We start from the raw sequence: 102,717 nt of genomic DNA on the forward strand, positions 1-102,717 counted from the left end.
TGAACCGCCGTATACCGAACGGTACGTACGGTGGTGTGAGAGGACGGGGGCTAGCCACCCCCTCCTACTCGATTGAATCGGGTCGCGGCTACGCCAAAGACTCGGTGTGGCCAGGTTTTCTAACGTAAAAAGCAGGAAACCTATTTCAAACAGAGAATGGTAGCCCATAGCCAAAAAATGGTTCGGGGAGAGTCGAAAGCATGGGATGGTTCCACTCGCTTACGAAATGGTACTGGAAAATTCGCAGACCAATCACCTTGGGCACGAGAGTAATCGCTACCGATGAGCATAGAGGGGTCCTGTTGATTCGCCACACGTATACGATTGGCTGGTATTTGCCAGGTGGAGGGGTGGAGAAGGGCGAATCGTTTTTTGAAGCTGCTCGTCGGGAACTGCGGGAGGAATGCGGAATCACGGTTGATGCACTCTCGCTGTGCCACCTTTTTTATAGTGAAAGAGAAGGCAAAAGGGACCACATTGCCCTTTTCCATACTGCACTGACAGATTCGCAGGAGCCGAAGAGAGATCCTGTAGAGGTTGCGGAAATGCGATTTTTCGCTTGGGACGAATTGCCTGATGATTTGTCACCAGCGACGAAAAGGCGTTTACAAGAATTTCAAGCACAATCTTTTCAAGAAGATAGATGGTAAGGAGAGGGGAATTTATGCATTGCCCTTTTTCCTATGGTATAGTGAAAAAAACGAAAAGAGCTTACTTTAGCGCTTGGAAGGATAAAAGTGAGGGCAGACCAGCATGAAGATTGCGACTGTACTGCGAAATGATGATTATACGCGAGAAGTAGAAAATGAATTGAAAGAAAAGGTAAGGACTGCAGACAGTCCGCACAGATTCGTGTCTGGACCTGACGAACGTCCCGATATGGTGATTTCCATCGGTGGAGACGGGACATTGCTGGAAGCGGTCCATCAATATGGAGCCGAGCCAGCTTATGTGGGCATTCACACGGGGCATCTCGGTTTTTATGCAGACTGGAGACCCGAAGAGCTGGATGAATTCGTGACGCAATTAGTGGAGCAAGAAGAACCGGCGATTGCCGAATATCCCACTGTCGAATGCCGGATCGTGACAAGAGATGGTCAACAATACGATAAATGGGCTTTGAATGAGCTGGTGCTGCGCAATGCGTCCTTATCAACACTAGTGACATGTGTCTACATTAATGGTGATGAGCTCGAGACGTTTCGTGGTGACGGCCTGATTGTGTCCTCTCCGTCTGGCAGTACGGCTTATAACAAAGCAGTGGATGGTGCGATCGTACATCCGTCTATCGAGGCTATCCAGCTATCCGAGATCGCTTCGATCAACAATCAAGCGTATCGTACAGTCAACAGCTCCCTCGTCTTACCGAAGCATCATGAGGTTGAACTGATCGTGATGAACCCTGAGATCATGATTGGATTGGATCGTGAGCAAGCTGTATGGAAGGATGTACGCTCCATTACATGCCGAGTGGGTCAGGATAAGATAAAATTTGCCCGTTACAAGCGACTGACATTTTGGAGCAGAGTACGCAAGTCGTTTATCAAAGGGTAAGTGTATTTTTGGCCGGAAAAAGAGCAGGATGGTTCCGAAGCCAGTGGAGCCATGCCTGCTTTTTGCTATTTGATGATGAGGGAGAGTCAGGAGGAATAAAGAATGAGTAGCAGTCCATTGGAAAAAGTACGTCATTTTGTTCAACGATATCAGCCGGATTTGGAGCCGATCCTTTTTTCTGAGCCATTGCCCACATCGGAAGCTGCTGCTCAGGCGCTAGGTGTAGAGGTCGGCCAGATCGCCAAATCAATCTTGTTTCGTGCTGGCGACAAATACGTGATGTTTGTCGCAGCGGGAGATGTACGCATACATTCGAAGCGGGTCAAAGCGGCTCTGGGCTCGGGAAAAACAAAAATGGCTTCACCCGAAGAGGTACTAGAGGTGACAGGCTATCAGGTAGGAGCAGTTTGTCCGTTTGCTCTGGAAATAGACGTTCCGATTTTTGTGGATCGTTCCTTGCAGCGTTTTTCTCATGTGTATACGGCAGCGGGTATTGCTGAATCGCTTTTGCCCGTTACATACGAGGCATTGCTGCAAATGACTGGGGCAGAGGAGATCGACGCTGCTTCTGCGGAGTAGGGATGCTACAGTTAAAAAACTCCATTCGTGAAAATGGAGTTTTTTACTTTTTTTCTAACAGCAGTTGATAAAAATGCACATCCTGCCATTCCCCGAATTTGAATCCAACCTCGCGAAACTGCCCGATAAACCCAAATCCGAATTTTTTATGCAGGGCGATGCTCGCTTCATTACCACCTACGATTCCGCTAATGACTGTATGGAAACCGAGCTGAACGGCACGTTGGAGGATGACAGCCATCAGTGCCGTGCCAACCCCTTTTCCGTGTGCTTCATTAGACACATAAATAGATAGCTCGGTCGTTTTGGCATAGGCGGGCTTCTCCCGAAAAGAGGACAGGCAGCTGTAGCCAATAATGGCTCCTTCGGATTCAGCGACGAGCAGCGGGTAGTTTTTACCATGCTTGTAAAACCACACTTCGCGCTGCTCCAGGCTCTGCTCTTCCAAATCAAAAGTAGCAACCAGATTCCGAATCGCATGGTTGTATATGTCCAGCATGGCTGGCAAATCATCAATAACGGCATCACGAATACGTATCATGGGTGAGGATCTCCTTTTAATAAAGTGAACACTAACAATGAACATCCTTAACGAAGAGCTTCGTATATCTGTCTTAGATTTGTATATCCCACTGCTTGTGCTTTGGTCAAATACTTTCCCCATAAAGCTGCGGCAGCCACTGCATCGCAATAGGCATGATGGCGGCGTGAAATCGGTATGTCATGCAAGGCGCAAAGAGCATCTAGCGAGCCATTGCCGACAGGGCTGCTGAGCAACCGGATGAACAGCATCGTGTCGAGCATACGGTGCGTAAGCGGGCGTTTGCTGGTCTTCCACAGTCCGGCTCGAAAAAATTCCCTTTCGTGGCGAGAATGATGCGCCACCAACGGACGGTCTCCGACAAAGCGGAAAAATCGTGCCAAGACCTGCACCAGCTCAGGAGCGTCTCGAACCATTTCATCTGTGATTCCAGTCAAGGAACGAATATGGGGAGGGATCGAACGCCCAGGCTTCACCAGGGTGTAAAAGGAATCCCCGAGCACCAATCGATCTCCCTTCATCGCTACCGCACCAATCGAGATGATCTCGTCGCCATGATCGGGATAAAATCCCGTCGTCTCCAGATCGACCACGACGACCTCCATCTCTGCAAGCGGAATATCCGCACTGGAATCTGCCTGCCTGCGTTCCTTGCTCAATGAACGCAAATAAGCGAGATGGTGCTTATCACCCTCGATATGCCCCGTTTCCCATGTTTTTGCGACACTAGCCGACTCGCGGGTAAGGTGCCAAATACGCCGCAAAAGCTCCCATTGTGCCATGGATATGCCCTCCTAACCTTGAAAGACGGACGGGAGCTTAGCTGTCATTCGCTGCAAACGAACGGCTAGCTTCATCGCAGATTTTGCCATCACACTTGTATCAGCAGACAATTCCCCTAGCTTTACGTAGCTGTTGCTCGTGTATTGGCTGTCCTCCCAGTGGAGAGGTGGAACCAGACGCATGCCGAGCAGCTGGCGAAAATGGTCCTCCACCTCGTCACAAAAGCTTCTGCTCCAAATGCCTCGCTCTCGCAAGCAGGCGAGGCGTTCCAAGGTCGTACTGGCAAAAATCCCGTTTGCGAGGGCAAAGTGCCTGACGCAGTTGACGATCGGGAGGTAGATGCCGTATTTCACATTGACAGCACCACGGAAGCGTCCCTTTACCTCTGGCAATATTCGTCCAAACAAGCCAAGCGGTACCTGGTAGTGCAGTGTATTGCTGACCAAGCGACTCAGCAGGAAGGGATTGTTAAATAGTAATTGGCGCAGCCGCACAAATACCGGCGCAAAAACGGCTGATTCCCCCCAGAGGACACGGACGTCACAGGTGAGCAGCAAATAGCGTGCATGCTCCCACGTCGGATGCGAAGCCCAGCGATCGAGCTGATCCAGCCATTGCTCTACACTGCCACGCCATTTTGCCGAGACGCAGGTGACATTTCCCTGACAAGGTGGATAGCCGACTTCTTCCAAGCCGGTGACGATTGTTGCTCCTAGCAAATGGAAATAAGCATGCACTTTTTCAATTTCTGATGTGTCCAAATGTGGTGGAATTAAATAAATCAAACCGTTATCCTGATCGCTAATGATTGCTTGCTCGGACCTGCCCCCACTGCCGAACTGCAAAAAGGCAAAAGGGACGGGCGGAGTACCAACGCCCCTTTTTACGAGCTCACTGACAGAGAGCATGACGCCTTGTCTGATGATGCAGTCATGGATCAGGTTGATGACGATTGAAAACGGAGCCAGCTCTTTGGAGCGGGTAACCAGCTGCAGGGGAGACGGGTCCAGCAATTGCTCCCGTATGCTTGCCAGCTCGCGAAACGACTTTGATGCTTGAATCCTCTCAATCTGCTCAGGAGAGAGTGTGAGAGGCATTGCTTCTGACCGTTGTTTGGGGCTGTATGCGTTCAGGCTGGAGTAGTTCGGGATAGCCGTATCCCCCGTGCTCGCTAAGATCAAGACCAACCACCTCTTCTTCCTCTGTAACTCGTAAACCAATCGTTGCTTTCAAAATGCCTAAAATGAGAAAAGCGACAACGAAGACATACGCCATAGACCCGACCAATCCGAGTGCTTGTATACCCAATTGGTGAAAGCCGCCCCCGTAAAATAACCCTGCACCACCAACCCCTACTTTTTCAGCCAGCTCCGGTGTAGCAAAGAGGCCAGTCGATAGCGTTCCCCAGATGCCTGCAACGCCATGGACAGAGAAGGCAAACACTGGATCATCTATGCCCATACGATCAAACCAGATGGAAGTGAAAAATGTTAGAATACCTGACACCGCTCCAATCAAGACAGCAGCCCACGGATCGACGAAGGCGCAGGAAGCGGTGATAGCTACCAATGCTGCCAGTACGCCATTTAACATGCTTGGGATGTCTGCTTTGCCCATCACGATCCAGGAGATGGCGAGTGCAGCGACAGCGCCTGCGGCTGTTGCCAGATTTGTCGTGACAGCGACATAGCCGAAGAATCCAGAGGTGCTGCCGAGAGTGGAGCCAGCGTTAAATCCAAACCAGCCAATCCACAGAAACAATACCCCCAAGACCGAGTAGACCTGATTGTGCCCGGGTATGGAATTGGAGCTGCCGTCCCGATTGTATTTGCCGATCCGTGGCTTCAACAAAATCGTAGCGACCAGTGCGACGATTGCCCCTTGCAGGTGAACAACAGTCGAGCCGGCGAAATCCTGCATGCCGAGCTGAGCTAACCAGCCGCCACCCCATACCCAATGACCGACGACGGGATAAATAAGGACGGTAAACAAGACGCTGAAAAGAAAGTAAATCGACAGCTTGGCACGCTCGGCGAAGCCGCCCCAAGCGATGGCGAGAGATACAGCAGCAAATGCTAGCTGAAATAAAAAGAGGATCGAAATAGGAATGGAGGACCCAGAAAAAGCGGAGAAAGAGTCTGTTTGTGTCCCGTCGAAGAAGAAGCCGGAGAGTCCAATAAATGAGTTGCCGTCACCAAAGGTGAGACCAAAACCGATGGCCCAGAATGCGATCGAGCAAATCCCAAACGTCAGAACGGTTTTCCCTGCGACGTGACCGGCATTTTTCATGCGAGTCGACCCAGCCTCCAAGAGGGCAAAGCCAACTTGCATGAGGATCACCAGAATTGCAGATACCATGACCCATGTGGCATCAATGGCGGCAGAGAGTTGCACAACAGTCGGTTCCATTCCATCCACTCCTTTTTCGTGTTAGATAACCTAACATCATTTTTATTTATGTCAGATTATATGACGCGAAATTATGAATTGCAATTCTTTTTTCACAAAAGAAAAAACACCAATCTCTGCTGCTTAAGCAGAATGTGATTGGTGTTCTTGTTCTGACTGGCTGCGTGTGCGCCGCTCCAGCGTGAATCCAATAAAGCAAATCAAAGTGAGGAACAGCCCGCTTATGAGGAACAGCTGCTCTACAGGTAATTTGCCGAGCCAGATGGCTCCGAGGATGCTAGAGAGCATCCCGAAAAACGTGAACAACAGCATGTTGATAGCGAAAACCTTGCCTGTATTTTCATTCGTTGCTTTCAACTGAATAGCGGTAACGGTAGGGATGCCGGAGAAAGGCCCGCCAACACCGGCAATCGCCGCTGCAAGGAAGGCGATCCAGTGGCTCGTACTGCCGATGGTCAGGAGCAAAAATCCGACTGCTTGAAACGACCACCCGATCAAAATGAGGAATAAGTGCCTGGTATAGTAGGCGCGCGCCATGTAGAGACTGCCGAGCAAATTCCCGATGCCGTAAAATCCGATCAAGATCGCAAGTGTACTCCCGTTCCCTTGCTCGATTCGCTCAGCGAGGAAGGGGAAGCCCACGTTGTAGCAAATGACCCAGACGATGAAGCCCAGATTGCTGAATAACAAAACCAGAAAAAGGAGCCTGTTTCGTTTTATTTCGCCAAGTCCAAGGGCAATGTCGTTCACATATTGCTTCGGCGTCATTTTACTTGGAGCCGTTTCGGAACGATTATGAAGAGAGCTGCGAATGGCATAAAGAAAAAAGACCGATACAAGATAGCTTGCTGCATTGACAAAAAACAGGGTAGATAGCGGCACAGAAGTTGCGAGCAACCCGATCGTCATGGGTGCCAAAATTCGCACAGTTCGAAAGGTTGTGTCTGATATCGCGTTGGCTTTGCCGAGCTGCTCTAGCGGAACGATGGTTTTTAGTGCAACTGTCCTGGCTGGTTGAAACAGGCTTGAGAATAACCCGAGCAAAAACTGAGCGGCCAAAAAGAAGGAAAATTGTTCAATTCCGAGTAGCGCCATGATGCCAACTGTAATGACTACCATGATCCGCGCGAGGTCTGCCCCTACCATCAACAGTTTTGGGTTGTACCGGTCTGCCAGAACACCGCCGATCAAATAAAACAGCAGGCCGGCGACCATTTCTGGAATAGCGAGGAGGCTCAGGGCAGTTCCTGATTTGGTAGCTTGCAGCAAGTACCAGAGCAAGGCAAAGCTGTAGCATTGATCTCCGATGTTGGCAGTCAGCTGAGCTAGCCAAAGCTTTAGGTACGATGCGTTTTTCCATAAAGATGTGGATGCTTCCACAATAAATCTCTCCGTCCTGTAACGATTAAGGTTGAGGATATTCGATAGAGTTTTTTTTACTTAGCGTAGCAAGGCAAAGAAAGAAAGTAAAGAGGAAGTAAGTGATAGCAAAAAAGCCGATCTCTCGGCTTTTCTTGCAACTTCTATTGCTCGATCTGATTGTCATTGATATTTTGACTCGTGTGCTGCTTGGATGAGCCCTGGTTTTCTTCCGTATGGGTGTCATCGGCAACGGTGCTGCTCGTCAATCCGGCAACAGCCAATCCTTTTTGATTCAAGTTTTTTGCGCTTTTCCATTTTGCCATACAATAAGCACCCCTTTTTCTTTGAAGTGACTTCTGTCACAACCTTACGATGCCAAACGGGCAGACAATGTACTCAGGCACTTTTTCCCGATAGTTGTTTTGGGTGCACGGTTAGCAGGTATACTTACTATAAGAAGTAAGGCTATTGTGAAAAAGGGGGATGGCGACATGGATGAGTGTGTCATCATCGTCGAGGGGAAGACGGATAGGGAGCGGCTTTTGCGTGTGCTTGCAGAGCCAGTTACTATCGTTTGTACGTACGGCTCCTACAGTGTAGAAAAAGGGGAGCAGCTTGCCAGACAAACGCAAGCGGCGAGTGAAATTTACTTGTTTACAGATGAAGACTACAGCGGGAAAAAGCTGCGCTCCCACTTAGTGGAGGACTTTCCTGATGCGATGCATCTCCATACGCAAAAAATGTATAGGGAAGTAGCAAATACACCCCTCGAAGTGTTGGCAGAAATTTTGGAACGTGCTGGCTTTGCGGTGATTGTGCCTAACCACGACCTGGATTGACAGTCTGGGGATAAAACACCCTTTCATCGGCTATAACAGTAATGGAGGTGCAATTTACTTTGCGTAGTCTGATGACGTTTTTAAACCGCATGAACATCGTGGTCTGGCTGCTCGGCATTTTTATTGGTCACGCTGCTCTTTATCTCATTTTGGGAACTGCTACGTGGCTCGCAACATCGCTTTTAGCAACGGCATTTTATGGCATCATTTTGTTGGTTGGCAAATTAATTGCAAGCCGATACCCTGACAAGGAAGAGAGCAGATAAGAAGCCGGCTCAGATGCAGCCGGCTTTTTTGCCCTTTACAGTCCCGAAAATTGCAGGCCTAAAATGACCAGTCCCAGTATCCATACGTAGATCGCAAAGCCCTTCATGGAGCCTGAGCTAATAATTTTCATCATCCAGCGAATCGCCACATAGCCAGCAATTCCAGCGCAGATTGTTCCCACAAGCATAGGCGCCAATAGAGAGGTTTCAATCGGAGCTTTTACCAGCTTGACGGTTTGCAGCAAGCAAGCCCCGAGGATTGCCGGCAAGGACAGCAAAAACGAAAAGCGGGCAGCATCGGCACGTTCAATTCCTCGCATCAGCGCTCCGGCTATGGTCAAGCCTGAGCGGGAGATGGCGGGCAGAATAGCGGCACCCTGCAAAGTGCCGATGATCAGCGCATCCGTATAGCTGATCTCGTCAAACTTACGGTGTCCACGACGCATGGATTCGACTCCCCACAGAATGGCTCCGGTCACGAGGAATTCCCAGCCGATTGTTACGCCGGTTTGCGATATTTCTTCGAAGAAATCCTCAAAGGTAAGTCCGATAACAGCAGTGGGGATCGTACCGACGAGCAGCAGCTTTGTCAGCTTGCTAAAAGGGTTCGTCAAAACAAAGCGAATCTGCGGCCAAAAGACAATTACCACCGCGATCAATGTCCCGAAGTGGAGCATCGTGTCAAAGAGCAGACCGACCTCTTGCAGGCCAAACAGCTTGCGAAACAAAACCAGATGACCTGTACTGGAAATCGGTAAAAACTCAGTCAAGCCTTGGACAATCCCTAGAAAGATATGTTCAAGCAAAAGCAGCATCGCCAAAAGGTCACTCCTATCTGCATCAGGGTAGAAGAAAAAATGCGGGGGAAGCGTAAGCCAAGCCCTTATTGCTATATGTATGAATGGCGGGATAAGACTTGCCTACTTTGCAAAAAGACGTAAAAAAAGTTGTGGTATTTTCCTCTCGTTGATGGGTATAGTTAGGGTGCATAGAGGATGAGAGCGAGGAAAAGAACGAATGTACAATGGAAGAAGACCGGAGCGGCAAAAACCCGCATCAAAAGTCGCACCAAAAGTCGCATCCCCGAGCAATTTGATGGCGGGAATGACTTTGGAAATGACAGTAACCCGTCAAACCGACATCGGTTATTTTTTGCGTTCAGGCAAGGATGAAGTGTTTCTTCACGTAAATGAAGCTCGTGGACGTTTGGATATGGACGAAGAGGTAGAGGTGTTTTTATACCACGATCACGAAAATCGGCTGGCCGCGACGATGGCTATGCCGTATGTCGCTATGGACGAGTACGGGTGGCTAGAGGTCGTGGATATTTCTCCGCGAATGGGCGTATTTTTGGATAATGGAATCAACAAGGACTTGCTGTTGTTCATAGACGATCTGCCAAAGCTCACTGATGAATGGCCGCGTCCAAAAGATCGCTTGCTCGTAGCCTTGAAGCGCGACAAGCTGGGCAGACTGCTGGCAAAGCCTGTAACGGAAAATGAAATCACACAATTTGCGGTACCTGCCGATGCGCAGATGAAAAACAAGCAGGTTGAAGCAACGGTGTACAAGGTCATCCAGGCAGGAGCCTTTTTGCTGACAGAGGACGATCACATCTTGTTTATTCATCGGGACGAGATGGAAGATCGCATGAGAATGGGGCAAACGGTCAGCTGCCGTGTGAGCTACGTGCGTGAGGATGGACGCTTGAACGGCTCCATGAAGATGAGAAAAGAAGTAAAATATGGCGAAGATGCGGACAAGCTGCTGGACTACTTGAATAGCCGTAACGGCGCGATGCCGTATACAGACAGCACAGATGCTGACATCATTCGGGAGAAATTTCAAATGAGCAAGTCCAGCTTCAAGCGAGCGCTCGGCAAGCTGATGAAAGAACGGCGCGTAGAGCAAGTAGACGGCTGGACAAAAGTCATCGAAAATAACATGCAGTAATAAGTAAACCCTCCAAGGCGTTTTGTGTTCCTTTGAAACGGAACCTACGTCTGGGAGGGTTTCTTTGTGTGTCGTAGCCAGGGTGTCTGGGCAGAGGCTTTTCTCTTCTTTGTCCCTTTTATGCGGTTGTTTGAATTTGCCCTTTTTGCTTGCGACTTTTTAGGTAAGACAGACCGAAAATGACGGCAAGCAGGATGAACCCTGCAATATCACTCTCGATGCCTGGAATGACGGCAAGCACTCCGCCTGCGACAGCTGCGATTCGCTCCAGTATATTCAGCTTAGCCATCCAATAACCGATCAGTCCTGCGCCTACACCGATCATCCCGAGGGTGGAGGTAAACATGACCCAGAGCGATTCGGTAAAGGTCGTATCGATCAAAAGCAAAGCAGGGGAAACGACAAAGATGTATGGGGCCATAAAAGCTGCGATTGATAATCGGGTAGACTCAATCCCGGTCTTGATCGGTTTTGACTTGGCGATACCCGATGCGGCAAAGGCAGCCAGAGCAACTGGTGGAGTGATATCAGCGACGATGCCAAAATAAAACGTAAACATATGGGCGGCTATGACTGGGACTCCAAGCTGGACGAGCGCGGGCGCTGCGATGGTAGAGGTGATGATGTAATTGGCAGTTGTAGGGGTGCCCATGCCAAGAATCAGTGAGGCGATCATGGTAAAAAACAGCGTGAGGAAAAGCTCTCCGCCAGCCAGATCAATCAGCCCATTGGCCAGCTTCAAGCCAATTCCCGTCAGCGTAATCGTACCGACGATAATGCCGGCGCAGGCTGTTGCTGCAACGACACCTAGCGCCATGCGAGCACCGGAAGCAAGCGCCTGCAAAATATCTGCAACAGACATTCGCGTTTCCTTGCGAAAGGCCCCTACTACGATTGTGGAAACGATGCCGATAATCGCGGATCGCTCCGCCGAAATATTCATCATGAGTGCCGAAATAATGATGACGATGGGGAGTAGCAGGTAGACTTTTTTCAGCACCTCTTTTTTGTTAGGCAGCTCTTCCTTCGTCAATCCGCGCAGCCCGAGACGCTTGGCCTCGAAGTGTGTCATGATCCAGATGCCCACGAAAAACAGAATTGCTGGCAGTGCAGCCGATTTTGCAATTTCCAGATACGGTACCCCGATGAATTCCGCCATCAAAAAGGCGGCTGCGCCCATGACGGGAGGCATGATTTGCCCGCCTGTAGAAGAAGAGGCCTCAACAGCTGCCGCGAATTCGGAGCGATAGCCGAGCCGTTTCATCATCGGGATAGTAAAGGAACCTGATGTGACGACGTTTGCAACTGAGCTGCCGCTGATCGTGCCTTGGAGCGCGCTGGAGAAAACAGCCACCTTGGCAGGGCCTCCGATCCGTCTGCCTGCTACCACCAGGGACAAATCGTTGAAATATTCGCCGACCCCTGTCTTTTCCAGAAAGGCCCCGAATAAGACAAAGAGGAAAATAAACGTAGAGGAAACAGCGATGGGTGTTCCAAGTATCCCTTCCAGCGTATAGTAGCTATGACCGATAATTCGCGAGAGATCGCTGCCTCTGTGTTCCAAAAAGCCTGGCATGTAGGGACCGAGATACGTATACAGCAAAAAAATAGTGGCGATGAGAGTAATAGGCAGACCGACTACGCGTCTGGCAGCCTCCAGCACGAGAAGAATGGCAATGCCCCCAACGACCATGTCCAGCGAGGTGTAATTGCCTGTGCGGGTTACCAGTCCCTCGTAATCCACGACCCAATACAGGGTGACGGCAACACCTAAAAGTGCGAGCAGGATATTGATAACCCCGATCTTGTTGCTATCCCCTTTGGTTCTTCCGGCATACAGCAAATACACGAGGCAAAGGCCAAATGCCAAATGGATGGGTCGATGGATTTGGGGAGGAATCGTAAAAAAGAGAGTGTTGGATAGCTGATAGAGGGAAAAGAGGACCAAAAGGCAAAAAGTGATCCACTTCATTGGACCTGCGAGCTGGCGTACGGCAGATTCTTTGTCGTATTGGGCTATCAGCTTATCCATTTCTTGCTGATTCATGTTTGTTGTACTCATCTAGTAACCTCCTAACTCGCTCAGTATGGATCGCTTTTCGGTCTTAATAGTAATGGCTGCTCCTGGCAGCGCAACCAGGTGTAATGGGATTTCTTGACCAGCAAAAAGCAAAGTGTGGTTGGCGCGGATTTGTCCAATAAATAAGTGCAGAGCTGGAAAAACCCGATGCATGTTGCGTAGGAGAAATTGCCCATTTGCAATCACCAGCTCCTCACCGGGTGCCAATTCATTTTCCATTCCGATGCCATAATCATGGAAGGTCATCTCGGATAAAATGAGCTGACCTTCTGTAGTACGGTAGTACTCTTCAACCGCTGAGCGATGTATCGAGTGTGTCCAACGAATGGAAAATTCCCCCTCCTCGCCAAGCCTGCTGCTCCAGATGAGCTTTTGGGTTTGAGAATCACGGATGACGAGCGAAGTGTGCATTGGGACGGTCAGGATGCAGGCGACAGCAAGCATCAAGAGGAAGGAGAAAAGGCGGAACGTGGTCCGCCCTTTTGTAGCTGCAACATCTTTTGGAAGAAGCATACTTTGTTTACTTCACGCCTTTTTCATCAAAGTATTTCTTCGCTCCTGGATGGATCGGAATACTTACGCCAGCCAGTACACTTTCCATTTTGATTTCTTTGGCTTTGGCGTGACCGAGCTTGTCAGTGTTTTCAAAAATGGCCTTGGTCACCTTGTATACGAGGTCTTCGCTTAGATCAGCACGGACCAACAGCATGGATTTGACCGAAACGGTTGTTACCTCTTCCGGAACAGTCTGATACGTATTCGCTGGCACGACTGTTTTTACATAAAATGGATACTTGGCGATGATGGCATCGATTTTGTCTGCGTCTATCGGAATGATTTTTACCCCTATTGTGGCAGCAAGCTCCGTAATCGCAGCAGTCGGTGTACCTGCTGTCTGGAACGCTGCATCGAGCTGACCATCCTGGATGGCTTTGGCTGAATCAGCAAAGGATAAGCGCTGGAGCTTGGTATCATCAAAGGTCAAGCCGTATGCCTCCAATATTTGCTGGGCATTTACTTCAGTACCGCTGCCAGGTGCGCCAACGGAAACGCGTTTTCCTTTCAAATCAGCCACGTTCTTGATGTTACTGTCAGCGGAAACAACGATCTGGATTGTTTCGTCATACAGGGCACCCAAGGCTTGGAAGGCCTCGATTTTTCCATCCTGCTGAAACATGTTGGTCCCTTTGGAGGCGTATTCTGCGATGTCATTTTGTGTAAAGGCGATATCTGCCTTCTTGTCGCGCAAAAGGCGAATGTTCTCCGCGGAAGCACCAGTGGCTTGGGCAGTTGCGGTAATTCCGGCATTTTTGGTAATATGGTCTGCCATACCGCCGCCTAATGGATAATAGGTGCCTCCGGTTCCGCCTGTTGCTATGACAAGCTGTGAAGGGTCATTATTGCCACTGGACGCACTATTGCCACCACATGCTGCCACCAGTGACATGGTTACAAGAAGAACGAGTGAAAGAAGAAAACCGCGCTTTTTCAAAAAGAATCCCCCTCGTCAAAAAGTTCTGTATTTTCTGTTTCTAATTGAATTTTATAGGTCTGCCTATAAAAAACTACAAATATCTATAGAAAAATATAGTAAAATAGGAATATTACAGATAGAGAGAGCGGGCACATATTTTGATGAGAGAAAGTACATTCATTCTTTTGCTAATGCTGCTAGCTGTCCCGATTGCTGGGGAGCTGAAATTTCACCCGTTCCAAGATGAATTTCGAGTCAGCTTTGGTACCACCGCGTTTTTCTTTTTATTGCTCTGGCTGCGCCCTTCTTTGCTAGCAGGAATTTTAACAGGAATAATTGTTGTTCTATTTAGAATTGTCTTGGATTATTTCGATCCCGATTCCTTTTCCTTCCTGCACTCATTTCACATGCATCTGCCGGCCTTCTTCTTTTACGCCACCTTTGCCTGTCTTTTTTCCGTATTTCGTGTAAATACGCTTCATCATCGCCCCCTTTTGGTAGGCATTTTAGGGACGCTCGCTGAAATTACGGCTAATTTAGTCGAGCTTTCCTTTCGCTCACCATCCTGGGAAGGGGTCTTTCAATTATCTGTAGTGGGACAGATTGCGGTCATCGCTGTCATCCGCAGTTTCTTTGTTCTCAGCTTTTTTAGCATGATTCAGCTGCGCCATGCCAAATGGATGGAGAAGGAGCAGCGGATTCGCAACGAACGCGTTTTAATGCTTGTCTCTAATTTGTACGAGGAATCGATTCATCTGAAAAAAACATTGCATCAGGTGGAGGACATCACACGGGAGTGCTATGAGCTTTATCGTGAAATGAAGGAGCGGATAGAGGTTGCTGACGGCAATAAATATGCCAAAAAGCTGCTGCTCATTGCTGGACAGGTTCATGAAGTCAAAAAAGATAATCAGCGGATTTACGCTGGCCTCTCCAAGCTGATTTCTGATGAAAATGCACGCGATTATATGCCGCTTGGCGAGCTCGTGACAATCGTTGTCCATGCGCAAGAAAAGTACGCTCGTTTGCTCGATAAAAATATTCGCTTCACATCCAACGTGGAAATCCCTTATTTGTCCTGTCATATTTACACGACACTGTCACTTATCAACAATCTGGTTGCCAATAGCGTCGAAGCTATTGCGGATCGGGGAACGGTGTCCATCGGCGTTACCATGAATGAAACGGAAGAGTGGATTCGATTTTGTATCGCGGATGATGGGCCAGGCATTGCGGTGAAAGATGTGGAGCTGCTGTTTACTCCCGGATTTACGACCAAATATGATGGTCGGGGGAACCCTTCTACCGGAATTGGTTTGTCCTATGTAAAAGAAATCATTACAAATCTGCAAGGAAACATCGACATAACGGAACCAGCCGAAGGATACACCACTGTATTTGACATTCGCTTGCCGGTTGCAAGTTTGATACAGAAAGGGTGAGCATATGCGCTTTTTCATTGCGGATGATGACCCTGCTATTCGGTTCATGCTAACTCAAATCATTGAGGATGCTGATCTGGGGGAGGTTTGCGGAGAGGCAGAGGATGGCTCCCAAATCGATAGCCATTTTTTGGAATGGAAGCAGGCTGATATCTTGCTCATTGATTTGTTGATGCCGAATCGGGATGGGATTGAGACAGTACGTCAGTTGAACGGGTATCCCGGCAAAATCGTCATGATCTCCCAGATTGAAACGAAAGAACTGATTGCAGAAGCCTACTCGTATGGAATTGAGTATTATGTGACCAAGCCGGTAAATCGGCTGGAGGTAGTCAGTGTTTTGCAAAAGGTCAAGGAACGCATCCGCCTGCAGCAATTCATCGGAGAAATTCAGCGATCTCTGAGCGTCCTGACAACATCCAATACGGTGCAGGCAAGCAAGGAGCAGACCTTATCGCAACAAAGCATGTTGTCTTCGGCGAGGTACCTGCTCACGGAGCTGGGGCTTATTAGTGAAAATGGAAGCAAGGATCTTCTCGATATGATGGACTTTCTCTATCGCTGGGAAAAGGAGAATACGGGAGATGCCCGCTTCCCTTCCTTGCGCGAAATCTTTTTGCAGGTAGCCGCTCATAAGCTAGGGGCTGGACCTATGGCCCAAAAAGAAATGAAGGCAGCAGAGCAAAGAGTTCGCCGCGCCATTTACCAAGCATTGACCCACCTCGCCTCACTGGGACTGACAGACTTTAGTCATCCGAAATTCGAGAGCTACGCGTCTACCTTTTTTGATTTTACGGAGGTGCGAAAGCGCATGCGGGAGCTGGAGGGTCAGATGGAATCAGCTGTGCCTGCGACGCCGAGAATCAACACGAAAAAATTCATTTTTATGCTCTATATGGAGTCGAAAAGACGAATAGGGTAAGTGGCAGTTGACTTTTTGGAGCGAGCCTCTAAATGTGGTAAGATATTTCTATTGTTGTTGGGAGGGAAGCTCGTGAGCGAACTACGTAATCCGTGGCAGTTACTATACCGTGTTTATCGCCATGTACAACCTGTGCTGGAGCGAGAGTTTGCAGCCTGGTATAAAAAGGCACAGGCGATTCCCAACCCGGAGCTACGAAAGCAGGCACAAGACAGCATGGACTCCAAGAAGTTTCACTGTCAAGGCGGGTGTGTCTACGCCGCACAAGTAGTAGGGCATGTAGAAACGATCGTGCCTCTCATTGTTGCTTATCAGACTATCAGTGATTATTTGGACAACTTGTGTGATCGCAGTACATCGCTTGATCCGCAAGATTTCAGACAGCTGCATGTATCCATGCAGGATGCCTTGACTCCCGGTGCTCCACTGCGAGATTACTATTTGTATCGAGAGGACAAGGATGACGGTGGCTTTCTCGCTGATTTGGTCCAAACCTGTCAGAGGTTCGCAGCACAGCTGCCGGCTTACGAGAAGATTCAATCGCAGGTACTGGAGTTTTCCTGTCTGTATAGCGATTTGCAGGTATATAAGCATATCGATCCAAAACTACGCGAGCAAGAGCTGTTTGCCTGGTGGGATATTCACAAGGAGCGTTACGGCTATATACAATGGCAGGAATTCGCCGCTGTGACAGGGTCTACCATCGGTATTTTTGCCCTGTTTTGTATGGCGACAGATAGCACAGTGAAGGAAGAGCAGATCGAAGTAGTAAGCGAGGCATACTTTCCGTGGATGTGTGGTTTACATATTTTGCTGGACTACTTGATTGACTTGGAAGAAGACAGAATGGGCGGAGATTTGAACTTTGTCAGTTACTATGGGTCCGAGCTCGAAGCGACAGAGCGCTTGCAATTTTTCATCCAACAAGCAAAGGCAAGCGTTAGACGCTTGCCAAATCCTGCATTTCACCGTATGATCGTTGACGGGCTAGTTGCATTCTATCTGGCAGATCGCAAGGTAAATCGCAGCCAGCCACGCATTTATACCATTGCCAAACAACTGTTGAAACAGGCGAAGGGCTTGCCTTCCGTACTGTTTTATGTGAACAGCTTACTAGTAAGGCGATAACGGAGAAGAGGTTAGCGCATATGCTTGCGCTTGTACGAAAAGCCAAATCCCATCAATGAGAAGGCAACTACGATACAGCCAAGGATACCGAGGGGACTTTTCTCCCCGATGGCAATGCCAACTCCGATGAGACAGGCGGTTACGCAAAAAGCCAAAGCCAGTGTTACCATTTGATAACGATTCATCGGTCTGTAACCTCCTATCTGTCAATGCTCCCATTATACCTTATTTTCCGCGAAAAATATCAAGGGAAAGATTCCGGAAAACCCGGTAAAATATTGTGCGAAGTGGTGGATACCGCAGATGGAAAGCATTTTACAATTCAAAAAAAATAATCAGATGTTTGAAGGGAAAGTAACCTACGAAGAAGGCGACCTGATAGAAGTCGTGTTTTCTTCTCCGTTGGATGTGACAGTAGGTGACCAGCTCCCCTGTTTATTGAATGTTGATTATGAAACCATTAGTAACTTTGATGCGGTTGTAGTGGCAAAAGATCAAAATCGGCTATTTTTGTTTCATTCACCGACGGCTACTGAGTTTCGTGAACAACGCAGGCGCTATCCAAGATTTGATATGGAGGTAAAAGGCTGGATTCAATATCCGACCCAAGAGCCTGATTCGCTGTTTTCTGTTTACAGCCATATGGTTGATCTCGTGAATTTGAGCTTGGGGGGGCTAGCGTTTCGTATGGACAAACCGATTCCTTGCGAAAAAGGGCTAGTTTTTTCAGTAGAGTTGTATGGACGCAATCGCCCGGACGGAGTCGTCAAGGCAGAGCTGCAAATCATTCACGAGCGCATCGAAGGTCCTCATTATTTGTTTGGTGGCACGATCAAAGGCATTAACGCACGCCATTTTCACAATCTGCGCAAATATATACTGCATCGGCAAATTGAAGAACGCAGGCAAGTCCAAATAGAACAAACGATTTGATTATCAGCGAGTGTACACTTCTCGAACCTGCCTCCTGATCATTCCTTCCTCATGAGAAAGCATCCTTAGAGAAGGCCTCGATTGAGGTTTTCTTTTCGTTCCAAAAAAACTTACCTACATAATTATTTGTAGCGGTAAATGATAGGCAATTGGTATTGTCAAAAAGCCATCCTTGTAGTTACTATTGTAGTAGTGACTAACAGGAGGGCTTTTTATGCTGCAAGCGATGGTTGTTGTTTTCGGCTTTATGGCATTAGGTTTTTTTGCGCAACGGAGAGAGGAACAGAATCGTTCACTGGCGAAGCTTTGTCTGTATTACCTCATTCCGATTTTGATTTTTCAATCTTTTGTTCACACTGGGGTATCTGTTCAGTCTCTTGGCATGATCGTACTTCACTTTTTTGTAACCACCCTGCTGGTGTATGTGCTGCTGGTTCAAGTCGTTGGACGCTTGTTCGGCTGGAAGCATGAGGAACTGAAGTGGAATGCCCTTGCTGCCACCTTGGCGAATGTTGGTTATTTTGGACTCGCGGTGATCCGCTATGCAGTCGGCGAAGATGCCGTTCCGTATGCGGTGGCAGTTTCCCTCGCTTTTAACCTGTACATGGCTTTCTTCGGGTTTGCGCAGGTTGGTGGTGAACGGGAGTGGAGTGGCAAAGTTCGGAGGGTGCTGCAAAATCCGTATTTGTACGCTGTTATAGCTGGCTTGCTGTGGAAAGGCTTTGAACTGACCATGCCTGATGCACTGGACGCCTTTCTTAATTTGGCAGCCAGTGCCACGCTTCCGTTGACTTTGCTTTTGACAGGGGCAGAAATGCGCAAGAATCGTTATGGAAAAGAAGGACTATGGGATGCAGCAAAGGTAAGTATAGTGAAGCTGGTACTGCCGGTACTCGTAGCCTGGCCACTAGCTGTATGGATGACAGATGATAAAGTGGAGCAAAGTGTAATGATCCTCATGTTTGGGATGCCCACGTCATTAAATTTATTGCTGCTGGCCAAAGACCAGGAGAGAGATACCACCAGCTTGGCGATGATTATATTACTGACTACGATTGCGAGTCCGTTTACGCTGATGTTTGTGATGAACCATTTGCCATAGATGAAAAAGGAGAGAGATTGTGAGTACATTACTAGAGCAGCTCCAGCTTTTTGGATTCAATCAGTACGAAGCCAAGGCATACATGGCGCTCGTCAGCTTGGGCGCGTCCAATGCTTATCAGATCAGCAAGGAGTCGGGCATTCCTCGCGCCCGCGTATACGACACGCTCGATACGTTGGTTGGTCGCGGAATTGCTATGCTGGAGGAAGCGGAGGATGGGACAAAAAGCTATGCGCCGCTGCCTGTTGACGTATTTCTCGATCAGGCGAAGCAGTCTTTTGAAGAGAGCTGGAGCAAGGTCGCTGACGAATTGCGGACGATGGAAAAACGTGAACCGAAAAGCGACGTCTCGCTTACGACGGTCAGAGGCGAAGACAACGTGCTTTCTTTTTGCCGCATTATGATTAGGCGAGCCAAGGAGCGGATTCTGTTGTCTATGTGGGAGCCCATGTACGACAAGCTGAAAAACGAGCTGCTTGCAAAGGAAAAGGCAGGCTGCTCGATTAAAGGCATCCTGTTTGATGTGGACAATCCGATGGGAGGCTTGTATAAGCACCGAACCAATGAATATATAAACAAGCAGACAGAAGAACGATGGTTTGTTTTATCGATTGATGGAAAAGAATTGTTGTATGGACATTCAGCCGAGCGAAAAGGAAATGCGTATTACACCGATGATCCGGTCCATATATTTTTGATGGAAGATTATATATGGCATGACATTCTCGTCAATCGCCTCGTGGAGGCAGGAAGTCAGGAACAGCTCGACAAATGGATTTTGCCTGAGATGGAACAGTTCTTTGGCAGAAAAATGCTGCCGGAATCGTATTGGACAAATCAGGGTGAGAGGAATGGATGAGATGTGGAATAAATGGCTAAGCATTTTGCTGGTTATAATTCTGAGCGTGCCGGTAGTTGCTTGTGAAGCCAACAATGTGGTGCAGTCAGAGGCGAATCAGCAACTATTTCCGTACACAGTGGAGGTAGCTGCACAGCAGCTCGATGTTCCGTGGGAAATGGACTTCGCGGCGGACGGTCGCATCTTCTTTACAGAAAGACCAGGGAGAGTGCGAATCATTCAAGCAGGCAAGCTGTTGCCCGAGCCGCTTATTTCATTCCCAGCTCCTTTTGTCAGTGAGGGAGAGGGAGGGCTGCTCGGGCTAGTGCTTGACCCTCAATTTGCTCAAAATCATTATGTGTATGTGTACCAGACGTATCGGGAAGGACAAGACACGTACAATCGCGTACTGCGTCTGCTGGAAAATAACAGTAAGGCTGTCATCGACAAGGTGCTGATCGATAAAATTCCAGGCAGTTCGATCCACAATGGAGGCTGAATTAAAATTGGCCCTGATCAACGACTCTACATAACGACAGGAGATGCGAGGAGGCCCGAGCTAGCCCAGGATCGAGCCAGTCTCGCAGGAAAAATTTTGCGTATCAATCTGGATGGAACGATTCCTGTGGACAATCCTTTCCCTGGCTCCCCCATATATAGCTGGGGACATCGCAATCCGCAGGGCATCGCCTGGAACCCGCAAACAGGCTTTTTGTACAGCTCTGAGCATGGTCAGTCCGCGCATGATGAGATCAATCGGATTGAAGCTGGAGCCAATTATGGCTGGCCAGAAATACAAGGCACGGAGCAAAGAGCAGGGATGAAGTCCCCGATCCTGCAAAGCGGGGACATTACATGGGCACCATCAGGGATGACATTTGTATCGAAAGGGCCATGGGCAGGCGAGCTGCTCGTTGCCAATCTGCGCGGTGAGCAGCTGCAACGAATCTCGATAGACCCGAATCAGCCAGATACGGTTCGCGAATCCACCGCTTTGCTTCAACAGCAGTACGGACGGCTGCGTGATGTGGTTGAAGCTCCCGACGGCTCGCTCTATTTGTTGACGAACAATCGGGATGGTCGCGGCGAGCCAAAGGAAGGCGACGACAAAATCATCCGGCTTGCTTTGAAACAACAGTAGTGGCAGCTCTCGGCTTGCCCCAGATGAGTCGCTGAATCAATATTGCGCCAGCCCCGACACCTGTAATCAGAAGGCCGACCCACAAGAATGCGGTACTTGGCCCCAAAAGCGTCATCAAAAATCCTCCCATAAGCGGAGCGATAATGAAGGTGGCACTTGTGATCGAATCAATAATTCCTCTGACCCTTCCGAGCGCTTCTGGAGGGGTTTCTTTTTGGACGAGATAATTGGTTCCAACAGAGGTAAGCCCTGTTCCGATTCCTGCAATCAGAGACGCAACCAGTATCCAATACATCCCATTGCCAGGCTGATAATATCCGATTGCAGCAAAGCCGATGCCGATCAAGAAGACACCGCCACCCAGCACCCAGCCGTATGACCGGATTTCCTTCAGGCGCTGCAGCCAGGTTACCGTGAAAAGTGCTCCGAGTCCGATTACACTGACCGAATATCCGACCATTTCCGGATTATGAGGTACTTTTTCTCGAAATATTACGGGAAACTGAGCATCAGCCAACTGGATAGCCATCATGGCAGCTACGCTGAACAGGGTGCTATACAATAGCACGCGGTTTTGCAAAAAGACACTCCAGCCTTCCTGCCATGCCTGGCGTAGCGGCAGTGCCCGAGCCTGTGAGTCAGAACGTGGCAAATTATCCTCAATACGGCGAATGGTCAAAAGAAAGGCAGTGGAAAGCAGGTAGCTCCCTGCATTAATAATCAGGCAAATGGCAGGTGCAAAAAATGCGGCCACCAATCCTCCGAGAAGCGGACCGATCAACTTCCCCATTTGATAAACGGCACCATTCAACGAGGTTGCTTTTAACAGCTGATCGGGAGTAACGATTTGGCGTGTCAGTGTCTGCTGCGCGGGATCATTAAAGACGGAAGCGCATGACCGGAGTGCGATGACCACGAGAAACCAAGCCGGATTGGGCATCGCGAGCAATAACAGTGTTAGACACGCCTGAATGATATCCATGAGAATCATCATCTTGACTTTGTTGACGCGGTCAGCCATCACACCTGCGAACTGTCCGAGCACGATTCCTGGAGCAGCATAGGCAATCGGCAAAATCGCCATCGTTATCGGATCGGCCTGCCAGACAAACCCCAAAAGGATCGAAACGGCAATAAAATCAAACCAATCACCAAGGGTAGAGAGGCCATAGGCGATAAACAGCTTGCGAAATGTTTTGTTTTCCCTGAGCAAAAAAATCCCTCCATCGATCTGTTACTTCCGATCATAAGAGGGAATTGTCAGAGGCATATCATATGGATCATGGAATCATGGGAGCAAAGACAGGATCACTTTTTTCAAATAGTCAAATTGATACTCTTCTGAAAAGCCCGCCCATATTTTCTGGTATTTGTTCTCCCATTCTGGGTCACAATCAAAATGCTGAAAAAATAACAAAATGTTGTGTACCGCATAAATCAAGTGGGGGACAAATTGGGTCGCACGAATGACTTCGATGCCCTCATCCAAAAGACGCCGGGCTTTGGCGTATTCGTTGCGCCGATACAAGCATATTCCTTGCATGACGGTAAAGCTGCCTAGCTCGCGCTGCATCGGGATCGTTTGCAATATTTCAGTGGATCGACGAATCAACTCTTCGGCTTCTTCCACTTGATCCGACAGGATGGCGAGGACCGTTTGTTCAGCTTGCAGAAACAGGGTGAAACTCTCGGAATTAAGTCCGTCTACGATTTGCTTGGCTTTGCTGATTTGTTGCCGTGCCAGATCCCATTCACCAGCCTGCGCATACAAGGCGATCGCATTGATTTGCAGCTCATCCTGAAAAGAAGCAGGCATCTGGTCCTGATGTTTGACCACTCGCTTAAATACATCGATGGTTTTGTGAGAGTCCATTTCAGTCATGTGATACAGGTGAAAAAGATAAAACAGCTTATCCCCCATGGGAGCTGTTTTGTCCTCGACAAACCACGCAAAATCGCCCGTAATAAACCGCATGTACATCGCGTAAAAAGGGTCCATCTGAAACCCGAGCACCTCTTGATTGGCAGAGAGCGTCTGCATGGCAGCGCCCATCCCCATACCGTGATAGGTGGACAGCATTTTTTGAATACTTTCCGAGAAGCCGCGATTTAGCATATCGGGTTGAAGCGACTGTTGCTGCTGTTTCCAGGTCAGACGATAGCCGACCCCGCGAACCGTATCAATCGTAAACAAATGCGACCATTTTTGCAGCTTTTTACGCAGGCGGTAGATGTGGTCATCGACAGTGCGATCTGTGGGCTCCTCTAATGCCCATACACGATCGAGCAGATTTTCACGTGAGAACGTCCGATTTTTCCCCGTAAATAAAAAATGAAGCAACGCGTATTCCTTCGGTAACAGTACGATTGTCTCTCCCGCGTACTGAACTTCATATTTATCATCGGACCAAGTAATTAGCCCCATCCGAATGATCCCTCATTTATATTGTATTTTCTCATTTTATTGTAAAGCGTTCCTCGCGACATGCCGAGTAGCTCTGCTGCTGCCTTTTTGTTGCCATACGTGCGCTCCAAAGCTGCGACGATACGCTCACGCTCCGTCGAGGCAGGCTCCGGTGCGTATAAAGAGTGTGGCAGTGGACGAGAAGCAATGGCAGGTGAAAAGGAAATACTTTTCGAAACGGTCACAGATGGCAATGACTCATTAGAGTGAGAACGAATGACTGAAGGCAAATGCTCGGGCAAAATGACGCCGTTTTCCTGCAGAATGGACAGGCGCTCAATGACATTGCGTAGCTGCCGGATGTTGCCTGGCCAGCTGTAATCAAACAAGGCTTGCATTACCTCGGAGGTAATACGTGGAACAGATTGTTCATGGGTCACTGAATACTCGTGGATAAAAATTTGCACCAGCTCGGGCAAGTCCTCACTTCTTTCGCGCAGCGGAGGAACCTCCAGTGAAAATACATTGAGCCGGTAGTAGAGGTCTTCGCGGAACCGACCGTCGAATACCATCTGTTCGAGCTGACGATTGGTGGCTGCCACAATTCGCGTATTAACGGAAATCGGCTCAGTCCCGCCCACGCGGTAAAATTGTCTTTCCTGCAAAGCACGTAGCAGCTTCACCTGTAATTCCAGCGGCAATTCACCAATCTCGTCGAGAAACAGCGTGCCTCCGTGTGCCAGCTCCAGCTTGCCTGGCTTGCCTTTTTTCTCCGCACCCGTGAAGGCTCCGCCCTGATAACCGAACAGCTCGCTCTCAAACAGGGCAGCAGGGATCGCTCCGCAGTTTATGGCGATGAACGGCTTTTCTCTACGGCGGCTAGCCTGATGAATGGCTTTGGCGAACAGCTCCTTGCCGACACCGCTTTCGCCGTAAATGAGCACGGTAGCATCTGTTTGTGCCACTTTTTTGGCCGAGCTGATAGCAGACTGAATTGAGGCTGAATGTCCCTTGATCGCATAAAATGGATCGTCTGCTGCTTGAAAACGGCTCATTTCCTGTTGCAGGTTATGAAGATGGGCAGTGGTATGCGCCAGCTCCTCATTGAGCCTTACCAACTCGGTAATATCCTGTTCAATCGAAATGGCGCCAATGATGCGACCCTCCAACCGAATAGGCGCGGCATTAATTAACACGTGACTGTCTGGCCGTGGAATGTGATAAACGCGCTGAACAGAGGTTCCTTGCCGCAGGGCATCGAGCAGACGAATGGATTCACTGGCAAAATGCTCATCCAGAGAGGTACCGATTACCCTAGAGCGATCAATTTCATAAATGGTTTGAGCTGCTCGATTCCAATGCTGGACGACATTGCGGGAATCGACGATGGTAACGGCTTCGCTCATCGTATCCATCAAGGTGCCGAGCAAAACAGACTGATTTTGAACCAGGGTGAGAAAAGCAGTGAACAGTTGATGAGAGGAAATGATACCAGTCGGAGTCCCCTTGTCGTTGAGCGTGACCAAGGCGGGCATCGCCTCGTCATTCAGGAAAGAACGAATCTGCCTGGTGGATTCCTCCAAAGTCGCAGATTCTTGAACAGCGATTACCTTCACCGTACGCTCTCCGTCTATCCACACACCTTCTTTTTCTCCAGCGCGTATCCTGATCTGGGCAGGATTTACAGGGGTCGCAATCGAAGAGACAACGCTATCCAGTGAAAATAACGGTTTCAAAACATCACTTCCTATACAAACTAACAAGAAAGAGGACACGCCGGGCTTTCTTGTCGCTAATAAACAATCTTTAATCAAAAGTGTACAAGAATAGACACGAAATGTACACATGTGTTGAAAGAAATATACTGGCTTTTGAAACGACAAAATCCTGAAACTGAAGCTACAGCGAAGGAAAGTGTGTTGGCACGATTCGTGCTAGGTATAAAGGAGTAGAGTACGTTGAGGAGGAGACAGTCAACGATGGAACAAGCAATGAAGGACTTTTTTCTATTCTTATCCAAAAACCAAACCATGAACGCAGCAGCTAAAAAGTGGGGTCTGCGTTTTGGTGCCAGTCGTTTTGTATCCGGTGCAACCATCCAGGAAGCAATCAGTGCTGTTCGCAAGCTGAACGAGCAAGGTCTCGTGTGCACGCTCGACCATCTGGGAGAGTTCGTATTTAGTGTTGAGGAAGCAAATGAATCTGCTGATTACTGCATCAAAACATTGGAAGCGATTCATGCGTCCGGTGTAGATTGCAACCTGTCGTTGAAAATGACATCCATGGGTCTGGACATCAGCCGCGAGCTTTGCATGACTAACATGAGACGTACGTTGGATGTAGCGAAAAAATTGGGCAACATTTTTGTGCGAATCGACATGGAGGACTATGCGCACAACCATGTGACCATGGAGATTTTGAACGAGCTGCTCCAAGAGTACGATAACGTAGGAACGGTTATTCAGGCGTATCTGTACAAAGCCTCCGACGATATCGACAGTCTCAAAGACAAAAAAGTAAACTTCCGTCTGGTAAAGGGTGCGTACAAAGAGTCGCCTGAAGTAGCTTACCCGAACAAGCCAGACGTAGATGAGAACTACAAAAAAATCATCAAGCAGCACCTGTTGAATGGCGGTTATGCAGCAGTAGCTACGCATGATGACAACATCATCAACTTTGTCAAACAGCTGGAAAAGGAACACAACATTCCTCGCACTCAGTTTGAATTCCAAATGCTGTACGGAATTCGTACCCAGTCCCAAATCGATCTGGCACGTGAAGGCTACAAAATGCGCGTCTATGTTCCATATGGAAATGACTGGTACGGATACTTCATGCGTCGTCTGGCGGAAAGCCCGGCAAACGTGAAGTTTGTTCTGAAAGGTATGTTTACGAAATAAGAGACCAAGCACCTTCGGAGAAATAAAATCCGGGGGTGTTTTCTTATAGGTCGAACATGTTATAACAATTATAATCCACATTCATACAGGAGCTGATCGGCATGAGACCCGTGCTCGTACGAAGAGCTGATGATGGCTCTAGGCAAAGAGTTCCAGCTGTACTTTGCTTAGAGCCTTTATCACAACAATAAACTGGTACTCTTTGCTTCTCTATATAAGTCACGCTATATAGATAGGAGCAATCACGAATGAAATATCAAAATGCCCAAGCGTTGCTGCCCGAAAAGCTGGTGCGCGATATCCAAAACTATGTACAAGGAAACTATTTGTATATTCCGATTCAACAAGAGCATAAAAAGCAATGGGGAGACAATTCGGGCTCAAAAAAATTGCTGCAAGAGCGCAATGAGCAGATTGCCCAGGCTTACCGCAGCGGGACTTCAGTCAAAGAGCTGGCCAAGCACTACTTTTTAACCGAGCATAGCATCCGTAGAATTATCCGCGAAGAGCAGAATGTACAAACTTGATGCTGGATGATGTTTGTCCTGTAACCCTCTCGTTTGATCGATAAGCTGATCTTAGGACGAAAGAAAGTGCCCAGGATAGGATTCTGTATACCGGATGAAACAAAACAAATACGATGATACCGATTTCTTTTTTGCTTATAAACAAATGCCACGCTCTGTCAAAGGATTGGAAGCGGCAGGAGAATGGCATGTCTTACGTTCTTTATTGCCAGTTGTAAAAGATAAGGACGTACTCGATTTAGGCTGCGGTTTTGGCTGGCATTGCCGGTACGCCCGCCAGCAGCAAGCACGTTTAGTGACTGGTGTGGATATTTCGGAAAATATGCTGGAGCAAGCTCGCAAGCAAACGGACGATCCTGCGATCACCTATATACAGCTTCCGATCGAAGATATTTCGTTTGCAGCTGAGCAATTTGATGTTGTGCTCAGCTCGCTTGCCTTTCATTACATCGAATCTTTTGCAGACATTTGCCAAAAGGTGTATGAGTGCTTAAGGCCAGGCGGCTCCTTCATTTTCTCAGTAGAGCACCCTTTATTTACATCGCGAAACGAACAGGATTGGCATTATGATGATCAAGGTAAACGCCTGCACTGGCCCGTCGATCATTATCAGTTGGAGGGAGTTCGGAAAACGACTTTTTTGACTGACAATGTCATCAAGTATCATCGAACGATCTCCACGTATCTAAACGACGTGATGGGGGCTGGCTTTGTTTTAAAGGCCGTCCGGGAGCCGATCCCTTCGGATGAAATGCTGAAGCAGGATGCATGCATGCAGGATGAATTGCGCAGACCGATGTTTTTAATCATAGCTGCGGAAAAAGAATAAACGGAATACATGCAATTAATTTTTGAGCGCGGGAAGATTTTCCCGCGTTTTTCTGTTCTTTCCGTGTTTTAAAAAAGCTGTTAGGAAGACGCAAGGATGCGCGAGGAAAAAGGAGAAAAAAGCGAAGATCTTTGGGGACCAGCCGAGGCGGAAGGCAAAAAGAGAAACACGCCTTTAAGCGTCCACTCTGAGAAGCATCTCGAACCGGCCACTTTGGACGCGGTTTCTCTTTTTGCATGTAGCCGGACAGGAATGACCCCCAAGCAAGGTACCCAAGAATCTGGAGCTTTTTTCTCCTTTTTCCTCCCACCACCCCCTAAATAACAAGCGCCCCCGTATTTTCCAAATATTTATTCTGCTTGAAATAAAATAAGGTTGATGCAGGCTAAAAAATTAAGTTATACTTATGAAAATTTTATTAAAATAAATAATATTAAGGGGAGACACATGAGAGATTTAACAACTAGACAAACTATAACTGTGGGCCTCATGCTATTCGCCTTGTTCTTTGGTGCGGGCAATATGATTTTTCCACCTGCTTTGGGACAAGCAGCAGGTTCAAATGTATGGCTAGCTATGCTTGGATTTATTATTACTGGGGTGGGCTTACCTTTACTAGGGGTAATCGCCGTCAGCTTGAGCGGTGGTAATCTGCAAACATTGGCTGGTCGTGTACATCCTGTTTTTGCCGTTATTTTTACATTTGTCGTCTATTTAGCGATTGGACCGTTTTTGGCGATTCCACGAACAGGGACCGTTACGTTTGAGATGGGTATTTTGCCATTTTTACCGGAGGCGATGAAAGGGAGCTGGGTACCACTCTTTGTCACCACGGTTGTCTATTTTGCGTTAACATTCTGGCTTTGCCTGAATCCTTCCAAGCTGGTAGATCGGATCGGGAAAGTGCTGACACCTGCTTTGCTTATCATTATTGGACTCATGTTTGTACAGTCTTTGTTCCAGCCTATGGGCGAGATGGGACAACCAACTGGCGCTTACCTGGAGACTGCATTCTTCAAAGGCTTTTTGGAAGGGTATCTGACCTTGGATGCTTTGGCTGCCATGGTATTCGGGATTGTTGTTACCGCAGCTGTTCAGAACCAGGGGGTAACGGATCGTAAAAAAGTGACCTGGTCTACAATCAAAGCCGCTATTATTGCGGCTTGCGGCTTGGGCCTTGTTTATTTGGCTCTCGGCTACATGGGTGCGACCAGCTTTTCGCTCGGTCAGTCCGAAAACGGGGGACAAATTTTGACTACGGTTGTTCAGCATTTGTTTGGGCCGCTTGGCTCTATGCTTTTGGGCGCCGCCGTTACACTGGCTTGCCTGACGACATCCGTAGGACTCGTCACAGCGTGCAGTCGTTTCTTCTCAGACCGCATCCCTGCCATTTCCTATAAAGTGATGGCCGCGATTTTGTGCGTATTCAGTGCCGGTGTAGCAAATATCGGACTGACACAGCTGATTGCGATTTCCGTCCCTATTCTGATGGCGATTTATCCGTTGGCGATCGTTTTGATGCTGCTGGCGTTTTTCCACAAATTGTTCAAGGGATATAGAGCCGTTTACGTAGGTGCAATCGTGGCAACGGCATTGATCAGCTTGATGGACGGTCTTACTTCAGTGGGGCTCTCCGTTGATGCGATCACCTCGATTTACAAGCATTTGCCGCTGCACAAAGAGGGGATTGGCTGGCTGCTTCCTGCGATTGCAGGTGCTTTGCTAGGCTTCCTTTGGGGTAGTCTGTGGCCGAGTAACCAGACAAAGAACGAGATTTATCAAGAGAAGGCAAGCAACCTGTAATAGGTAGCCTTAAAGAAAAACAAGAGGGCGTGCGAACTCGGACAGGGTTCAGGCACGCCTTTTTCCATCTAGTCCCAGCAGGATAGGACTTCTATCCGTCCACAAGCTGGGCGATCTATGTTACCATAGGAAAAAGTTTAGCGTATGGGACGGCACATAGATTCGCAAGCTGTCGTTTCATCATGAAGGGAGGTTATTAGCTGTGGCCCAAACAAAGGTCCTGGTAGCTGATGACGATCCAAACGTGCGCGAAATCATTCGCCTCTATTTTGAAAAACAAATGATCGACCTTGTTGTCGCTACAGATGGACGAGAAGCTATCGGGCTGATGGAAAAGGAATTGCCGGATGTAGTGATTTTGGATGTAATGATGCCTCAGATGGATGGTTTTGACGCATGTCGCGAAATACGCAAAAAATGGGATACGCCGATTATTATGCTGACAGCAAAGGATGAAGAGTTTGACCGCGTGCTTGGTTTGGAGCTGGGCGCGGATGATTATGTAACCAAGCCATTCAGTCCGCGCGAGCTGGTAGCAAGAATTCGGGCGATTCTGCGTCGCTTGCAGCCAAAGGCAAAAGTGGAGGAGGAAGTGCTCCGTCCGCTTGTATTTGAGCAACTGACAATAGATATGGACAAGCGCGAGGTAATCGCTGCTGGGGAAAAAGTAAGCTTTCGCCCCAAAGAATTTGATTTGCTTGTTCAACTAGCGAAGTCTCCAGGCAGTGTCCTGTCGCGGGAGCAATTGCTGGAACAGGTATGGGGTTTTGATTATTTTGGCGACGTCCGCACGATCGACGTGCATATCAAAAAAATCAGACAGCGTTTGGACAAGCTTCCGTATGAATGTATTCATACGGTCTGGGGAATTGGCTACAAATTTGGGGTGGATACCTGATGCTGGGGATGTCTAAAAGCATCTTTCGTCGCCTGCTGTTTAGTTTTCTCGCCACAGTATTGGTAGGCCTGGGGATCTCGGGAATTTTGCTGTCCTTTTTTGCCAAAGAGTACATTTACAATACGAAGCAAGAAGAGCTGCTCCGTCTGGCCAAAAAGGTGAATACCGCCATCTACGACAGCAATGAGATCAACAAGCAGCTGCTGGACAAGCTCGCTATGCTCGATGAATCGTTTGACACGCGTATATGGTTGTTTAATGAGAACGGAAAAATTGTCGCAACCTCGATGAAAGATGAAGTATTTACAGGCAAGGCAGTAGCCGTCTCCATTGCAGACAGCGTATTAAAAGGAAAGAGTGCTGTGACCGAGCTGCAAATCGAAGGCTTGGAAGACCCGATGCTCTCTGTTTCTGTCCCATGGGGCAAGGGGGAGAAGGTGTATGGCGGGATCATTTTACACGCTCCGATAGAAGGCATCGAGCGAACCTTTGGACAGATGCGTGAATCGATTTTGTGGGCAACGTTATTCGGTGTGGTGCTATCGACCGCGATGGTTTCGTATTTATCCTGGTCGATCTCCAGGCCGCTTAGGACGATTGAACGGACTGCAGCGGAGATCGGCAGAGGGAACTACGTAGAACGGGTCAAGATCGATACCTCAGACGAGATCGGGGATTTGGCCCAAACGATTAATACGATGGCAGAAAAGCTGGAGAAGGTGGAGCAGGAGCGATATCATCTGGAGCAGGTGCGCAATGATTTTCTTGCCAATGTGTCCCATGAGCTGCGTACGCCTTTGACGGCGATCCAAGGATTCCTCGAAGCACTGCAGGATGGGCTCGTGGAGGAGGAAGAGGCTCGGCAAAAATACTACGCCGTGATGTACACAGAGACGATGCAGGTCAATCGCCTGGTCGATGACCTGATGGATCTGATGAAGCTGGAGAATAACGAAGTAAACCTCGCCAAGTTCCCTGTCGATGTTGGGGAAGTCATAAACAAGGTGGCTTTTTCGTTTCGAGCAGAGGCAGAGGAAAAGGGCTTGCATATTGCTGTTGAGGTAGCAGACGAGCTGCCGAGAATTTACGCAGATAAAGATCGGATCGCCCAAATTCTGAAAAACTTTGTGAAAAATGCGGTGAAGTTTACGGAAAGAGGGGAAATACGGCTGATCGCTGAGACGGAAGACGAATGGGTACGAATTCGGGTTGTCGATACCGGAATCGGCATTGCCGCAGATGATTTGAATCGGATTTGGGAGCGGTTTTTCAAGGTAGATCGCGGGCGTTCCAAAAATAATAAGGGAACAGGCCTGGGGCTTGCCATTGTCAAAGAGCTGGTGGAATTGCACGATGGAAAATGGAGTGTAGAAAGCATGCCAGGGCACGGAAGCACGTTTACCGTGTGGCTGCCGACAGAGGCAGTGATTCGGCAAACGACCTGATGTGTCCGAGTCAGCCTGACGATGTGATGGTCATACTTTTTTCATAGTTTGATCATGGTTTTTTCCCACTTTCCACACAGAATGGTTACTTTTCGCCGTTACGATATACATGTGACAGCGAGAAGGTCACGATGCCAAGGAACGAAAGGGGAATGAACATGAATAAAAAATGGGTATCCATTGCAGCTGTCGCATTGCTCCTATCAGGTAGCTTGGTTGCCTGCTCGAGCACAACGGGCACACCTGAGCCAGCGACACAACAAGAAGGAGGAAGCGCAACCACTCCGGGGACCTCCTCTACTGACAGTGGAACATCGACTGACAGCTCAGCCACCCAAGACCAATCTACGGATGACTCCAAAGCTGACGCTGAAGCACCAGCAGGTTCTTCTGACAGCACAGGCTCGTCATCGGATGCATCTACTGGAGCTGGTAGCGCAGACAGCAAGTCTGACGCAGGCTCTACGACAGGATCAGCTGGAACTACTGGGACCGAAAACAGCAGTTCGACTGAACAACCTGCAGCAACTGATGCAAGTAAGCAGTAAGAACCAACTGTAACGACAGGTAACGCGTTTGTTCGTAATGAACTCCTCTACTTCCCTCCCGGTTAATATATAGGGCGGCTTAATGTCGCCCGCTTTGTTTTGTCCCTGCTTTATGGAAACGCAGAAAGTCCGTCATCTCTATTGCTGATGTCCCTTGTGGATATCAGCTTTTTTTTGCTCTTGGGAAAGATATTCATTTCGCTAAAGGCTTGCGACGCCATGCTCGCTTAAAGAAAGACTGGTGTTTTCTCAGGCACAATTGATATGATGATTGGTAATTTACGCGTGTATCCTGACAGGACAATGGAACAAATGTGTGAAAAGCCGGGAGGGTCGAAGATGATTACATATCCGTTTTTTGAAAAGGGAGCAACGATCGGAGTAACCGCTCCATCTTCGGGAGTGAATGAGGGCTTGCATGATCTGCTAAAGCTGGCCAGCAGTCGGATGGAGGAACGAGGCTATACTGTTACGTGCGGAGAAACGGCATGGACGCAGGAAAAAGCAAAGTCGGCTCCAGCACGAATACGGGCAAAAGAGCTTCAGGATATGATGAGTGATGAGCGCATTTCGTTGGTATTCCCGCCGTGGGGTGGAGAGCTGTTAATCGAGCTGCTGGAGCATATCGATTTTGCAAAGCTCGGGAACAAGTGGGTTCTCGGCTACTCAGACACAAGTCTTTTGTTGCTCGTAGTTACGTTGCAGCGGGGGATAGCGACTGCTCATGGAACCAATCTCATAGACCTGCGCGGAGAATTTTCGGATGCTACGACAGCCATGTGGGAAAAGGTGTTGTCTACCGAGGTAGGCTCCTATATCGTTCAGCACTCATCCGAGTTGTATCAAAAGAAATGGCAGCATGATAATCCGACGCCCTGTGTCTTTCATTTGACGGAGCAGACAGAGTGGAAAACGATTACTGCGGCAGCAAACGCCCCAGTAAAAATAGAGGGACGCTTACTCGGTGGTTGTATCGATGTCATCCGGCATATCATCGGTACGCCGTATGGGGACGTGCGCCATTTTCAGGAGAATTTTATCCAGAGTGAACCGATCGTATGGTACTTGGAAAACTGCGAACTGAGTACAGCAGATTTACGCCGCTCCTTGGTACAAATGAAACTGGCGGGATGGTTTTTGAATTGCTCTGGCATCTTGTTTGGGCGAAGTCCTGCCAATATGCCAGTCGACGGATACACTGCCGAGGAAGTGTATCAAGAGCTTTTCAGCGAGCTGCAGGTCCCGATTGTTTACGATATCGATTGTGGACATGTACCACCGCAGTTGACCTTGGTTAACGGGGCCTACGCGCAGATAGAAGTAGAAGCAGGCAAGGGAGTAATCACTCAGCATTTTAAACCCTAGGAAAGACACTGTGAAAGTGCAGGAAAAAGGACAGCGCAAATGCTGTCCTTTTCTCGATACAGGCTTCGTGATTATGCCGAACGTTTGGTGCCTGCCTGTGGACTCGTTACATTTTTTGAGATTCTTGTACATCTACGTTGGAGGAATTTGATTTTTGCAGGTTAGACAAAGCGACACCCAGAAAGATAAAAACAGCACCTGCGAAGAAACCAACGCCGAGATGTTCATGGAGTAGAAGCCAGCCCAAAAAGGCGCCGACAATCGGTTGGACAAAGAAAAATCCTGCACCGCTTCCAGCCTGCATCAGCTCAAAGCCTTTGTTCCAAAGGTAAAAGGCTCCCGCAGTAGAAATGATCCCGATGTACAGAACCCCGGCCCAAATATCCATTCCAAATTGCCAGGAGACAGGCGTGACTGACAGCTCCCAAACCATGATGGGACTTGTAAAGAGGAGACCAAACAAGGCGACATAGGTGGTGACAGCCAAGGAGGAATAATGCTGCGTCGCTTTTTTGCTCAGTACCGTGTATAGACCCCAGCTAACAGCCGCTATCAACAGGATCAGATTGCCGGTAAATGAAGATTGCGCATCTGCCCCATCGGGTACTCCGATGACGATAACAACCCCGCCAGTTGCAAGCAAGATCCCGACGAGCTGCTTCCAGTTAAGACGCTCTTTAAGCAGCCAGACCGCAAATAGCGCGATGAAGGCGGGAGAGGCAGCGGTAATCAAGGCTCCCATGTGTGCAGTCGAAAGCTTGGTACCGACAAACTGAGCAGCAATGGAGATCGTTACCCCGACAAACGCAATCCCCATCAGCATGGGAAAATCCTTTTTCGCGATGTATTCCTTGCGTGCTACGACAAACGCTCCCAATACGAGCAGCGCAATACCAAACCGCAAGATTAATAGCGTAAAGGGAGGGATAACCTCCAAAACGACCTTGCTTACTACGTAGACCCCGCCCCAGATGGCGGCTGCCAGCGTCAGGCAGAGTGCACCAAACAGTTGTTTTTTCCAGTGTGAATGGTTCATGACCAAATGCCCCTCTCGGAATAGTTGAAAACAACCTTCGTTCCGCAGTCGAGGGACGGATGCAGCATCTTCCCTCGAATATTTAGGAGAGAAGACCAGGTACATCACATTCAAATAGCAGGCGTGCCATCCATTTCACCTCCTTATTGAGCGCTGTGCTCCAGCCATTTGGCTACCAAAAGCACAGGCTGTGTCAAACGACCGACGGGAGCCTGAACCTGTCGATACTGTTCGTAGCCGAGCCGTCCCCAAAAGAGCAGGGCCTGTTCGTTATGCGCGATAACTCCGTGGTGGATGTTGCGGCTGCCTGCTTCTATACAATGCTGTTCTACCAAGTATACAGCTTCTTTGCCAAAGCCTTTCTGCTGGTAGTCGGCATGGAGCAGCAGCATACTGATCCAGCTCTTTTGATCAGCAGGATTTGAGACAATCAGGTGCATGATTCCGATCAGCTTATCCTCAAAGCATAGAGCAAGCCAGTATCCAGTAGGAATAGAGAGCGCGAAGTCATATTCGGCTTTTATTTCTTCAAGTGTTACGCTGCTCACGTCATTTCTGAGCAGATTGTAGCCGGGATTGCTGTTGTATACATCCAAGGCAAAGGGGAGATCGCTCTGCTTCAGCTCACGTAAAATAAGCCGTTCTCCCGATAGCTGAAGACTCATTGCTTGCCCCCGTATTTACGGATCAGACCAATCTGTCCTCCGTGATAGCCAAGATGATAGATGAGACGACCCAATGCTTGTCTCGGCGTCAGCGTGGCGATTGGAGACTCGCAGGGAACGTCCCATGCCTCTTCGGGCAAGGAGCGGAGGGATTTGATTAGATGAGCGTAGGATGCTTCGCGTATCGCATGCAGAGCTGCCAAATCCGTATAGGTACCCTCGTCTTTTACAGGTCCAATAGTTGCCAGCGTGATTTCTGGCGGGAGAGGCTGCTGAAAAAACATGGAGCAAAAGCGATACTCTACTTCGGCAATATGATGAATCAAAAATCCAACTGAATTAGAGCCAGGTGCCAATTTCCACGAAAGCTGCTCCGCTTCAAGGTTTTCCAATACGTCCATGTAGCGGGAGCGGGCTGTTTGGAGTGAGGGGAGCAGGGTTTGTTCAAACATGGAATCATCCTTTCCGTGCCACTATACGATAACAGCGTATACCTTTATTATAGGAGAAATGCAGAGAATGAACAGGCGAATCATTCGGAATATTTTGAATGAATATTCACTCACTTACTTACATTCGTTATACTAAAGAAAAAGGGAGTGAGAAAAATGGCACATCGTTTTGATTTTACCGTCAGGTCTACAGATATTGACGTCATTGGGCATGTGAACAATGCAAAGTATTTGGAGTATATGGAGTGGGCGAGATTTGACTGGATCTGGCAGCAGGGCTTTACACTGGACGAATTAAAGCGCCGGCAGATCATGCCAGTGGTCGTCAATATTAACATCAACTATCGAAAGGAGCTGCAAATGTGCGAAGAGGTGCACGCCATTACGACTGTGGTCAAGGTGGGTGAAAAAAGCTTTGTCATCCGGCATGAGCTGTTTAACGAAAGGGAGCAGCTGGTGGCAGATGGGGATGTAACGATGGTGATGATCGATGCGAATACACGCCGCTCCACTACCTTGCCAGTAGAACTAGCAGAGGCTTTGCATGCTGAACTTGCACAAACGGGAACTGGCAGCCCCGATTAAACAGTCCTACGAGACTGGTCAAGACGATATGCATTCCATTCCAGTGCACGCAGTGCTAGTGTCTCCAAAACTCGTTCATGACGGTTCTGGCCATCTTTTAATTCAGCGACGTCTACTTTAAGCTGAGTGACATCTTGTTTTAATTCAGCAACATCTACTTTAAGCTGAGCAACGTCTTGTTTTAATTCGGCAACATCTACTTTAAGTTGAGCGACATCTTGTTGTAACAAAGCAACATCGCCTTTTAGTACATGTACCTCCATGGTCAATGCTTCTAGCTTTGCGTCATTTTCGTCCAGCCGATCCAGAATGGCACGGGTTACCTGACGCAGCTCATTCATGCCTTCCAATATAAGATCAAGCTTTTCCATAGTCATATTGCGCCCCCCTTTTCTTCGTTTTCCGTTACAATGATCATAGCAAAAGAAAGAGCCACATGCAGGAATAACTTGCAGGAAAGTCGTAAGAAAACCTCTATCGAGGCCTTCTCAAGGAGGAGCGACCGCGTTTAGCGGAAAGTTTCACCGAAGTAATGCCGGGAGCGAACGCGGAGGTACCTTGCCATGCGCTCCGGAATTCATAAGCTTCACGCTTATAATTTCCTATACGTTAAGAAAAGGGGGTGACCGCGAAAAATGGCTGCTTTCACTACAATCCTGTTTGATTTGGACGATACCTTGTTTGATTTCTCGGCGTGCTGGGAGTTAGGGATGCAGCAAACCATAGCGACCCACCCGCTCACTGCTGAACTGGATGGAAAAGAGATGCTGGAAGCGCTGCGACGTCATGGGGACGAGCTATGGGTCGATGTCATTGCCCAGCGCTACGACTTTACGCAGTACCGTCAGCTTCGTTTGCAGCGCGCGCTGGCTGACTTTGACAGACAAATTGAGGTAGAGCAAGTCGATGATTTTCAGCGTGCCTATGCGGATGCCTGTATGAATGCAGTCCAGCCTGATCAGACGGTGCAAGTCACAATCGCAAAGCTGGCTGAGCAGCATACGCTCGGAATCGTGACGAATGGTCCGGAAGATATGGCGTTTACCAAGCTGGAACGGTTGGGGCTGTCCGGCTATTTTCCACAGGAGCGGGTCTTTATTTCCGAATTGATTGGTTACCACAAGCCTGATCCACGGATCTACACAGCTGCGGTGGAGCAGTTGGGTGTACAGCGTGAGCAGGTGCTGTTCGTAGGCGATACGTGGGACGCAGATGTTGCTGGCCCGATTGACGCAGGCTTTTCAGCGGTCTGGATTAACGTGCGGGGAAAAGAACCAAAATCGGCGCATAATCCTTTGGCCGTCATCGAACGCCTCGATCAGCTTTTATCACTGGTATAGCGCAAGAAGCAGCTCTTTGTAACCCGAATCGATCGGAGCTCAAACAGCTGCTTTTTTGTTTATGCCCTTTTCTGTTTTTGACGCCATTTTTTTGCGGAAATGACGATGTTCAGTACAATTAGACCAATCATGATCGACATGGACATGTTGGATACATCGTCTCCCCGATAGATTCGGTACAGCAACAAAATCGTCAGGACGAGAGCGAAGTATAGATTAATCATGGTTCTCCTCCTCCAGGAAAATCTTCTCCAGAGAAGGCTCCTCGACATGGACTCCATAAATGTCTACGCGGGCCTGTACGAGCGCCCGGATCAAGGCAGCTACTTTTTGTTCCTCATCGACCTGTAACGAAAAACGCCCGTCCCCCCACACACAGCTGCGCCCCAAAGCTTCCACAAATGCACGTAGGGTTGCCTGCTCATGGGCAGAAAAGGCAGAGTGGCGGACCGATACATGTCGCCATTTCTGATGTGCGGATTGTAATTCGTCCAAACTCCCGAGCGACCCGATTTTTCCGTTTTTCATAATCGCGATGCGCGTACAAATTTTTTCTACCTCATTCAAGTTGTGAGAGGTCATGAAGATCGTCTTGCCCTGCTTATGCAGGCTTCTGAGCAGCTCTTGAATATGCAAGGCCGACTCGACATCGACCCCTGAAGTAGGCTCATCGAGAAACAATAGCTCCGGATCTCCTACGAGGGCCTGGGCGATCCCCAGCTTCTTTTTCATCCCAAAAGAAAACGTCTTGGCCTTGCGCGCCGCATGCTCTTCAAGCTCCACGGCAGCGAGTAGGCGGTTGCATTCCTGCTGGGTCAGCTGGACACCTTTGACACGTGCAAAGTAATGCAGGTGAGCCGCGGCAGTCAGTGAATCATAAAACGTGGAGTAATCAGGCAGTACGCCGATTCTGCGCTTCCATTCCTCTGAAGTGGTATTGCTATCGAACATACGGATGGAGCCCGAGGTTGGGCGAATGATACCCGTGAGCATATTGATGAATGTCGATTTACCTGCACCGTTGCGTCCTAGAAAGCCAAAGATTTCACCGCTCTGCACTTCCAGGCTGACGCTATTTACTACAGTCCGATTCCCGAAGCGCTTGCTTAGTTGGACAGTCTCAATTACCTGCATTAACAATCCCTCCGTCGAAACAAGTAGATGGAAGCGGACAAAAATACAGCGGCATACAGCCAGATAAAGCCAGTCCACGCCCCACCTTTTTGAATAAAGGTGTACGGTGTCAAATAAGCGGTCCATTGCGCTGCGGGATGGTCAGAAAGAGCGCTCCAAAATCCTAGTCCGGGGAGCACTATCGCCAGTACGATTCCGAGAAACATCGTATAGCTGGGGCGAGGAACCGCCAGTGAGAGCAGAAGCGCCAGGGTAATACAGTACACAAGAATGGTCAAGCACTGCCAAAAGGTTTTGGCATCGAATGTATGGACAGTAGCCAAGACTACGCCAAACGTAATCACCAGGCAAACAAGCCAGAAGAGAACGACTCCGAGAAACTTGCCAAAAATGATTTTGTTTCGGGAGGTTCGTGTAACGAGAAAGCGAATCGTTCTACCTGCCAGCTCTCGGTTGATGACGTCATGGGACAGGCTGAAAACAAACAAAGGTCCGAGCAGCATGATTAGAACAAGGATGCCAAGCGCATGTCCTTTTGCCAGCTCTTGCGCCGGGAAAAAGCTTGCTGCCTGATTGATCAGATCAGAGACCAGGTACGAGATGCCGACAATAAAGGCGACCGTAATCAAAGATTTAATACTCTTGAACAATCTTATAAATTCGTGTTGGCAAATAGCCCACATCGGTTTATTCACTTCCTTTCTACTCCTTCGTGATCAAAAGACGACTTTTTGAACAACCTCTTTCATTGTAAAAGGTCTTCCTTTCCTAGGCCGAAACACTACCTTACCATTACCTTAACGTTTTCATGTCTGAAGCCTGCACATGATATGATGGATGAACATAAGGAGGGGACGGTTGTGGAAACAAAAGCGAGAATATTGCTTGTTGATGACGAAGAAGCGATTTTGCATATGGTGAAGACTGTCCTGACCAAGGAAGGCTTTTCGAACATAGATACCTGTACGCGAGCAAATCAGGCACTGCGTTTTATTGAAGAGAGGACGTATGATCTGTTGATTCTGGATGTTATGCTGCCAGATAAAAGTGGTTTTGAGTTATGTGCTGCGGTGCGTCAGCGGACACAAGCGCCGATTTTTTTCCTCTCCGCCAAAGGAACTGATTTTGACAAGCTTAGCGGCTTTGCATATGGAGCCGACGATTACATCACCAAGCCCTTTCACCCGTTAGAAGTCGTGGCACGCGTGAAGGCTCATTTGCGCCGTACATTCGGTGCTACAGCTCCTGCTACTGCGGTGCAGGAAGAAAAGCGCTTCGTTTTCGACCGGTTCACGGTCAATGTGGATGCGGCCGAGCTGCTTGTAGAGGGGAAGCAGGTGGACTGTCCGGCACAGGTTTTTCAACTGCTCGTGTTTTTCTGCCAAAATCCGAACCGGGTCTTTACCAAGGAACAAATATACGATCACGTCTGGAAGGATGAGTACGGCTTGTTTGATGAAAATACGGTCATGGTGCACGTCCATAAGCTGCGTCAGCGCATCGAGGAAAATCCGAGCCAGCCAAAACATCTTGTGACGATCCGGGGCCTGGGATATAAGCTGGTGACTGCTGGGAAATCATCATGAGTCTGCGGAAAAAGCTGATCAGTCAGTATGTGCGTCAGTTTTTCGGGTTTGTAGTCGTGCTTTTTGTTTGTCTCAGTATTTCGTTGGTGGTTTTTGGCGTGCGAGTGACAAACGAGGAGATTGCTGCTGATCCATCCCGCCTGAGTGCCTCTGATCTGGCGATGCAGCTGCATGTTGAGGGTGATGTCATCCGAGTAGATAAAAAGGTAGAAAAGAGCGTCGAAAACCATCATGGCTGGATGCAAATCGTGGATGAACAAGGTAAAGTTGTTTACGCGTTTCGATCACCTGCCGATATCCCTACGAGCTACACACCGGGGGAGTGGATTGCATTGGTACAGACCGATCAGGCTGCCCCGTATCACTTTACACACTGGGTTGTTACGTTTGCCGACAAAAAATGGATCGTTCTGTACGCCACCCCTGCACCAGAATTTGAACTGATGCGACTATTACTCGCTTCGTCACAGGCAGCGGGAGGCAAGCAGGATACAGAACTGTTGCAGCAAAGCTTTTCCCGGGAAAACGCCTGGTATGTGATCTATGACCGTGACGGACGGCTGTTCAGGCAATGGAATTATGCAAAAGCGGCTCCAAGACTTGACCTGATGGAGGTATTGCAAACAGGGCAGGGACAACAAAACACGCCACATAACATCATTAGCCGTTATGACCAACAAAGCGGGTGGACATACGTGGTCGGGACACATAATCCGGGATACCAGCCAGGGGTAGCGGGTGATTCCGTCGATAATATGCTAGAGGATGGGCTGCGGCAGCTCGTTGTAATCATGATTTTATGTGTTGTCGTTGTCGGCAGCTGGTATGCGCTGCGCGTAGGAAAACCGCTATTGCATATGGTTAGCTGGATTGAGCGTCTGGCAAAAGGTCAGTACGTAGAGCCTCCCACAAGAAAAGGTCGCAGGGTGGGGATGACGCGAAAAGGGAAATGGAAGCGGTCATTTGCTGTGTATAAAGATATGTTCGATGCTCTCGGACATTTAAGTGAGACGCTGCGGATGAATGAACAACGGCAAAAGGACATGGAACGTACGCGGGAAGAATGGATATCTGGGCTCTCGCACGATTTGAAGACGCCGCTTAGTTCCATTTTTGGATATGCCGCGATTTTGGAGACGGAGGCATACGAATGGGCCGAGGGTGAGATAGGGCAATACGGTAGGACCATACGCGAAAAAGCAGATTATATGAATGGGTTGATTGAAGACTTGAATCTGACGTATCGATTGAAAAATAATGCGCTGCCGCTCGTAAAGGAATCGATTGAGGTGGTCGAGACCATCAGGAGGATCACTGTAGACATGGTGAATGACCCGAGTGCAGATGAGCACCTGATCGAGTTTCGAGCGTTTGTCCCCTCACTTCGTGCAGAGGTGGAGCCGACCTATTTTCGACGTATCGTCGTCAACATTTTGGCCAATGCCATCAAGCACACTCCCGCAGGCACACGGGTGCTCGTGTCTGTACGTGCTTTGGAGACTTCTTCTGGTTTTGCTGTAGTAATCAGCGATAATGGGCCAGGGATGGATGAGCAGACGCAGGACAATTTATTTGAGCGGTATTATCGGGGGGGACATACAGAAGAGGATGTCAGTGGGACGGGCTTGGGAATGGCCATAGCCAAGCAGCTTGTATTGGCACATGATGGTGAAATTGCAGTAGAGAGCAAGCCGGGAAGCAAGACGACGGTCACGATGACTTTTCCCCTGGCAAAAAGAAAAGACTAGAGACTGGATGGTCCCTGTCTCTAGTCAGCGTGATCAGGCGCTCGTAATAGATACAAATGTTTGATACACCTTGCCTTCTTCCTCGTGTTCTGAGAAGTCATTTTGGGTGTATTCTGCAATCGTCTTCCGCCAAAAGGCTTGAGCAGGCAGGTTGCTGCTAATCTGAAAGACCTCCCATTTTCCGGGAAATACTCGGAAGATCTCATGGGCGACAGCTTTTCCTATTCCATGTCTTCTGTAGCGCTTCATGATAAAAAATTCGGCTATCGTAAAAACGGGCTCATCGTTCGAGTCAGGAAAGCTTCGAACCAGCACAAACCCCGCCAGCTTACCCTCAACCTTTATAAAATAAGGGTGCCGGACTGGATCACTCCAATACTCGTCTAAATACTCATAGCCATAATACCCGTCCTCATTGACATCGATCGGCAAAAACTCGCTGAAGTCATAGATATACAGCTCCAACAGTCGCCTGAGAGCATCCTTCTCACAGGCAGGAACGTTTACTAGTGAAAAAGGGATAGACAAAGGAAAGCCTCCTTGCTAGTGGATACATCTATGGTACACGATTGTTCCATTTGACGGAAAAAAATACCACCAAAAATCGGCGGCACTTTTTTATTGTCACGCTTGTTAATGAATTGCGTTCTTTTTAAATTGTCCGCCACGCACATCATGAATATTTCCTACGGCTAAAAAGGAAGTCGGGTCTACCTCTTCCACAATCAGCTTGAGCTTGGCTTCCTCCAGACGGGTGATAATGCAAAAAATGACTTTTTTATCGTCGCCTGTATAGCCGCCCTCACCTTTCAGATAAGTCACGCCGCGTCCGAGACGAGCAACGATTGCGTCACCTAGCTCTTTGTGATTGTCGCTAATAATCCAGACCGATTTTGATTCCTGGAAGCCTTCGATGGTCAGATCGATCATTTTGAAAGCAATGTAATAGGCAATCAGCGAGTACATCGCGCGGTCCCAACCGAATACAAATCCGGCGCTGCTCAAAATGAATAGATTGATAAACATCACGATCTCACCAACGGAGAACGGAGACTTCTTATTGAACAAGACAGCGATAATTTCGGTACCGTCCAGTGAACCTCCATAGCGCAGGACAAGTCCAACACCAATACCTAAAATAATTCCACCGAAAACAGCGGCGAGTAGAGGGTCACCTGTTAAACCAGGAACGGGATGGAGGAGTGATGTTCCGATCGACATGACGGTTACCCCAAACAGGGTTGAGATAGCAAATGTTTTACCGATTTGCTTGTACCCGATTAAGAGGAAGGGTAAGTTCAAGAGGAACAGGAAGATACCAAGCTTCATTCCTGTCAGGTGCGAGGCGATAATGGAGACACCTACGATTCCGCCGTCAATGATGTTGTTTGGAACCAGAAAGATTTCCAGAGCAACGGAGACGAGAGAGGCACCAATCAGGATGAAGAGGATCCTCTTGAGCAGTTTTCCAATCGGTAATTTTTGGTGAGCTGATTTTGCGACTGTTTGTTCCATCGTTCCTCTCCCCAATTTGGATTTTATTCCATTCTATTATAACATTCATTTTTGCTTGACAACGGCGCTAATGTGCTTTACCAGAAAAAATACTACATTCGCATCTGATTTCATGAGAATCATTGCTGGAATAAGCTATTGACTGCCGATACTTTCATTGTTATTTTCAAACTGTTAGGAAAATGATGAGGGGGAAAATGACGATGAGTGCCTTGCAGGTAGAGACGGAGATAGGGTCTCCTCTGGAACTCGTATGGTTGGCCTTTACGCAAACAGATCGAGTGATTCTGTGGTTTGCTCCTGACGCGAATATTGAGCCGCGTTTGGGTGGGGCGTATGAATTGTTCTTTGATCCTAGTAATCGGGAGCAAATGGGAACCAAGGGATGCTTCCTGACACTCTTTGAACCAAAGGAGAGATTGGGCTTTACATGGAAGGGCCCGGACGATTTTGCAAGTCTGATGAATCAGGACAATGCCTTGACATATGTCCTCGTCACATTGTCGGAGCAGGCGGGGAAAACAAAAGTGGTGATTGAGCATTTTGGCTGGAAGGAATCAGAGGAGTGGGGCAAGGCTCGTGCTTGGCATCAAATGGCCTGGTCTCAAGTTCTGGCAAGTCTGAAGTCTGCGCTGGAAACAGGAAAAGGCGATTTGTGCTGCGTCCCGAGCTAGGGAGAGGTCACAATACACATTATGTACAGCCTCTCGTTTTCAGACGTTGTTTTTACAGGAAAAAGGAGCCGTCCCTCTGCAGGACAGCTCCTTCTTTTCTGATTTATTCTTTTGTAGCCGCTACTTCAGAAGCAGCTGCTTTTGGTTTGTCTTCCAAGTATTCATCCGGTCCGATGATACCAGCAGCACGGTCTTGTTTTTCCAATTCCAGTGCTTTTGGTACGGACAGCCAGTAGGAGAGAGCGATCGCGATTACACCAGCACCCAATTTACCGAGCAGTACCGGCAAGATGATGTTTGGCTGGAAGTTAGCCGAGAAGCTCAGGTGGTCACCGAGCAAGAAGGCAGCACACACACCAAACGCGATGTTGATTACTTTGTCTTTTGGCGGCATGGAACGTATGAGACGGAACATCGCCAAAATGTTTGCGATGGTAGCGAGCAAGCCAGCACTACCTGTAGAGCTCAAACCTAATTTCATACCCAATGCTTCCAGTGGCTTCGCACAGTATTTACGCAGCAAGTATACCATCGGGAAGGCACCTGCCAGCATGATACCGATGTAACCGGCTGTTTCCAAGGCGCGGTATTGGTCAGCAGGATCGGCGATGATCGGGTCGAAGCCCCAAGCACCAAAGATGGTAGAGAAAATTCCAGTAAAGTGTTGAACGATGGAGAAAACGAGTACCAGCTTGATACCAGCATCCATTGTTTTACCGAAGATCATGAATCCGCGAATCATCAGGTCTGGTAAGAAGCGCAGACCGGCAGCGATTACCAATACAAAGATCAGGATCGGGGATAGATTCAGCAGAACCTGTCCGATTCCGATAGTAAAAGCATAAGTAGAATCACCATTTGAAGCGATTTCAGCACGCACTTGAGCGTTTGTCAAAGAAAGAATCGCACTTGTAATGAAAGCACCGATTGGAACAGTCAAAATACCGGACATGACACCGAGCGCCATATATTTGTGGTCGCGTTTATCGAGCATCGCAAGACCCATCGGGATGGAGAATACGATAGTAGCACCAGCCATGAAACCAACCACCATAGCCATAACCCAACCCTCGGTGCTGGTCTTCAGGATGTTTGCCAATTGATATCCGCCCATGTCACTGGCAAGAATGGCGGTAGCGGCAAGAGCAGGGTCCGCACCGATCTTATGGAAGATGGGAGAAACCGCTTTTTCTACGAACCAGGAAATATACGGCAGGGAGGCCATAATACCGGCAGCGGGTACAAAGATATAACCAGTAGAGTGAATCCCCTCCATGAACTCTTTTCCGAGTCCTTCGTCGCTATTGCGGATCGCGGCAATAGCCCCAATGACTGCACATAACATAATAATGTAGATAATGACACTTCCAATGTGTTCCACAGAAAACCCCACCTTTTTCAGGATGTAAACAATACGGTCATAATTCCCTTTACAAGATACCCATATCGAGGCCTCATTATGGAGGGAGACCGCGTAAAAAGGCGCTTAGGATCTCGTGACCGAGAATGACCTAAGCGCCTTTGCTTATTTGTATGAACTTGTTTACAGATACTTGTTTGGTAAACAAACTGCAACCGCTTTCAAACGATTTTAAAAATAAAGGCTAGAATACCGGGTCTACGAAAATCATACGTGTTGTCAAAAAATTCATGCTCTCTAAAGCGCCGTTGCTTTAATCTGCATTATAACGTGATTATATGGTTAGGTGTGTAGATTGTCAACTGCCTCTTAGGGAGAAAGTATGAATTTTTTACATATGAAAACCAATAGTGATGCCTGCTTGCCAATGTACTCGTGAGCCTCCCGACATGTAAAAATACACACAAAAAAAGCCGCCCCTAGATAAGTAGGGGCAGCTTTGTGAGTGCTGTTTACAGTTTTACAACGTTCTCAGCTTGTGGTCCACGGTTGCCTTCAACTACGTTGAACTCAACGCGTTGGCCTTCTTCAAGGGATTTGAAACCGTCGCCTTGGATTGCGCTGAAGTGAACGAATACATCGTTTCCGCCTTCAACTGCGATGAAGCCATAGCCTTTTTCAGCGTTGAACCATTTTACTGTACCTGTTTGCATGGGTGTTACCTCCAAAAAAATTAAAATGAATATGCAACTTTTATTTGTGGATAAAATAAAAATTCACACATTGGAAAAGGTTCAAACATAAATGTAAACCCTTTACAATATGTGAACGCTTAAAAAAATCTTTTGTTTAACTGAATTTTACCATAGTCATTAGCGGAAAGCAATCGAATAAAACAGCACTTTTGCAGGGAAATGCAATACGACGACAAAACGGCATCGTACCATTTCGTCGTCGTATGCTACCTCCCAAATAGTAGTTCTTAGGAGTAGAATTTTACGCGGTCCTCTAGTGGCTGGAACTGTTTTTCGCCTGGCTCGGAGGTCGGCTTGCCAAAAGGCATTTGGGCAATCAGTTTCCAGTTGCTTGGAACGTTCCAGGTTTGCTGTACTTCTTCGTCAATCAATGGGTTGTAGTGCTGCAGTGTTGCGCCGAAGCCTTCGTTCTCCAAAGCCGTCCAAACAACAAATTGAAGCATACCCGAAGAATGCTGGGACCAGATCGGGAAGTTGTCTTTGTACAGCTCGAATTGTTTTTGCAAGCCTTCTACGACACTTTGATCTTCAAAGAAAAGAACAGTACCATAGCCACTGCCAAATGCATTCATTTTTTCTTCGGTCGAAGCAAAATTGTCAGCAGGTACGATTTTACGCAAGGTTTCTTTCGTGATATTCCAAAGCTTGTCGTGCTGTTCACCGAGCAGTACAACTACACGAGCACTTTGGGAGTTAAAAGCGGAAGGAGTATGCTTAACCGCTTCGTTGATGACCTCTTGAATACGGCTGTCAGATACAACTGCTTCTTTGCTAATTCCATAGTAGCTTCTTCTGTCTTTTAAGGCTGTCAAGAAATCTTTTCCCATAATACATACCTCCAGAGACTTTTTTCTTTTAACATGATGCTTTGGAATTGCGATTATTATGCGGTGTTTTTTTGAGTTTACTTTTCGTAACCTAGTGTAAGTAATAAACTTTTCAATGTCAAGTAACTATATTTATTAAAGTTACATTTACAAATTTTTCAATGCACTTTTACAAAAAGAGCTGCGAAAAGAAGAAAAACCAAGAAAACCGATCCTCTTCATATGGGATCGGATTTTTAACGTATAAGAATTTACAAGCGCGAGGCGCTTATGACTTTTGGAGCGCATGGCAAGGTACCTCAGCGTTCGCTCCATGACATATTAGATTCCTTCAATTAGGAAAGTGATTTCTACACGATGACTCGGACGAAGTAATGAGCGAAAGTGACTGGCAAGCCGTTTACCGTCGTATGCTGATCAAAAATGCGCTGAACCGACTCTAGATGCTGTGCAATTGCCTGCTCAGTTACGCAAGGCTGCTGGCCGAAGCAACGTAGCTTGATGACATCGAGTGGAGAAAGAATAAATTCCGTGCTTGTTACCGATTCAATATCTACGTGGGAAAAGGAAGCCTGGCGCAGTCTGTCTTGTAGTTGATCGAGGATAGGTGTTCTACTTGGATGTGGCTCGAATAAATCGGGAAACCATTCAGGTAATTCGGCGAATAGCTGATCTGCCGGATGCAGCCCGAGAATTTGACCACCTGCTTTGATGACTTGTTTGCAGTGCAGGTACGCGGAGGTGGGGCCTTTGCGATTATATGCACAATCAAATTCTCCTACTGCAAAAGGGAGCGGCTCTTTCGTGTTGCTTATTACAAAGGAAACGTTAGGCTGTGTCCTTTCTTTGGCTGATTGCACAAAATGATCGGTCACATCGACTCCAACTATTTCACTCGCCTCCACAGCCCAGCGAAGGGTGAAGTCGCCGTGCCCGCAACCGATATCGAGCACTTTTTTATTCTGTACCATACAAGCGACTTCTTGGGTAAAAAGCGACTCGCCATTCGGTTCGGCAATAGTAGAGCGCCACGGGTATACATATTCTCCTGTCAAATTCGCTAGCTGTGCGTACCAGTTGAGCGAATGTGGTGCGATCCAGTCAGGGTGGTTTTTTGGGTTAGTTAAAGGTGGATTCATTTGTCACCTCTTTGGAAATAGTTGTCTGAAGGTTCTATTGTAATTATTTTCCTATGTTTTGACAAACTCTCTAAACAACTTTACATGGAGTGAAAGTAGCGATAACGTTGGAGGTGGAAGCAAGACTGGACACAAGACAAATTGGAGAGGGGAGCGGGTTACATGGAGACGGATCAACAGAAAAGACGCGTGCTGGTGGTGACGTCGGTCGAAGCGGAGCGTGATGCGGTTTTGCGCGGGCTGCAGGATGACAATAGATTTACGCTTCTGGTTGGAGGCGTGGGACCAGCGTGTGCCGCAGCGAGTACGGCAAGCATGCTGGCAACAAACGAGTACGATTTGGTTATTTGCGCCGGCATTTGCGGTGGCTTTAGTGGACGAGCCGAGGTCGGTTCATTGGTAGTGGCAAGTGAAATCATATGTGCGGACTTGGGTGCCGAGACAGCAGACGGTTTTTGTGATGTAGACGAGCTAGGATTTGGATCAGCGCGTGTTGCAGTGGACAAAGAGCTCGCGACACAAGTGACCGAAGCGATAGCGTCCAAAAGCTTGCCCGTCAAAATGGGGCAGGTGCTTACTCTGTCAACCGTTACCGGGACAGCAGAAACGGCAGCGGCACTGGCAAAGCGTATGCCGGATGCAGCTGGGGAAGCCATGGAAGGCTACGGGGTAGCGATTGCCGCCCAGCAGCGCAGCTTGCCGATCCTGGAAATCAGGGCGGTATCCAATGCGATTGGCCCGCGCGATAAATCAGCGTGGCGCATCAAGGACGCGCTGATTGCTCTGGAAAAAGCCAGTACAGTATTACAGGAGGTGCTATAGATGAAAATTGCGTTTTCACCATGTCCAAATGATACGTTTGTTTTTCATGCCTGGGCGCACGGACTGATTCCTGGAGCGCCGCAGCTCGACATTATGTATGCTGACATCGATATTACGAATACATTGGCCACAAAGGCAGAGGGTCCAGAGGTTATGAAAATCTCGTATGCGGCTCTGCCGTGGGTAGTAAAAGACTATGCGCTCTTGCCATGCGGCGGTGCCTTGGGCAGAGGGTGCGGACCACTTGTTTTGACCCAAGGAAATGGTTTGGGTACCGATCAGAATGATCCAGCCCGTTTGTCAGGAAAACGAGTAGCGGTGCCCAGCGAGCGCTCGACCGCTTATTTACTGTTCCGATTGTGGGCTGCACAGAACGTACCTGGCGGGGTAGGCGAAATTGTCGTCATGCCTTTCCATGAAATCATGCCAGCCGTTCGTGACGGCAAAATCGATGCGGGACTCGTTATTCATGAAGCACGATTCACGTACCAAAACTATGGCTTGGCACTCATGACTGATCTCGGGAATTGGTGGGAGGCTGATACAGGGCTGCCGATTCCGCTAGGTGCTATCATCGCACGCAGATCAATGGATTTGCAGGCATTGACCGATTGGACGCGTGCTTCTGTCGAGTATGCGTGGGCTCACCCGCAGGCATCGCAGGATTATGTGATGTGTCATGCTCAGGAGCTTTCACTGGAGGTTGCCAAAGCACATATCGATTTATATGTAAACGAATTTACACGTGATTTGGGCGAGGACGGCTACGGGGCGATTACCGCTTTGCTCGGTAGAGCGGGAGAGCAGGGACTTGTTCCTCAGATTGACTTGTCCTTGTTACGCTGGTAGACAAAAAGCTATAAATCATGAAAAAGCGCAGGAGTATCAGGCTCCCGCGCTTTGTTTATATTATTTACTGATAATGACGGAGTTGGAATAGTTATCCCAGCTTACCGTAGCCCCAAGTGCTTCACTGACAAAGCGAATGGGAACCATGGTCGTTTGGTTATTATACAAGATGGCAGGCACGTCCATCGTAATTGGCTGCCCGTTTTTGTAAGCGGTCTTGGAGCCGATCGTCAGCTTGATGACATCGCCATCTGTCGTTGCCGTGACACTTTCCGTTGCTTCATCCCAGTCTACTTTTGCGCCGAATGCCTCAAACACTGCACGCATAGGAACCAGCACTCTGGAGTTGATTTTGACTGGCGGCTTGTTGTAGGTTTGCAATTGACCATCGATAAATACGATGATTTGGCCTGACAGGTTCACCGTGTAGTAGGTTGCTTCCGAATGAATCGTTTGTTGGCTGAAACGATCGTAAATCGACAGCGAAAGTGTATAGCGTCCCGTAGGCAAGTTCAAATTTTTCGCAACGAGAGATGGATTTTTCGGATCGATTAGCAAATGGCGAACTTCTTTTCCATCTGTATTCCGTACGATAAAGTAAAAGTCGTACTGATCCAGAACATCTTGTTTCCCGCGCAATGTAATCGTGATCACACCAGATGAACTAATCGTGATGTTGCCTGGGAAGGATTGCCCCACCCCTAAGCCGAGGTCGATAAATTCGCTCTGAATCACCCAGGTTATTGCATTCGACAAGGTTGTTTTACCAGAGAGCGTCATCTCCAGCTGCACCTTGTATGTGCCCGGTTTAAGTGATATGCTGCGCGATGAAAATTGCTGTTTCTTTGTTCCCAGAGTGGTGCGTTTCACGACCTTGCCATTTTCGTCGATGATGAGAAGTGAAAACTTTGCTTTTGCATATTCGGCTGTCAGATTGAGGTTAATCAAAATATTGTCTTCTTTGATGTCGATATAACCAGGAAAATCAGAGTTGGGAATCTCTTCTATAGTGATTTCGTACGAATCGGATTGCAGAGTAGCACGACCGCACTGGGTATCTGTTATAACTCCCGTTAATTTATTCCCGGACGTTGTCTCGGGGCGATGATCGTAGTTGCTAACCTCCAAATAGAATTCATAATCCCCTGCCGGCAGTTTCAGACTCTTTTGCGGTACATGAATCCAACCGGATTTTATCTTCACTTCTATTTCTTTACCTTCCCTGTCTGTAGCAGGAGCCGTAAAGATTTTTGATTCATCAATGGAAGTAATGCGGATACGCGCTTTTTCATTTCCCCGCGAATCTGTGGCAACCAGGTACATAAATTCGGTAAAAGCAGGTTCTGCCTCGATATACGCAGTCAGTCCCTCGTACTCATCGTAATCAACTTCACCAAATAATGGTGGCAAATAATTGCGTGTCACATAGCAGAATGCGTCTGCTCGGCTCGGGCCGAATGTGGAGAACAAGAGTAGACAAGCCATGAGCAGTCCAAACCATTTTGTAAAAGATTTCATGCTGTTTATCCCCTTTAATAAAGTAGGCAGTCTATATTGATCAGTACAACGATCTATGCCGTTTGGGTCTATTTACCCACTTTTTAAAAGGTTAAAACATGGTACGGACTGGAATGCTCTTAATTTTATTGTAGAAATTAGAAATTGGGTATGATAAAATACGTGTAACTAAATGAACGGAGCTGAAGTGGATAATGTAATCAAATCTTGCTTATAAAATAAAACAAAAAAGCGATACGTTTCGCCTGTTTTATTTCTTATATGCAAGAAGGTTACTTTATCTTTCACTCAATATATCCTTATCTGACGCCAGTAATGGGTTAGATTTGCTGTATTTATTTGAGCTACAAGAAAGTAACTTTCTTGTAGCTTTTCTATTTTTTTACAGGGGGATAACTCTATGTCATTAATTAATGTTACAAACCTGACGTTTGCCTACGAGGGTAGCTTCGATAACATTTTTGAAAATGTGAGCTTTCAAATCGATACAGATTGGAAGCTTGGATTTACAGGAAGAAATGGTCGGGGGAAGACGACATTCATGAACCTGCTGCTCGGTAAATACGACTACAGCGGAACGATTTCTGCCCATGTCCAATTCGAGTATTTCCCTTTTCCGGTTGCAAACAAGGAAAACAATACAATGGATGTAATCGCCGACGTTCATCCTGACTACGTTCACTGGGAGCTCATGCGCGAGCTATCTTTGCTGGGGGTTTCGGAGGAGGTTCTATATCGACCTTTTGATACCTTGTCCAACGGGGAGCAAACGAAGGTGCTCTTGGCAGCGTTATTTCTAAAGGAAAATAGCTTCTTGCTCATTGATGAACCTACGAACCATCTGGATATGCATGCAAGAAAGCTTGTCAGTAATTATCTCAAAAGCAAAAGTGGATTTATCCTGGTATCTCACGACCGATCCTTTCTGGATAATTGCGTGGACCACATTCTCTCCATCAACAGGACGAACATCGAGGTGCAAAAAGGAAATTTCTCCGATTGGTGGGAAAACAAGCAGCGCCAAGATAACTTTGAGCTTGCAGAGAACGAAAAGCTGAAAAAAGACATCAAGCGTTTGTCAGAATCGGCGAAACGAACGAGTCATTGGTCAGATGAAGTGGAAAAAACGAAAAACGGGACGAGAAATTCCGGTTCCAAGGTAGACAAAGGATATATCGGTCACAAGGCTGCAAAAATGATGCAGCGATCAAAATCAATCGAGCAAAGACAGCATTCTGCCATCGATGAAAAATCCAAGCTCCTGAAAAATATCGAAAAACAGGACAGTCTAAAGATCTCACAGCTTGCTTACCATAAAAACCAGCTTGTTGAGCTCGAAAATGTGTCAATTTCGTATGGGGCGAACGACGTGTGCAAGAACGTCAATTTTTCAATTCAGCAGGGAGAGCGGATTGCGCTTTCAGGAAAAAATGGTTCTGGCAAATCAAGCATCATCAAGCTGATATGCGGTGTGGATCTGAGCTATACGGGCACGTTCAGAAAAGGAAGTCAGCTGAAAATATCGTACGTCTCCCAGGATACTTCACATTTGCGAGGCAACTTAACAGACTACGCCAGAGACAACGGGATTGACGAAAGCCTGTTCAAAGCGATTTTGAGAAAGCTTGATTTCTCCAGAGTCCAATTCGAAAAGGATATTTCCGCATACAGCGGCGGTCAGAAAAAGAAGGTGCTGATTGCCAAAAGCCTTTGCGAGAAAGTTCATTTGCATATTTGGGATGAACCGCTGAATTTTATCGATGTCATCTCGCGCATGCAAATTGAAGAGCTGCTGCTTGAGCACTCTCCAACCATTCTATTTGTGGAGCATGACAGTGAGTTTTGCAAAAATATCGCGACGAAGGTAATTGAGCTGTAGGTTTGGAAAGTCCCGTAAATAAAAGTAGCGACAGTCCCGGAGCATCTTTTTTGCGTCCGAGGCTGTCGCTTTTTCATGCGATCACTTGCTATCGGCCTATCTACCCTGCTTGGATAACGCCACACGCGAGCCGCTTGCCGCTGTTGCCTGCTGGCTGTGACCGAAAGTCGTCCGGGCTTTGATGAATGATAATGGATTTTCCGATGACATCTGCCGCACTGAATTTATTCGTGAAAAAATTCATTCGTGCATAGCCATTATTGGAGAAAAGTACGGGAAAGTCGCCAGCATGATTGCCGTGGGGCTGATGGGTCGGGTTCCAATGTCCGTCTGCTGAGGTAAACGGATCATCGGGATTTCCTATGGTGCAAACCCCTTTATCGTGCACATGGAAACCAAATGGCCCGATTTGCGGTCTATCCCCGGAGGCAGGCTGAAAAGTGGGGAGTCCGCTCACCTCTACGTACACATCAGTCCCATACGGCACATCGGTAAATACGACATAGCCGTTCAAATTTGGCGCGAAGGGACCGCCGTGGATTTCGGCATAGGATTGAGTCGGCTCCTGCGCATATTGGGAGGATACGGTTTGCGGATAGAATCCATGATCGTACCCGTATGGTTGATATCCGTACATGACACACTTCACCTCTTAGTTAGGATCGTACTGATTTTATCCTATGTGCCCAGTAGGCGGTGTGTTCCTGAGTCATTCACTATATCGCGGACTAAACGGAGAAGGGGCCAATATTGGTCCCTTTTTTTGTAGATAGGAAACAGGGACAAATCAATTGACGGTGAAAATGATTATCAAATACAATCAGATGGACTCAAGGCGAGGAGTATAGAAAAGGCGGGTCGAGGATGAAAAAAATTTTGCTGATTGAAGATGAAAAAAATATGGCTCGCTTTATTGAGCTGGAGCTGCGTCATGAGGCTTTTCACATCACGGTTGCCTATGACGGAAAAACAGGATTGGATTTGGCACTGAAGGAAGAATGGGATGTCATCCTGCTGGACCTGATGCTCCCTGGTGTAGACGGGCTGGAAGTGTGCCGAAAAATACGAGCAGGGAAAAAGACACCGATTATAATGCTGACCGCAAGAGACAGTATTACGGATCGTGTATCGGGACTGGACAGTGGTGCCGACGATTATATACCAAAGCCATTTGCCATTGAAGAACTACTGGCGCGAATGCGGGTTGTATTTCGCAGGCAGGAAGAGCAGGAGGCCATTCAGCGGCCTTTATTGACATATAAAGAGCTGCAGGTCGATCTGGATGCGAGAGTCGTTAGAAAAGGCGATCAAGTAATTGATCTGACCAAGAGAGAGTATGACCTGCTCGTCACCTTCATGAAAAATATGAACCGGGTATTGGCCAGAGATATGCTGCTGGACAATGTGTGGGGATTCGAAGCGGCAGTAGAAACCAATGTGGTAGATGTGTACGTACGCTATTTGCGCAATAAAATCGATAGCCCCAAGGAGACGAGCTATATTCAAACCGTTCGTGGCATTGGCTACGTGATGAGAAAATGAAGAGAAGCCTCCTTTCCTTTTCGCGGATTCCCATCAAGTGGAGACTGACAATCTGGTCTTCTGTGCTCTTGTTTCTCGTGTTTGTTGCCTACAATGCGTTTCAGTATTTCTTTATCGAACGGTGGATGATGAAGCAAGAAGAGCAGATGCTCCAACAAACGATGCGTGATATCATCAATTACTCGTTAGAAAAAGAGCTTTCGTTTAAAGAAACGGAATTAGCCGAAATTCGTGGCTTTCTGGAACGAATCAATCAAAAAGACCAGCTCATTCGCATCCTGGATGAAGACGGGAATACGCTGATGGTCGTGTACGACGATTACCAAAACAAAAGGCTCCAGTCCGTCCCTGTTTTTCACTATGACCACGCGACAACCGATTATGTAGACGGGAACCTCGTGATGGGAAGTGGCCCGATTACGATCTTTCAATTTACGGGTACGGTTGAGATTGTAAAAGACATGCAAACATATGAACAGCTCAGTGAAGCCTTGTTTCAGGTCATGGCGTTTGGCTGTTTGGGGGCGGTCGTGATCAGTGGATTGGGTGGCAGATTGCTCGCGCGTCAACTGCTCAAGCCTCTGCAATCGATGAATGAGACGATCCGCAAGATAAAACAAAAAGGACTTCAGGAGCGTGTCCAGTTTTACGATAATCAGGATGAAATCGCGAGCCTGATGAAAATGTTTAATAAAATGATGGATCAGGTAGAGCGGTCTTTTAGGCAGCAAAGGCTGTTTGTCGAGGATGCCTCGCATGAGCTGAGAACACCACTTGCGATTATCGAAGGACATTTGGCGATGTTACGGCGGTGGGGAAAAAACGATCCGGCTGTGCTGGAGGAATCCCTGCACGCATCGATTCAAGAGCTGACACGTCTCAAAGGGCTGGTTCAGGAGATGCTGGAGCTCACGCGGGCGGAGCAGGAATTACAAGAACGTGAGGCCAGACTGCCCCATCCAGCTCAAGCGATTCGCCAAATCATCCGCAATATTGCTGTGCTGCACCCGTCCTTTCAGTTCGCAGAGGACGTAGATGCATTAGAAGGGATGACCTTGGCAGTAGGCGAAGAGCATTTGGAGCAGATTTTGCTCATTTTGCTAGACAATGCGGTGAAATATTCTGGGGAGAGCAGGCGGATAGAGATCAGCGCCGTTTTGTGGCAGCAATCAGCTCGTATTTCTATCAGTGACAGAGGTATAGGAATTCCTGAGCAGGATTTGCCGTATGTTATGGACCGGCTGTATCGTGTGGACAAGTCGAGAAGCAGTGAGCAAAGCGGGCATGGACTAGGGCTGTCTATCGCCAAGCGCCTGGTGGAAAAATACAACGGATCGCTAACGATCCAAAGCATAGAAGGAAAAGGAACGACAGTTTCTTTTCTGCTGCCAATCGTAGTAGAAGAGGGAATATTCTCGTAGAAAATGTTTTTTTGATTTTCACAGCGTTTTCTCATTTTCGTCAGATACAATAGTCATCGTTGAACTAATTGACAATGATTTTCATTATTAAATTCGTACGAGAATGGAGAGATCAGCTTCATGAGAAAAAAATCCATACTAGGACTCATGCTTTTTACGATGATGACCTTGCCATTCATGGCTGGCTGTGGCGCTAATCAGGCAGCGAACAATAATACAGCTACATCACAGCCAAAGGCCGATGCCAATGCGGCAGGCTCAAACGCAACGGAGCCAGCAAAAAAAGACGGAGAGCAAGTCGTCAACGTATTTACGGCAAGACATTACGATGTAGACAGCAAGGTATTCGCTGAATTCACCAAGCAAACAGGCATCAAAGTAAATGAAGTAAAGGGCACAGCGGAGGAGCTGGTTGAACGCTTGAAGCGGGAGGGAGAGAGCTCCGAGGCAGATTTGTTCATAACCGTGGACGGCGGTGTGTTGAACTACGCGAAGCAAAATGGCGTGCTTCAACCGATTCAATCTGCCGACGTAGACAAAAATGTACCGAAAGAATTGCGGGATAAAGACAACGAATGGATCGGGATGGCGACACGTGCACGGGTTATCGTATATGCCAAAGATCGGGTGAAGCCAGAACAGCTGTCTACGTATGAAGACCTGGCCACCGACAAATGGAAAGGAAAAGTGCTGGTACGCTCCTCCTCCAATTTGTATAACCAGTCACTGGTTGCTTCTTTTATCGAGCTGAATGGTGAGCAAGAGGCTGACGCATGGGCAAAAAATCTGGTGAACAACTTTGCACGAAAGCCTGAAGGCGGAGACCGGGATCAGGCAAAAGCGATCGCAGCCAAGGTTGGCGATGTTGCCATCATGAACACGTACTATGTAGGACAGATGCTGCATTCCAAAGACGCTGAAGAAGTGAAGGTCGCTGAGAACATCGGGGTCTTCTTCCCGAATCAGAATACGACTGGCACACATCTGAATATTAGTGGTGTCGGCCTCGCGAAGCATTCCAAGCATAAAGACAATGCGGTAAAGCTGATCGAATTCGTCACGGGTAAAGAAGGACAAACCATGCTGACACAAGGCAGCTTTGAATTCCCTGTGAACCCGGAGGCTGACAAGCCAGCATTGCTAAAAGAGTGGGGCGAATTCAAAACACAGCAGCTCGATTTTGCCAAGCTGGGTGAGCATAACAAAAAAGCGGTTGAATTGCTGAATAAAGCGGGCTGGAAATAAGCATGATCGGATCAGCGCTCTTGAGAAATTTGAAACGGAATATGAATGGATGGGTAACGCTGAGCGTAATAGGGGCCTTCTTGGCCCTTCTTCCGTCTCTTTATATTTTGTTCGGACTTTTTCAAAAAGAAAATGAAAACTGGCAACACATCCAAGAATACATGCTGGTCGATTACGCCCTGCAATCGCTATGGCTTGTGCTCGGGACCGGCGCCTGTACGATCATCGTCGGCGTGACATTAGCTTGGTTAATAGCGGCCTATGATTTCCCTTTGCGCCGCTTTCTTAACTGGGCTTTTGTGCTACCGTTGGCGATTCCGCCTTATATTGCAGCCTATACGTACGGTGACATGCTCAGCTATACGGGAAGTGTCCAAACCTTCCTGCGCAATACATTCGGCTGGACCCCTGATCAGCGCTACTTCGACATCATGTCGATGAAGGGTGCCATTTTTATTTTTACCTTGTTTTTATTTCCGTACGTGTACCTCATCACGAAAACATTTTTAGAGAAGCAGAGTGCAGCTTTTATTGAAAATGCAAGATTGCTGGGGAAAAATTCGTTTCATACATTTTTCGTGATTGTCCTGCCACTCTCCCAAGGGGCGATTGTCGGCGGTGCAAGTCTTGTCGCTTTTGAAGTGCTCAACGATTTTGGGGTCACGAAGCATTTTGGGATATCGTCGTTTACGACTGCGATTTTCAAAACGTGGTTTGGGATGTTCGACGTAGATTCGGCGATCCGTTTGGCAGCATGGCTGATGAGCTTTATTATCGGATTGTTCGTCATCGAAAGGCTGCTGCGCAAGCGTAAAAAATTCAGCTCTCCGACAAGCAAGATGAACCCACTCAAACGCCGCCAGCTAAAGGGTGTGTGGAAATGGGCGGCAATGGCTTTAGGGCTCGTGGTGGTGTCCTTGTCCTTTCTGATTCCTGTGATTCAACTCGTCGTATGGGCGACGTGGACGTATGAAGACGTATGGAACTCAGGCTTTACGGAGCTCCTTTTCAATACATTGTCTGTTTCTATTGTTTCGATTTTCATTTTGATGCTGCTGGCGGTTATCGTAGCAAACGTCATTCGCTACGCTCGTGGCTCTACCTTTTCGCTCATGCTGACCCGCTTTATTTCCATGGGCTATTCCATACCTGGAGCGGTTTTGTCCATTGGCGTGCTCGCTGTAGTCATCTCAGTCGATCAAAAGCTGAGCGGCGTATATGGGTGGCTGGGCCTTGGCGAGGGTAAGCTGGTGCTCAGTATGTCCTTGTTCATGCTGATTTTTGCTTACATCATCCGCTTTCTTGCGGTTGGCTATAACGCTGTGGAGGCAGGCTTTGAGAAAACAGGAAACCGCTACTCAGAAGCCTCACGTTTGCTCGGGCTGGGTATGACACGAACCTTTTTTAAAGTGGATTTGCCTTTGATCAAAGGGGCGGTTTTCACCGGCTTTGTTTTAGTATTCATGGAAATCATCAAGGAGCTGCCGCTCACGCTCCTGCTGCGTCCATACAATTTCGAGACATTGGCGACAAAAGCGTACCAGTATGCCAGCGACGAACAAATTCACCAAGCCTCGATTCCGTCCCTCTGTATTATTGCCGTTGGAATTGTCTCTGTTTTTTTCTATCACTGGTTAGGAGAGAAACAAGCAAAATGACTTATTTTCAAATGGAAGAGATATCGTTTGGTTATGGAACAGGGAGTCAGAATGTCATACAAGAGTTTACGATGCGGATGGAGCAGGGAGAGATTGTCGGGATATTGGGACAGAGTGGCTGCGGCAAAAGCACCCTGCTGCGGCTGATCGCAGGTCTAGAGGAGCCGAGGACAGGACGCATTGTGATTGGCGGACGCACGTTAGTTGATCAGCGCCAATTCGTAGAGCCGGAGCGACGTGGAGTCGGTATGATTTTTCAGGACTACGCGCTATTTCCTCATTTGACGGTCGAACAAAATATTTTATTTGGATTGCACGGATTATCTAAAAAAGAGCGCGGGCTGCGTCTGACGGAGATGCTGGAGCTAGTACAGATGCAGGAGTACAGCAAGCGATATCCGCATGAGCTGAGCGGCGGGCAGCAGCAGCGTGTTGCGTTTGCCCGGGCATTGGCTCCGCGACCGGCGATTCTTTTGATGGATGAGCCCTTCAGCAATCTGGATGCAGAGCTAAAAAACAAAATACGTGAAGAATTAAAGCAGTTGCTGCGAGCAGCTAACATTACCTCCATTTTGGTTACACATGACAAAGAAGATGCCCAGACAATATGTGATCGAATCATTCGAATCACACGCTAGTGCCAAGCAAAGAACAGACTCCCTCTCCAAAGTGCAAGGCTTGCGGGGGAGTTGTTGTATAATGTACTGGTAGAGATTACTGTTTCCGGGCATCTTGTGGGTATAGATGGCCATCACATAGGAGGAGAAGTACGTATGAAAGTAGAGATCTGGTCTGATTTTGCCTGCCCGTTTTGTTATATTGGGAAAAGACGCTTTGAGGCAGCCCTGAGTCAATTCCCGCATAAAGAAAAGGTGGAGACAATTTTCCGCAGCTTCGAGCTGGACCTGCATGCCAAACGGGATACCAATGAAACCATTTACGACATTTTGGCGGCCAAATACGGAATGCCTGTGGAGAAAGCAAAGGGCATGACGGAACAAGTAGCACAGCAGGCCAAAGAAGTAGGCTTAGAATATCATTTTGACACGATGATCCCGACCAATACGGCTGACGCTCATCGACTCGCTCACTATGCCAATTCGCAAGGGAAAATGGCAGAAATGATCGAACGTCTGTTAAAAGCTTATTTTACCGACTCGCTGCACTTGGGCGATCATCAGGTACTGGCAAAGCTGGCTGCTGAAATCGGTTTGGATCAGGAACAGACGCTGGCGATGCTGGCAGGGGATGAATACAGCGAGCATGTACAGGCAGACAAGCAAAAAGCCGCTGCTTTGGGCATCAATGCTGTTCCGTTCTTTGTGTTTAATGACAAATATGCCGTATCCGGTGCACAGCCAGGCGAGGTCTTTTTCAACGTGCTAAACAAAGTGTGGGAGGAAGAAAGCGCTGCTCCTACCTTGCAATTCGTTCAACCAGATGAAAAGAAAGAGACATCTGGTGAAAATGATAATTGCTCAGATGGCTCCTGCAAAATATAAGTAACCGTGTATAAGAAGAGAGTCGATTTCCTTTTGGGGGAAATTGACTCTTTTTTGTTATCAGATTGGTTACGTAGGTACCTATCTAGACCACTTAAAGATCAACGGCATAATATGGAAAGACGTGGTAATGAGTTCGGGGGTGGAGGCATGAAATACAACAAATTAATGGTTGTTGCTCACCCTGATGATGAAAGTATCTTTGGTGGAGCACAACTATTAAAAAAACCGGGCTGGACAGTTATTTGTGTGACCAACGGTGATAATTCCAAAAGAAAAGAAGAATTCATTCGGGCAATGAAATTTGCCGGAGCCCAATATAAAATCTGGAGTTTTAAAGATAAATGGAAGGGGGCCTTTAGGAAAAAGGCTTTAAAGAAAAAGCTGAAAAAAGCGCTGAAATCAAATAAGTATAAAAAAATTGTTACTCACAATAAAAAAGGGGAGTATGGTCACACCCAGCATATTGCCTTGTCCAAGATCATGCACTCTCTGGTGAAGAAAAATTTGTACGTATTTAAAAAAGGCAAAAAAAAGCTGCCATCCCAGCTGTTAAAAAAGAAGCGAGAAATGCTGAAGTTTTATAGAACCCAAAAATGGATAACAAAAGCTTATAAAAAAGAAATCAAATATGAGGCTTTAAAAAAGGTGAGATGAAGAACATTGGGGAGGAGAGTCCATGAAGGTTCTAATTGCATACTGCTATAGCCTCCCCCATGTTGGAGGAATTTGGACATATGTGGAGGAATTGAAGCGATCACTGGAGAAAAAAGGGCACTCTGTTTCGATTCTTGCTGCCGATCAAGATGAGAAAAAATATTATTTGCTCGATTCAGATCAAGCTGTGAGGATCGCAACCATTTCAGACATTGTGAAAAAAGTCGTCCATCATTATTACGAGAAGCATTGGAACGAGCCTAAATCATGGTTACTCTCAAGGGAGATCTTTCGTTATAATTTTGAATTGGCTGCAGCTTATTTCGGTCTGGAGCAATATGACCTGATCCATACCCATGATTCAGAATCGACACGAGCCATAAGTAGGGTGAAGCCGAAGCATATCCCGTTAATCAGTACTTTTCATTGCTCGAATACAAGAGAAACCTTTGTTTTACAGGAGCGTGCACCCCGTACGTATAAGTGGAAGTATGTAGCCGCCGAGGAATCTCTCGCGGTAAAAGCAGCTGATCGTCTCATCGTCCCATCCAACTGGTTGAAAACGACACTACTTGATGATTATCACACGGATAAAGAGCGAATCCATGTGATTCCCCATGGCATAGATATTGAGCTTTTTAAGCAGCGGATGAAGCAGCCGCCACCGCTGGAGCGACGAGACGGAATATTTCATATCGCCTGTGTGGCGCGTCTCGCTCGAGAAAAGGGACATGAGACTTTGCTCAAAGCTTTGGCGAAACTGACCAAGGAACGAAAAGATTGGGTCTGCTGGATGGTCGGTGACGGTTACATGCGTAAAAAATTGATAAAACAAAGGAATCACTTGCAATTGCAGGAGCAAGTTATGTTTGTCGGCGCCCAGGAGAACGTACCGAGTATCCTCAAGCAAGCAGACATGTTTGTTTTGCCGAGTTTTTTAGAAACACTCGGATTTGCAGTGATGGAAGCGCAGCTCGCGGGCTTGCCTATTGCCGTAACGGATGCAGGCGGTATGCCAGAGGTTGTTACTCATATGGAAACAGGACTGCTATCACCAGTCGGAGCGAGTGAACCGCTCTATCGAAACATAAAGCGGATCATGGACGATCATGATCTGGCAAATCGACTGTCTGGAAAAGCACAACGTTGGGGAAGAGAACAATGGCCGATCGAGCTGATGGTCAGACGGACGCTGGAGCTTTACCAGCAAACATTCGAAACAGGAGCCAGCCAGCAAACTGAGAACCATCCTGACCCGAAAGCAAAGTCTTTTGCGACGATTTATAAACGATATGCCAAAAAGGGGAAGCAACCGGAAGTGTGGAAGGCTATCCTTGCTTCATTGCCACGTGACTATACGATTCCAGATAGGCAGCTGGTTCGCAAAATGAAGAGGCATGCACGTTAATCTATGAGTGGAAGAAGAGACAGCTGACACTGTCTCTTTTTTTGTACGGTTTTATCGCTTTCTAACGTTTAAATTGCAAGCGTGTCTTCAGTTCAAGCGCTGTTTTCAATGACAGAACCGCATCTCGCAGAGAGAGCGTCGATTCTTGATGATTTTGAATGCACCAGATCGCATGCTCCAGACTCTTTTGGTACGGGTCGGCAGGCACAAGCGCAATCTCCTCTCTTCCCGTCTGTGTGTATGCATACAAGCAGGAATGGGTTTCTCCGTTTTCGTCGGTTTCGTGATAGACGAGCTTTGCCCGTTCAAAGTAGGCTTCATAACTAATGGTAAACGGATGAGAACGCGGCATTTGAGAGGAAGCGATGACTTCAGCGAGGGCTTTTGAATAGTCAAATACTGCTCGTACGAGTGATTGCTGCTTGTCCGCTGTTTCTTGCCCCCACACCTCTACGTTATCCGTAGTCCCCAATATCCAGGTGACAAAATCCAGTTCATGAATCATGAGGTTCAGTGTAATCGAGTCCAGACCTAGATCACCCCACAGGGGAGCGGTTTCTCTTTTCAGGGAAAGAGAGAGGAGGTGACCGTATTTTTGCTGTTGGTTTACGGTGTGTAGATAGGCGTAGGCTGGATCAAACTTGATAAATTGATTGACAAAAATCGTTTTGGCAAAGCGTTCTTGGGCTTGGAGCATCGCTTCAGCATCCTCTAGAGTGAAGCATACCGGAGTTTCGCAAAAAACATGCTTGCCTCTCTCGATTGCTTCTATTGCGTATTGTCTATGGAGCGTAGATGGCAAGCAAATATCAATCAGGTCAATTTCCGGGTCCGACATGATGGTATCCATTTGGTTAGTTGTTTCGACTCCAACTTTTTCTTTCAGCTCGTGCAGTTTTTCTTCATTTCGGCCAAAGACTACAACCCGATCAATTTCCTTCATCTCTTTGAATAGCCGCGCATGATATGAGCCGAATCCTGTTCCTAAAATGCCGATATTCATTTATACCATCTCCTTTTTCCCTATCGTAGCGTACAATTGTTGACAACTGATTGTCAGGAATAGAAGATGGAGAGGAGTGGTAGAGTGAAGTCGGAGGTGTGGGATGAGATTACATCGATTGATCGCGATCTTATTGCTCATCGAGTCAAGGGGCCAGATGAAAGCAAAAGACCTCGCACATGCTTTGGAGACTTCTGTGCGCTCGATCTATCGGGATGTGGATGTGCTGGCAGAAGCGGGAATCCCGATTGTGGCGCGATCCGGTCCAAACGGAGGCATCAAGCTGATGGATGGATATACAGTTAATCTGAAGCAGCTGAACGGCGAGGAAGTCATTCATCTCTATTTAACGGGCATGGGTATTTATACTGGAGGACAGACCGAGACCGGATTGAAATTAAAAAATGCGCTGTTAAAGCTGGAAAAAACGATGCCGGAGATCTACCAGGACGATATCGAGAAAGCAAAAACTCGCTTCTATTTTGATGATACGCCGTGGTGGACAGAGCGAGCGGTGATTCCGTGTCTCGAAGCGATGCGAGCAGCAGTGTGGCGTTCCTGGAAGCTGCGTATTACCTATCAAAAAGTAGGCGGCGATTGCTCCACACGCCTCGTCCACCCGTATGGACTTGTGGTGAAAAAAGCAGACTGGTACCTCGTAGCTTTTTGCGAAGACATAGGCGAATTACGGACGTTTAAATGTGAGAGAGTCATTGCGGCTAAACAGGTGGAGGAGCCGTATGAGATTCCGGAGGCATTTTCACTAGAGGATCATTGGAATAAGCAAGGAGTGCTTTTCAAACAAGACTGCAGGGCGAAGGAGTTTTATCCAGTTACGGTCAAGCTGCATGAGTCGAAGAGAGCAATTATGCAAAAGCTGGAGGTGATTGAATCACGACAGGCAGAGGATTATTTGCTGCTCGCCATCAACTGGTACAGTCACGAAAGAGCCTGCCAGGAAATAGTCGATTGGCTCGGTCATATCGAAGTGATCGAGCCAGCGCTGCTGCGAGATTTTGCCAAAGAAAAGGTCAAGGAAATGCTGCGTCAGTATACATAAAAAGCACGATTCAGGAATGTTCATCTTTTTTGAATCCTCCTTTTGGACAGGTAGAAAAACGGCTCTGATGCGTTAGAGGCGATCAGAGCCGTTGATTTGGAATTACTGGTTGCCCTCTGTGAAGATTTGGAATGTGATGCCGAACTTGTCCTTCACATTTCCGTATGCAGGGCTAAAATGAGTTTCTTGCAGCGGCATATGTACTTGACCGCCATCTTGCAAGGCATCAAAGATTCGTTTGGATTTCTCAACATCATCAGATACGATACAGATGGTTACTTGATCACCTTTTGAAATCGATTGACCAGGGAATGAATCAGAGAACATCAAGTCGGAATCGCCAACTTTTAACGATGCGTGTGCCACGCGGTCTTTTGCTTCGTCTGGAAGAGGGAAATCAGGATTTGCCGGCATGTCAGCGAAAGTTTGAACAAAAACAACCTTGGCATCCAATGCTTTTTCGTAGAATGCAATCGCTTCTCTCGTGTCTCCATCCAGCACAACATAAGGGGTCAAGCGCAATGACATGATAAAGTCCTCCTTGGTCACTCTGATTTAGGGTATGTTGGAAGTTTCATATACCAATATTACCCACAAGCTTATTTTAATACACGGAACGTATGTTTGCAATTATTGTTTTGTAAAGATTATTGATGAGAAGAATAGACATTTGACGAAGTAGGAAAGCATTTTTGTATGTAAGAAGAAATCACCGAGCTGGTCGGTGGTTCACTTTGTTCATATTGAAGGAATATTATTGCGGGTCTGCGCTTGCTTCGGTTGTCGCAGAAGCTTCTGTATTTTCCGTAGCATCCTTGTCGATGATGATCACTGCACCTGTTTCCGGCTCCCATTGAACTTCGGCATTCAATGCCTCGCTCACAAAACGGCTAGGGACAACAGTGGTTCCTTCGACGAGGGTTGCTGGAATGTCGAGTACTTTTTCTTTTCCATTGACGTAAGCGATCTTATTGTCAATGATGAGCTTTACGACAACACCGCCCCGGGTAACAGTGACCGATTTATCTGCCGGATTCCAGTTGACCTCTGCCTTCAAAGCTTCGGAAATGGAACGAAACGGCACGAGTGTTCTGCCGTTGTGCAAAATAGGGGCTGCTTCCAGCTCTTCACCGTTCACGTACAGACCCAGATTTTGCTTGCCCAGCTTTTTATACAAGAGCCCAAGCTTCTTGTAGGCTGCAATATCCTTGTAGTTGGCACGCAAAGCTTCCTTGCCCATAGAAGCTGCATCTGTCAGATTTCCGTCTTTTTCCAGGATTCCAGCAGCCGCCCACAATGCCGAATCCTTCTCACTTACGCCTCCAAGCTGCTTCTGTTGGTCCAGTGTGAGGAGCATCTCGTATTTTGCTTTCAGCATTTCAGCAACGGCTGCTCCAGCAGGCTTGTCCTGCACACGCTCGATTGCTTTTAGCAGGCCTTCATATTTTTTATAATTGCCGTACGTATCGGATTTAGTGGCTGCTTTTTTTGCTGCTTGCTTGTCTACCTCTTCTTGTGCCTTTTTTGCTTCTTTAGCCGCTTTTTCGGCTTGCTTCTCCAGATCTTCCTGGGCTTTTTTCGCCTCTTTGGCGTTCTTTTCAGCTTGCTTCTCTAAATCTTCCTGAGTTTTTTTGGCATCCTTAGCTGCTTTTTCAGCTTGCTTCTCTTGTTCTTCCTTGGCTTTTTTCGCTTCTTTCTCAGCCTTTTCTTGCTGCTTCTCTTGCTCTTCCTTGGCCTTTTTTGCTTCTTTCTCAGCCTTTTCTTGCTGCTTCTCTTGCTCTTCCTTGGCCTTTTTTGCCTCTTTCTCAGCCTTTTCTTGCTGTTTCTCTTGCTCTTCCTTGGCTTTTTTCGCTTCTTTTTCAGCCTTTTCCTGCTGCTTCTCTTTCTCCTTTTTCTCGTACTTCTCGGATGCTTCCGAATTTTTGCCAGACTCTTTGTATTTGTCTGACTGCGCTGCTGCTGTACCTGTTACTAGACTGGTTGCCAATAAACAGGAGACAGCAATCATGTGACTTTTTTTCATATGATTCCCCTCCTTATGATGACTCCCATATATAATCGGACAGTTGCGCATAATTGTTTAGGTAATTAATTGAAATTTTACAAAATAATCATATGAATCGTGATCATATGCAAAATCTCATCGACTACGATATGAATCCTCTACGAAACAACTCTCCAACCGCATGCGAACGATTTTGAGCGCCGAGCTTCTTAATAGCCGTCTTTACATATTGCTTCACAGTTACCTCTCTAATTTCCATCGAATCAGCCATTTCCTTTGTGCTTTCTCCCCAGGCGATTTTCCGCATGACCTCCAATTCCCGTTTGCTCAAAAGCGGTGTATCCTCAGCCCCTATCGAGCCATGCATAATTTTCCCCACCTGTGCACGCCTTCACTATTAGGCGATTACAGCGAAGAGATGTTCGACCAGATCATTTCCGTTAATTTGAAAGGAGTCTTCCTGGGGTTAAAGCATGTTTTAAAAGTCATGGAGGAGCAGCACGCAGGAGTCATCATCAATACGGTTTCCGCTGCTGGCGTGAAGAGCTGTGAATACTTAGGTGGATATGCGGCGAGCAAGCATGGAGTGGTTGGCTTGACGAAAACGGCTGCAGTCGAGTACGGGCCAAAAGGAATCAGAATCAATGCGATTTGTCCGGGTGGCGTCATGACCAATATGACAAAGGGAATGGAATTGAACAATCCAGAGCAGAACGGACCGCTGAGACGCCCTGCCGTGCCAGAGGAAATTGCCAATGTCGTATGTTTTTTGGCTTCGGATGAGTCTAGCTATATGAATGGGGCGATCGTTACGATTGATGGTGGGCTGACGACATAGAAGCAAGTCGTAACCTTAATCGAGAATAGATCCAAAAAGGCTTTGCACTGAATGCAAGGCCTTTTTTCGTTATTCAACGTATCAATTCTATCTGCCGTGTATATACTGTGTATATACTGTGACGGGAGGTTGTGGTAACATTGAATCAAAAGGAAAAGAAAGGATTGGTCTATTTGACAACCGCAACCGTACGTAAGTGGGGAAACAGTCTGGCCGTTCGAATTCCTCAAGAAGTATCTGAATTGGTGAAATTTGCTGACGGCGTCGAGGTTGAAATGTGCATTACTGATAATAAGGAAGTCATTTTACGACCAGTGATCCCGGCTGCTGAAGATCAAGAAGCCCTCCGCAAACATTTTCTGGAGCTCCGCGCGAAATGCAAACCAGGTAAGAGTGCACATGAAGAGTTGTTTGCAGAACCGATGGGGGATGAGATCATTTAATGGCGATTGTAGGAGATGTGGAAAGAGGAAGCGTCGTTTGGTTGAACATGCACCCAACGAGGGGGCACGAAAAAAATGGTTGGCGAGCTGCAGTCGTGTTATCAGATGGACTTATTGATCCGGGTAATTCAGCTTTTGCTATGATTGTTCCGATCACGACTCAAGAAAAAGATTATCCTTTTGAGGTTAAAATTCCACAAGGGATCGATACAACCCATCCACGGGTGCCGTTCATGGAGCTCAGCGGTGTGGTACTTACCGATCAAGCAAAGTCGCTTGACCTTAGTGCTAGAAATGCGGTGGTAATTGGTAAAGTTGACCCGACATCGCGTTTCTATCAGCATATTATTACAAATGTGCGATCAATTTTCGCCTAAAAGTAAGGCTTAAAAAAGAAATGGAACGAAGCCCCTTTATGTAAGGAGCTTCGTTAAAAGAGTCATAGCGAAGCTCCGCTCTGACGAAGAAGCTCGGCAACAGCATGCTTTCCTTGCTTGATCGCGAGCGATAAGGCGGTTTCTCTTCCCTCTGCACAAGCATTCACGTCGGCTCCATGTGCGAGCAACAGACGAATCAGCTCTACGTTATCATCGTGATAGGCTGCCGAATGCAGGCACGTATGGCCGTTACTATCGAAAATCGTCGTCTTGGCATTGCGGGACAAAAGCAATTGAATGACGTCCGGATCGCGTTCTCCGGCGATAGCCGCATGCAGAGCTGTATTGGATGGGATGTAAGAAACCTTCGAGTGTGAAACGGCATTAACATCCGCACCAGAGTCGAGCAACAGCTGCACAGCAGCCTTATTTCCAAAATGCGCTGCAAAGCCTAGAAGTGTAAGTCCATCGCTGTTTTCGATATTGGCGAGGCGCGGATTGGCCTCTAGTAAAGCTGTTAAGCGCTCAGTATCCCCCGATTGTGCTGCCTGAAACAACGCCTCGGTCATCTGGGTGAGTTCCATTTTTCATGTCCTCCTTATGGGCTAGTTTTTTTCGGCCTCCAACAAAATAGAAGTGATCGATTTATCCGTTTGGAGGAATAGTTTACATGCCTTTCTTTTTCAAGCTGTCGATTGCAGGCAACATAAAGCATGCGAGATTTTCAGGTAATTGATTGAGGGGGAACCATTTCAAATCCCCGATTGCTCCACCCGGCTCCATATTGCGAGCTTCCCCGCTTTTCACTGCGACCTCATAGATGACAGACACCCAATGCTCGTTATTTTCAGGACGGATCGTTTCCGATGTACAGAGCAGCTCTTTTACTTCTACTTCGAGATCTACTTCTTCCTTTATTTCGCGTATCACGCAATCCTCCAGCTTTTCATAAGGATCTACTTTGCCTCCGGGGATGCACCAGGTGTCTTTTTCCGGATTTCGATTGCGCCACACTAGCAAAATCTCGTTTTGTTCGTTGAGGATAACCGCTCCCACTCCAAGGCGAGGGAGGGTAGTAGTTTTTGTTGTTGTCATTTGTTATCACCTAACTGCTTTCGTAGTATTTCCGCCCGTCGTATACTTTCTCTGGTCCAAGGGGGCGCTTTCGGATGACTCATGATTTCATCTGCATTTAACCAGTAGACTGCTTCAACTTCATCGGGACTTTTACAATGCGCATCTCCGTTGTCGTATTCGCAAAGGAAGACGACATTGATGACATGGCACTGGTCATCCGGAACAAATGAAGAACTATACAGGTAACGCAAGGTGTCCTTCACAGTAACACCTACTTCTTCGAAAATCTCTCTCCGAACAGTTCTCTCCAATATATCAGAAGTGTTTCCTTCTTGGTCTGCTTTACCGCCTACGAGAGAGAGGGTTCCTCCTGCATGCTCTTCCTTGGTGCTACGCTTGATCATCAACCATCTATCCTCATGGAATATGGCACCTTCAACATTGACGATGAACATAAGAATTCCTCCGTGGAAAGAGTAATACCTCCACTTTACCAGTGATTCCACCTATTTGGAATGATGTGAGCTGAGGAAATATGGTAAAATTTCTCTAATTCACTCGATGAAAGGCGGATCGTATGGAAGGCTCAGTAACGATATTAGGAGTACCTTTTTCCAAACTAACCCTTCATGAAACAACACTGCAACTGACGAAGCATATCCAACAAGAACCGTCCAAGCTGTTCCATCTCATTACGGTGAACCCAGAGATAACCATCACCTATCAGACAGACGAACTGCTGCAAACCATTGTCAACGAGGCAGACCTGATTACCCCAGACGGAATCGGCATTGTGATGGCTTCAAGACGAAAAGGTGAGCCGCTTGCTGAAAGGGTGACTGGTTATGATTTGCTGCTTCGACTGTTGGAAAAAGGAAATGAACGCAGCTGGAGCTTCTTTCTTTTGGGGACAGATGAAGAGACGAACCAAAAAGCAGCTGAGGAGGTCACCAAACGCTATCCGCAGGTTGTAGTTGCCGGTCGACATAACGGCTTTTTTAGCGAGGAAGAAGAGGGACAGATTCTTCGAAGCATCCAGCAGACCAGGCCAGATGTACTGATCGTGGCGATGGGGGCTCCCTACTCTGACAAGTGGATTTATAGGAATAAGCATAATCTGGATGGGGTAAAGGTCGTTTTTGGCGTAGGAGGAAGCCTGGACGTAATCGCAGGAAAAGTAAAGGCTACACCCGAAATATGGAAGAAGCTGAATTTGGAATGGCTGCATCGACTTCTTACCGTACCTGTAGCCAAGGGGCAAAAATCACGCTGGTGCAGACAGTCTGCCTTACCGAAATTTGTTTACCGCGCGATTATTAGGGATGGCAGGCAGAACGCAAAAAGAGGGGATTAGTGCCCCTCTTTGTTGTACAGCTCGCAAGGTATGTTCTTATGATTTACTGTATCCGCACCATGCGTCTTGCATAAACGTCACAATCGAAATCCCCATCGCTGCTCATGAACTCTTGAATGACTTCGTCTCGATAATACGGGGAAACGGGCAGGACTCCAAGGATATGATGCGGGATTGACTGATTCCGCAATAGCAATTAACACATTAGCCGATACGATATCTCCCACTCGCTTATCAACACTTAACATATACTGCCATCCAGCTCTCTCAAAAACCAACAGATAGAAGCTTCTTGTGGAAGGAGTCGTTCCAAAAACGGCTTTCGTTCCATCCTTTAATTTGTAAATTTGAATGATATCATTCTTTTTTGGAAGGCCTTCTAGCTTGTTCGCGAAAGGTTTCACTTGAATCATATAGTGATTTTTACCTTGTTTCTCATTAATATATTCGATTTCAAAGTGGTCATTTACGTCATTTGCATGATTACATCTGCCAAAATGATGAGTAAACGCTACTGGTGGTAAAACAATTGGCAATGGAAGTTCTCGTCCAAAGTGCTTTTCACATTCTTTGAGTGCGAGTTCCACTGATTTGTAACCAATTTCAAAATAAGATTCCTCTAACGGGCGTTGTTCATGCTTTGGTGGATCCGTTTTAGCAAATGCTTCTATAACACTTGCATCTAGAAAGGCAAAAAGATAGAGAACGAGAATTGCCAAAAATCTCCTCATAAAACTAACACCATCCGCTACTTTTTATCGGATAGCTTTCCCAGCTTTCGTTCAGAATTTGCGGTTGGCTTAAAGAAATCGTATCTTTGCTGACCGTAATTGTCAGTGAAGCTGGTTTACTATTCATTTATACAAAGCTTTACTAGGAGGGAATCATTTTGAAGGAAGTATTAATTTTCATAACAGATGGTTTTGCAGATTGGGAGGCAAGCTACGTCAGCTCAGAGTTAAACAAGCCAGGAACAGGGTATCGTGTAAAGACAATCGCGATTGATCAGGAGCCCAAGGTTTCAATGGGTGGTTTAACAGTACTTCCAGATTATAGCGTAAAAGAATTCAATCCAAATCTCGATATCGCCATGTTAATCATACCTGGCGGAACGGGATGGAGAGAAGAAAAGAATCAGCAAGCAAAAGGTATTGTGGATTATTGTGTGAAAAAGGATATTCCTGTGGCAGCCATCTGCGATGCTACCACCTTTTTGGGAAACCACGGATATTTGGATAATCATAGACATACAGGCAACACACTGCCTTATTTAAAGGAAGGAGCTCCGAATTACAGAGGAGATCAACATTATGTAGATGCACAGTCTGTTCGTGATGAGAACCTAATTACGGCGAATGGAAGCGGTGCAGTGGAGTTTTCAAGGCATATCTTGGAGAGATTGGGTGTATTCGAAGGCGATGAATTGAAAGAATGGTACGAGATATTTAAAAAGGGCTACTTTCCCTCATAGTATTTTAGTCTGAAAGAAATGCGCGAAAGTAAGAAGGAGTTTCAAGACAATACCAGTCCAACAAGATGCAAGACACCCAGTACACCCATTGGATAAATAATCATTCTTGAGAACATGTTCGTAAAGTTATTGTTCGGATGCTTCTCAAAGAAAAAATGTAGTACGGAGTGAATGATTAAAAATACATCGATAATGATAAAAGAAATAATATGGTGGCTTACAAACGAATATAGTAAGATCGCATAAAGTGGAAGATGGAGGATTGTAAATGTTTTGAATGCACGGTCATCATCCATATCTTTCAGAATGACAAACAGTTTCCATTCTTTCGCTCTGATTGCATCCATTTCGTGTAAACATAGAAGAGCAAAATTAATAGAAAAAATCACGAGTAAGATCGATTGCAAAGTTACCCACCCCTTTCATTACTTAAATTAAATCACAGTGAAATCGTGGGAACAAAAGAAGGTTTGGTGAATATTTCCACCGGGGACCTAAACGATCATCACTCATATAAAATGAAAAGGCTAAACTCCCGTTACATCAAGGGAATTTAGCCTTTTCTCTTACAACTATTTCAACGTCAAAAGCGTCACAGCTTCCATATGCGCCGTTTCGGGTAGCATTTAAATCGTGTTAACTTGGAACAACGAAACTTAACTTAAGTGTTGTTTTTGAGGCTCCTTTAGTATCCATTATCACCATTAACAATTTAAAGTTACACGACTGTGTGGTCAAAAATGTGGTCAAAGAATTCCATCATACCTGGGAAAAGACAGGTAACTGATATAAATTTTTGAGTGGTTAGGGGCATTGAACGGCTAAATTAGTTGTTGATGTAAGTTATATGGAAAATAGGATCTCTGATATAATATTTGCTCGTAAGCTTGCTCAGATAAGTAACCATTCAATTGTACTCAATTCTTTAAGAATGGAACAAATTGTTGAATTCGTTGATAACTAGAGGGAAGAGACAAAGACGTTGGGTTAAAGAGGCCCAACGTCTTTTCATAATGCACATGCATGCAAACATTGACCCTATAATTGACTTCGCGTTATATTTTGATTGGGGTGATACAGTGAACATAGAAAACTATATTGAAGCTCAGTATAGAGAACTGCTCTCTAACAGCACAATAAACGCAGAGTTTTCAGAATTATATTCTAGTCTAGAACATGCAAGATTACGCGAAATATTGGCAACACTTCACTTTGATTTTATTTCTTTATTTAGAACTATGAATGAGCGACTTCCTACCAATGATTTTAGTGCACATTTCTGGGCAGACCCAAGCCGGAAGCTATTAAAAACTATCGAAATAACATTAGGCTTGTATACTGCTCTCAAAAACACAAAACTCGCTTTCGAGATAACTGAATATTATTTTGTGCTAATGAAGAAATGTCGCGATTTTTTAAGGTCAAGCGGCGGAAGCTCTCTCCCCCCGCATATGGAGAAAATAGATTTATATTATACAATCCCACTTTTTACTCCGAACAGCATTGTAACAATAGACCATCCTCAAACAACAAGATCATTCTCACTAAAACAAATTGGGAATGGTTCATATGCCAATGTTTACAAGTATCGGGATGCGTTTTATGATAAAAATTTCGTATTAAAACGGGCAAAAAAGGAATTAACACCAAAAGAACTCGAAAGATTTAGACGTGAATTTTACGAGATGAAAGAATTTTCGTCACCCTATATTCTTGAAGTCTATCAGTACGATGAAGCCAAAAACGAATATATAATGGAATACATGGACTATACTCTTGACAGTTTCATTCAAAAAAATAATTCATCTTTGGCAATAGGGTTACGGAAGAGTATTGTAAATCAAATTTTGCGGGCTTTTGAATATATCCATTCAAAGGATAGGTTACATAGGGATATTAGTCCTAAAAATATTTTACTGAAAGAGTATCATGATATACATGTTGTGAAAATCGCTGATTTCGGTTTAGTCAAAGTCCCAGATAGTTCACTTACGACTGCTAACACTGAATTTAAGGGTTACTTCAATGACCCTTCTCTTGTGGTTGATGGATTTGATACTTATAGCATTCTACATGAAACATATGCCTTAACAAGGATTGTGTATTTTGTGATGATAGGAAGAACCAATACAGACTCAATACCTGATTTGAAGTTGCGAGAGTTTGTAAATAAAGGGCTACATCCAGATAAATCAATGCGTTTTAAAGCGACAACTGAAATGGTACAGGCTTTTCGGACTATTTCTTCATAAAATCAACATGGGCACGATAGCCATTAAAAGCCGTCGCGCCCCGCCGGATATTGACACCAAGACCCTATATTTATTTTGATTTTTCCTTCCGCCAACGGTCGATCATGTCATGTACTTGAGCGCCATTTATTAGCTTGATATTGAGAGGTTCTGCTATTTGTATAGCAGCCTTTGTAAAATGGCTAGTCGTGACGATCCAAGCGTCATAACACCCGTAAACCTGTTTGCCAGCCTTCAAACGAAGGACGATGTCATTCCCTACATTTTTCTTCCAACGTTTACACTGGACTGCTATCTTATAACCTTTCTTGTCTTGAAGAATTAAATCTACCTCATGATCTCCTGATCCGCCTACTCTTTCGACCTTGTAACCTTTGTCGCGATAATAGTTTTCCACTAATCGTTCAAAATCAGTACCGGAAAGCGTATCAATATCAGAGGTTAGAAGTGCATCATCCGAAACGGATTCATTAAGTTTTCCAGATCTCCCGTTGTTTTGTTTTTTATTTGGTGGCTTCGCTTTTTTTGTCTTGTCCCCTAGGAAATTTCCGATGATTGTCGATATAAGGACACTTCCAAACAGGGAGCCGAAAAAGTAATACATCCCCAGATTAAAGTAAAAACCTATACTAACCGAACCAATGATAAGAATTGCATTAATCAAAAATACAAGATTGTTTACGTCTTTCTTTGACCATTTTGCCATGTTTTCTACAGACCTTTCGGTTGATGCAAATAGCTGTTTAAGTTGTCACCTTGCTACTCGATCTTTTAGGATGAATTTGCATTTTGGATAATTGGAACAGCCTATGAACCTACCATGTTTTCCACTTCGTTCAACCAACTTTCCATTGCAAGAAGGACACACGTTATTGCGTATTTTTTGATTTCGATTATGATTTTCATTTTGCAGTGTCTTTACATGTTCTTTTCTCGTTGCTTTGTCCTGGAGATTGTTATTAGAAAGCTTTTTGATAATGCTGATTACGTCTGAATGTGTAAGAACAGGTTGCTTGTACTTTCTAATAGTCTTGTTAAGATTACTTAGATAAATTACCTCAGAAGCAACGTTTACTTTAAGTGTGGCCCTTCCGCTAAATGCCACGATGGGAATATAACGAGCATTTTCAAATTCGAGTAGAAGGGCTTTAAGAGCATTTACATGCCCTTTATTTTGCCATAGAGGATTATATAGCTTTTCTTTTCGCTTATAGATTGTTTGTGTCCAATATTGGCTATTTTCAGTACCTGTAATCCAGCCTGTATAGTTTTTGGTTTCAATAACAAAAATTCCATATTTCGATACAACAACGTGATCAATTTGTGTAGTTTTTCCGTTGGGGTCAGGTACAAGTAAATCGTTTAGAGTATGATACTCTTCTCGATTTAGTTTATTTAGAATCATTTGGGCGGCTTTTTCACCAATAAACCCTTTTACAGTTGGTAGTTTTAATATGATGGCCAAAATAATGAGACATGTAAAGAGAATGTATATCACTTATAGTTCCTCCTGAATAGGGGTAAGGCTGGATTATGATCCAAATTTAAACAATTAAGAAGAAATATCATTTTAGGATTTTGCTCCTGTTCTAATAAGACTGAATTCCAAATTTCAGTAACTTTTTCGGGAAAACATCATCTAGGTTTTGAATGTCAGTATCCGTTAGCTCAATTAGATTAAATCCATACTTCCGGTATATTTCCAATTTCGTTTTTTTTCTCTCCGTATACTTGGGATCGTTTTCTATGCCCCAGTACTCAATGTAGACTTTTCCTACAGGGAGATAAAAATCACAGTATACATCTTCTTCAATAGGCAGTTTTCTTTCGTAGGCATGGACAATTTCCGACATGTAGAGCCAATTATCAATAAGCATCTCAGCTTTTGATCTGACAAAATGTCCATCAGCAGCTCTATGTTTAGCCTGAAATTTATCCCGAAAACTTGTATCGACTTCATTAATTGATTCTTCCTTCTCCTCAATGAAATCTCCATTGATTTGCTTAAACGTCTCGATTAGGCTTTTATTGCTAAGAATACTTTCAGGCCAGGATACATAAGGAATACCGGTTTTTTCGTACTCTAATTGTTTTCCACCAATACTTTCACCTAATTTAGTCAATATCCAGCCTTTTCTATCCCTTTCTAACCAGCCAAGTTCGGAAAGAATTGGATTGATACGCAACTTGGATACCTTAAGGATTTGACTCAATACAGTGGCGTTTATATATTTAGTATCCGTTGCCTGTGAGCCTTTCAAAGACTCAAGCTCGTGAATTATAGTATCAGGCCAAACAACCCAAGTTCCTCGTAACGAATCTGATTTAAATTGTCCACCTTTGTTTTTACCGGTATTTGTTAGTGTCCAAGCATCATTAACTCTTTCCATCCATCCGATTTCGATTAAGTATGCCAAGAGTTCACTTGTAGAAACGCTCATCAGTTTAGAGAGAGCTGTTGTAGAAATATATTTCTGATTACCCATTTTTACCTCCTGTGAAAAGAGTCTATTTTAGTGATTTTTAATATAGAGTAATAGGTATATGGTCTAAATTATCTTATTTCGCCAAGAATCTTCCAGAACCTCCGAAAAGCGACAAAAAAAGAAACCTGACTATGTCAGATTTCAAATTGTTTTCTTGGTAAGAGAGATTTATTTTAATACCAATCGATTTGCATTTCTCCGCGATTTCTTGAACAAGTCAGGCGATCCAAAAAGGGCAATTTGAAAAGTAAAAGAAAGAAGCAAAGAGGGAAATACTCAGCGAGGTTCGTGAACATTAAAGGTCATTCTGGCATCGAGTGTGGTCAAAATGTGGTCAACGCCTATTTTCTTCCTAGATCGATCATCATTCATCAAAAATGAAAAGGCTAAACTCCCGTTACATCAAGGGAATTTAGCCTTATCTCTTACAACTATTTCAACGTCAAAAGCGTCACAGCTTCCACATGCGCCGTATGCGGGAACATATCCACTGGCTGCACATGCTTCAATTCATACCTCGCGAGCAGCTTCCCAATATCCTTTGCAAGCGTAGAAGGATTACAAGACACATACACAATCTTCTTCGGTGTAACTTCAAGCAAGGAACGGATCAGCGCATCGTCCAATCCGGTACGCGGAGGATCGACTACAACGACATCGGGCTTCACTCCTTGCTTGGCCCACTGCGGCATCAATACCTCAGCGCGCCCCACATGGAACTGGGCATTCGTCGCCTGGTTTCGCTCGGCATTTTTTCGTGCATCCTCAACAGCCTCGGGAATCAGCTCAATCCCACGCACTTCCCGGGCAAAAGGAGCGAGCCAGAGGGAGATGGTTCCGGTCCCACAATACAAATCAAGCAAAAGCTCGCTGCCAGTCAGTCCGGCGGCTTTTTTTACTTCATCATACAGCTTGTGAGTTTGCTCGGGATTCAGCTGAAAAAAGGCACGAGCAGACAAGTCAAAGGACAGCTCGCCCAGCTTTTCTGCGATGTACGGTCGTCCCCACAGTTCACGGGTGGTCTCGCCAAAGATCACCGAGGTTTTTTGAGCATTGACGTTTTGCACGATGCTGACCAGCTCGGGCAGTCGCGTGCGCAGCTCCATAACCAATTCCTTGACGCGCGGAATCTCGCGGGTAGCGGTTACGAGGGTGAGCTGCGTTTCCCCTGTGGCAAATGCTACACGAGCGACCACGGTACGAATGACGCCAGTTCGCTTGCGCTCCTCATATACGGGAATTCCCAGCTCCTGAATGACCTGCTTGGCAGTGCGAACGATGGCTGTCGTTGCTTCATGCTGCACTTGGCAGGTCTCCAAATCGACAAGCTGATGCGTACCTGTTTGATAGAGTCCAGCGACCAGCTTGTCGTCCCGTTTGCCGACCTGAAACTGAGCCTTGTTTCGATATCCCCAAGGGTTGTCCATGCCAATAGTAGGTGCTACTGGCGGATTTTCCAAACGGGCGTACTTGCGCAGCGATTCGATCACAAGCTCATGCTTGGAGGCGAGCTGCGCCTTGTAGTCCATATGCTGTAGACTGCAGCCGCCGCACTCCTCGTACACGGGACAAGGCGCTTTTGTACGTGCAGGTGACTTCTCTACAACCTTCAATAATCGCGCTGTGGCGTATTTTTCTTTTACCTCCGTTACTTGTGCATGGATCACTTCACCTGGCAGTGCTTTATCTACGAAGACAATTTTCCGTTTAAAATAGCCGATCCCTTCGCCGTTGATTCCCAGGCTTTTGATCGTTAGGGTCATCTGCTGACCGACAGTGAGCTTCGTATCTGGTTGCTTTCCATCCCGGGGACGGACGTCTTTTTGATGCTTGGCTGATGACATGGGGTGCTGCTCTCCTTATTTCATGATGGTTTCTATTATACATGGATACCCCCTACAGACCCAAGCAGAGCAGAAGAGGATGTCACAGATAATGGCAACTTCCTCCCCTGAGCTGTTTTTGTTATAATAGTGCGGAGAATAACGAGGGAGTTGTGACGCTAGATGCAAGAGCTATTTGACAAAATGAAAGAATATCTCAACATGGATTCCGAGATTTCCTTCGCCGAATTTGATGGTTATTATAAAAATGTGGTTTCGTTCCTGAACGATAACTGGACGGGTTTGAACGAAGATGACACCATGAAAATGCTGTTCATCCTCGATAACCTCAAATCCAACGGGGAAGACCGTGCGAAGCGTAAGGAAAAGGAAGCCAAAAAATACGGGAAGATGGCACAGCGCACCGAAATCTGGGCAAATGCTCTGATTGGCCGTCTGCGTGAAGCTGGCTTGACTGACGAAGAAATCGGCAAGCGTTACGAAGAAATCTACGAAGCAGTATAATAGCAATAAAAATGACGATGAGGTCCGATGACGGGCCTCATTTTTTTGCTTTCATCAGCCCAACCGACGACGATATGTCAAAGGACTGGGAGTCATTTTCAAAAAGTTATGTCATTGGAACCAAATTTTGTAAAAATAATGTTAACAGGACAAATTCACAGGATAAATATGGTAATCTGGAGGAAAGTTCCCTATTCTATCAAAAGGAGTTGGACCATTTGAGCAAGCAAAGAAAGCATCGGCTATCATCCTTTCTTCTCTCCCTTGCGCTCTTCACTGGCATCTTTACACTGCCACTGACGAACGCCACTGTCGCCAAGGCAGAGGGACCACTCGATCCAGCACCTGTTTTGACGCCGAAAGTCGTAAATAACAACAACAGCAAAAAAATTCTCTTTGACAACACGCATGGACAGACAGCGGGAGCAGCTGACTGGGTCATTGACGGAGCATTTTCCGATTTTGGCGAAGCATTAGCGGATGAAGGGTATTACGTTACCGAGCTGCGCAAGACGACTCCGATCACTCTGAGCGATTTGGAGGATTATGCGGTATTCGTTATCGGAGAAGCAAATATCCCTTATAAAACCTCTGAACAGCAAGCGATGCTGGATTACGTGCAAAACGGCGGCAGCATATTCTTCATCGGGGATCATTACAATGCAGACCGCAACAAAAACCGCTGGGATGCAAACGAAGTATTTAACGGATATCGCCGCGGAGCCTGGAATGATCCAGCGCAAGGCATGGGCACGGAAGAGCGCAATTCAGCTGCCATGCAAAATGTAGACAGCTCTGATTGGCTTGGAACCAATTTTGGTATCCGTTTCCGCTACAACGCCCTTGGCGACATCACAGCAAATAAGGTCGTGCCTGAAAGTGAATCGTTTGGGATTACAAGCGGAGTGGACACAGTAGCGATGCACGCTGGCTCGACCCTGGCTATACTCGATCCAGATAAAGCAAAAGGAATTGTTTATTTGCCAACCACGAATGTGAAGTGGGCAAATGCCGTAGACCAAGGGGTGTACAATGGTGGCGGCGTAAACGAAGGACCTTATGTAGCGATTTCCAAGGCAGGAAGCGGAAAAGCAGCATTCATCGGGGATTCCTCTCCTGTTGAGGATGCTACGCCAAAATACAAGCGCGAGGAAAATGGCGCAAGTAAAAAGACTTACGATGGATTCAAGGAGCAGGATGATGCCCAACTTCTCGTCAATTTGATTGATTGGCTGGCAGAACCAGAAACGTACACTAGCTTTGACCAGCTGACCGGCTTTACTCCAAGTCCTGTCACACAGCTGTTGCCGATGGAAAATCCGCAAACCTCAACAGAGCCTGTACCAGAGCCTTGGGCTGCACCTGCTGCTGGCTACAAATGGTGGGATACTTCTACCTTCAAACCAGATTCATATGGGTACACTAGCACAACGCCGAATCCGGGTACTGGTCAGGAATTCGAAGATTTTGAAACAGGGACAAAAGCAGCTTATGCAGCAGGAGATGTGACATTGGAGAGCGGTACATGGAATTTGGACAATGCCCTGTTAGGAAATACGACTGCGGATAAAAAGCTGGGCAGTCAATCGGTAAGAGCACGAGCAGCAGGCTCAATCACGATGAAGTTCGATGTGAGCAACGTAACGACGGTCACGATTTCCCATGCAAATTATGGTACAGATACTGGCGCTACGTGGAAGCTGCAAAAATCGGTAAACGGCGGGCAGACGTGGCAGGACGTCAGCAGCCTGCAGAGCAGCACCGGGGCTTTGCAGCAGCAGAGCTTTACTGTGAACGAAGCAGGCAACGTCCGTTTCAAAGTCGTCATCTCAGGAACCTCGGGCAAACGCCTCAACTTTGATAACATAACGTTTGACAACTAGGACGAGTACATTTATAATTTGTAACTAATTTGAATAGTTCGTTAGTAGTTGCGTAGATAAGGAAGAGTAGAAGCAGAGAGCAGCGTTGCAGAGAGTCGTCCCTCGTGCTGAAAGGATGATCGCCAGCCTGTTTTGAAAATCACCTTGGAGCAGTGTCCTAGAAAAGGGAAAGCTTATTTCTGTTAGTAAAGGACAACGGATTCGTCTCCGTTACCAGACGGGAGTTCCCATGTTGAACTTCTTAAGTCTGTTTTCCGTGAGGGAAATAGAGTAGCTGAGTGGTACCGCGATGCTCTCGCCTCAGCCAGCCATGCGCATATAAGCGCTGCTGGCGGGGCGGGGGCTTTTCTTTTTCATGAGACGATAGAGACATGAGACACCTTTGGGAGGAGCATTCAATATATGAGTACAGTAACTGTGGAAGAGATCGTGGTAGCCAACCATGCCTTGAAAGACGTGGTAGAAAAAACACCGCTACAAAAAAACAAGGTTCTGTCCGAACGATATGGCTGCAATGTGTATTTGAAACGAGAAGACCTGCAAGTAGTGCGTTCGTTTAAAATCCGAGGTGCTTATCATTTTATTCGCAATCTTTCGCCAGGCGAGAGGGAAAATGGTGTTGTATGTGCCAGCGCGGGGAACCATGCACAGGGCGTGGCTTATTCGTGTCATCAATTGAAAATTCAGGGAACGATTTTCATGCCGACGACAACTCCACGTCAAAAGGTCACACAGGTGAAGCTGTTCGGTGGCTCTTATGTGGAAGTGGTGCTGATTGGCGATACCTTTGACGACTCTTTTGCAGAAGCGATGAAATATTGCATACAGGAAGAGCGGACCTTTGTTCATCCGTTTGATGATCCGCTGGTAGTTGCTGGACAAGGTACTGTAGGCTTGGAAATTATGAATGACATGGAGGAGCCTGCTGATTTTGTTTTCATGAGCATTGGCGGGGGCGGTCTTGCAGCGGGTGTAGGTACGTATGTAAAAGGAATCAGCCCGGATACGAAAATTATTGGGGTAGAGCCTGCGGGAGCGGCTTCTATGAAAGCGGCGCTTGAGCTCGGAGACGTGGTGACCTTGGATGAGATTGATAAATTTGTTGATGGAGCGGCTGTTAAACAGGTAGGGCAATTGACCATGTCACTATGTCGGGATGTGCTGGACGACATCGTGATGGTGCCAGAAGGAAAAGTATGTACTACGATCCTTGATCTGTATAACAGCAACGCGATTGTGGTGGAACCAGCAGGCGCTTTGTCCATCGCTGCGCTCGACTTTTACCGGGAGCAAATTGCCGGCAAAAACGTAGTGTGTGTCATCAGCGGAGGAAATAACGATATTGATCGGATGCAGGAAATAAAGGAGCGTTCGCTGTTGCACGAAGGATTAAAACACTATTTTGTGATACACTTCCCGCAGCGTGCAGGAGCATTGCGCGAATTCATGGAAAAGGTGCTCGGCCCACATGATGATATCACGCGTTTTGAATACACCAAGAAGAACAATAAAGAAAATGGACCTGCATTAGTGGGAATTGAAATGAAGTGTCAGGCGGATTATCAGCCGTTGGTGGCGCGAATGAAGCAGCATGGAATCAGCTATGTGGAGATCACAAATGATCCGTATCTGTTCAATTTGCTGATTTAAAGAGGCTCCAACCAAGTCTGGGAAACAAAACTGTGTTCGTTGTGTTACAACAGAAGGTGAATTTGCAAAAATGTATGAATACAGCGAAAAAGAGAGCAAGCAGGAGAGAATGAGCGCGAGAGAAAGATAATACGGCGTAATGTATTATAACAAACTTTTATAAAACAGCTACTGTTGTAATACAATACAGATAACAACACACGGGGGGTTAAAATCATGACGCCGATCACTACTTTCTTTCGCAATCTGGAAGCAAAATGCTGCGCTGCTTGCGGGCAAACCATCAACGAACAGGCAGAATCCTACGCTACAGAATGCTTCACTTGCCAGGAACAGGCATCCTTCGACGCCTACAAGCACTACCATCAAAAACGCTAATGAACCGATTCGAGAGATAAGGTGTACCGCTTGGCAGCAGCCAAAAGCAGGTGCGCCTTTTTTGTGTGCAAAGCTTCAAAGCTGTCTTCATCAAAAAGGAACTTCCTTGACTATCCAGAAAGTATGTAGGAATGGTTTCAAAAGGAGCGAGGGAGGATGAGCATTTTGAAAATCGTTACTTTTTCTACAGGTCGGCTCACGGAGGCAGGGAGATTGCTCGCCCTCTGCCAAAAACGAGCAAATGCAGCCATTCCTGCGCTGCTAAGTCAAGGGGAGACAGAAAAACTGGCCATACGCGTTCTCGCGGGTGAGTGGGAGAAAACAGGTGTTTCAGGAGCAGCCGCGCTGGAGGGTGACAAGCTCGTCGGCTATGTCATCGGTCAAAAACAAGAAAATGCTATGCGTGGCAGGCACGTTTGGATCAGTTTGGTTGGTCAGGCGATAGCTTTGGAACAGCCTGTAGAGCTGTATCGGGATTTGTACGCAGCAGCCGCCCAGGAATGGGTGGACGAAGGATATTTTTACCATTGCGCAATGGTGCCAGCTGGTAATCCGGATCTGTTACAAACATGGTTTTGTCTCGGATTTGGTCATGAGCAGGTGCATGGTCTACTCTCATTAAAACAGTTTCAGCCGAGTGCCTCCTCATTGCGGGTGGACGGAGTGGAGCTTCGCTTGGCGACGCCCGAAGATCGCGAGGCGTTTGCAGATGTATCCCCATTAATTAGAACTTATCAAGCAAAATCGCCTGTATTCGGCGTAGCATTGCCCGAAGACGCACATAAGATTCGCGATGGTTATTCAGGGCTGGTCGATGACCCACAGGTCGATCTATGGATTGCGAAAAAGGGGGGAGAGATTATTTCCTTTCAAGCCTACTTCCCAGCAGACCCTGATCCAATTACGATGACTCCAGAGCACTGTATCGAATTAGGGGTCGCGGGGACTCAGCCTGAGTACCGAGGAAGCGGGATAAATTTCGCGTTAACGACGAGAGGCTTGGCCCATGCAAAAGAAAAAGGCTATCACTATTGCATCACTGATTGGAGAATGACGAATCTGCAATCTTCTCGTTATTGGCCACGTCAAGGCTTTGTTCCGATTGTCTACCGGCTTTCACGGCTGATCGATCACAGAATTGCCTGGGCAAAAGGATAAGGAAAGAGGAAAAGACCGCTGCCTGTCAGGATGCAGCGGCCTTTGCGTATCCTTTAGCGACTGGAGGAGGATGCCTTCGAGGCCTGTTGCTTTACATAGTCAATCAGCCCCAGTTGAAAGCCTTCTTGGGTAAGCAATCGCTTCGCTTCGTAAGTACTTGCATAGTAAGCGTGAACATGTGAGTCATTTTCGAGAACTTGCCGGCATGCCTCATCAGCGTACAGCTCCAGGTACCAATCTGCTGATTTGATCTGCGCGACCAGGTCTTCATAAGGGGGCTCCGGCTTTTTCCACGGATTCAGGCGGTGAAACAGTTCACCAAAAATCGCTACAACGACTAAAATTCCGATTAAGAACATGGCTGTCACCTCAAAGGTTGGTTCCCTCCCATGTTACCACTCCACAGCCCCTGTTTTCCACGGGTATGTCTGCCTGCTTGCAAAACAGTCAGAAAGGAGGCATCCTAGAATGATAAGCAAGACTTGTACGCCAACAGCTTTTTGGAAGGGATTGAGGATAATAGATGTTTCATCCGTTAGTATTTGACAACATCAGGGTGGTGCTGGAAGGTGCAGTATATGACCGTGATTTTGAGGGCGCTATCACGATTACCGGGCGCTCGGACGTGATGGATATGGCTTCTTTCCACCGGATGTTTCAAATAGAGTTTACATTAGTAGATCGGGATAAAAGTGAGCAAGCTGTAATCGCAGAGATGCAGCTGCGCACGGGCCTGGCTGATATTGCTGCTGAACAGCTGGAGCAGCCGTTGACAGAGCACGTCGGCTGTACGATTTGTATTCATTTTCATTTGCCGATGATGAACCATGGGGATGTTCCGCAAAAAATAAAATCAATCACAACGATTCTGGACGATATATGGGGAAGTCGACCGTACATAACACAAACGCTGAAGGCCAGGGTAGAGGAAAATCGGATCGAGTGGCCGCCAAAGCATCTGCGGAATCAGGTAACTCTTGATTTTCATCGTAAAATCGACGAGGGAAATATAGATGACTTGCGCTTTTTAATTGATCATACGGTGCAGTCGCTTACGAAGCTTCAGGTGTTTGCAGACAACGAGCTCAGCTAAATTTGCATAGGGGCATTTACAATTTCCAGCATGCGTATTATTATTTTGTTAACCTTATTATAATTTTAGTTAACAAATGGAGGCTATACGCATGAGAAATGAACGTTTGAGGTGGCTGCTCTTATCTGCCATTTTTGCTGCGCTTACTGCAGTTTTGTCCCAGCTGACGATTCCATTGCCTTTGATCCCGATTACGGCGCAGACGCTTGCTGTAGGCTTGACTGCTACGATTTTGGGCAGTCGCTACGGGACGGTAGCACTCTTGATTTACGTGCTGCTAGGTGCGATCGGCTTGCCTGTTTTTACAGAAGCGAGCGGCGGCTTGCAAGTATTGGTTGGGAAAACCGGAGGCTATATCTTCGGATTTATCGTGACCGCGTATGTAACGGGCTTGTATCTGGAAAAGACGAGCTTTACCTTCGTCAATGCTGTGATCGCCAATATTATTGGGATGATCGTCACATTGATTTTTGGTTCTATCCAATTGAAATTTGTACTGGATGTTCCATGGGACAAAGCGTTTGCCTTCGGTGCGACACCATTCTTGATGGTAGGCGTGATCAAGGCAGTGCTCGCTGCCCTCATTGGAATCAAAGTGCGCGAGCGTCTGGTTGCAACACGCTTGCTGCGAACAGAACAATCGATTACGAACTAGCTTGCAGTCTTTTTATGGCCATCCGATTTCGGGTGGCTTTTTCTTCGCATAATCTCTTTTTTGTGCTGGATACTAATCCGTAACATACCGTATTTACCACAAGGAGGACATTATGAACGTAACGATTTCGGGACCAAAGGGTCTGCCTCTCTCGGGAAATCTGCTATCCTTTCGTCGTGATCCACTACAATTTATCCGTAATGCATCTGAGGAGCACGGTGATGTGGTGCATTTTCGATTTGGGCCGAAACGCCATGTCTACCTGCTCACGAATCCAGATCAGATCAAAGAAGTGCTGGTTTCCAAGCAAGCGCATTTTCGCAAAGGAAAAGGGCTGCAAGTAGCGAGAGCAGTCGTAGGGGACGGAATTCTTACGAGTGAAGGGAAGAAGCATTTGCGGCAAAGAAGATTGATGCAGCCAGTCTTTCATCGTGAACGAATTGCTGCCTATGGTCAGGTCATGGTTCGCCAAGGGGTTGACCTGATGAGCGAATGGAGAGACGGTGAAGTTCGCGATATCCACCACGATATGATGAAAGTCACGCTGGCCATCATTACCGAGACGATGTTTGGCAAAAGCATCAAAGAAGGCGCCGATCAAATTGGAGAGGCGATTGATATCGGATTGAAGTACGTTGCCAACAAGGCGTCCTCGTTTATTGACATACCACTGTCTGTACCGACGAAAAGCAATCGCCAGTTTATGGAGTCGAACGAGACATTAGACAAAACAATTTTTTCGCTGATCGAAGAAAGACGTAAAAGTGGGGATCATGGGAAAAATGACCTTTTGTCGATGCTCTTGGCGGCACGAGACGAGGACGACGGTGAAGGGATGACCGACGAGCAAGTGCGTGATGAGGTTATGACCATTTTTGTGGCGGGTCACGAGACGACAGCGAATACGATGTCCTGGATTTTTTATTTGCTGGCAACACATCCAGAAGCAGAGAAAAAGCTCCAAGATGAGCTGTCGACGGTCCTGTGTGACCGGCTGCCTACAGTAGAAGATTTGCCTCACCTGACGTATACGAATTTGATTGTACAGGAGACACTGAGGCTGTATCCGGCGGCGTGGACGATTAACCGGGAGGTCGTAGAAGAGGTAGAGATCGGCGGCCATACTTATCAGCCAGGGGAGACCTTGATGATGAGCCAGTACGTCATGCATCGCAATCATCGTTACTTTGACAATCCTGACGAGTTTATTCCTGAGCGTTTTGAGGGCGATTTGCTAAAACGGATTCCGACCTATGCCTATTTCCCGTTTGGGGGAGGCCCACGTGTATGCATCGGGAATAACTTTGCGCTTATGGAAGCAGCTCTGCTTTTGGCGACGATCGCCCAGCGCTATCGATTGCACCTGGAAACTCCTGGTCAGAAGGTAGAGCCAGAGCCGTTGGTTACACTGCGACCGAAAAACGGCTTGCCAATGAGAGTGGAGAAGAGAGGATAAAAAAGGAAGGGGATTTTTGGACAAAAAAAAGGCATCTTTTCACCTACGGGTTACGCCGTGTTGTGTCAGATACCGAACTGGGGGTTATTTATCACTGAAAGCAACATGCTTACAAGTAATAATGTAACAGAGAAAAATAAAAAATATATTAACTGAGAATAAATCTATATAAATTTTAAATGTGGTAAAAAGGAATTGTAAACGAAAAGCTGCTTCCGACTCCGAGCTCACTGTTTACCATCAGTTCTCCGCCATGACGTCGGACGATGCTCTGGGAGATTGTCAAACCAAGTCCCGTACCACCGTTGTTTCGGTTACGGGACTTTTCTGCGCGATAAAATTTGGTGAATACTTTGGGCAGGTCTTCGCTGGAGATGCCCTCACCTTTATCAATCACGGAGAAAAGCACATGTCCTTCACGCTGATCACATGTAATCAATATTGAGCCGTTTGGTTTATTGTAGTAAATTGCATTGTTGAGCAGGTTTTCCATAACCCGGCGCAGCTTTGTTTCATCCGCTTCGATATGCAGCTCATTGGAAACGCGCAGCTTCCACTGGAAGGAGAGTCCTGCTTCCTTGATGCGAGTCAAATAGTCCTCAATGATCCCTTTCAAGAAGCTTTTTACATGAATGCGGCTAATGTTGAGCCTCACTTCTGTACTTTGCTGGCTAAAGTCCTGCAATTCGTCGAGCAGCTTTTCCAAATCAGACGTTTTCAGCTCGATTTTGCTCATTTGCTTCTGAATTCGCTCAAGCTCAGTGACGCGTCCCGAGCCGATGTATGATGCATACCCCTTGATTGTAGTCAGCGGAGTACGGAAATCGTGGGCGATCGAGGCGATCATCTCCGATTGACGTTCCTCGGAAAAGCGCATCTCATCTACCATATCTCCGAAGTAGCGAAACAATTGGCCGAACTCGTCGTGGGATTTGTACGTAAACGAGACGAGTCGCTTTCCGCCGCGAATCTCTTGAGTTACACGTGACAGCTCGCTCACAGGGCGCAAAATCCAGCGGACAAATAGAGTGAGTAGCACCAGACCGACCAACACAAGGCTTCCGTAAATAAACCAAAGCATCATGGATACACCTGTTGTAGACATGATGTCATAGTCGTCTGTGTAAAAATAAATGACGATTTCCCCTTCGCGTGGCGGCTCCTGCTGAAAGTGGTATTCTGCAACTGTCTTGAGGTCCCCCTTTTTGGAGGAACTCCGGTTCGAAGTGGACGAAGGGACCTTTAAATCATAAGCTTGCGAGGTTTTGTTGAAGATCGTATTGCCGTTTGCGTCCTTGATCACCATGCGGTACATGACGTCCTCAGGCAGCTGCTTTTCTAGCTCCTGACGCTCCGTAGGGTCCTTGAAATTGCTCGTACGCAATAACTGATTGACTCGAACCTTTTCCGCTGCTTCCTTTTCGTATTGATATTGATTGTGTCTGTCATTTTTTAGCTGGTCAACAATGATGTCCTGAAAGACGAATTTGAACAAAAGGATATTCAGTGTGATCAAAGCGATAAACGAAAGAAACAGTTTATTGCGCAAGCTCATTTATTGCTTCTCCCCGATAAATACGTAGCCTGTCCCCCATTGTGTCTTAATGAACTGGCGGTTCGTCTCCAGCTTTTCACGCAAGTTTTTAATGTGGACGGTCACTGTATTGAGCGAGCCGTAGCCATAGCCCCAGACACGATCGTAGATTTGCTCCCGTGTAAACACGATGCCGGCATTTTCAGCGAGGAATGTGAGCAGTTGAAATTCCTTGGTGGATAGCTCAATTTTTTCATTGCTGACATAGACAGAATACGTTTCTTTATGAATTTCCAGGTCCTTAAATTTGAGGACTGTAATCGAAGAGTTGGCAGCTTCTTTATCCGGCTGCTCTTCGGTATGCTTGCGAATACGCTCATAGCGGCGCAAATGGGCACGAATACGGGCAAGCAGCTCTTCCGTATCGAAAGGCTTGGTAATGTAGTCATCGGCACCGATTTCAAAGCCTACGACCTTGTCCACAGCTTTTCCTTTCGCGCTTAAAAACAGAATCGGCAAATCCCACTCACGGCGAATTTGGGAGCAGAGCTCATAGCCGCTCATATTTGGCATCATAATATCTAGCAGAATGAGATTCGGGCGATGGCCCTGGCTGAGCATCTGCAGTGCATCTTCGCCATTTTCGGCTGCGGACACCTGAAAGCCTTCGTTTTCCAATATGTCTTCTAAGAGTTCAATAATCTCGAGGTTGTCATCGACAATTAATATGTGATCCTTCACCGGTTATACCCCCAGTTACTTCTATTAATAAGGAAGCGAGCACTCAGAAAAAATTTATTTACCATGTCTATCTATCATAACATGCTTTGACCAGGGAAAGGCAAGTATGCCCCTCACTATAATCAAATACTTATAAGTGAGGTCACCTCATGACACCAGGTACTAAGTTTCGTCAGAAAAAGCCAGAGACGCGAAGTCCCTGGCTCTTATTTTTTGCCGAACTACTTTTTAGTTGCTTGATCTTCCGGCAACGATGCAGCTTGCACCGCGTTTTCCTTCTTCGGATTTTCAGCCTTTGCTTCCAGAACAGGCGTGTTGATGCGCTTTGCACCTACATAACGCTTGCTCCAGTAGTAGGGATCGCTCAACTTGGTGTTGACGACGCCACGGCCAGTTTCCGAGTGCACGAATGTGCCGTTTCCGATGTAGATGCCAACATGAGAAATGCTGCGTCCATTAGTGTTGAAGAAAACGAGGTCGCCGGGTTGAAGGTCTTTCTTCTCGACGGATTCTCCTACTTCATATTGAGCCGCAGAATTGTGAGGCAGGTCTACACCTAACGCATCAAATACGTAGCGTGTGAAACCGGAGCAGTCAAAGCCCTTTTTGGATGTACCGGACGATTTGTAAGGAACGCCGTACAGATCGCTTACCACATCATTCAAAGATGTGCTTTCAGCAGCCTGTGCAGCACCGGTTCCCATCGCCAGCAATCCAGCCATAATAAAAGATACTACCAACTTGCGCAAAAGAAACTGCTCCTCCCATGAGCCTACGAGGTTAGCTGAAGGGTTCGGTCGAAAGGACGCCCTAGACTGCCGTGATACACAGCCATTCACCCCAAAAACTTGGTTCCCCCGTTTCCGCCAGGCGGAACTCGGCTATTTTCGATGTTTTTTTACACGCGTACTCAACACAGATTCTACGCTTGTCCAATATCTCCTCTTTTTCGATGGTTTGTTCACATTTTTGCCATAATATTTTGTCTGATGGCGTAACGTTTTGTCCGGGTAATGCAAGCTTTGATTCGGCAAGGTCCTGCAAGGCTCGTCCGATTGGAGCAGGAAGCTATATCCGTCCAAGGACGGAGGGAAAAACCAACCGCTCGCCCGTTATGGGAAGCCTATGCTCGGGGCTACAATAAGGGCATAAGGTCGACCTGCACCACATCAACAACGAATGGAGGCAAGCAAAGGATGAGCGAACGGTCTGGAAAGATACTACTCGGGCTGGTTCTGCTGCTAATTGGCGGGTTGGTTCTGTTGGACCAACTGGGAATCGACAGCGGCGATTTGATTGGCGTGTTGATTCCTTCAGTAATCATGCTGTACGGAGCTCGCAAAGTAATGGGTAATTCGGGCTCACGCTTTTGGGGAGTAATTGTCTTCCTGTTCGGGCTGTTGATGCTGTTTGGGAAGCTGCACCTCTTGTTCCACAGCATCTTGGCCATAGGGGTTATCTATTTGGGATACCGCCTATTGCGTCCGCGGCCAGAACAAAAAGAATCACCACCAGCTTGGGAGCGTCAGTGGGCACAAGGAGTATTAAAAGAAGATACGCTGGATGACTGGGAAAAAAGAGTGACGAAACGGTAGCCGTAGGTAATTATGTCGAATGTGGCTTTTGGATGAAACTATATGATGTGATATGATGAGGAGGAAATAAAAAATGAGTATCTTTAGACGTTTGCGTGACCTGACAGTAGCTTCTGTGAATGATGCATTGGATTCGATGGAAGATCCGGTAGTGATGCTGAACCAGTATATGCGTGACATGGAAGTAGAAATTGGACAGGTTGAAGTAGCGGTAGCCCGCCAGGTTGCTCTGGAAAAGAAATTCCGCCAGCAGTTGGATGAGGCAAACGCACTGATTGAAAAACGTGATCGCCAGGTGAAGCTGGCACTGACCGAAGGCGAAGACGAGCTCGCTCGCCGCGCTCTGGCAGACAAAAAGCAGTATGAAGGACGTGCAGCAGAATACGAAACTCTCTACTTGTCGGCTTCAGAAGCTGCCGCGCAAATGCGTGAGAAGCTGGCTGAACTGAAAGAAGAGTTCTATAAAATGCGTGCTAAAAAATTCACATTGATGGCACGTGCGCAAGTCGCTCGTACACAAAAACAAGTGAATCAAGCGGTTGTTGGTATTGGCAACCAAACAGCTGGTCGCGGCTTTACAAGAATGGAAGAAAAGGTTATGCGCATGGAAGCAGAGGCACAAATGAGTGGACAATGGCGCGGTTCCAATGTAGGTTATGGATGGGAGAATGCTTTGTCCCAGCTGGAGAAGGATGATCTCGATTCCGAGCTTGCAAACATCAAAGCCTCATTGCAAGAGAAAAAAGCACCGGTCCAAAAACCAGAGCAGTCCTAAATCGGACAGGAACTAGGGGACCAGGTGTAGAATAAAGTGTGGCAACTAGGCAGCCTGGATTTCAGGCTGCTTTTCCCCTAGGAGGTACGATTCTTGGTAGACTTCTTGGTCTTTTTGCGACGGTTTATCGCTGAGCCCGGTCGTGTCGGCAGCGTTATTCCCAGCTCTCGGTTTTTAAGTGCACGTATGCTGGAGGGCGTTAATTGGGCTTCCACCGATGTCATACTTGAGCTGGGGCCTGGCACGGGTGCTTTTACGCAAGCGATTTATGAAAATATGCGTCCCGATACCCATTATGTGCTTGTAGAGCGCGACTCCCAGTTTCGGTCGATGCTGCACTCCCGATTTCCGGAGATTCCGATCATGGAGGAAGCAACGAGACTGCGGGATTACTTGGAGGAATTAAATCTTGCGCAGGCAGATGTGATTATATCAGGGCTGCCTTTTGCCAACTTTCCGCAAGAGCTACGGACAGACATTTTGAATGAAGTCCAATCCGTGCTGAAACCAGGCGGGCTGTTCATTACATTCCAATATTCGCTACAACTCCAAGCTGAGCTGCAGGCACGTTTTTCCAGGGTAGAGACCAGCTTTACCTTGCTGAATATACCACCTGCATTCATTTATACATGTCGTAACGGTCAGAGTGAAAACGATCGGCATGGGGCGTAAGAGAGGAGACTTCTGTGAAATTGTCCCGCTTGCACAAAATGTTGGCTGGTGTCCTGATCATTTTGACCGGGATTGGCCTTTTGTTAAATGGGTTGCATATAATCACGTTCGGTCTGTTTGATCTGTGGCCGATGCTTCTGGTGTACTTTGGTGCACGGTTGTGGAAACAGAACAATCGGATTGGCGGCGGCATATTGATCAGTCTGGGTACGATCATCGCTCTCGAAATGTGGTTTGGCATTGGCATAGATGATTTGTTTCGAGTAGCAGTACCTTTCGTCTTTATCTACTTCGGCTTCCGCTTGGTGCGGGGCAGAGCGCGGCAAAAGGGATCGCTACCTGGGAAGGATACATTGTTTGAGAAGGCAGATCTAGACTTCCAGGCGGAGCCCTTGTCCGATGACAAAGTGGAAGGCGATGAGCCTAAAGGGCAGCGTGAAAGCTGGACAAAATGGAGACCGCCCGGTGCGAAATCAGCGGATAAGGATAAGGATGGGGCGACCATTCATCGGGACCGCATGTTGCCAAAAGATTCCCGCAGTTCGCTGATCGGCGATTTTCACCTGACCTCGGGCAGGTTCGAGCTGAGCCAATTGCATGTATGGCATGGCATTGGCGATGTTGTGATTGACTTGTCTCGGGCTATGCTGATGAAAGAGGAAGCGCTTCTCGTAGTGGAGGGGTGGGTTGGCGACGTTACAATCTACGTCCCTGTCGATCTTCCCGTTTTAGTATCAGCGGAGCTCACGGTTGGTGATCTGGAAGTGTTCAGTCACCGCCAGGGAGGGGTCAATCGAAGTCTGATGATTCGTTCTGATCATTATGATCAGGCGGTGCATAAAGTAAATTTGCATATCTCGCTGCTAGTCGGCGATATAAAAGTCAAGTACATCTAGGAGGTACTGGCGGATGCGTCGACAGCGGTTGGCAAGTATACAATGGCAGTATGTGCGCTACGGTGTAACAATGGCCGTCAGTGCGATCGTGATAGCATTTATTTGTTTCTTTTCGCTCTACTTTCAGTGGAGAAACGATCCCAGTATCCATCAGTGGTATTTCAAGATCATCCATGATCCCCAAATCGTGCTGTGGCTAGGTGACAACAGAGGGTCACTATTATCCCCAGACCCGGATTGGCTGATTCAGCTAGTGGCCTTTATTATTTCGTTGCCTGCCGGATTGGTTGTCGCCCTGATCATTTCTTATATCGGCGGGAACCTCTTGAAAAAGAGATTGTTTGTTCTCGGCGAAGCGGCAATGAAGCTGGGGCGAGGTATGTTATCGTACCGAGTGCCGGAGCTTGGAGTCGATGAGGTAGGAGAGCTCGGCTGGCAACTAAACAGGCTGGCTTCTCAATGGGAAGAGCAGGTGGCATCCTTACAGCGCCTTTCTAATTCCAATGCAGCACTTGCCGAACAGCTGAAGCATGCCGCCGTGACGGAGGAAAGGCAGCGACTGGCGCGTGAGCTGCATGATGCAGTCAGTCAGCAGTTGTTTGCCATTGCGATGACCACAGCAGCGATGAAGCGGCTGGTCGAAAAAAATCCGCAGCGCGCCAGCCAGCAAATTGAATTGGTTGAAGAAATGGCAGCCGCAGCACAGGCGGAGATGAGGGCGCTATTGTTGCATCTTCGCCCGGCGACTTTGCAAAACAAAACGTTGAAGGAAGCCATTTTGGAACTTTTAGATGAGCTCACACGTAAAAATACGATGGAGCTGACGTGGGAAATCGAAGACGTCGAAGGCTTGCCGAGTGGAATTGAGGATCATCTGTTCCGAATTCTGCAGGAATCGCTCTCCAATACGCTGAGGCATGCCAAAGCCAACCTGATTAGCGTCAAGCTGTTTACTTTGCAAGAGCAGGTTCGCATGCGGGTGTCAGATGACGGGGTAGGTTTTGATCCGGATGGAGATAAGCCGACGTCCTATGGTTTGCGAAGCATGCAGGAACGGGTTGCCGAGGTAGGCGGCTCGATGGAGATTTATTCAGCGATAGGCAAGGGAACGCAAATCGAAGTGCGGATTCCCCTGATGTCACAGGCAGAACGGGAAGGGTGAGATCTTTTGTGATTCGGGTATTACTTGTTGATGATCATGAAATGGTACGGATGGGACTGGCTGCCTATCTCTCAACTGAGGACGATATTGAAGTCGTAGCGGAAGCGGGTAGCGGGGAAGAAGGCGTTCGGATGACGATTGAATTGCGTCCAGACGTCGTATTGATGGATCTGGTGATGGAAGGCATCGGTGGTGTAGAAGCGACCAGACGGATTCGCGATGCTTGTCCTTCCAGCAAGGTGATCGTACTCACGAGCTTTATCGACGATGAGAAGGTATATCCTGTCATCGAGGCTGGTGCGTTTAGTTATTTGCTCAAAACCTCGCGTGCGGCCGAAATTGTCAAAGCGATCCGTTCTGCGGTAGCAGGAGAGCCTGTACTGGAATCACGTGTTGCCGGAAAAATCATGGCGCGTTTCCGCCATGGACAGGAAGCCCATCCGCATGAACAGCTGACACCACGTGAGCTAGAGGTGCTCAAGCTGATCGGTCAGGGCAAATCCAATCAGGAAATAGCGGATGAGCTCATTATTGGGATTAAGACGGTAAAAACCCACGTAAGCAACATTTTGGCCAAGCTAAGCGTGGAGGACCGCACACAAGCAGCGATCTATGTACACACGCATAATCTGGGCTAGGAGATGACCGTGCCAAAAAAGGAAATGACGAGGAGGCTCACTCTTTTGAATAGAGAGTGAGTTTTTTTTGTATATGTGGTAAAGATAGTAAGTAATAGCTTTTGGAAAGGAGGGAGTGTAAGATGAGGCACAAACCTCAGACACGATCCAAGGTGCTTTCGGCAGACAAGGGAGTAGATATCGTCGGAGATGTTCATGGCTGTTATGACGAGTTTATCGAACTCTTGCGGCGCTTGGGGTATGAGCGAGGTCACGATGGGACGTATCGCCATTCACAAGGTCGAAAGCTCCTTTCCCTCGGAGATATTACAAGTCGTGGACCACAATCAATCAAGATGCTGCAATTTTTTTTGCTGCACACATCATCCGGCATTGCTGAGATGGTCGATAGCAATCATGGATGGAAAGTGGCGCGTTGGCTCGACGGAAGGCCTGTCACACTTGCCCATGGAGACGAAAAGGTAGAAGAAGAGCTGCGAATGTACCAGCAAGAATTTGGGCCGAAAAAGGCAGCGGTTTTGCGAGAGCAAAGTCGGCGTCTTCTGTTTTCTTCTCCGTCGCACATGATGATCAGGAGAAAGGATAAGCTGGTCGCAGTCGCTGTCCATGCAGGAATTAAAGATGACTATATCGGGATGGAGTCGTCAGCGGTACAAACCTTTTGCAGGTACGGGGATGTAGCCGGAACAGGGCCAGATGGTCGTCCAATCCGCAGAGAGTGGGCAAAAGAACGAAAGGCTACGGAGCCGCTCATTGTGTGGGGACATGATCCACGCCCTAATCCAGAACGTAAAAACGGCACACTCAATATCGACCAGGGCTGCGTGTTTGGCGGAATGCTAACCGCCTATCGCTTTCCGGAGGACGAATTGATAAGTGTACCGGCAAAGAAAAACTATTCGGGTTTGACTGACACACCGTTAACACGTTATACCGCGGATTGAGAATCGTTGTTCTTGCTTTTTATCTGGTTTTGCTTCTCGTTCGTTTTGCTTACGCTAAATTGCTCCAGCGTGTTTTTGGCAGAGGAGTGAATACCGACACTGGCGAGGCCCGCAGTCAAGCCCTCGAGCAATGCTATCTTCCAGTCAAAGCCAGGTGAATACAACCACTGATTCACCATGTACAGTCCGAGAATCAGCACGACCGCTACCCAACTACGCAGCTTTTTGGGGATGCGAAGTACGTCGGAAAGGGTAGCAGTGCCTGCTAGGGCAAAGGCAATAATCAAGCCCAGATCAAATCCCAAGGCCCACTCCCTCCACAAATTGAGCTTAGGTTTTCAGTTTTTCATACAGACGCTTGAGGATGACTGCTTCAGCCCAGAGGGGCAACGGCTTGTCAGCTTGGCTTCGCCAATCTTCATTAGTGAGTAGCCCTTGGTCAAACATCCAGTCGATTGCTTCCTGTTTCCAATCAGGCAAAGTGCCACCTCCTCCGTTGCCAGGATTGCCGGTCCCCCCGCCATTGCCTGGTGAGCTGGTCGGTGTTGGCGTTGGTGTCGTTTTTGGCGACTGATAGGGGAGCTTGGCGTACTCACAAAAGGCTCGAACGACTGCTTCTGCAAGGTCCTTCCAGTCTTTGGCGAGCTTATCTGCATCCATCGGGTTGTCGGCAAAGCCATATTCCACGATGACGGTTTCCACGCTGCCCGTCTCCCGATGCATATAGTAGTAGTCGAGTCCGGGATTGTTAGGAAGTGTACGAGTAAAAATTCTCCGATTAGGCATACCTTCTGCTTCCAAATCCTCCTGAATCAAGCGAGGGAATGCAGCAGAGCCAAAAATGGAGTAAATTACTTCGGAGCCTCTGCCGCCGCCAGAATTGATATGGTTGGAAATACAATAGCGAGCCCCGCTGTTGCGGACAATCGCTGTTCGAGCATCGCTTGAGAGGGTAGTATCTGTTGTTCGCGTCATGGCGACGGCGATGTTTAACTCTTGGAGTCGGTTGTATTGATAGGTTGATATCTTGAGGGTCATATCCTTCTCTGAAAATTGGGAATTATTACCTCCCCCAGGATCGACACCACCATGTCCGGCATCGAGAATGACGATAGGAGTCATTGTCACATCACCTCTTGCAATTAGGATATGCTAGAAGTAGCAATCATGTTTGAGGCGGACTCATCAATTTCCGATGGTGCAATGTACAGAATGTCCAACTATGGTACAATGAACATGTATTTAATTACGCAAAGAGGATGGTAATGTATTGATGGCTTGGTACAACTGGGTAATTCCGATTGTTACACTCTTACTTGGCCTCGTAGGCGGTTTTGCCGGAGGTACTTATTATTTGAAAAAGCAGGTGTCCAATATGCAAATGGACGACAAGCAACTGCAAGCCATGGCCCGTTCTATGGGGATGAACCTTAACCAGAAGCAACTGAAACAGATGAGCCGTACGATGAAAAACATGAAAATGCCAAATAAATTCGGTAAATAAAGCGGAGGGATGTCGTTATGGGGCCGACTCGCCTGCGCTACACGATGATTGGCTTTATTATCGGGGTATTTATCGTGTACATGAAAGATCTGCCGATCGGGGAAGGAACCCGATTTGCAGCCCCTTTTTATTTGGCGGGCGTCGGCCTGCTGATTGATGGCATCATTTTACGCTTGAAACAGAGAAAAGGAAACGAAGAGTAGGGGGGAGAGCCTGGCTAGATGCCAGGCTTTTTTCTTTTGCATAAGGACATGTATTCCTGTGCAAAAAGAGTGGAAATATGTTGACAGAGTCCACTAAATAAACTACATTATTTGTTGACAAAGTCCACTAAAAAGGAGTAGCGTCATGCAGCAGGACATCATTTCAGATATACGAAAATTCAACCGCTTTTACACGATCGTGCTCGGAATTTTGGAAAAGCATGTATTGGATACCGGCTATTCTTTAACCGAGGCACGGGTGATTTTGGAGATTGGCTTCATGAGAGAGTGTATCGCAAACGATCTGGTCGAAAGGCTGAAAATTGATCGTAGCTACATGAGTAGAATCCTTGCCAAGCTTAGCAAGGATGAACTGCTTATAAAAGAAAGCTCACCCTCAGATAGTAGAGTCAGCTTGATTCAATTGACTCCGAAAGGGATGGCTCTTTTTCAGCAGTTGAATGAAAAATCGGATGAACAAATAGCAGAGTTAGTAAAAGGGTTATCACAAAAAGAAATAAATGAAATACATGCTTCTATGCTACTGATTCAAAACAAATTAGACAGGTAGGGGAGGATACATAAAATGATTCGATTTGAAAATGATTATGCAGAAGGTGCCCATGAGCGCATTTTGAAACGGTTACTGGAAACAAATGAAGAGCAGACACCTGGGTATGGGATGGATAAATACTGTGAAAATGCCAAGGCGTATATTAGAAAAGCGTGTGGTATGGAGAATGCAGACGTACACTTGTTAGTTGGGGGAACACAGACGAATACGACAGTTATCGCTTCCATATTGCGCCCGCACCAAGGTGCCGTTGCTGCTATTACCGGTCATATTGCCGTACATGAAACAGGGGCAATTGAAGCGACTGGTCATAAAGTACTTACATTGCCGAGTGACGATGGGAAAATTCGGGCAGAACAGGTAAAAGAAATGGTTGACGCTCACTGGAATGATGTCACCCATGAGCATATAGTACAGCCAGGCTTGGTTTACATTTCTCACCCTACCGAGAATGGAACAACCTATAGCAGAGCAGAGCTGGAAGCATTAAGTAAGGCTTGCCGCGAGCATGGCTTGCCATTGTTTTTGGATGGCGCCAGATTAGGATATGGACTGGTTTCCCAAGACAGCGATTTATCTATGGCAGATATAGCAAGGCTGTGCGATGTGTTTTATATTGGGGGAACGAAAGTAGGAGCGTTGTGTGGAGAGGCCGTTGTCATCACGAACGATGCTCTGAAAAAAGATTTTCGGTATTTCATTAAGCAAAGAGGCGGCATGCTAGCCAAAGGCAGATTATTGGGAATCCAATTTGAAACCTTGTTTGAGGATGGCTTGTATTTTGAGATTGCGAGTCACGCTGTGGATATGGCGATGATGATTCTTGAGGCATTCAAAGAAAAAGGATACTCATTCCGCTATGATTCAGTAACCAACCAGCAGTTCCCTATTTTGCGAAATGATGTTCTAAGCGAATTGGGCAAAAAGTATTCCTTTTCCTTATGGGAAAAATTCGATGATAATCACAGTGTCGTGAGATTTTGCACCAGCTGGGCTACTAAAAAAGAAAATGTAGAAAAGCTGATAGAGGATATCCGGGCATTGTAATAAAGAAAGGAGCGGGTATACCGTTCCTTTTCATATTTGCTTTTTCGATAGAACTTCAAGGAGGATCTTTCAAAAGAAAGATGGGGAAGATGCTCTGGCTTGCCGAGGAAAAAGGAGAAAAAGCGAAGCTCTTTGGGACATCAACCGAGGTGGAATGAAAAAAGGGAAACACGCCTTTAAGCGTCCACCTCTGAGAAGCCTCGGTGAAATGCGCTACTTTGGACGCGGTTTCCCTTTTTTCATGTAACCGTACAGGATTGACCTCATTGCAGAGGGCCCAAGAAGCTGGAGCATTTTCTTCTTTTTCCTCTCCTCCACTACAGCCCGGAAGTCACTTTCCTTTAAAGCTCTTTTATTTTAATAGCCTACGTAAAAATCAATTCATAAATCATTTTTGTAATCAACGTGATAGAAACAGCCAAGAACAACGGACGAACATAACGGACGCCTGTTTTGATCGCCACACGCGCACCGATGCTCGCACCGAGAAGCATAGCGACACCCATGACCAGACCAGTCAATAAAATAACCTTGCCTTCCATCGCGAAAACGAACAAGGCAGAAATGTTACTCGCCAGATTCAGAATCCGTCCATTCCCGGCAGCGATCACAAAATCATATCCGAACAAGAGCACCATCAAGAAAACGAAAAACGAACCGGTTCCCGGTCCGAAAAAGCCATCGTAAAATCCAATTAAAAAGGTAAAGGGAATCCCGACACCGAGTGTGAACTTGGTGAGGCCTTTAAAGTTGGAATCTTGACCGAACCGTTTGTTAAACAATGTGTAGACGAAAATCAGCGCCATCATGATGATGACCAGTACCTTTAATAGCTCCTGAGGAACAAACAGTACCGTTTTTGCCCCAAAGTAGGCCCCTATTAATGAGACGGGAAAGAGGATAAGCATGAGCTTCTTGTCAAACTTGCCGTTTCGAATAAAGGTCACGGAGCTGGTAGCGGACGAAATAGTGCCTGCGAGCTTGTTCGTGCCCAATGCCAGGTAGGGAGGAATTCCTAAACCCAAGAGAGCAGGGAGAGAGATTAGCCCACCTCCGCCTACCGTACTGTCAATAAAGGCAGCGACAAACCCGAAGAATGCGAGAAAGACAATGGTTGATAAGTCCATTTCCACAAAAGATCACCTGATTCTCTAGTTTGTATAAATCCAAGTCTAGCATGCTCTACCCTGTTTGCAAGATGGAAATCTACTGAAATAATTTAATAGATTAATATACTTTGCAAACCGATTTGTTGTAAAAGTACGTTCTTTGAAGTATAATAAAGGCGAAGCTTGACCCATACATATTTTGAGGAGGAATGTTAAAATGGCACATCAACTTCCTGCATTGCCTTATGCACATGATGCACTGGTTCCACACATCGACGCTCAAACCATGGAGATCCACCACGGACGTCACCATGCTACGTATGTAAACAACCTGAATGCAGCTCTCGAAGGTCACGCTGACCTGCAAGGGAAAAGCGTTGAAGAATTGATCAGCAACCTGGATGCTTTGCCAGAAGGTATCCGTACAGCAGTTCGCAACAACGGTGGCGGGCATGCTAACCACACTCTGTTCTGGGAAATCCTGAGCCCGAATGGCGGCGGCGCACCAACTGGTGAACTGGCTGACGCTATCAACGCGGCTTTCGGAAGCTTTGACAACTTCAAAGCTGAATTCGCAAAAGCAGCTACAACTCGCTTCGGTTCCGGCTGGGCTTGGCTGACTGCTGAAGGCGGAAAAGTAGCTATTTCTTCTACTCCTAACCAAGACAGCCCTGTAATGGAAGGCAAAACACCTATCCTCGGTCTGGACGTATGGGAGCATGCATACTACCTGAACTACCAAAACAAACGCCCTGACTACATCGCGGCGTTCTGGAACGTAGTAAACTGGGATGAAGTAAGCAAACGTTTCGCAGCTGCGAAATAATTGCAGGCTCACTCATCAAAAGCTTGTCGCTCAATGCGGCAAGCTTTTTTGCATGTGCGCCCAGCATGGGCGTTATCTCTAGGGTTAAAGTCCCGAATGGTGAAGGCAGTAGTAGCCATTAGCCTAAG

The 102,717-nt window shown here is 47.0% G+C and carries 112 protein-coding genes, 1 pseudogene, 1 riboswitch and 1 other annotated feature; of the genes and pseudogenes, 64 read left to right on the forward strand and 49 right to left on the reverse strand.

The window, feature by feature from the left end; genetic code table 11:
• The first annotated feature begins 200 nt into the window (after positions 1-200).
• The 3 genes from SB752_RS27460 (at position 201) to SB752_RS27470 (ending at position 2,133) form a co-directional block, all read left to right on the forward strand.
• The gene (locus SB752_RS27460; protein WP_410718645.1) at positions 201-650 is read left to right on the forward strand and encodes an NUDIX domain-containing protein; all 450 of its coding nucleotides are present in this window, start codon (positions 201-203) and stop codon (positions 648-650) included.
• Between the two features lie 103 nt (positions 651-753).
• Positions 754-1,554, forward strand: coding sequence for an NAD kinase (locus SB752_RS27465; RefSeq protein ID WP_410718646.1), 801 nt, complete (start codon positions 754-756; stop codon positions 1,552-1,554).
• 102 nt (positions 1,555-1,656) lie between these two features.
• A complete protein-coding gene (locus SB752_RS27470) occupies positions 1,657-2,133 on the forward strand; it encodes a YbaK/EbsC family protein (RefSeq protein ID WP_410718647.1) in 477 nt (158 codons plus the stop codon).
• Between the two features lie 43 nt (positions 2,134-2,176).
• On the opposite strand, the gene SB752_RS27475 is transcribed toward SB752_RS27470, so the two are convergent.
• From SB752_RS27475 to SB752_RS27500, 6 genes are all read right to left on the reverse strand, one after another.
• Positions 2,177-2,674 (reverse strand): GNAT family N-acetyltransferase, encoded by a 498-nt coding sequence (locus SB752_RS27475; RefSeq protein ID WP_410718648.1) that lies wholly within the window; start codon positions 2,672-2,674, stop codon positions 2,177-2,179.
• A gap of 47 nt (positions 2,675-2,721) precedes the next feature.
• Positions 2,722-3,456 (reverse strand): exonuclease domain-containing protein, encoded by a 735-nt coding sequence (locus SB752_RS27480; RefSeq protein WP_410718649.1) that lies wholly within the window; start codon positions 3,454-3,456, stop codon positions 2,722-2,724.
• A 12-nt stretch (positions 3,457-3,468) separates the two neighbouring features.
• Positions 3,469-4,638 carry a DUF294 nucleotidyltransferase-like domain-containing protein gene (locus tag SB752_RS27485; protein ID WP_410718650.1) on the reverse strand — a complete coding sequence of 390 codons (1,170 nt, stop codon included), beginning with the start codon at positions 4,636-4,638 and terminating at the stop codon, positions 3,469-3,471.
• Entirely contained in the window at positions 4,532-5,866 is a 1,335-nt protein-coding gene (locus tag SB752_RS27490; protein ID WP_410718651.1) for an ammonium transporter, read from the reverse strand. Before SB752_RS27490 ends, SB752_RS27485 begins: the two co-directional genes overlap by 107 nt.
• Positions 5,867-5,989: 123 nt before the next feature.
• Positions 5,990-7,246: an MFS transporter gene (locus tag SB752_RS27495; RefSeq protein ID WP_410718652.1), complete on the reverse strand. Its 1,257-nt coding sequence runs from the start codon at positions 7,244-7,246 to the stop codon at positions 5,990-5,992.
• Positions 7,247-7,389: 143 nt separating this feature from the next.
• Positions 7,390-7,551: a hypothetical protein gene (locus SB752_RS27500; protein ID WP_410718653.1), complete on the reverse strand. Its 162-nt coding sequence runs from the start codon at positions 7,549-7,551 to the stop codon at positions 7,390-7,392.
• A 168-nt stretch (positions 7,552-7,719) separates the two neighbouring features.
• Between SB752_RS27500 and SB752_RS27505 the strand changes: the two genes are divergently transcribed.
• Both SB752_RS27505 and SB752_RS27510 read left to right on the forward strand, forming a co-directional pair.
• A complete protein-coding gene (locus tag SB752_RS27505; protein ID WP_410718654.1) occupies positions 7,720-8,067 on the forward strand; it encodes a toprim domain-containing protein in 348 nt (115 codons plus the stop codon).
• Positions 8,068-8,126: 59 nt separating this feature from the next.
• Positions 8,127-8,333 (forward strand): hypothetical protein, encoded by a 207-nt coding sequence (locus SB752_RS27510; RefSeq protein ID WP_213024179.1) that lies wholly within the window; start codon positions 8,127-8,129, stop codon positions 8,331-8,333.
• A 35-nt stretch (positions 8,334-8,368) separates the two neighbouring features.
• On the opposite strand, the gene SB752_RS27515 is transcribed toward SB752_RS27510, so the two are convergent.
• The gene (locus SB752_RS27515) at positions 8,369-9,148 is read right to left on the reverse strand and encodes an undecaprenyl-diphosphate phosphatase (protein ID WP_410718745.1); all 780 of its coding nucleotides are present in this window, start codon (positions 9,146-9,148) and stop codon (positions 8,369-8,371) included.
• A 280-nt stretch (positions 9,149-9,428) separates the two neighbouring features.
• Here SB752_RS27515 and SB752_RS27520 point away from each other — a divergent pair, with 280 nt between their 5' ends.
• Positions 9,429-10,286, forward strand: coding sequence for a CvfB family protein (locus tag SB752_RS27520; RefSeq protein WP_410718746.1), 858 nt, complete (start codon positions 9,429-9,431; stop codon positions 10,284-10,286).
• 118 nt (positions 10,287-10,404) lie between these two features.
• Here SB752_RS27520 and SB752_RS27525 read toward each other — a convergent pair whose 3' ends face one another.
• Genes SB752_RS27525 through SB752_RS27535 form a run of 3 tightly spaced genes read right to left on the reverse strand, consistent with a single transcriptional unit; the run spans position 10,405 to position 13,858 of the window.
• Entirely contained in the window at positions 10,405-12,348 is a 1,944-nt protein-coding gene (locus SB752_RS27525) for a TRAP transporter permease (protein ID WP_410718655.1), read from the reverse strand.
• Positions 12,349-12,879: a DUF1850 domain-containing protein gene (locus tag SB752_RS27530; protein ID WP_410718656.1), complete on the reverse strand. Its 531-nt coding sequence runs from the start codon at positions 12,877-12,879 to the stop codon at positions 12,349-12,351.
• Between the two features lie 7 nt (positions 12,880-12,886).
• On the reverse strand, positions 12,887-13,858 hold the full coding sequence (locus SB752_RS27535; protein ID WP_410718657.1) for a TAXI family TRAP transporter solute-binding subunit: 972 nt from the start codon (positions 13,856-13,858) through the stop codon (positions 12,887-12,889).
• A 143-nt stretch (positions 13,859-14,001) separates the two neighbouring features.
• On the opposite strand from SB752_RS27535, the gene SB752_RS27540 reads away from it, so the two are divergent.
• The 3 genes from SB752_RS27540 to SB752_RS27550 all read left to right on the forward strand — a co-directional run bounded on the left by SB752_RS27540 (position 14,002) and on the right by SB752_RS27550 (position 17,332).
• Positions 14,002-15,282 carry an ATP-binding protein gene (locus SB752_RS27540; RefSeq protein ID WP_410718658.1) on the forward strand — a complete coding sequence of 427 codons (1,281 nt, stop codon included), beginning with the start codon at positions 14,002-14,004 and terminating at the stop codon, positions 15,280-15,282.
• A 4-nt stretch (positions 15,283-15,286) separates the two neighbouring features.
• Positions 15,287-16,204 carry a response regulator gene (locus tag SB752_RS27545; RefSeq protein ID WP_410718659.1) on the forward strand — a complete coding sequence of 306 codons (918 nt, stop codon included), beginning with the start codon at positions 15,287-15,289 and terminating at the stop codon, positions 16,202-16,204.
• 72 nt (positions 16,205-16,276) lie between these two features.
• The gene (locus tag SB752_RS27550) at positions 16,277-17,332 is read left to right on the forward strand and encodes a tetraprenyl-beta-curcumene synthase family protein (protein WP_410718660.1); all 1,056 of its coding nucleotides are present in this window, start codon (positions 16,277-16,279) and stop codon (positions 17,330-17,332) included.
• A gap of 11 nt (positions 17,333-17,343) precedes the next feature.
• Here SB752_RS27550 and SB752_RS27555 read toward each other — a convergent pair whose 3' ends face one another.
• Positions 17,344-17,517: a DUF5325 family protein gene (locus SB752_RS27555; protein ID WP_161807248.1), complete on the reverse strand. Its 174-nt coding sequence runs from the start codon at positions 17,515-17,517 to the stop codon at positions 17,344-17,346.
• A gap of 118 nt (positions 17,518-17,635) precedes the next feature.
• On the opposite strand from SB752_RS27555, the gene SB752_RS27560 reads away from it, so the two are divergent.
• The 4 genes and pseudogenes from SB752_RS27560 (at position 17,636) to SB752_RS27575 (ending at position 21,346) form a co-directional block, all read left to right on the forward strand.
• The gene (locus SB752_RS27560) at positions 17,636-18,265 is read left to right on the forward strand and encodes a PilZ domain-containing protein (protein ID WP_410718661.1); all 630 of its coding nucleotides are present in this window, start codon (positions 17,636-17,638) and stop codon (positions 18,263-18,265) included.
• 214 nt (positions 18,266-18,479) lie between these two features.
• A complete protein-coding gene (locus SB752_RS27565) occupies positions 18,480-19,367 on the forward strand; it encodes an AEC family transporter (RefSeq protein WP_410718662.1) in 888 nt (295 codons plus the stop codon).
• A 19-nt stretch (positions 19,368-19,386) separates the two neighbouring features.
• Positions 19,387-20,226, forward strand: a complete 840-nt coding sequence (locus SB752_RS27570) for a TrmB family transcriptional regulator (RefSeq protein WP_410718663.1) — start codon at positions 19,387-19,389, stop codon at positions 20,224-20,226.
• Positions 20,227-20,383: 157 nt separating this feature from the next.
• Positions 20,384-21,346: pseudogene (locus tag SB752_RS27575) on the forward strand (PQQ-dependent sugar dehydrogenase).
• On the opposite strand, the gene SB752_RS27580 reads toward SB752_RS27575, so the two are convergent.
• The 3 genes from SB752_RS27580 to SB752_RS27590 form a co-directional block, all read right to left on the reverse strand.
• Positions 21,318-22,559 (reverse strand): MFS transporter, encoded by a 1,242-nt coding sequence (locus tag SB752_RS27580; protein ID WP_410718664.1) that lies wholly within the window; start codon positions 22,557-22,559, stop codon positions 21,318-21,320. The pseudogene SB752_RS27575 and the gene SB752_RS27580 overlap by 29 nt on opposite strands.
• 75 nt (positions 22,560-22,634) lie before the next feature.
• Positions 22,635-23,771 carry a winged helix-turn-helix domain-containing protein gene (locus SB752_RS27585; protein ID WP_410718665.1) on the reverse strand — a complete coding sequence of 379 codons (1,137 nt, stop codon included), beginning with the start codon at positions 23,769-23,771 and terminating at the stop codon, positions 22,635-22,637.
• Positions 23,762-25,486 (reverse strand): sigma-54 interaction domain-containing protein, encoded by a 1,725-nt coding sequence (locus SB752_RS27590; protein WP_410718666.1) that lies wholly within the window; start codon positions 25,484-25,486, stop codon positions 23,762-23,764. Before SB752_RS27590 ends, SB752_RS27585 begins: the two co-directional genes overlap by 10 nt.
• Positions 25,487-25,729: 243 nt before the next feature.
• Between SB752_RS27590 and SB752_RS27595 the strand changes: the two genes are divergently transcribed.
• The 8 genes from SB752_RS27595 to SB752_RS27630 all read left to right on the forward strand — a co-directional run bounded on the left by SB752_RS27595 (position 25,730) and on the right by SB752_RS27630 (position 34,065).
• Positions 25,730-26,650 carry a proline dehydrogenase family protein gene (locus SB752_RS27595; protein ID WP_410718667.1) on the forward strand — a complete coding sequence of 307 codons (921 nt, stop codon included), beginning with the start codon at positions 25,730-25,732 and terminating at the stop codon, positions 26,648-26,650.
• Between the two features lie 248 nt (positions 26,651-26,898).
• Positions 26,899-27,177, forward strand: a complete 279-nt coding sequence (locus tag SB752_RS27600) for a CD3324 family protein (protein ID WP_410718668.1) — start codon at positions 26,899-26,901, stop codon at positions 27,175-27,177.
• A gap of 94 nt (positions 27,178-27,271) precedes the next feature.
• A complete protein-coding gene (locus tag SB752_RS27605; RefSeq protein WP_410718669.1) occupies positions 27,272-28,006 on the forward strand; it encodes a class I SAM-dependent methyltransferase in 735 nt (244 codons plus the stop codon).
• A 447-nt stretch (positions 28,007-28,453) separates the two neighbouring features.
• Entirely contained in the window at positions 28,454-29,809 is a 1,356-nt protein-coding gene (gene brnQ / locus SB752_RS27610) for a branched-chain amino acid transport system II carrier protein (RefSeq protein ID WP_410718670.1), read from the forward strand.
• Between the two features lie 202 nt (positions 29,810-30,011).
• Positions 30,012-30,707, forward strand: a complete 696-nt coding sequence (locus SB752_RS27615; RefSeq protein WP_410718671.1) for a response regulator transcription factor — start codon at positions 30,012-30,014, stop codon at positions 30,705-30,707.
• Complete coding sequence (locus SB752_RS27620; protein WP_410718672.1) at positions 30,707-32,152, forward strand: sensor histidine kinase; 1,446 nt, start codon at positions 30,707-30,709, stop codon at positions 32,150-32,152. The genes SB752_RS27615 and SB752_RS27620 overlap by 1 nt, the downstream gene beginning before the upstream one ends.
• 158 nt (positions 32,153-32,310) lie before the next feature.
• Entirely contained in the window at positions 32,311-32,700 is a 390-nt protein-coding gene (locus tag SB752_RS27625; RefSeq protein WP_410718673.1) for a hypothetical protein, read from the forward strand.
• 339 nt (positions 32,701-33,039) lie between these two features.
• Entirely contained in the window at positions 33,040-34,065 is a 1,026-nt protein-coding gene (locus tag SB752_RS27630) for a S66 family peptidase (RefSeq protein WP_410718674.1), read from the forward strand.
• A gap of 106 nt (positions 34,066-34,171) precedes the next feature.
• On the opposite strand, the gene SB752_RS27635 is transcribed toward SB752_RS27630, so the two are convergent.
• The 3 genes from SB752_RS27635 to SB752_RS27645 form a co-directional block, all read right to left on the reverse strand.
• The gene (locus tag SB752_RS27635; RefSeq protein WP_410718675.1) at positions 34,172-35,101 is read right to left on the reverse strand and encodes a DMT family transporter; all 930 of its coding nucleotides are present in this window, start codon (positions 35,099-35,101) and stop codon (positions 34,172-34,174) included.
• A 143-nt stretch (positions 35,102-35,244) separates the two neighbouring features.
• Complete coding sequence (locus SB752_RS27640; protein WP_410718676.1) at positions 35,245-35,766, reverse strand: GNAT family N-acetyltransferase; 522 nt, start codon at positions 35,764-35,766, stop codon at positions 35,245-35,247.
• Positions 35,763-36,218, reverse strand: coding sequence for a DinB family protein (locus tag SB752_RS27645; RefSeq protein WP_410718677.1), 456 nt, complete (start codon positions 36,216-36,218; stop codon positions 35,763-35,765). The genes SB752_RS27640 and SB752_RS27645 overlap by 4 nt, the downstream gene beginning before the upstream one ends.
• A gap of 156 nt (positions 36,219-36,374) precedes the next feature.
• On the opposite strand from SB752_RS27645, the gene SB752_RS27650 reads away from it, so the two are divergent.
• Positions 36,375-36,803: an acyl-CoA thioesterase gene (locus SB752_RS27650; RefSeq protein WP_410718678.1), complete on the forward strand. Its 429-nt coding sequence runs from the start codon at positions 36,375-36,377 to the stop codon at positions 36,801-36,803.
• On the opposite strand, the gene SB752_RS27655 is transcribed toward SB752_RS27650, so the two are convergent.
• On the reverse strand, positions 36,800-37,180 hold the full coding sequence (locus SB752_RS27655) for a hypothetical protein (RefSeq protein ID WP_410718679.1): 381 nt from the start codon (positions 37,178-37,180) through the stop codon (positions 36,800-36,802). The genes SB752_RS27650 and SB752_RS27655 overlap by 4 nt on opposite strands.
• A gap of 258 nt (positions 37,181-37,438) precedes the next feature.
• Here SB752_RS27655 and SB752_RS27660 point away from each other — a divergent pair, with 258 nt between their 5' ends.
• The gene (locus SB752_RS27660; RefSeq protein WP_410718680.1) at positions 37,439-38,143 is read left to right on the forward strand and encodes an HAD family hydrolase; all 705 of its coding nucleotides are present in this window, start codon (positions 37,439-37,441) and stop codon (positions 38,141-38,143) included.
• 59 nt (positions 38,144-38,202) lie between these two features.
• On the opposite strand, the gene SB752_RS27665 is transcribed toward SB752_RS27660, so the two are convergent.
• From SB752_RS27665 to SB752_RS27675, 3 genes are read right to left on the reverse strand one after another with little or no spacing between them, the layout of a single operon-like run.
• Positions 38,203-38,367, reverse strand: coding sequence for a hypothetical protein (locus SB752_RS27665; protein ID WP_410718681.1), 165 nt, complete (start codon positions 38,365-38,367; stop codon positions 38,203-38,205).
• A complete protein-coding gene (locus SB752_RS27670; RefSeq protein WP_410718682.1) occupies positions 38,360-39,277 on the reverse strand; it encodes an ABC transporter ATP-binding protein in 918 nt (305 codons plus the stop codon). The genes SB752_RS27665 and SB752_RS27670 overlap by 8 nt, the downstream gene beginning before the upstream one ends.
• Positions 39,277-39,960 (reverse strand): ABC transporter permease, encoded by a 684-nt coding sequence (locus SB752_RS27675; protein WP_410718747.1) that lies wholly within the window; start codon positions 39,958-39,960, stop codon positions 39,277-39,279. Before SB752_RS27675 ends, SB752_RS27670 begins: the two co-directional genes overlap by 1 nt.
• Before the next feature lie 150 nt (positions 39,961-40,110).
• Here SB752_RS27675 and SB752_RS27680 point away from each other — a divergent pair, with 150 nt between their 5' ends.
• Both SB752_RS27680 and SB752_RS27685 read left to right on the forward strand, forming a co-directional pair.
• Complete coding sequence (locus SB752_RS27680; protein ID WP_410718748.1) at positions 40,111-40,863, forward strand: response regulator transcription factor; 753 nt, start codon at positions 40,111-40,113, stop codon at positions 40,861-40,863.
• A complete protein-coding gene (locus SB752_RS27685; RefSeq protein WP_410718683.1) occupies positions 40,860-42,611 on the forward strand; it encodes a HAMP domain-containing sensor histidine kinase in 1,752 nt (583 codons plus the stop codon). The genes SB752_RS27680 and SB752_RS27685 overlap by 4 nt, the downstream gene beginning before the upstream one ends.
• A gap of 33 nt (positions 42,612-42,644) precedes the next feature.
• On the opposite strand, the gene SB752_RS27690 is transcribed toward SB752_RS27685, so the two are convergent.
• Entirely contained in the window at positions 42,645-43,139 is a 495-nt protein-coding gene (locus SB752_RS27690) for a GNAT family N-acetyltransferase (protein ID WP_410718684.1), read from the reverse strand.
• Positions 43,140-43,244: 105 nt separating this feature from the next.
• Positions 43,245-44,126: a YitT family protein gene (locus SB752_RS27695; RefSeq protein ID WP_410718685.1), complete on the reverse strand. Its 882-nt coding sequence runs from the start codon at positions 44,124-44,126 to the stop codon at positions 43,245-43,247.
• Positions 44,127-44,329: 203 nt separating this feature from the next.
• Between SB752_RS27695 and SB752_RS27700 the strand changes: the two genes are divergently transcribed.
• Complete coding sequence (locus SB752_RS27700) at positions 44,330-44,800, forward strand: SRPBCC family protein (RefSeq protein ID WP_410718686.1); 471 nt, start codon at positions 44,330-44,332, stop codon at positions 44,798-44,800.
• A gap of 103 nt (positions 44,801-44,903) precedes the next feature.
• Here SB752_RS27700 and eutH read toward each other — a convergent pair whose 3' ends face one another.
• The 4 genes from eutH to SB752_RS27720 form a co-directional block, all read right to left on the reverse strand.
• Positions 44,904-46,181: an ethanolamine utilization protein EutH gene (eutH, locus tag SB752_RS27705; RefSeq protein WP_410718687.1), complete on the reverse strand. Its 1,278-nt coding sequence runs from the start codon at positions 46,179-46,181 to the stop codon at positions 44,904-44,906.
• Between the two features lie 491 nt (positions 46,182-46,672).
• Positions 46,673-46,873 carry a cold-shock protein gene (locus SB752_RS27710; RefSeq protein WP_049736835.1) on the reverse strand — a complete coding sequence of 67 codons (201 nt, stop codon included), beginning with the start codon at positions 46,871-46,873 and terminating at the stop codon, positions 46,673-46,675.
• A gap of 269 nt (positions 46,874-47,142) precedes the next feature.
• On the reverse strand, positions 47,143-47,742 hold the full coding sequence (locus tag SB752_RS27715; protein WP_410718688.1) for a nitroreductase family protein: 600 nt from the start codon (positions 47,740-47,742) through the stop codon (positions 47,143-47,145).
• A 350-nt stretch (positions 47,743-48,092) separates the two neighbouring features.
• Positions 48,093-48,881 (reverse strand): class I SAM-dependent methyltransferase, encoded by a 789-nt coding sequence (locus SB752_RS27720; RefSeq protein WP_410718689.1) that lies wholly within the window; start codon positions 48,879-48,881, stop codon positions 48,093-48,095.
• A gap of 162 nt (positions 48,882-49,043) precedes the next feature.
• Between SB752_RS27720 and SB752_RS27725 the strand changes: the two genes are divergently transcribed.
• Positions 49,044-49,703: a futalosine hydrolase gene (locus SB752_RS27725; protein ID WP_410718690.1), complete on the forward strand. Its 660-nt coding sequence runs from the start codon at positions 49,044-49,046 to the stop codon at positions 49,701-49,703.
• On the forward strand, positions 49,704-50,552 hold the full coding sequence (locus SB752_RS27730; protein WP_410718691.1) for a 1,4-dihydroxy-6-naphtoate synthase: 849 nt from the start codon (positions 49,704-49,706) through the stop codon (positions 50,550-50,552).
• 60 nt (positions 50,553-50,612) lie between these two features.
• Here SB752_RS27730 and SB752_RS27735 read toward each other — a convergent pair whose 3' ends face one another.
• Positions 50,613-52,070, reverse strand: a complete 1,458-nt coding sequence (locus SB752_RS27735) for a copper amine oxidase N-terminal domain-containing protein (RefSeq protein WP_410718692.1) — start codon at positions 52,068-52,070, stop codon at positions 50,613-50,615.
• A gap of 400 nt (positions 52,071-52,470) precedes the next feature.
• On the opposite strand from SB752_RS27735, the gene SB752_RS27740 reads away from it, so the two are divergent.
• Positions 52,471-53,949 (forward strand): Lsa family ABC-F type ribosomal protection protein, encoded by a 1,479-nt coding sequence (locus SB752_RS27740; RefSeq protein ID WP_410718693.1) that lies wholly within the window; start codon positions 52,471-52,473, stop codon positions 53,947-53,949.
• Between the two features lie 100 nt (positions 53,950-54,049).
• On the opposite strand, the gene SB752_RS27745 is transcribed toward SB752_RS27740, so the two are convergent.
• Complete coding sequence (locus SB752_RS27745) at positions 54,050-54,586, reverse strand: superoxide dismutase family protein (RefSeq protein ID WP_410718694.1); 537 nt, start codon at positions 54,584-54,586, stop codon at positions 54,050-54,052.
• A 227-nt stretch (positions 54,587-54,813) separates the two neighbouring features.
• On the opposite strand from SB752_RS27745, the gene SB752_RS27750 reads away from it, so the two are divergent.
• The 8 genes from SB752_RS27750 to SB752_RS27785 all read left to right on the forward strand — a co-directional run bounded on the left by SB752_RS27750 (position 54,814) and on the right by SB752_RS27785 (position 63,382).
• A complete protein-coding gene (locus SB752_RS27750) occupies positions 54,814-55,491 on the forward strand; it encodes a response regulator transcription factor (protein WP_410718695.1) in 678 nt (225 codons plus the stop codon).
• Entirely contained in the window at positions 55,488-56,912 is a 1,425-nt protein-coding gene (locus tag SB752_RS27755; protein ID WP_410718696.1) for a HAMP domain-containing sensor histidine kinase, read from the forward strand. Before SB752_RS27750 ends, SB752_RS27755 begins: the two co-directional genes overlap by 4 nt.
• A gap of 120 nt (positions 56,913-57,032) precedes the next feature.
• A complete protein-coding gene (locus tag SB752_RS27760; protein WP_410718697.1) occupies positions 57,033-58,157 on the forward strand; it encodes a Fe(3+) ABC transporter substrate-binding protein in 1,125 nt (374 codons plus the stop codon).
• 2 nt (positions 58,158-58,159) lie between these two features.
• The gene (locus SB752_RS27765) at positions 58,160-59,815 is read left to right on the forward strand and encodes an ABC transporter permease (RefSeq protein WP_410718698.1); all 1,656 of its coding nucleotides are present in this window, start codon (positions 58,160-58,162) and stop codon (positions 59,813-59,815) included.
• Complete coding sequence (locus SB752_RS27770) at positions 59,812-60,453, forward strand: ABC transporter ATP-binding protein (protein ID WP_410718699.1); 642 nt, start codon at positions 59,812-59,814, stop codon at positions 60,451-60,453. The genes SB752_RS27765 and SB752_RS27770 overlap by 4 nt, the downstream gene beginning before the upstream one ends.
• Before the next feature lie 135 nt (positions 60,454-60,588).
• Complete coding sequence (locus SB752_RS27775) at positions 60,589-61,317, forward strand: DsbA family oxidoreductase (protein WP_410718700.1); 729 nt, start codon at positions 60,589-60,591, stop codon at positions 61,315-61,317.
• Positions 61,318-61,467: 150 nt separating this feature from the next.
• Positions 61,468-61,974, forward strand: coding sequence for a PIG-L family deacetylase (locus SB752_RS27780; RefSeq protein WP_410718701.1), 507 nt, complete (start codon positions 61,468-61,470; stop codon positions 61,972-61,974).
• A 22-nt stretch (positions 61,975-61,996) separates the two neighbouring features.
• Positions 61,997-63,382 carry a glycosyltransferase family 4 protein gene (locus SB752_RS27785; protein WP_410718702.1) on the forward strand — a complete coding sequence of 462 codons (1,386 nt, stop codon included), beginning with the start codon at positions 61,997-61,999 and terminating at the stop codon, positions 63,380-63,382.
• A 61-nt stretch (positions 63,383-63,443) separates the two neighbouring features.
• Here SB752_RS27785 and SB752_RS27790 read toward each other — a convergent pair whose 3' ends face one another.
• A complete protein-coding gene (locus SB752_RS27790; protein ID WP_410718703.1) occupies positions 63,444-64,385 on the reverse strand; it encodes a Gfo/Idh/MocA family protein in 942 nt (313 codons plus the stop codon).
• Positions 64,386-64,488: 103 nt separating this feature from the next.
• Between SB752_RS27790 and SB752_RS27795 the strand changes: the two genes are divergently transcribed.
• The gene (locus SB752_RS27795) at positions 64,489-65,445 is read left to right on the forward strand and encodes a helix-turn-helix transcriptional regulator (RefSeq protein ID WP_410718704.1); all 957 of its coding nucleotides are present in this window, start codon (positions 64,489-64,491) and stop codon (positions 65,443-65,445) included.
• A 102-nt stretch (positions 65,446-65,547) separates the two neighbouring features.
• Here SB752_RS27795 and SB752_RS27800 read toward each other — a convergent pair whose 3' ends face one another.
• From SB752_RS27800 to SB752_RS27810, 3 genes are all read right to left on the reverse strand, one after another.
• Positions 65,548-65,973: a VOC family protein gene (locus SB752_RS27800; protein WP_410718705.1), complete on the reverse strand. Its 426-nt coding sequence runs from the start codon at positions 65,971-65,973 to the stop codon at positions 65,548-65,550.
• 226 nt (positions 65,974-66,199) lie between these two features.
• Entirely contained in the window at positions 66,200-67,468 is a 1,269-nt protein-coding gene (locus SB752_RS27805) for a copper amine oxidase N-terminal domain-containing protein (protein WP_410718706.1), read from the reverse strand.
• A 124-nt stretch (positions 67,469-67,592) separates the two neighbouring features.
• Positions 67,593-67,817, reverse strand: coding sequence for a response regulator transcription factor (locus tag SB752_RS27810; RefSeq protein ID WP_410718707.1), 225 nt, complete (start codon positions 67,815-67,817; stop codon positions 67,593-67,595).
• Positions 67,818-67,868: 51 nt separating this feature from the next.
• Between SB752_RS27810 and SB752_RS27815 the strand changes: the two genes are divergently transcribed.
• From SB752_RS27815 to SB752_RS27825, 3 genes are all read left to right on the forward strand, one after another.
• Positions 67,869-68,288, forward strand: a complete 420-nt coding sequence (locus SB752_RS27815) for an SDR family NAD(P)-dependent oxidoreductase (protein ID WP_410718708.1) — start codon at positions 67,869-67,871, stop codon at positions 68,286-68,288.
• A gap of 140 nt (positions 68,289-68,428) precedes the next feature.
• Positions 68,429-68,731 carry an AbrB/MazE/SpoVT family DNA-binding domain-containing protein gene (locus SB752_RS27820; protein WP_410718709.1) on the forward strand — a complete coding sequence of 101 codons (303 nt, stop codon included), beginning with the start codon at positions 68,429-68,431 and terminating at the stop codon, positions 68,729-68,731.
• On the forward strand, positions 68,731-69,108 hold the full coding sequence (locus SB752_RS27825; protein ID WP_410718710.1) for a type II toxin-antitoxin system PemK/MazF family toxin: 378 nt from the start codon (positions 68,731-68,733) through the stop codon (positions 69,106-69,108). The genes SB752_RS27820 and SB752_RS27825 overlap by 1 nt, the downstream gene beginning before the upstream one ends.
• A 62-nt stretch (positions 69,109-69,170) precedes the next feature.
• Here SB752_RS27825 and SB752_RS27830 read toward each other — a convergent pair whose 3' ends face one another.
• From SB752_RS27830 to SB752_RS27840, 3 genes are all read right to left on the reverse strand, one after another.
• Positions 69,171-69,692 (reverse strand): ankyrin repeat domain-containing protein, encoded by a 522-nt coding sequence (locus tag SB752_RS27830; protein ID WP_410718711.1) that lies wholly within the window; start codon positions 69,690-69,692, stop codon positions 69,171-69,173.
• 82 nt (positions 69,693-69,774) lie between these two features.
• Complete coding sequence (locus SB752_RS27835; RefSeq protein ID WP_410718712.1) at positions 69,775-70,203, reverse strand: NUDIX domain-containing protein; 429 nt, start codon at positions 70,201-70,203, stop codon at positions 69,775-69,777.
• Positions 70,200-70,640, reverse strand: a complete 441-nt coding sequence (locus SB752_RS27840; RefSeq protein ID WP_410718713.1) for an NUDIX hydrolase — start codon at positions 70,638-70,640, stop codon at positions 70,200-70,202. The genes SB752_RS27835 and SB752_RS27840 overlap by 4 nt, the downstream gene beginning before the upstream one ends.
• A gap of 122 nt (positions 70,641-70,762) precedes the next feature.
• Between SB752_RS27840 and SB752_RS27845 the strand changes: the two genes are divergently transcribed.
• Positions 70,763-71,539, forward strand: a complete 777-nt coding sequence (locus tag SB752_RS27845) for a WecB/TagA/CpsF family glycosyltransferase (protein ID WP_410718714.1) — start codon at positions 70,763-70,765, stop codon at positions 71,537-71,539.
• 77 nt (positions 71,540-71,616) lie between these two features.
• Here SB752_RS27845 and SB752_RS27850 read toward each other — a convergent pair whose 3' ends face one another.
• Positions 71,617-72,258, reverse strand: a complete 642-nt coding sequence (locus tag SB752_RS27850) for a hypothetical protein (protein ID WP_410718715.1) — start codon at positions 72,256-72,258, stop codon at positions 71,617-71,619.
• Between the two features lie 170 nt (positions 72,259-72,428).
• Here SB752_RS27850 and SB752_RS27855 point away from each other — a divergent pair, with 170 nt between their 5' ends.
• Positions 72,429-73,010, forward strand: coding sequence for a type 1 glutamine amidotransferase family protein (locus SB752_RS27855; RefSeq protein WP_410718716.1), 582 nt, complete (start codon positions 72,429-72,431; stop codon positions 73,008-73,010).
• A gap of 41 nt (positions 73,011-73,051) precedes the next feature.
• Here SB752_RS27855 and SB752_RS27860 read toward each other — a convergent pair whose 3' ends face one another.
• A complete protein-coding gene (locus SB752_RS27860) occupies positions 73,052-73,417 on the reverse strand; it encodes a DUF6713 family protein (protein ID WP_410718717.1) in 366 nt (121 codons plus the stop codon).
• A 672-nt stretch (positions 73,418-74,089) separates the two neighbouring features.
• On the opposite strand from SB752_RS27860, the gene SB752_RS27865 reads away from it, so the two are divergent.
• Complete coding sequence (locus SB752_RS27865; RefSeq protein WP_410718718.1) at positions 74,090-75,262, forward strand: protein kinase family protein; 1,173 nt, start codon at positions 74,090-74,092, stop codon at positions 75,260-75,262.
• A 70-nt stretch (positions 75,263-75,332) separates the two neighbouring features.
• Here SB752_RS27865 and SB752_RS27870 read toward each other — a convergent pair whose 3' ends face one another.
• The 4 genes from SB752_RS27870 to rlmD form a co-directional block, all read right to left on the reverse strand.
• Entirely contained in the window at positions 75,333-75,968 is a 636-nt protein-coding gene (locus SB752_RS27870; protein ID WP_410718719.1) for a restriction endonuclease, read from the reverse strand.
• A gap of 45 nt (positions 75,969-76,013) precedes the next feature.
• Complete coding sequence (locus SB752_RS27875) at positions 76,014-76,760, reverse strand: NERD domain-containing protein (protein WP_410718720.1); 747 nt, start codon at positions 76,758-76,760, stop codon at positions 76,014-76,016.
• Positions 76,761-76,851: 91 nt separating this feature from the next.
• Positions 76,852-77,748 (reverse strand): glycerol kinase, encoded by an 897-nt coding sequence (locus SB752_RS27880; protein ID WP_410718721.1) that lies wholly within the window; start codon positions 77,746-77,748, stop codon positions 76,852-76,854.
• 431 nt (positions 77,749-78,179) lie between these two features.
• The gene (gene rlmD, locus SB752_RS27885) at positions 78,180-79,511 is read right to left on the reverse strand and encodes a 23S rRNA (uracil(1939)-C(5))-methyltransferase RlmD (protein WP_410718749.1); all 1,332 of its coding nucleotides are present in this window, start codon (positions 79,509-79,511) and stop codon (positions 78,180-78,182) included.
• A gap of 243 nt (positions 79,512-79,754) precedes the next feature.
• On the opposite strand from rlmD, the gene SB752_RS27890 reads away from it, so the two are divergent.
• The 5 genes from SB752_RS27890 to SB752_RS27910 all read left to right on the forward strand — a co-directional run bounded on the left by SB752_RS27890 (position 79,755) and on the right by SB752_RS27910 (position 85,165).
• A complete protein-coding gene (locus SB752_RS27890) occupies positions 79,755-80,096 on the forward strand; it encodes a hypothetical protein (protein ID WP_410718722.1) in 342 nt (113 codons plus the stop codon).
• A gap of 281 nt (positions 80,097-80,377) precedes the next feature.
• Complete coding sequence (locus SB752_RS27895; RefSeq protein ID WP_410718750.1) at positions 80,378-81,979, forward strand: Ig domain protein group 2 domain protein; 1,602 nt, start codon at positions 80,378-80,380, stop codon at positions 81,977-81,979.
• A gap of 44 nt (positions 81,980-82,023) precedes the next feature.
• Positions 82,024-82,285: a binding site (T-box leader), on the forward strand.
• Between the two features lie 96 nt (positions 82,286-82,381).
• Positions 82,382-83,629 (forward strand): threonine ammonia-lyase IlvA, encoded by a 1,248-nt coding sequence (gene ilvA / locus SB752_RS27900; protein ID WP_410718723.1) that lies wholly within the window; start codon positions 82,382-82,384, stop codon positions 83,627-83,629.
• Between the two features lie 216 nt (positions 83,630-83,845).
• The gene (gene yhfH, locus SB752_RS27905) at positions 83,846-84,007 is read left to right on the forward strand and encodes a protein YhfH (RefSeq protein ID WP_084765575.1); all 162 of its coding nucleotides are present in this window, start codon (positions 83,846-83,848) and stop codon (positions 84,005-84,007) included.
• A gap of 156 nt (positions 84,008-84,163) precedes the next feature.
• The gene (locus tag SB752_RS27910) at positions 84,164-85,165 is read left to right on the forward strand and encodes a GNAT family N-acetyltransferase (RefSeq protein WP_410718724.1); all 1,002 of its coding nucleotides are present in this window, start codon (positions 84,164-84,166) and stop codon (positions 85,163-85,165) included.
• A gap of 53 nt (positions 85,166-85,218) precedes the next feature.
• Here SB752_RS27910 and SB752_RS27915 read toward each other — a convergent pair whose 3' ends face one another.
• Positions 85,219-85,524: a hypothetical protein gene (locus tag SB752_RS27915; RefSeq protein WP_410718725.1), complete on the reverse strand. Its 306-nt coding sequence runs from the start codon at positions 85,522-85,524 to the stop codon at positions 85,219-85,221.
• A gap of 164 nt (positions 85,525-85,688) precedes the next feature.
• Between SB752_RS27915 and SB752_RS27920 the strand changes: the two genes are divergently transcribed.
• The 3 genes from SB752_RS27920 to SB752_RS27930 all read left to right on the forward strand — a co-directional run bounded on the left by SB752_RS27920 (position 85,689) and on the right by SB752_RS27930 (position 88,369).
• A complete protein-coding gene (locus SB752_RS27920) occupies positions 85,689-86,258 on the forward strand; it encodes a hypothetical protein (protein WP_410718726.1) in 570 nt (189 codons plus the stop codon).
• Positions 86,259-86,349: 91 nt separating this feature from the next.
• On the forward strand, positions 86,350-86,913 hold the full coding sequence (locus tag SB752_RS27925; protein WP_410718727.1) for a biotin transporter BioY: 564 nt from the start codon (positions 86,350-86,352) through the stop codon (positions 86,911-86,913).
• A gap of 112 nt (positions 86,914-87,025) precedes the next feature.
• Positions 87,026-88,369 (forward strand): cytochrome P450, encoded by a 1,344-nt coding sequence (locus tag SB752_RS27930; protein WP_410718728.1) that lies wholly within the window; start codon positions 87,026-87,028, stop codon positions 88,367-88,369.
• Positions 88,370-88,544: 175 nt separating this feature from the next.
• Here SB752_RS27930 and SB752_RS27935 read toward each other — a convergent pair whose 3' ends face one another.
• The 3 genes from SB752_RS27935 to SB752_RS27945 all read right to left on the reverse strand — a co-directional run bounded on the left by SB752_RS27935 (position 88,545) and on the right by SB752_RS27945 (position 91,393).
• A complete protein-coding gene (locus SB752_RS27935; RefSeq protein WP_410718729.1) occupies positions 88,545-89,924 on the reverse strand; it encodes a sensor histidine kinase in 1,380 nt (459 codons plus the stop codon).
• A complete protein-coding gene (locus SB752_RS27940; RefSeq protein WP_410718730.1) occupies positions 89,925-90,644 on the reverse strand; it encodes a response regulator transcription factor in 720 nt (239 codons plus the stop codon).
• 221 nt (positions 90,645-90,865) lie between these two features.
• Positions 90,866-91,393, reverse strand: a complete 528-nt coding sequence (locus tag SB752_RS27945; RefSeq protein ID WP_410718731.1) for a C40 family peptidase — start codon at positions 91,391-91,393, stop codon at positions 90,866-90,868.
• A 5-nt stretch (positions 91,394-91,398) separates the two neighbouring features.
• Positions 91,399-91,537, reverse strand: a riboswitch (cyclic di-AMP (ydaO/yuaA leader).
• A gap of 303 nt (positions 91,538-91,840) precedes the next feature.
• Here SB752_RS27945 and SB752_RS27950 point away from each other — a divergent pair.
• The 7 genes from SB752_RS27950 to prpE all read left to right on the forward strand — a co-directional run bounded on the left by SB752_RS27950 (position 91,841) and on the right by prpE (position 97,326).
• Positions 91,841-92,239 (forward strand): LiaF transmembrane domain-containing protein, encoded by a 399-nt coding sequence (locus SB752_RS27950; protein WP_410718732.1) that lies wholly within the window; start codon positions 91,841-91,843, stop codon positions 92,237-92,239.
• 73 nt (positions 92,240-92,312) lie between these two features.
• Positions 92,313-93,014, forward strand: coding sequence for a PspA/IM30 family protein (locus SB752_RS27955; RefSeq protein ID WP_410718733.1), 702 nt, complete (start codon positions 92,313-92,315; stop codon positions 93,012-93,014).
• A 93-nt stretch (positions 93,015-93,107) separates the two neighbouring features.
• On the forward strand, positions 93,108-93,686 hold the full coding sequence (locus tag SB752_RS27960; RefSeq protein WP_410718734.1) for a class I SAM-dependent methyltransferase: 579 nt from the start codon (positions 93,108-93,110) through the stop codon (positions 93,684-93,686).
• A 14-nt stretch (positions 93,687-93,700) separates the two neighbouring features.
• Positions 93,701-94,582, forward strand: a complete 882-nt coding sequence (gene liaF, locus SB752_RS27965; RefSeq protein ID WP_410718735.1) for a cell wall-active antibiotics response protein LiaF — start codon at positions 93,701-93,703, stop codon at positions 94,580-94,582.
• 13 nt (positions 94,583-94,595) lie between these two features.
• Positions 94,596-95,744: a histidine kinase gene (locus tag SB752_RS27970; RefSeq protein WP_410718736.1), complete on the forward strand. Its 1,149-nt coding sequence runs from the start codon at positions 94,596-94,598 to the stop codon at positions 95,742-95,744.
• 8 nt (positions 95,745-95,752) lie between these two features.
• Positions 95,753-96,382: a response regulator gene (locus SB752_RS27975; RefSeq protein WP_410718737.1), complete on the forward strand. Its 630-nt coding sequence runs from the start codon at positions 95,753-95,755 to the stop codon at positions 96,380-96,382.
• Positions 96,383-96,504: 122 nt separating this feature from the next.
• Positions 96,505-97,326, forward strand: coding sequence for a bis(5'-nucleosyl)-tetraphosphatase PrpE (gene prpE, locus SB752_RS27980; protein WP_410718738.1), 822 nt, complete (start codon positions 96,505-96,507; stop codon positions 97,324-97,326).
• On the opposite strand, the gene SB752_RS27985 is transcribed toward prpE, so the two are convergent.
• Both SB752_RS27985 and SB752_RS27990 read right to left on the reverse strand, forming a co-directional pair.
• Positions 97,311-97,631, reverse strand: a complete 321-nt coding sequence (locus tag SB752_RS27985) for a hypothetical protein (protein WP_410718739.1) — start codon at positions 97,629-97,631, stop codon at positions 97,311-97,313. The two genes, prpE and SB752_RS27985, sit on opposite strands and share 16 nt — an antisense overlap.
• Before the next feature lie 25 nt (positions 97,632-97,656).
• On the reverse strand, positions 97,657-98,448 hold the full coding sequence (locus SB752_RS27990; protein ID WP_410718740.1) for an N-acetylmuramoyl-L-alanine amidase family protein: 792 nt from the start codon (positions 98,446-98,448) through the stop codon (positions 97,657-97,659).
• 151 nt (positions 98,449-98,599) lie between these two features.
• On the opposite strand from SB752_RS27990, the gene SB752_RS27995 reads away from it, so the two are divergent.
• The 4 genes from SB752_RS27995 (at position 98,600) to SB752_RS28010 (ending at position 100,654) form a co-directional block, all read left to right on the forward strand.
• Entirely contained in the window at positions 98,600-98,830 is a 231-nt protein-coding gene (locus SB752_RS27995; RefSeq protein ID WP_049736898.1) for a YneF family protein, read from the forward strand.
• A gap of 17 nt (positions 98,831-98,847) precedes the next feature.
• Positions 98,848-99,033, forward strand: a complete 186-nt coding sequence (locus tag SB752_RS28000) for a hypothetical protein (RefSeq protein WP_049736899.1) — start codon at positions 98,848-98,850, stop codon at positions 99,031-99,033.
• A gap of 145 nt (positions 99,034-99,178) precedes the next feature.
• On the forward strand, positions 99,179-99,604 hold the full coding sequence (locus tag SB752_RS28005; protein WP_410718741.1) for a MarR family winged helix-turn-helix transcriptional regulator: 426 nt from the start codon (positions 99,179-99,181) through the stop codon (positions 99,602-99,604).
• A 15-nt stretch (positions 99,605-99,619) separates the two neighbouring features.
• The gene (locus SB752_RS28010) at positions 99,620-100,654 is read left to right on the forward strand and encodes a threonine aldolase family protein (protein ID WP_410718742.1); all 1,035 of its coding nucleotides are present in this window, start codon (positions 99,620-99,622) and stop codon (positions 100,652-100,654) included.
• Between the two features lie 365 nt (positions 100,655-101,019).
• Here the strand turns inward: SB752_RS28010 and SB752_RS28015 are convergent, their stop codons facing one another.
• Positions 101,020-101,787: a TSUP family transporter gene (locus SB752_RS28015; protein ID WP_410718743.1), complete on the reverse strand. Its 768-nt coding sequence runs from the start codon at positions 101,785-101,787 to the stop codon at positions 101,020-101,022.
• Between the two features lie 193 nt (positions 101,788-101,980).
• Here SB752_RS28015 and SB752_RS28020 point away from each other — a divergent pair, with 193 nt between their 5' ends.
• Positions 101,981-102,589, forward strand: coding sequence for a superoxide dismutase (locus tag SB752_RS28020; RefSeq protein ID WP_410718744.1), 609 nt, complete (start codon positions 101,981-101,983; stop codon positions 102,587-102,589).
• Positions 102,590-102,717 lie beyond the last annotated feature (128 nt).

It is taken from the genome of Brevibacillus sp. SIMBA_040 (genome assembly GCF_046535075.1).
Lineage (GTDB): Bacteria > Bacillota > Bacilli > Brevibacillales > Brevibacillaceae > Brevibacillus.

What these genes read in the sequence shown, in the direction of transcription:
- SB752_RS27460 (WP_410718645.1), top strand. Translation starts at nt 201, where the DNA reads ATGGGATGGTTCCACTCGCTTACGAAATGGTACTGGAAAATTCGCAGA.
- SB752_RS27465 (WP_410718646.1), top strand. Translation starts at nt 754, where the DNA reads ATGAAGATTGCGACTGTACTGCGAAATGATGATTATACGCGAGAAGTA.
- SB752_RS27470 (WP_410718647.1), top strand. Translation starts at nt 1,657, where the DNA reads ATGAGTAGCAGTCCATTGGAAAAAGTACGTCATTTTGTTCAACGATAT.
- SB752_RS27475 (WP_410718648.1), bottom strand. Translation starts at nt 2,674, where the DNA reads ATGATACGTATTCGTGATGCCGTTATTGATGATTTGCCAGCCATGCTG.
- SB752_RS27480 (WP_410718649.1), bottom strand. Translation starts at nt 3,456, where the DNA reads ATGGCACAATGGGAGCTTTTGCGGCGTATTTGGCACCTTACCCGCGAG.
- SB752_RS27490 (WP_410718651.1), bottom strand. Translation starts at nt 5,866, where the DNA reads ATGGAACCGACTGTTGTGCAACTCTCTGCCGCCATTGATGCCACATGG.
- SB752_RS27500 (WP_410718653.1), bottom strand. Translation starts at nt 7,551, where the DNA reads ATGGCAAAATGGAAAAGCGCAAAAAACTTGAATCAAAAAGGATTGGCT.
- SB752_RS27505 (WP_410718654.1), top strand. Translation starts at nt 7,720, where the DNA reads ATGGATGAGTGTGTCATCATCGTCGAGGGGAAGACGGATAGGGAGCGG.
- SB752_RS27515 (WP_410718745.1), bottom strand. Translation starts at nt 9,148, where the DNA reads ATGCTGCTTTTGCTTGAACATATCTTTCTAGGGATTGTCCAAGGCTTG.
- SB752_RS27520 (WP_410718746.1), top strand. Translation starts at nt 9,429, where the DNA reads ATGGCGGGAATGACTTTGGAAATGACAGTAACCCGTCAAACCGACATC.
- SB752_RS27525 (WP_410718655.1), bottom strand. Translation starts at nt 12,348, where the DNA reads ATGAGTACAACAAACATGAATCAGCAAGAAATGGATAAGCTGATAGCC.
- SB752_RS27530 (WP_410718656.1), bottom strand. Translation starts at nt 12,879, where the DNA reads ATGCTTCTTCCAAAAGATGTTGCAGCTACAAAAGGGCGGACCACGTTC.
- SB752_RS27540 (WP_410718658.1), top strand. Translation starts at nt 14,002, where the DNA reads ATGAGAGAAAGTACATTCATTCTTTTGCTAATGCTGCTAGCTGTCCCG.
- SB752_RS27545 (WP_410718659.1), top strand. Translation starts at nt 15,287, where the DNA reads ATGCGCTTTTTCATTGCGGATGATGACCCTGCTATTCGGTTCATGCTA.
- SB752_RS27555 (WP_161807248.1), bottom strand. Translation starts at nt 17,517, where the DNA reads ATGAATCGTTATCAAATGGTAACACTGGCTTTGGCTTTTTGCGTAACC.
- SB752_RS27560 (WP_410718661.1), top strand. Translation starts at nt 17,636, where the DNA reads ATGGAAAGCATTTTACAATTCAAAAAAAATAATCAGATGTTTGAAGGG.
- SB752_RS27565 (WP_410718662.1), top strand. Translation starts at nt 18,480, where the DNA reads ATGCTGCAAGCGATGGTTGTTGTTTTCGGCTTTATGGCATTAGGTTTT.
- SB752_RS27585 (WP_410718665.1), bottom strand. Translation starts at nt 23,771, where the DNA reads ATGGGGCTAATTACTTGGTCCGATGATAAATATGAAGTTCAGTACGCG.
- SB752_RS27595 (WP_410718667.1), top strand. Translation starts at nt 25,730, where the DNA reads ATGGAACAAGCAATGAAGGACTTTTTTCTATTCTTATCCAAAAACCAA.
- SB752_RS27600 (WP_410718668.1), top strand. Translation starts at nt 26,899, where the DNA reads ATGAAATATCAAAATGCCCAAGCGTTGCTGCCCGAAAAGCTGGTGCGC.
- SB752_RS27605 (WP_410718669.1), top strand. Translation starts at nt 27,272, where the DNA reads ATGAAACAAAACAAATACGATGATACCGATTTCTTTTTTGCTTATAAA.
- brnQ (WP_410718670.1), top strand. Translation starts at nt 28,454, where the DNA reads ATGAGAGATTTAACAACTAGACAAACTATAACTGTGGGCCTCATGCTA.
- SB752_RS27620 (WP_410718672.1), top strand. Translation starts at nt 30,707, where the DNA reads ATGCTGGGGATGTCTAAAAGCATCTTTCGTCGCCTGCTGTTTAGTTTT.
- SB752_RS27625 (WP_410718673.1), top strand. Translation starts at nt 32,311, where the DNA reads ATGAATAAAAAATGGGTATCCATTGCAGCTGTCGCATTGCTCCTATCA.
- SB752_RS27630 (WP_410718674.1), top strand. Translation starts at nt 33,040, where the DNA reads ATGATTACATATCCGTTTTTTGAAAAGGGAGCAACGATCGGAGTAACC.
- SB752_RS27635 (WP_410718675.1), bottom strand. Translation starts at nt 35,101, where the DNA reads ATGAACCATTCACACTGGAAAAAACAACTGTTTGGTGCACTCTGCCTG.
- SB752_RS27640 (WP_410718676.1), bottom strand. Translation starts at nt 35,766, where the DNA reads ATGAGTCTTCAGCTATCGGGAGAACGGCTTATTTTACGTGAGCTGAAG.
- SB752_RS27645 (WP_410718677.1), bottom strand. Translation starts at nt 36,218, where the DNA reads ATGTTTGAACAAACCCTGCTCCCCTCACTCCAAACAGCCCGCTCCCGC.
- SB752_RS27650 (WP_410718678.1), top strand. Translation starts at nt 36,375, where the DNA reads ATGGCACATCGTTTTGATTTTACCGTCAGGTCTACAGATATTGACGTC.
- SB752_RS27655 (WP_410718679.1), bottom strand. Translation starts at nt 37,180, where the DNA reads ATGACTATGGAAAAGCTTGATCTTATATTGGAAGGCATGAATGAGCTG.
- SB752_RS27660 (WP_410718680.1), top strand. Translation starts at nt 37,439, where the DNA reads ATGGCTGCTTTCACTACAATCCTGTTTGATTTGGACGATACCTTGTTT.
- SB752_RS27665 (WP_410718681.1), bottom strand. Translation starts at nt 38,367, where the DNA reads ATGATTAATCTATACTTCGCTCTCGTCCTGACGATTTTGTTGCTGTAC.
- SB752_RS27670 (WP_410718682.1), bottom strand. Translation starts at nt 39,277, where the DNA reads ATGCAGGTAATTGAGACTGTCCAACTAAGCAAGCGCTTCGGGAATCGG.
- SB752_RS27675 (WP_410718747.1), bottom strand. Translation starts at nt 39,960, where the DNA reads ATGTGGGCTATTTGCCAACACGAATTTATAAGATTGTTCAAGAGTATT.
- SB752_RS27680 (WP_410718748.1), top strand. Translation starts at nt 40,111, where the DNA reads ATGGATGAACATAAGGAGGGGACGGTTGTGGAAACAAAAGCGAGAATA.
- SB752_RS27685 (WP_410718683.1), top strand. Translation starts at nt 40,860, where the DNA reads ATGAGTCTGCGGAAAAAGCTGATCAGTCAGTATGTGCGTCAGTTTTTC.
- SB752_RS27695 (WP_410718685.1), bottom strand. Translation starts at nt 44,126, where the DNA reads ATGGAACAAACAGTCGCAAAATCAGCTCACCAAAAATTACCGATTGGA.
- SB752_RS27700 (WP_410718686.1), top strand. Translation starts at nt 44,330, where the DNA reads ATGAGTGCCTTGCAGGTAGAGACGGAGATAGGGTCTCCTCTGGAACTC.
- SB752_RS27710 (WP_049736835.1), bottom strand. Translation starts at nt 46,873, where the DNA reads ATGCAAACAGGTACAGTAAAATGGTTCAACGCTGAAAAAGGCTATGGC.
- SB752_RS27715 (WP_410718688.1), bottom strand. Translation starts at nt 47,742, where the DNA reads ATGGGAAAAGATTTCTTGACAGCCTTAAAAGACAGAAGAAGCTACTAT.
- SB752_RS27720 (WP_410718689.1), bottom strand. Translation starts at nt 48,881, where the DNA reads ATGAATCCACCTTTAACTAACCCAAAAAACCACCCTGACTGGATCGCA.
- SB752_RS27725 (WP_410718690.1), top strand. Translation starts at nt 49,044, where the DNA reads ATGGAGACGGATCAACAGAAAAGACGCGTGCTGGTGGTGACGTCGGTC.
- SB752_RS27730 (WP_410718691.1), top strand. Translation starts at nt 49,704, where the DNA reads ATGAAAATTGCGTTTTCACCATGTCCAAATGATACGTTTGTTTTTCAT.
- SB752_RS27735 (WP_410718692.1), bottom strand. Translation starts at nt 52,070, where the DNA reads ATGAAATCTTTTACAAAATGGTTTGGACTGCTCATGGCTTGTCTACTC.
- SB752_RS27740 (WP_410718693.1), top strand. Translation starts at nt 52,471, where the DNA reads ATGTCATTAATTAATGTTACAAACCTGACGTTTGCCTACGAGGGTAGC.
- SB752_RS27745 (WP_410718694.1), bottom strand. Translation starts at nt 54,586, where the DNA reads ATGTACGGATATCAACCATACGGGTACGATCATGGATTCTATCCGCAA.
- SB752_RS27750 (WP_410718695.1), top strand. Translation starts at nt 54,814, where the DNA reads ATGAAAAAAATTTTGCTGATTGAAGATGAAAAAAATATGGCTCGCTTT.
- SB752_RS27755 (WP_410718696.1), top strand. Translation starts at nt 55,488, where the DNA reads ATGAAGAGAAGCCTCCTTTCCTTTTCGCGGATTCCCATCAAGTGGAGA.
- SB752_RS27760 (WP_410718697.1), top strand. Translation starts at nt 57,033, where the DNA reads ATGAGAAAAAAATCCATACTAGGACTCATGCTTTTTACGATGATGACC.
- SB752_RS27765 (WP_410718698.1), top strand. Translation starts at nt 58,160, where the DNA reads ATGATCGGATCAGCGCTCTTGAGAAATTTGAAACGGAATATGAATGGA.
- SB752_RS27770 (WP_410718699.1), top strand. Translation starts at nt 59,812, where the DNA reads ATGACTTATTTTCAAATGGAAGAGATATCGTTTGGTTATGGAACAGGG.
- SB752_RS27775 (WP_410718700.1), top strand. Translation starts at nt 60,589, where the DNA reads ATGAAAGTAGAGATCTGGTCTGATTTTGCCTGCCCGTTTTGTTATATT.
- SB752_RS27780 (WP_410718701.1), top strand. Translation starts at nt 61,468, where the DNA reads ATGAAATACAACAAATTAATGGTTGTTGCTCACCCTGATGATGAAAGT.
- SB752_RS27785 (WP_410718702.1), top strand. Translation starts at nt 61,997, where the DNA reads ATGAAGGTTCTAATTGCATACTGCTATAGCCTCCCCCATGTTGGAGGA.
- SB752_RS27790 (WP_410718703.1), bottom strand. Translation starts at nt 64,385, where the DNA reads ATGAATATCGGCATTTTAGGAACAGGATTCGGCTCATATCATGCGCGG.
- SB752_RS27795 (WP_410718704.1), top strand. Translation starts at nt 64,489, where the DNA reads ATGAGATTACATCGATTGATCGCGATCTTATTGCTCATCGAGTCAAGG.
- SB752_RS27800 (WP_410718705.1), bottom strand. Translation starts at nt 65,973, where the DNA reads ATGTCATTGCGCTTGACCCCTTATGTTGTGCTGGATGGAGACACGAGA.
- SB752_RS27805 (WP_410718706.1), bottom strand. Translation starts at nt 67,468, where the DNA reads ATGAAAAAAAGTCACATGATTGCTGTCTCCTGTTTATTGGCAACCAGT.
- SB752_RS27810 (WP_410718707.1), bottom strand. Translation starts at nt 67,817, where the DNA reads ATGCATGGCTCGATAGGGGCTGAGGATACACCGCTTTTGAGCAAACGG.
- SB752_RS27815 (WP_410718708.1), top strand. Translation starts at nt 67,869, where the DNA reads ATGTTCGACCAGATCATTTCCGTTAATTTGAAAGGAGTCTTCCTGGGG.
- SB752_RS27825 (WP_410718710.1), top strand. Translation starts at nt 68,731, where the DNA reads ATGGCGATTGTAGGAGATGTGGAAAGAGGAAGCGTCGTTTGGTTGAAC.
- SB752_RS27830 (WP_410718711.1), bottom strand. Translation starts at nt 69,692, where the DNA reads ATGGAACTCACCCAGATGACCGAGGCGTTGTTTCAGGCAGCACAATCG.
- SB752_RS27835 (WP_410718712.1), bottom strand. Translation starts at nt 70,203, where the DNA reads ATGACAACAACAAAAACTACTACCCTCCCTCGCCTTGGAGTGGGAGCG.
- SB752_RS27840 (WP_410718713.1), bottom strand. Translation starts at nt 70,640, where the DNA reads ATGTTCATCGTCAATGTTGAAGGTGCCATATTCCATGAGGATAGATGG.
- SB752_RS27845 (WP_410718714.1), top strand. Translation starts at nt 70,763, where the DNA reads ATGGAAGGCTCAGTAACGATATTAGGAGTACCTTTTTCCAAACTAACC.
- SB752_RS27870 (WP_410718719.1), bottom strand. Translation starts at nt 75,968, where the DNA reads ATGGCAAAATGGTCAAAGAAAGACGTAAACAATCTTGTATTTTTGATT.
- SB752_RS27880 (WP_410718721.1), bottom strand. Translation starts at nt 77,748, where the DNA reads ATGGGTAATCAGAAATATATTTCTACAACAGCTCTCTCTAAACTGATG.
- rlmD (WP_410718749.1), bottom strand. Translation starts at nt 79,511, where the DNA reads ATGACCCTAACGATCAAAAGCCTGGGAATCAACGGCGAAGGGATCGGC.
- SB752_RS27890 (WP_410718722.1), top strand. Translation starts at nt 79,755, where the DNA reads ATGCAAGAGCTATTTGACAAAATGAAAGAATATCTCAACATGGATTCC.
- ilvA (WP_410718723.1), top strand. Translation starts at nt 82,382, where the DNA reads ATGAGTACAGTAACTGTGGAAGAGATCGTGGTAGCCAACCATGCCTTG.
- yhfH (WP_084765575.1), top strand. Translation starts at nt 83,846, where the DNA reads ATGACGCCGATCACTACTTTCTTTCGCAATCTGGAAGCAAAATGCTGC.
- SB752_RS27910 (WP_410718724.1), top strand. Translation starts at nt 84,164, where the DNA reads ATGAGCATTTTGAAAATCGTTACTTTTTCTACAGGTCGGCTCACGGAG.
- SB752_RS27915 (WP_410718725.1), bottom strand. Translation starts at nt 85,524, where the DNA reads ATGTTCTTAATCGGAATTTTAGTCGTTGTAGCGATTTTTGGTGAACTG.
- SB752_RS27920 (WP_410718726.1), top strand. Translation starts at nt 85,689, where the DNA reads ATGTTTCATCCGTTAGTATTTGACAACATCAGGGTGGTGCTGGAAGGT.
- SB752_RS27925 (WP_410718727.1), top strand. Translation starts at nt 86,350, where the DNA reads ATGAGAAATGAACGTTTGAGGTGGCTGCTCTTATCTGCCATTTTTGCT.
- SB752_RS27930 (WP_410718728.1), top strand. Translation starts at nt 87,026, where the DNA reads ATGAACGTAACGATTTCGGGACCAAAGGGTCTGCCTCTCTCGGGAAAT.
- SB752_RS27935 (WP_410718729.1), bottom strand. Translation starts at nt 89,924, where the DNA reads ATGAGCTTGCGCAATAAACTGTTTCTTTCGTTTATCGCTTTGATCACA.
- SB752_RS27950 (WP_410718732.1), top strand. Translation starts at nt 91,841, where the DNA reads ATGAGCGAACGGTCTGGAAAGATACTACTCGGGCTGGTTCTGCTGCTA.
- SB752_RS27955 (WP_410718733.1), top strand. Translation starts at nt 92,313, where the DNA reads ATGAGTATCTTTAGACGTTTGCGTGACCTGACAGTAGCTTCTGTGAAT.
- SB752_RS27970 (WP_410718736.1), top strand. Translation starts at nt 94,596, where the DNA reads ATGCGTCGACAGCGGTTGGCAAGTATACAATGGCAGTATGTGCGCTAC.
- prpE (WP_410718738.1), top strand. Translation starts at nt 96,505, where the DNA reads ATGAGGCACAAACCTCAGACACGATCCAAGGTGCTTTCGGCAGACAAG.
- SB752_RS27990 (WP_410718740.1), bottom strand. Translation starts at nt 98,448, where the DNA reads ATGACTCCTATCGTCATTCTCGATGCCGGACATGGTGGTGTCGATCCT.
- SB752_RS27995 (WP_049736898.1), top strand. Translation starts at nt 98,600, where the DNA reads ATGGCTTGGTACAACTGGGTAATTCCGATTGTTACACTCTTACTTGGC.
- SB752_RS28000 (WP_049736899.1), top strand. Translation starts at nt 98,848, where the DNA reads ATGGGGCCGACTCGCCTGCGCTACACGATGATTGGCTTTATTATCGGG.
- SB752_RS28005 (WP_410718741.1), top strand. Translation starts at nt 99,179, where the DNA reads ATGCAGCAGGACATCATTTCAGATATACGAAAATTCAACCGCTTTTAC.
- SB752_RS28010 (WP_410718742.1), top strand. Translation starts at nt 99,620, where the DNA reads ATGATTCGATTTGAAAATGATTATGCAGAAGGTGCCCATGAGCGCATT.
- SB752_RS28020 (WP_410718744.1), top strand. Translation starts at nt 101,981, where the DNA reads ATGGCACATCAACTTCCTGCATTGCCTTATGCACATGATGCACTGGTT.